This window comes from Vibrio sp. 1751 (assembly GCF_033339895.1).
Lineage (GTDB): Bacteria > Pseudomonadota > Gammaproteobacteria > Enterobacterales > Vibrionaceae > Vibrio > Vibrio alginolyticus.
Window position 1 is genome coordinate 57672 of record NZ_JAWOVM010000003.1, and the last position, 85807, is coordinate 143478.

The 85807-nt window shown below is 44.5% G+C and carries 82 protein-coding genes, 1 tRNA gene, 1 riboswitch and 1 other annotated feature (1 of these 85 running past the window's edge); of the genes, 64 read left to right on the plus strand and 19 right to left on the minus strand.

What is annotated here, in order from left to right; all coding sequences use genetic code 11:
• The 21 genes from aspS to R7041_RS02275 form a co-directional block, all read left to right on the plus strand.
• On the plus strand, positions 1-138 hold the end of the coding sequence (gene aspS, locus R7041_RS02175) for an aspartate--tRNA ligase (protein WP_064353747.1). 1641 nt of this gene lie to the left of the window's left edge; 138 of the gene's 1779 nt are visible here — the last part of the coding sequence; its start codon lies beyond the left edge, outside the window; its stop codon occupies positions 136-138.
• A 143-nt stretch (positions 139-281) separates the two neighbouring features.
• The gene (locus R7041_RS02180; protein ID WP_005378402.1) at positions 282-1028 is read left to right on the plus strand and encodes a YebC/PmpR family DNA-binding transcriptional regulator; all 747 of its coding nucleotides are present in this window, start codon (positions 282-284) and stop codon (positions 1026-1028) included.
• A gap of 92 nt (positions 1029-1120) precedes the next feature.
• The gene (ruvC, locus tag R7041_RS02185) at positions 1121-1642 is read left to right on the plus strand and encodes a crossover junction endodeoxyribonuclease RuvC (RefSeq protein WP_005387909.1); all 522 of its coding nucleotides are present in this window, start codon (positions 1121-1123) and stop codon (positions 1640-1642) included.
• A gap of 67 nt (positions 1643-1709) precedes the next feature.
• A complete protein-coding gene (gene ruvA / locus R7041_RS02190) occupies positions 1710-2321 on the plus strand; it encodes a Holliday junction branch migration protein RuvA (protein WP_017820041.1) in 612 nt (203 codons plus the stop codon).
• A 286-nt stretch (positions 2322-2607) separates the two neighbouring features.
• Positions 2608-3612, plus strand: a complete 1005-nt coding sequence (gene ruvB / locus R7041_RS02195; RefSeq protein WP_005378312.1) for a Holliday junction branch migration DNA helicase RuvB — start codon at positions 2608-2610, stop codon at positions 3610-3612.
• 461 nt (positions 3613-4073) lie between these two features.
• Positions 4074-5660, plus strand: coding sequence for a cytochrome ubiquinol oxidase subunit I (gene cydA / locus R7041_RS02200; RefSeq protein ID WP_005378311.1), 1587 nt, complete (start codon positions 4074-4076; stop codon positions 5658-5660).
• 17 nt (positions 5661-5677) lie between these two features.
• A complete protein-coding gene (gene cydB / locus R7041_RS02205; protein ID WP_006742909.1) occupies positions 5678-6814 on the plus strand; it encodes a cytochrome d ubiquinol oxidase subunit II in 1137 nt (378 codons plus the stop codon).
• 12 nt (positions 6815-6826) lie between these two features.
• The gene (cydX, locus tag R7041_RS02210) at positions 6827-6934 is read left to right on the plus strand and encodes a cytochrome bd-I oxidase subunit CydX (protein ID WP_000270284.1); all 108 of its coding nucleotides are present in this window, start codon (positions 6827-6829) and stop codon (positions 6932-6934) included.
• A complete protein-coding gene (ybgE, locus tag R7041_RS02215; RefSeq protein WP_064367990.1) occupies positions 6927-7229 on the plus strand; it encodes a cyd operon protein YbgE in 303 nt (100 codons plus the stop codon). Before cydX ends, ybgE begins: the two co-directional genes overlap by 8 nt.
• A 172-nt stretch (positions 7230-7401) precedes the next feature.
• Positions 7402-7821 (plus strand): tol-pal system-associated acyl-CoA thioesterase, encoded by a 420-nt coding sequence (gene ybgC, locus R7041_RS02220; protein ID WP_064367992.1) that lies wholly within the window; start codon positions 7402-7404, stop codon positions 7819-7821.
• The gene (gene tolQ, locus R7041_RS02225) at positions 7811-8509 is read left to right on the plus strand and encodes a protein TolQ (RefSeq protein ID WP_005378301.1); all 699 of its coding nucleotides are present in this window, start codon (positions 7811-7813) and stop codon (positions 8507-8509) included. The genes ybgC and tolQ overlap by 11 nt, the downstream gene beginning before the upstream one ends.
• A 3-nt stretch (positions 8510-8512) precedes the next feature.
• Positions 8513-8956: an ExbD/TolR family protein gene (locus tag R7041_RS02230; RefSeq protein ID WP_005378298.1), complete on the plus strand. Its 444-nt coding sequence runs from the start codon at positions 8513-8515 to the stop codon at positions 8954-8956.
• 13 nt (positions 8957-8969) lie between these two features.
• Positions 8970-10037 carry a cell envelope integrity protein TolA gene (tolA, locus tag R7041_RS02235; RefSeq protein WP_042522108.1) on the plus strand — a complete coding sequence of 356 codons (1068 nt, stop codon included), beginning with the start codon at positions 8970-8972 and terminating at the stop codon, positions 10035-10037.
• 12 nt (positions 10038-10049) lie between these two features.
• Positions 10050-11402 (plus strand): Tol-Pal system beta propeller repeat protein TolB, encoded by a 1353-nt coding sequence (gene tolB, locus R7041_RS02240; RefSeq protein WP_081048878.1) that lies wholly within the window; start codon positions 10050-10052, stop codon positions 11400-11402.
• Positions 11403-11432: 30 nt separating this feature from the next.
• On the plus strand, positions 11433-11957 hold the full coding sequence (pal, locus tag R7041_RS02245) for a peptidoglycan-associated lipoprotein Pal (RefSeq protein ID WP_005378293.1): 525 nt from the start codon (positions 11433-11435) through the stop codon (positions 11955-11957).
• A gap of 15 nt (positions 11958-11972) precedes the next feature.
• Positions 11973-12725 (plus strand): tol-pal system protein YbgF, encoded by a 753-nt coding sequence (gene ybgF, locus R7041_RS02250; RefSeq protein ID WP_064367995.1) that lies wholly within the window; start codon positions 11973-11975, stop codon positions 12723-12725.
• 251 nt (positions 12726-12976) lie between these two features.
• Entirely contained in the window at positions 12977-14038 is a 1062-nt protein-coding gene (gene nadA / locus R7041_RS02255) for a quinolinate synthase NadA (protein WP_064367997.1), read from the plus strand.
• 118 nt (positions 14039-14156) lie between these two features.
• On the plus strand, positions 14157-15200 hold the full coding sequence (locus R7041_RS02260) for a potassium channel protein (RefSeq protein ID WP_064367999.1): 1044 nt from the start codon (positions 14157-14159) through the stop codon (positions 15198-15200).
• Positions 15200-15616, plus strand: coding sequence for a DUF350 domain-containing protein (locus R7041_RS02265; protein WP_005378281.1), 417 nt, complete (start codon positions 15200-15202; stop codon positions 15614-15616). The genes R7041_RS02260 and R7041_RS02265 overlap by 1 nt, the downstream gene beginning before the upstream one ends.
• Positions 15617-15624: 8 nt before the next feature.
• The gene (locus R7041_RS02270) at positions 15625-16194 is read left to right on the plus strand and encodes a DUF1190 domain-containing protein (RefSeq protein ID WP_025766906.1); all 570 of its coding nucleotides are present in this window, start codon (positions 15625-15627) and stop codon (positions 16192-16194) included.
• Between the two features lie 8 nt (positions 16195-16202).
• Complete coding sequence (locus tag R7041_RS02275) at positions 16203-17369, plus strand: glutathionylspermidine synthase family protein (protein ID WP_042522104.1); 1167 nt, start codon at positions 16203-16205, stop codon at positions 17367-17369.
• Between the two features lie 73 nt (positions 17370-17442).
• Here R7041_RS02275 and R7041_RS02280 read toward each other — a convergent pair whose 3' ends face one another.
• Complete coding sequence (locus R7041_RS02280; protein ID WP_005378278.1) at positions 17443-18054, minus strand: YecA family protein; 612 nt, start codon at positions 18052-18054, stop codon at positions 17443-17445.
• Between the two features lie 51 nt (positions 18055-18105).
• Between R7041_RS02280 and R7041_RS02285 the strand changes: the two genes are divergently transcribed.
• The 3 genes from R7041_RS02285 to R7041_RS02295 all read left to right on the plus strand — a co-directional run bounded on the left by R7041_RS02285 (position 18106) and on the right by R7041_RS02295 (position 21710).
• Entirely contained in the window at positions 18106-20526 is a 2421-nt protein-coding gene (locus tag R7041_RS02285) for a hybrid sensor histidine kinase/response regulator (protein WP_054576387.1), read from the plus strand.
• Positions 20527-21028: 502 nt separating this feature from the next.
• A complete protein-coding gene (locus tag R7041_RS02290; RefSeq protein ID WP_005378276.1) occupies positions 21029-21478 on the plus strand; it encodes an L-alanine exporter AlaE in 450 nt (149 codons plus the stop codon).
• 144 nt (positions 21479-21622) lie between these two features.
• Positions 21623-21710 (plus strand) — tRNA-Ser (locus R7041_RS02295).
• 273 nt (positions 21711-21983) lie between these two features.
• On the opposite strand, the gene R7041_RS02300 is transcribed toward R7041_RS02295, so the two are convergent.
• The 3 genes from R7041_RS02300 to R7041_RS02310 all read right to left on the minus strand — a co-directional run bounded on the left by R7041_RS02300 (position 21984) and on the right by R7041_RS02310 (position 24789).
• A complete protein-coding gene (locus R7041_RS02300; protein ID WP_257721534.1) occupies positions 21984-22112 on the minus strand; it encodes a hypothetical protein in 129 nt (42 codons plus the stop codon).
• A gap of 350 nt (positions 22113-22462) precedes the next feature.
• The gene (locus R7041_RS02305) at positions 22463-23455 is read right to left on the minus strand and encodes a cytochrome d ubiquinol oxidase subunit II (RefSeq protein ID WP_033905058.1); all 993 of its coding nucleotides are present in this window, start codon (positions 23453-23455) and stop codon (positions 22463-22465) included.
• Between the two features lie 2 nt (positions 23456-23457).
• A complete protein-coding gene (locus tag R7041_RS02310) occupies positions 23458-24789 on the minus strand; it encodes a cytochrome ubiquinol oxidase subunit I (RefSeq protein ID WP_064368008.1) in 1332 nt (443 codons plus the stop codon).
• An 818-nt stretch (positions 24790-25607) separates the two neighbouring features.
• Here R7041_RS02310 and R7041_RS02315 point away from each other — a divergent pair.
• A complete protein-coding gene (locus R7041_RS02315; RefSeq protein ID WP_064368010.1) occupies positions 25608-25856 on the plus strand; it encodes a hypothetical protein in 249 nt (82 codons plus the stop codon).
• 5 nt (positions 25857-25861) lie between these two features.
• On the opposite strand, the gene R7041_RS02320 is transcribed toward R7041_RS02315, so the two are convergent.
• Positions 25862-26851, minus strand: a complete 990-nt coding sequence (locus tag R7041_RS02320; RefSeq protein ID WP_005388404.1) for a Solitary outer membrane autotransporter beta-barrel domain — start codon at positions 26849-26851, stop codon at positions 25862-25864.
• Positions 26852-27625: 774 nt separating this feature from the next.
• Here R7041_RS02320 and R7041_RS02325 point away from each other — a divergent pair.
• The 4 genes from R7041_RS02325 to R7041_RS02340 all read left to right on the plus strand — a co-directional run bounded on the left by R7041_RS02325 (position 27626) and on the right by R7041_RS02340 (position 34675).
• Entirely contained in the window at positions 27626-29263 is a 1638-nt protein-coding gene (locus tag R7041_RS02325) for a methyl-accepting chemotaxis protein (RefSeq protein ID WP_017635041.1), read from the plus strand.
• 465 nt (positions 29264-29728) lie between these two features.
• Positions 29729-30868 (plus strand): efflux RND transporter periplasmic adaptor subunit, encoded by a 1140-nt coding sequence (locus tag R7041_RS02330; RefSeq protein ID WP_042522092.1) that lies wholly within the window; start codon positions 29729-29731, stop codon positions 30866-30868.
• A gap of 2 nt (positions 30869-30870) precedes the next feature.
• Positions 30871-34032 carry an efflux RND transporter permease subunit gene (locus tag R7041_RS02335; RefSeq protein WP_054577971.1) on the plus strand — a complete coding sequence of 1054 codons (3162 nt, stop codon included), beginning with the start codon at positions 30871-30873 and terminating at the stop codon, positions 34030-34032.
• 187 nt (positions 34033-34219) lie between these two features.
• Complete coding sequence (locus tag R7041_RS02340; RefSeq protein ID WP_115385858.1) at positions 34220-34675, plus strand: MarR family winged helix-turn-helix transcriptional regulator; 456 nt, start codon at positions 34220-34222, stop codon at positions 34673-34675.
• 44 nt (positions 34676-34719) lie between these two features.
• Here R7041_RS02340 and R7041_RS02345 read toward each other — a convergent pair whose 3' ends face one another.
• Positions 34720-35676: an AEC family transporter gene (locus R7041_RS02345; RefSeq protein ID WP_005388415.1), complete on the minus strand. Its 957-nt coding sequence runs from the start codon at positions 35674-35676 to the stop codon at positions 34720-34722.
• A gap of 601 nt (positions 35677-36277) precedes the next feature.
• Here R7041_RS02345 and trpS point away from each other — a divergent pair.
• Complete coding sequence (trpS, locus tag R7041_RS02350) at positions 36278-37300, plus strand: tryptophan--tRNA ligase (protein ID WP_053303220.1); 1023 nt, start codon at positions 36278-36280, stop codon at positions 37298-37300.
• Between the two features lie 84 nt (positions 37301-37384).
• Here the strand turns inward: trpS and R7041_RS02355 are convergent, their stop codons facing one another.
• Together R7041_RS02355 and R7041_RS02360 are read right to left on the minus strand one after the other, a co-directional pair.
• On the minus strand, positions 37385-38341 hold the full coding sequence (locus tag R7041_RS02355) for a hypothetical protein (RefSeq protein ID WP_047100813.1): 957 nt from the start codon (positions 38339-38341) through the stop codon (positions 37385-37387).
• Complete coding sequence (locus R7041_RS02360) at positions 38338-39666, minus strand: sphingomyelin phosphodiesterase (protein WP_318114508.1); 1329 nt, start codon at positions 39664-39666, stop codon at positions 38338-38340. The genes R7041_RS02355 and R7041_RS02360 overlap by 4 nt, the downstream gene beginning before the upstream one ends.
• A gap of 291 nt (positions 39667-39957) precedes the next feature.
• Between R7041_RS02360 and R7041_RS02365 the strand changes: the two genes are divergently transcribed.
• The gene (locus R7041_RS02365; RefSeq protein WP_025766895.1) at positions 39958-40224 is read left to right on the plus strand and encodes a hypothetical protein; all 267 of its coding nucleotides are present in this window, start codon (positions 39958-39960) and stop codon (positions 40222-40224) included.
• 154 nt (positions 40225-40378) lie between these two features.
• Entirely contained in the window at positions 40379-42007 is a 1629-nt protein-coding gene (locus R7041_RS02370) for a methyl-accepting chemotaxis protein (RefSeq protein WP_047100808.1), read from the plus strand.
• Between the two features lie 125 nt (positions 42008-42132).
• Here the strand turns inward: R7041_RS02370 and miaE are convergent, their stop codons facing one another.
• Positions 42133-42903: a tRNA isopentenyl-2-thiomethyl-A-37 hydroxylase MiaE gene (gene miaE / locus R7041_RS02375; RefSeq protein WP_047100806.1), complete on the minus strand. Its 771-nt coding sequence runs from the start codon at positions 42901-42903 to the stop codon at positions 42133-42135.
• Positions 42904-43000: 97 nt separating this feature from the next.
• Entirely contained in the window at positions 43001-43765 is a 765-nt protein-coding gene (locus tag R7041_RS02380) for a hypothetical protein (RefSeq protein ID WP_005378247.1), read from the minus strand.
• A 313-nt stretch (positions 43766-44078) separates the two neighbouring features.
• Here R7041_RS02380 and cysB point away from each other — a divergent pair, with 313 nt between their 5' ends.
• Together cysB and R7041_RS02390 are read left to right on the plus strand one after the other, a co-directional pair.
• Positions 44079-45053 carry an HTH-type transcriptional regulator CysB gene (gene cysB, locus R7041_RS02385; RefSeq protein ID WP_005378244.1) on the plus strand — a complete coding sequence of 325 codons (975 nt, stop codon included), beginning with the start codon at positions 44079-44081 and terminating at the stop codon, positions 45051-45053.
• Between the two features lie 53 nt (positions 45054-45106).
• Complete coding sequence (locus R7041_RS02390) at positions 45107-46303, plus strand: methyltransferase (RefSeq protein WP_206949115.1); 1197 nt, start codon at positions 45107-45109, stop codon at positions 46301-46303.
• A gap of 93 nt (positions 46304-46396) precedes the next feature.
• On the opposite strand, the gene ald is transcribed toward R7041_RS02390, so the two are convergent.
• On the minus strand, positions 46397-47521 hold the full coding sequence (gene ald, locus R7041_RS02395) for an alanine dehydrogenase (RefSeq protein ID WP_005378241.1): 1125 nt from the start codon (positions 47519-47521) through the stop codon (positions 46397-46399).
• A gap of 156 nt (positions 47522-47677) precedes the next feature.
• Here ald and lrp point away from each other — a divergent pair, with 156 nt between their 5' ends.
• The 6 genes from lrp (at position 47678) to R7041_RS02425 (ending at position 55278) form a co-directional block, all read left to right on the plus strand.
• Positions 47678-48172 carry a leucine-responsive transcriptional regulator Lrp gene (gene lrp / locus R7041_RS02400; protein WP_005378234.1) on the plus strand — a complete coding sequence of 165 codons (495 nt, stop codon included), beginning with the start codon at positions 47678-47680 and terminating at the stop codon, positions 48170-48172.
• Between the two features lie 152 nt (positions 48173-48324).
• On the plus strand, positions 48325-51372 hold the full coding sequence (locus R7041_RS02405) for a DNA translocase FtsK 4TM domain-containing protein (RefSeq protein WP_064368025.1): 3048 nt from the start codon (positions 48325-48327) through the stop codon (positions 51370-51372).
• Positions 51373-51433: 61 nt separating this feature from the next.
• The gene (lolA, locus tag R7041_RS02410) at positions 51434-52060 is read left to right on the plus strand and encodes an outer membrane lipoprotein chaperone LolA (RefSeq protein WP_005388103.1); all 627 of its coding nucleotides are present in this window, start codon (positions 51434-51436) and stop codon (positions 52058-52060) included.
• Positions 52061-53416, plus strand: coding sequence for a replication-associated recombination protein A (locus tag R7041_RS02415; protein ID WP_318114511.1), 1356 nt, complete (start codon positions 52061-52063; stop codon positions 53414-53416).
• Positions 53417-53507: 91 nt separating this feature from the next.
• A complete protein-coding gene (serS, locus tag R7041_RS02420; protein ID WP_005437179.1) occupies positions 53508-54815 on the plus strand; it encodes a serine--tRNA ligase in 1308 nt (435 codons plus the stop codon).
• Between the two features lie 196 nt (positions 54816-55011).
• Positions 55012-55278, plus strand: a complete 267-nt coding sequence (locus tag R7041_RS02425) for a DksA/TraR family C4-type zinc finger protein (protein WP_033905078.1) — start codon at positions 55012-55014, stop codon at positions 55276-55278.
• Positions 55279-55347: 69 nt separating this feature from the next.
• Here the strand turns inward: R7041_RS02425 and bioA are convergent, their stop codons facing one another.
• Entirely contained in the window at positions 55348-56628 is a 1281-nt protein-coding gene (bioA, locus tag R7041_RS02430) for an adenosylmethionine--8-amino-7-oxononanoate transaminase (RefSeq protein WP_064368027.1), read from the minus strand.
• A 130-nt stretch (positions 56629-56758) separates the two neighbouring features.
• On the opposite strand from bioA, the gene bioB reads away from it, so the two are divergent.
• From bioB to bioD, 4 genes are read left to right on the plus strand one after another with little or no spacing between them, the layout of a single operon-like run.
• Entirely contained in the window at positions 56759-57811 is a 1053-nt protein-coding gene (gene bioB / locus R7041_RS02435) for a biotin synthase BioB (protein ID WP_025766889.1), read from the plus strand.
• Positions 57798-58949: an 8-amino-7-oxononanoate synthase gene (bioF, locus tag R7041_RS02440; protein ID WP_025766888.1), complete on the plus strand. Its 1152-nt coding sequence runs from the start codon at positions 57798-57800 to the stop codon at positions 58947-58949. Before bioB ends, bioF begins: the two co-directional genes overlap by 14 nt.
• On the plus strand, positions 58949-59770 hold the full coding sequence (gene bioC, locus R7041_RS02445) for a malonyl-ACP O-methyltransferase BioC (protein ID WP_005388087.1): 822 nt from the start codon (positions 58949-58951) through the stop codon (positions 59768-59770). The genes bioF and bioC overlap by 1 nt, the downstream gene beginning before the upstream one ends.
• Positions 59767-60453, plus strand: a complete 687-nt coding sequence (gene bioD / locus R7041_RS02450; protein ID WP_025766887.1) for a dethiobiotin synthase — start codon at positions 59767-59769, stop codon at positions 60451-60453. Before bioC ends, bioD begins: the two co-directional genes overlap by 4 nt.
• 81 nt (positions 60454-60534) lie before the next feature.
• Here the strand turns inward: bioD and R7041_RS02455 are convergent, their stop codons facing one another.
• The gene (locus R7041_RS02455; RefSeq protein ID WP_005378215.1) at positions 60535-60702 is read right to left on the minus strand and encodes a hypothetical protein; all 168 of its coding nucleotides are present in this window, start codon (positions 60700-60702) and stop codon (positions 60535-60537) included.
• Between the two features lie 509 nt (positions 60703-61211).
• On the opposite strand from R7041_RS02455, the gene htpX reads away from it, so the two are divergent.
• From htpX to R7041_RS02500, 9 genes are all read left to right on the plus strand, one after another.
• Positions 61212-62081: a protease HtpX gene (gene htpX, locus R7041_RS02460; RefSeq protein ID WP_005388085.1), complete on the plus strand. Its 870-nt coding sequence runs from the start codon at positions 61212-61214 to the stop codon at positions 62079-62081.
• Positions 62082-62289: 208 nt separating this feature from the next.
• A complete protein-coding gene (locus R7041_RS02465) occupies positions 62290-62709 on the plus strand; it encodes a nuclear transport factor 2 family protein (RefSeq protein WP_005378211.1) in 420 nt (139 codons plus the stop codon).
• On the plus strand, positions 62706-63431 hold the full coding sequence (locus R7041_RS02470) for an SDR family oxidoreductase (protein ID WP_017634393.1): 726 nt from the start codon (positions 62706-62708) through the stop codon (positions 63429-63431). The genes R7041_RS02465 and R7041_RS02470 overlap by 4 nt, the downstream gene beginning before the upstream one ends.
• A gap of 12 nt (positions 63432-63443) precedes the next feature.
• The gene (locus tag R7041_RS02475; protein ID WP_053303217.1) at positions 63444-64754 is read left to right on the plus strand and encodes an NAD(P)/FAD-dependent oxidoreductase; all 1311 of its coding nucleotides are present in this window, start codon (positions 63444-63446) and stop codon (positions 64752-64754) included.
• A gap of 1 nt (position 64755) precedes the next feature.
• Positions 64756-65574: a DUF1365 domain-containing protein gene (locus R7041_RS02480; protein WP_064368029.1), complete on the plus strand. Its 819-nt coding sequence runs from the start codon at positions 64756-64758 to the stop codon at positions 65572-65574.
• A complete protein-coding gene (locus R7041_RS02485; protein ID WP_064368031.1) occupies positions 65568-66824 on the plus strand; it encodes an SAM-dependent methyltransferase in 1257 nt (418 codons plus the stop codon). Before R7041_RS02480 ends, R7041_RS02485 begins: the two co-directional genes overlap by 7 nt.
• Before the next feature lie 6 nt (positions 66825-66830).
• Positions 66831-67343: a DUF2878 domain-containing protein gene (locus tag R7041_RS02490; RefSeq protein ID WP_054576397.1), complete on the plus strand. Its 513-nt coding sequence runs from the start codon at positions 66831-66833 to the stop codon at positions 67341-67343.
• A complete protein-coding gene (locus R7041_RS02495; RefSeq protein WP_017821712.1) occupies positions 67303-67896 on the plus strand; it encodes a chalcone isomerase family protein in 594 nt (197 codons plus the stop codon). Before R7041_RS02490 ends, R7041_RS02495 begins: the two co-directional genes overlap by 41 nt.
• Positions 67896-68429, plus strand: a complete 534-nt coding sequence (locus tag R7041_RS02500) for a DUF3833 domain-containing protein (RefSeq protein ID WP_155489421.1) — start codon at positions 67896-67898, stop codon at positions 68427-68429. Before R7041_RS02495 ends, R7041_RS02500 begins: the two co-directional genes overlap by 1 nt.
• 133 nt (positions 68430-68562) lie before the next feature.
• Here R7041_RS02500 and purB read toward each other — a convergent pair whose 3' ends face one another.
• From purB to mnmA, 3 genes are all read right to left on the minus strand, one after another.
• Complete coding sequence (gene purB / locus R7041_RS02505) at positions 68563-69933, minus strand: adenylosuccinate lyase (protein WP_258512673.1); 1371 nt, start codon at positions 69931-69933, stop codon at positions 68563-68565.
• Between the two features lie 153 nt (positions 69934-70086).
• A complete protein-coding gene (hflD, locus tag R7041_RS02510; protein WP_005378194.1) occupies positions 70087-70704 on the minus strand; it encodes a high frequency lysogenization protein HflD in 618 nt (205 codons plus the stop codon).
• A 10-nt stretch (positions 70705-70714) separates the two neighbouring features.
• Positions 70715-71839, minus strand: a complete 1125-nt coding sequence (gene mnmA / locus R7041_RS02515; protein WP_054576398.1) for a tRNA 2-thiouridine(34) synthase MnmA — start codon at positions 71837-71839, stop codon at positions 70715-70717.
• A 188-nt stretch (positions 71840-72027) separates the two neighbouring features.
• Here mnmA and R7041_RS02520 point away from each other — a divergent pair, with 188 nt between their 5' ends.
• Together R7041_RS02520 and R7041_RS02525 are read left to right on the plus strand one after the other, a co-directional pair.
• Positions 72028-72297: a hypothetical protein gene (locus R7041_RS02520; protein WP_005378190.1), complete on the plus strand. Its 270-nt coding sequence runs from the start codon at positions 72028-72030 to the stop codon at positions 72295-72297.
• Between the two features lie 117 nt (positions 72298-72414).
• Complete coding sequence (locus R7041_RS02525) at positions 72415-73719, plus strand: inosine/guanosine kinase (RefSeq protein WP_005378187.1); 1305 nt, start codon at positions 72415-72417, stop codon at positions 73717-73719.
• A gap of 128 nt (positions 73720-73847) precedes the next feature.
• Here R7041_RS02525 and R7041_RS02530 read toward each other — a convergent pair whose 3' ends face one another.
• On the minus strand, positions 73848-74255 hold the full coding sequence (locus tag R7041_RS02530; RefSeq protein WP_005378185.1) for an H-NS family nucleoid-associated regulatory protein: 408 nt from the start codon (positions 74253-74255) through the stop codon (positions 73848-73850).
• A 582-nt stretch (positions 74256-74837) separates the two neighbouring features.
• Positions 74838-75020, plus strand: a riboswitch (Lysine riboswitch).
• A gap of 109 nt (positions 75021-75129) precedes the next feature.
• Between R7041_RS02530 and tet(35) the strand changes: the two genes are divergently transcribed.
• From tet(35) to hisIE, 9 genes are all read left to right on the plus strand, one after another.
• Positions 75130-76731 carry a tetracycline efflux Na+/H+ antiporter family transporter Tet(35) gene (gene tet(35) / locus R7041_RS02535; RefSeq protein ID WP_017634691.1) on the plus strand — a complete coding sequence of 534 codons (1602 nt, stop codon included), beginning with the start codon at positions 75130-75132 and terminating at the stop codon, positions 76729-76731.
• A 180-nt stretch (positions 76732-76911) separates the two neighbouring features.
• Positions 76912-77049: a sequence feature (His leader region), on the plus strand.
• Positions 77050-77102: 53 nt separating this feature from the next.
• Positions 77103-77999, plus strand: a complete 897-nt coding sequence (gene hisG, locus R7041_RS02540) for an ATP phosphoribosyltransferase (protein ID WP_005378180.1) — start codon at positions 77103-77105, stop codon at positions 77997-77999.
• A 5-nt stretch (positions 78000-78004) separates the two neighbouring features.
• Positions 78005-79297 (plus strand): histidinol dehydrogenase, encoded by a 1293-nt coding sequence (gene hisD / locus R7041_RS02545; RefSeq protein WP_033905089.1) that lies wholly within the window; start codon positions 78005-78007, stop codon positions 79295-79297.
• An 18-nt stretch (positions 79298-79315) separates the two neighbouring features.
• Complete coding sequence (gene hisC / locus R7041_RS02550; RefSeq protein ID WP_017634689.1) at positions 79316-80356, plus strand: histidinol-phosphate transaminase; 1041 nt, start codon at positions 79316-79318, stop codon at positions 80354-80356.
• 69 nt (positions 80357-80425) lie between these two features.
• Positions 80426-81499: a bifunctional histidinol-phosphatase/imidazoleglycerol-phosphate dehydratase HisB gene (gene hisB, locus R7041_RS02555; protein WP_025766877.1), complete on the plus strand. Its 1074-nt coding sequence runs from the start codon at positions 80426-80428 to the stop codon at positions 81497-81499.
• A 26-nt stretch (positions 81500-81525) separates the two neighbouring features.
• A complete protein-coding gene (gene hisH, locus R7041_RS02560) occupies positions 81526-82140 on the plus strand; it encodes an imidazole glycerol phosphate synthase subunit HisH (protein WP_006743042.1) in 615 nt (204 codons plus the stop codon).
• A gap of 12 nt (positions 82141-82152) precedes the next feature.
• Positions 82153-82890, plus strand: coding sequence for a 1-(5-phosphoribosyl)-5-[(5-phosphoribosylamino)methylideneamino]imidazole-4-carboxamide isomerase (gene hisA / locus R7041_RS02565; protein ID WP_054575134.1), 738 nt, complete (start codon positions 82153-82155; stop codon positions 82888-82890).
• Entirely contained in the window at positions 82872-83645 is a 774-nt protein-coding gene (hisF, locus tag R7041_RS02570; protein ID WP_258512456.1) for an imidazole glycerol phosphate synthase subunit HisF, read from the plus strand. The genes hisA and hisF overlap by 19 nt, the downstream gene beginning before the upstream one ends.
• Positions 83642-84277, plus strand: coding sequence for a bifunctional phosphoribosyl-AMP cyclohydrolase/phosphoribosyl-ATP diphosphatase HisIE (hisIE, locus tag R7041_RS02575; RefSeq protein ID WP_005533681.1), 636 nt, complete (start codon positions 83642-83644; stop codon positions 84275-84277). The genes hisF and hisIE overlap by 4 nt, the downstream gene beginning before the upstream one ends.
• Before the next feature lie 280 nt (positions 84278-84557).
• Here the strand turns inward: hisIE and R7041_RS02580 are convergent, their stop codons facing one another.
• Complete coding sequence (locus tag R7041_RS02580) at positions 84558-85073, minus strand: YchJ family protein (RefSeq protein ID WP_213966527.1); 516 nt, start codon at positions 85071-85073, stop codon at positions 84558-84560.
• 80 nt (positions 85074-85153) lie between these two features.
• On the minus strand, positions 85154-85807 hold a 654-nt coding region (locus R7041_RS02585; RefSeq protein ID WP_318128590.1), incomplete at its 5' end, for an EAL and HDOD domain-containing protein.

Consider the following 85807-nt stretch of genomic DNA (forward strand, 5'->3'; position numbering starts at 1 on the left):
ATCCGCGATGTTATCGCGTTCCCTAAAACAACAGCAGCGGCGTGTCTACTAACAGACGCACCAAGTATTGCGAACCCAGCAGCGCTAGAAGAGCTAGCAATCGCAGTAACTGCAGCGAAAGAAAAAGACGCAGAATAAGCGCACAACATTTTAAGAAAACTCCCGCAACTGCGGGAGTTTTTGTTTAAATAAACCCAAGAAACTTCCAAAGCAATTTCCCAAGCAACGCTTTTTAGAACATGTTTTGTTATTAAGCGTCAAAATACATTAAAAGGTGAATTATGGCTGGTCATAGTAAATGGGCGAATATTCGTCACCGTAAAGCAGCGCAAGATGCGAAGCGCGGCAAAATCTTTACTAAATTAATCCGTGAAATCGTTGTTGCGGCAAAAGAGGGGGGCGGTGAGCCAGAAAATAACCCACGTTTGCGAGCAGCAATTGATAAAGCACTGTCTAACAACATGACACGTGACACTGTCAACCGCGCTGTCAGCCGAGGTGCTGGTGGTGAAGGCGACGACAACATGGAAACCGTGATCTATGAAGGTTATGGTCCAGGTGGTACGGCGGTCATGGTCGAATGTATGACGGATAACCGAAATCGTACGGTATCTGGCGTACGCCATGCATTCTCAAAGTCAGGCGGCAATCTGGGGACGGATGGTAGCGTCAACTATCTTTTCGACAAGAAAGGCGTGATTTCATATGGCCCAGGTTTAGATGAGGATGCGGTAATGGAAGTAGCATTAGAAAGTGGTGCTGATGACATTGAAACGGCAGAAGATGGCTCGATTGATGTCTACACGGCCCCAGGCGATTTTGGACTCGTAAAAGATGCTCTTGATGCCGCAGGGTTTGAGGCAGAGAACGCTGAGGTGTCGCTGATCCCATCAACGAAAGCAGATTTGGACGCGGATACTGCGCCAAAACTACTTCGTTTGATTGACGCTTTGGAAGATCTGGACGACGTTCAAGAGGTTTATCACAATGGTGATATCTCTGACGACGTTGCGGCTACGCTAGATTAAACTCAAGGTGTCGGGAGCGGTATTTGCTCCGAAGTTAGCAAGTAATAATAAAAAGACTGAGGCCGAATTAGGCCTCATTTTTAGGAACATTCATGTCAATTATTTTGGGCATTGACCCAGGTTCGCGCATTACCGGCTATGGGGTCATTCGTCAAAATGGACGCCACTTGCAATACCTTGGTAGTGGCTGCATTCGTACTTCAGAAAAAGAACTTCCGGGTCGGCTTAAACAGATTTATGCAGGCGTCACGGAAATCATTACCCAGTTTCAACCGGACGTTTTCGCGATCGAGCAAGTGTTTATGGCCAAAAACGCGGATTCAGCGCTAAAACTTGGCCAAGCTCGTGGCAGTGCAATTGTTGCTGCGGTGAATGCGGAGTTGCCGGTATTTGAATACGCGGCTCGTCTTATTAAGCAAGCTGTCGTCGGCACTGGTGGCGCGGACAAAGCGCAAGTTCAGCATATGGTTCAGCAGATGCTTAAATTGCCCGCCAAGCCTCAAGCGGATGCAGCCGATGCTTTAGGTGTGGCGATTTGTCATGCCAATACTAACAAGACTCTCGTTGCGTTAGCGGGCAAAGCAACCAGTGCCAGAAAAGGGCGCTACCGTTAAAATTAACTGGATGTCTATCCAGTTCTTTATTATCCTGTCGCAAATTCATTTCCAAAGAGTATTTATAGTGATTGGACGTCTTCGTGGCATACTGATTGAAAAACAACCACCTGAAGTATTAATTGAAGTTAATGGCATTGGCTATGAAGTCCAGATGCCAATGAGCTGTTTTTACGAACTGCCAAATGTTGGCGAAGAAGCCATTATTTATACTCACTTTGTTGTCCGTGAAGATGCGCAATTGCTATACGGTTTCAACACAGTAAAAGAACGAGCACTTTTCCGTGAAGTGATCAAAGCCAATGGCGTTGGTCCTAAACTCGGTCTTGGTATTCTCTCTGGTATGACAGCAACGCAATTTGTTACTTGTGTGGAACATGAAGACGTTTCTACGCTGGTTAAGCTTCCAGGCGTTGGCAAGAAAACCGCAGAGCGATTGGTTGTTGAAATGAAAGACCGCTTGAAAGGGTGGGGCGCAGGCGATCTATTTACACCATTTACGGATGCTGCTCCTGCGGATTCTAGTGCGACATCCAACAACGCGGAAGAAGAGGCAATCAGTGCGCTTCTAGCTCTAGGTTACAAGCCGACTCAAGCGTCGAAAGTGGTATCTCAGATCGCTAAACCGGACATGAGCAGTGAGCAAATGATCCGTGAAGCTCTAAAATCAATGGTGTAACGCTGGTTGCACAGTGAACATTTGTTCAAGATAACTCATTCTCTAAGGTTAATGCCAATCGCTTAACGATGTTTTTTGTGTCATTCCAGCGAGCCTGGCGAGACTGGGAATCTAATAGCAGCACGCTGAGCGGTTAATGAAACAATTTGACCATAAATCGCTCGGATAGAAGATCCTGTATCACGCTCCTTCGTCGCTGTACAGGATGACGAGATATAGAAATATGCCACTTGCTGTTAAACGAGCGGCATTATTCTCTCAGGTAACCATTTTTCAAGGTAAAAAGATGATTGAAGCCGATCGTTTAATCGCGCCAGAAAACCCTGCCTTTCGTGATGAAGATGTCATTGATCGTGCTATTCGGCCAAAAAAATTAGCGGATTACCAAGGTCAGGACCATGTCCGTGACCAAATGGAGATCTTCATTAAAGCTGCTCAGTTACGTAGCGAAGCACTTGATCACCTTTTGATTTTTGGTCCCCCAGGTTTGGGTAAAACCACACTTGCGAATATCGTTGCCAATGAAATGGAAGTGAACATTCGCACTACTTCAGGCCCTGTACTTGAGAAAGCAGGCGATTTGGCCGCGCTGTTAACCAACCTTGAAGAAAACGATGTGTTGTTCATCGATGAGATTCACCGCTTGAGTCCGATGGTTGAAGAGGTGCTATATCCGGCAATGGAAGATTATCAACTGGATATTATGATCGGTGAAGGTCCGGCCGCTCGTTCTATTAAGATCGATTTACCACCGTTTACGTTAATTGGTGCGACGACCCGAGCGGGCTCTTTGACGTCACCATTGCGCGACCGCTTTGGTATTACTCAGCGCCTTGAGTTTTATAAGATAAAAGACCTCCAAGATATCGTGCAGCGAAGCGCGGATTGTTTAGGTTTATCAATGGAACCTGAAGGTGCATTGGAAGTGGCAAGACGTGCGCGTGGCACACCACGTATTGCTAACCGTTTGCTACGTCGTGTTCGTGATTATGCGGAAGTAAAAGGCAATGGTCACATTTGTGCCGATGTTGCCGATAAGGCGTTGAATATGCTTGATGTGGACGCCGAAGGCTTCGATTACATGGACCGTAAGCTACTACTCGCGATTATGGAAAAATTTGGTGGTGGTCCGGTCGGGCTCGACAACATGGCAGCGGCGATAGGTGAAGAAAAGGACACTATTGAAGACGTTCTTGAACCTTATCTTATTCAGCAAGGTTATTTACAACGCACTCCGCGTGGAAGAATCGCGACAGATCGTGCGTATTTGCATTTCGGAATTGAAAAATAAGATTCCCTCGCTGGGCCTTTGTTGCCCAGCGCTTCATTAAAGTTGACCAAACTCACATTTTTTGAATTTTTTCTCATACTGGTTTAGTAAGTAAAAAGCATTGATTGTTAACTCGATGTTTGCTTGCAACTGGTTAATTTCTCTCCTGATTACTCTCTCTTAACATCCGTATCCAATACTGGTTGATCTAGATCAATGTGATGGATTTTTGTGCAAATTCCGCGCATAAACATTGATGTATATCAAAGCGCGTTACGGCTATAAACCTTTTGAAACAATCTGTTTTTACAAGTAATATTAGCCCCAGCTATATTAGCTGATGCTTAACAATTAACTAACCAATGAAGCACATTTTTGCAACAATGAGTTGTGATAATTCAACATTTTTCAAGTGTAAATAACACCTGAATATGGATTGCAATATGTAGAGAGTGTCATTCAGCCGACACATAGGAGTTACCATGATTGACGTAGTTGATCTATCGCGGTTGCAGTTTGCACTGACAGCGATGTATCACTTCCTATTCGTACCATTGACCCTTGGTATGGCCTTCCTTCTGGCCATTATGGAATCGATGTACGTAATGACGAACAAGCAAATCTATAAGGACATGACCAAGTTCTGGGGTAAGCTATTCGGTATTAACTTTGCACTTGGTGTGGCGACAGGCCTTACCATGGAGTTCCAGTTTGGTACGAACTGGTCTTACTACTCCCACTATGTAGGTGATATCTTCGGTGCACCGCTAGCGATCGAAGCACTTGTCGCATTCTTCCTGGAGTCAACTTTTGTTGGTCTATTCTTCTTCGGGTGGGATCGTCTATCTAAACGCCAACACTTAGCGGTTACCTGGCTTGTGGCACTAGGCTCTAACTTCTCTGCTCTTTGGATTCTTATCGCAAACGGCTGGATGCAAAACCCAGTAGGCGCAGATTTCAACTTCGAAACCATGCGAATGGAAATGGTGAGCTTCTCTGAGGTTGTACTAAACCCAGTTGCTCAGGTTAAGTTCGTGCATACGGTTGCTTCTGGTTACACTTGTGGCGCAATGTTTATTCTAGGCATCAGTTCATACTACCTATTAAAAGGTCGTGACATTGCGTTTGCTCGTCGTTCGTTTGCTATTGCTGCTTCTTTCGGTATTGCAGCTATCTTATCTACCATCGTTCTTGGTGACGAATCTGGCTACGAGCTTGGTGAAGTTCAAAAAGTGAAACTCGCTGCAATTGAAGCAGAGTGGCACACTGAACCTGCACCTGCCGCATTTACGTTATTTGGTGTTCCTAACCAGGAAACGATGCATACCGATTACGCAATTAAGATCCCTTACGTAATGGGTATTATCGCGACACGCTCTTTTGATGAGCAAGTAACAGGTCTTCGTGATTTACGTGATGAACACGTCGATCGTATTCGTGACGGCATGTACGCTTATGAACTTCTAGAGAAGCTTCGTGCGGGCGACAAGTCAGAAGAAAACATGACTGCGTTTGATGAAGTGAAAGGTGACCTAGGTTACGGTCTACTTCTAAAACGCTACACAGACAATGTTGTTGATGCAACAGAAGAGCAAATCCAAGCTGCTGCGGACGACTCAATCCCAACAGTATGGCCGCTATTCTGGTCATTCCGTATCATGGTTGCTTGTGGCTTCATCATGTTGTTTGTCTTTGGTGCGGCGTTTATCCAAACGTGTCGTCAGAAGATTGAGCAGAAACAATGGATTCTAAAAGCTGCACTATTTAGCATTCCACTACCTTGGATTGCAATTGAAGCGGGTTGGTTCGTCGCTGAGTACGGCCGTCAACCTTGGGCTGTAGGTGAAATTTTACCAGTGCATGTTGCAGCTTCTGCACTAACTGCAGGTGAAATCTGGACTTCACTCTTCGCAATTCTGGCGCTATACACGGTATTCCTGATTGCAGAAGTTTACCTAATGTTGAAATTCGCTCGTAAAGGCCCAAGTAGCCTGAAAACGGGTCGCTACCACTTCGAGCAAAATGCTGACTCTGTTGAAGACAAAGTTAGTCGCCAAGTAGAAGCGTAAGGTAAGGAGATAACAAGATGTTTGATTACGAAATCTTGCGACTCATCTGGTGGGTACTAATCGGTGTTCTACTAGTTGGTTTTGCAGTAACAGACGGCTTCGATATGGGTGTAGGCGCGCTTGTACCTATCATCGGTAAAAACGACACGCAACGCCGTGTCATGATTAACTCAATTGCTCCTCACTGGGATGGTAACCAAGTTTGGCTTATCACTGCTGGTGGTGCACTGTTCGCAGCTTGGCCTTTGGTTTACGCAACGTCATTTTCAGGCTTCTACTTAGCGATGATTTTGACACTAGCAGCGCTATGGCTTCGTCCTCTGGGCCTAGACTACCGCTCTAAAATCGAAGATCCAAAATGGCGCAATACCTGGGATATCTGTATCTCAATCAGTGGTTTTGTTCCGCCAATCATCTTTGGTGTAGCGTTTGGCAACCTTCTACAAGGTGTACCATTCCAATTGAGTGAGTTCTTGATGCCAACATACCATGGCTCATTCTTTGGTCTACTAAACCCATTTGCACTGTTGTGTGGTTTAGTAAGCTTGTTCATGATTTTGATGCAAGGTTCTACTTGGCTACAAATGAAAACAACAGGCGAAGTGCATGTGCGTGCGCGCAACGTTGCTCAGTTGGCTGGTTTACTGACGGTTGCTGCGTTTGTAGCGGCTGGTTTCTGGATCCAAAATATCGATGGCTACGTCATTGTTGGCGGTATCGACACTAACGCTGCTTCTAACCCTCTAAACAAAGAGGTTATCCGTGAAGCTGGTGCGTGGATGAAGAACTTTGAAAACTACCCACTACTATGGGCTGCTCCTGTATTAGGTGTTGCAATGCCGCTTCTCGCTGTATTGGCATCTCGTCTTGAAAAATGTGCGATTTCGTTCATTACTTCAAGCTTGGGTGTTGCTGGTGTTATCTTTACTGCAGGTTTTGCGATGTTCCCATTCATCATGCCTTCAGACTTAATGCCAAGCCACAGCTTAACAATGTGGGATGCAACGTCATCTGAGCTGACTCTGAACCTAATGACAGGCGTTGCGTTTGTTATGGTGCCAATCATCCTTGGTTACACATCTTGGACTTACTACAAGATGTTTGGTCGCCTTGATGACCAGTACATTGAAGACAACAAAAACTCACTTTACTAAGGAGCATTTACTATGTGGTATTTCGCATGGATTCTAGGTGTACTACTTGCTTGTGCATTCGGTATCATCAACGCTCTTTGGCTAGAGCACTCAGAAATGATGGATAAAGACAGTGAGTAACCTCGCTGCTAAGGTAGCGAAACTTCACGCACCAATGGATAAGACTCTGCTACGAGTCTTATCTCTCATCCTTGGCTTTATGCACGTAGGATTGGTGATGTGGGACCCTGAAGCTTACCATCAAGCAATTGGTGGTTTTAACTCAATCATCGCACCAGCACTGATTTGGTCTGTATGTTCAAGCATGGTGTATGGGGTGGGCTTCAAGCCAAGAAACTGGTACTGGCAAGTTTTGTTTAGTCCTTATTTCTCGTTAGCTATCTTAATTTATCTAACGGCACTTTATTTCATTTAGGCTGAAATATGCTGTAATAAAGTCGGTTACTAAATCATCGAATAAAAGCTAGGTATCTCGCCTAGCTTTTATTTTTTCTACAAATTTCAAAAATATTTCCTTAGCTCGGTACCAATTGCTGTCGCTTCAGTTATAGTAATTACTTTAAAGAATTGAATATATTGGTACTCCCTTGCAAGGCACATCAAATCTCTTTCACTGGCCGATCACCGTGTACTATGAAGACACTGATGCGGGCGGTATTGTATATCATTCTAATTATCTAAAATTCTTTGAGCGCGCACGGACAGAGATGTTACGTGCTAAAGGCATTTCTCAACATGTGTTACTGGAACAAAATATCGGCTTTGTTGTCCGACACATGGATATCGATTTCAACCAAGGGGCTAGGCTGGACGAGCATCTGACAGTCGTAACCCGAGTGTCAGAAATAAAACGTGCTTCTCTGCAATTCTGTCAAGAGTTGGTCAATGATCAAGGCAAGATATTGTGCAAGGCCTCGGTTAAGGTAGCATGTATCGATAATAAGAAAATGAAACCAATAGCTATTCCAACCTTTATAAATTCGGAGCTAACAAATAGTGACTGCTGATATTTCCATTTTAGATCTCTTTCTTCAGGCCAGTCTGTTGGTAAAGCTTGTGATGCTGACGTTGCTTGGCATGTCAATTGTGTCATGGGCAATGATCATCAAGCGCAGCAAAGTGCTTTCTCAAGCATCAAAAAATGCAGAGCAGTTTGAAGACAAATTTTGGTCGGGTACTGATCTTTCTCAGCTTTACCAAAAAGTAAAAGCGCGTAAAGACGAAATTGAAGGCACAGAAGAAATCTTCTACGCAGGTTTTACAGAGTTTGCTCGCCTACGTAAGAGCAACGCAAATTCACCAGCTTACATCATGGAAGGCACTGGCCGCGCAATGCGCGTTGCTGTTTCTCGTGAAGTAGATGAGCTAGAAACAAGCTTACCGTTTTTGGCAACAGTCGGTTCTATAAGCCCTTATATCGGCCTATTTGGTACCGTTTGGGGCATCATGCACGCCTTTATTGCGCTGGGTGAAGTAAAGCAAGCTACGCTGTCTATGGTTGCACCGGGTATCGCCGAGGCACTTATCGCGACAGCGATGGGGCTATTTGCGGCTATTCCGGCAGTAATGGCGTACAACCGCCTAAGCAATAAAGTGAGTAAACTAGAGCACACTTACGCAACATTTTCTGAAGAATTCCACAGCATCCTTCATCGTCAAGCGATGGCTGGCCGAGACAGCGCGGATAAGGAATAAAGCATGGCGGGTTATCAACCTAAAAAGCGAAAAATGACAGCGGAGATCAACGTTGTTCCGTATATCGACGTGATGCTCGTACTGTTGATCATTTTTATGGCGACCGCTCCATTTGTGACTCAAGGCGTCGACGTTGATCTTCCGAAAACATCGACCGCAGAATCTATGCAAGACCTTGCTGGCGAGACTGACAGTAGCTTTATTATCATCGAAATTGATAGCGAGGGTAATTTAGGCCTAAGCGTAAATGATGAAGAAGTTCAGCGAGGTTTGTCGTTGCAAGATGTTATTGTGCGAGTGAAAGCGGAGCGAGAGGTTAAGCCGGATTCACCAGTTGCGGTAGGTGGCGACGCGGCAACACCATATGCCGATGTTGTTCTATTGCTGGATGAACTAAGTCGAGCTGGTATCCCTAAGGTAGGTCTAATGACCGATATCAGGGAATAGACATCAATTATCTATGAAAGATCACAAGAAGAAACCCAACCAATACGCCAAACCGATAGCAATATCGGTTGGTTTGCATGCAATTCTAGTTGCAGCCCTGCTTTGGGGGACGGACTTCAACATGTCTAAACCAGAGCCTACAGGACAAATGGTTCAAGCTGTTGTCATCGATCCAAAACTTGTGCAGCAACAAGCGAAAGAAATTCGCCAGCAACGCGAAAAGGCAGCGAAAAAAGAACAAGAGCGTCTTGATAAACTGAGACGCGAAGCAGAGCAGCTAGAAAAAAACCGCAAAGCTGAAGAAGAGCAAATTCGCAAGTTGAAAGAGCAGCAAGCGAAAGATGCTCAAGCGGCACGAGAAGCAGAAGCTGCACGTAAGAAAAAAGAGCAAGAGCGCAAGCAGGAAGAAGAACGTGTTCGCAAAGAAAAAGAGCGAGCTGCTAAGCTAGAAAAAGAGCGCAAGGAAAAAGAAGAAGCCGTGCGTAAAGCTGAGCAGGAGCGTTTAGCAAAAGAGGCGGCTATAGCAAAAGCTGAGCAAGAACGTTTAGCTCGTGAAAAAGCAGCAAAAGAAGCGGAAGAAAAAGCACGTCGTGAGCGTGAAGCTGCTGAAAAAGCTGAACAAGAGCGCATCGCAAAAGAGAAAGCGGCAAAAGAGGCGGCGGAGCGAGAGCGTAAAGCGAGAGAAGCAGCTGAGCGTGCCGAGCGTGAGCGTAAAGCTCAAGAAGCCGCGTTAGATGATATTTTTGCGGGTCTCGAGGATGAGGTCAGTAAAAACAGTGCTGCGCGCAATCAATTTATTGACGACGAACTTTCTCGTATGTCATCCATCTATACTCAAAATATTCAGCAAAAGCTGATTAAGGATGACTACTTGCTGGGAAAGGAGTGTAGGGTAAACATCAAATTGATTCCGACAGGAACTGATATGATGGTCTCTGGTGTTACCGTTTTGAGTGGCGATACTCGAGTATGTGCTGCGGCAAAGCGAGCAATAGCTCAGGTAGGGACGTTCCCTAAATCTTCAGAATCAGCGGTCAATGAAAGACTAAAAGACATCAACATAACTGTTGCTTTGGACTAAAAGGAATAAGACGTGATTAGACGCCTTTTACTAGGAATGTTTGTACTGCTTAGCAGTATGACAAATGTGGCGAATGCCGCATTAGAGTTGGTCATTACCGATGGTATTGATTCAGCACGACCAATTGCTGTTGTTCCGTTTAAGTGGGAGGGCACACAAGCGCTTCCAACGGATGTTTCTGCTGTTATCGCCTCGGATTTACAACGTAGTGGTAAATTCAGCCCAGTTCCAACGAGCAAAATGCCACAAACACCGTTCAGTGAATCAGAAGTTAATTTTGATGCTTGGACCAATTTAGGTGTGGATGCGCTATTGACTGGTTCAATCAAGCAAAACGACCAAGGTGACTACGTTATCAACTATCAACTTGTTGATATTGTGCGTGGTCAGTTAACAGGTGGGAAGAGTAAGGCGCTTGGTAGTGACGGTGAATTGGTTCTGTCAAAAGATCATGTGCTGTTCAATAAAGTAGCCACTGTTCAAGGGCCTCGTATGCGTGAGTACGCTCACCGTATCTCTGATTTGGTGTATGAACAGTTAACTGGCGACCGTGGCGCTTTCATGACTCGTATCGCATATGTGGTAGTGAACGATAAAGACCGTTTCCCTTACCAACTTCGAGTCGCTGATTACGATGGCTACAATGAGCGTCTGGTTTTACGCTCTAAGCAACCATTAATGTCACCAGCGTGGTCACCAGATGGTAAAAAGCTTGCGTATGTTAGCTTCCAAAATGGCCAAGCAGAAATCTTCATAATGAACATCTACACAGGTGAACGTGAGAAAATTACTTCATACCCACGTCACAATGGTGCGCCAAGATTTTCGCCAGATGGCAATAAGTTAGCGATTGTTCTTTCTAAAACAGGCTCGCTTCATGTTTATACGTTTGACCTTAACACTCGTAAGCTGACGCAAATTACGCGTGGCAGATCAAATAATACGGAACCGTTCTGGCATCCGGATGGAAAATCGTTGATTTTCACATCGGATAGGGGTGGTAAACCACAGATTTATCAAGTAAATTTGGGCAGCGGTTCTATTGACCGTTTGACTTGGCAAGGCAGCCAAAATTTGGGTGGTCAGATTACTCCTGATGGGCGATTCCTAGTTATGGTGAACCGCAGCAACGCAGGATTTAATTTGGCGAAACAAGATTTGGAAACTGGTGCTCTTCAAGTCTTAACTAAGACCTTGCTTGATGAGTCTCCTAGTATTGCCCCAAACGGTGGCATGGTTGTGTATAGCTCGATTTACAACAAGAAAAACGTACTATCGATGGTGTCAATTGATGGTCGATTCAAAGCTAGATTACCGGCAACAAATGGGCGTGTTCGAGCGCCTGCATGGTCACCGTTTTTGTAGTAATAAGTTTGATTAATAAAGGAAAATAAGATGCAACTGAACAAGGTTCTAAAAGGGCTACTAATCGCGCTTCCTGTAATGGCTGTTACAGCGTGTAGTTCAAGCGACGACGCTGCTTCTAACACTGGTGCAGCAACAAACAACAATGGCGCAGTGGAAACAACAGTAGCTACGCCAATTGATCAAAGCGGTCAGTTGACAGAGCAAGAGCTAAAAGAGCAAGCGCTACGTGAAACTCAAACAATCTACTTTGCTTTTGACAACTCAACAATTGCAGCAGATTACGAAGAGATGCTAGCGGCTCACGCTTCTTACCTAAGCAAGAACCCAGCACTTAACGTAACTATCGAAGGTCACGCTGATGAGCGCGGTACACCTGAGTACAACATTGCTCTAGGTGAGCGTCGTGCACAAGCAGTAGCGAACTACCTACAAGCACTAGGTGTTCAAGCTGACCAAATCTCAATCGTTAGCTACGGTGAAGAGAAGCCACTTCTTCTAGGTCAATCAGATGAAGTTTACGCTAAGAACCGTCGCGCGGTTCTAGTATACTAATTCGAGGTAATCCTCATGTTCAGTAACACTAAGCGCGCTGTTGCGCTTACGTTACTGGCAAGTGCAGCGAACTTTGCGTTCGCTGCACCAGCTCCAGTATCCGATCTCAACAGCACATCATCCGTCTCTAAGAGCCGTTCATCTGAAACGGAAGTAGAGCGTCTAGAACGTTTGCTACAAAATCGCAATCGCGTTCAGCTCCAAATGCAACAGCAAATTGACCAAATGTCACAAGAGATCAGTGAATTGCGTGGTCAATTAGAGCGAAATAGCTACGAAATGAAACAAATGTTGCAACGTCAACGTGAGTTGTTTGTCGAGCTGGATCGTATTCGTGGAGAGATAAAATCCGCACCTGCACAAGAAGCACAACCTGTGAAAACAGGTGGTCAGTACACTCCAAATGTTGATGAGCAAACGGCATATCAGAATGCAGTTGACCTCATTCTCAAAAAGCGTGATTACACTGGTGCAATTGCAGCGTTCCAGCAGTTCCAGAAAGATTATCCTGATTCTACATATTCAGCGAATTCTCACTACTGGTTAGGTCAGTTGTACTTCGCTAAAAAGCAGGATGAGGATGCAGTGAAAAGTTTTGCCGCTGTGGTGTCTTATAAAGACTCCAATAAGCGAGCCGATGCGTTGCTTAAGTTAGGCGAAATCGCTGAGCGTAATAACAATGCAGCTCAAGCGAAAAAGTACTACCAACAAGTGGTTGATGAATACCCAGGTAGTGCATCTGCAAAACTTGCCAGCTCTAAGCTGTAAGACGTTATGTTTTAAAAAGGAAGCTTCGGCTTCCTTTTTCTTTTCCATTTTCTGTTGGTGCAGAACGGCTAAGTCGATAGCAATGATGCAGAGCCTCTGACCTTATGTTGCACCGAATTTCGCTACTCGGAAATGCTACCTGTAACAAAGATATACGGCTAGACCGCTAGAAATCCCCGCGACAAGTTGGTTTTTGAAAATTAACGAGGTTACAATACTCGGATTAAAGGAAGTTGCGTAGAGCAAGAGCAATGAGCCATATATTAGATAAAATCGACACTGTTTACCCATTCCCACCGAAACCAGTTCCATTAAGCGAAGAAGAAAAAGCATCTTACATTGAGCGTATTAAAAAGTTACTCAAAGAAAAAGATGCGGTACTTATCGCGCACTACTATACCGACCCTGAGATTCAAGCCCTAGCTGAAGACACTGGCGGGTTTGTTGGTGATTCGTTGGAAATGGCGAAGTTTGGTAATCGTCACCCTGCAAGTACATTGATTATTGGTGGTGTTCGCTTTATGGGCGAGTCGGCCAAAATTCTGACACCAGAAAAGCGCATTCTAATGCCAACGTTGGAAGCGGAATGTTCGCTCGACCTTGGCTGTCCTGCGGATAAGTTCAGCGAATTTTGTGATGCTCACCCTGATCATACGGTTGTAGTTTACGCAAATACTTCAGCAGCGGTTAAAGCCCGTGCCGACTGGGTCGTTACATCGAGCATTGCGCTTGAAATCGTGGAACACTTAGACGCTGAAGATAAGCCAATTATTTGGGGACCAGACCGTCACCTAGGATCGTACATCGCTAACAAAACTGGCGCAGATATGCTGCTTTGGCAGGGTGAGTGTGTGGTTCATGATGAGTTCTCTGCTGATGCGCTACGAAAAATGAAGAGCGTGTATCCAGATGCGGCTATTTTGGTTCACCCTGAGTCACCAGCAAGCGTCGTAGAACTTGCCGATGCCGTTGGCTCAACGAGTCAGCTGATCAAAGCAGCGAAAGAGCTTCCTCACAAACAAATGATCGTTGCGACAGACAAAGGCATTTTCTTTAAAATGCAGCAACTTGTGCCAGAGAAAGAACTTATCGAAGCGCCAACCGCAGGTGCAGGCGCAACATGTCGCAGCTGTGCACACTGTCCTTGGATGGCAATGAACGGTTTGAAAGCAATTGAGAAAGCGCTTAGTGAAGGTGGTGAAGAGCACGAGATTTTTGTTGACGAAGAACTGCGTGTTAAATCCCTTATACCGCTTAACCGCATGCTAGATTTTGCTGAGCAGCTAAATATGCAAGTGAAAGGTAATGCTTAAAAAGTAGGCGTAACTGAAAGTAAATCTCAAAAACCAGCCGAATATGGCTGGTTTTTTTGTGTCTTACTATCAATGAGTTACTATTGATGCAATCAATGAATATCGAGGTCATAAATTTATGGCGGTGTGGTTAGTAGTTAAAAAGTGGCTTAGTTCACACCTTTTTAAATTGAGCAACCGAAGCCTTCTCATCTTTAGTGGCTTATATGTGAGCCTTTCATGGTGGCTGCTGGTTCTCGCTGGTGAAACCGCATTAACAGACAGTTTCGCTAACTTTATCTATTACCTCATGGTTACGGCGAGTACGGTGGGTTATGGCGACCATTCTCCAGTAACAGATTTGGGTAAATGGGTTGTCGTACTATTTGTAATCCCCGGCGGTTTGAGCTTATTCGCCGCATTATTGGGGCGTGTCGCTGGAGCAGCGATGGACTATTGGCGAGCGGGTATTTTAGGAAAACGGAGAGTAAGAGTGGAAAACCATATTGTATTGTTGGGCTGGAATGGATCGAGAACGATGCACCTTATTCGCATGTTACAACATGAAGAAGAGGGAAAGCGTCCGATTGTTTTATGCAGCCGTTCAGAAATAGAGAACCCGTTACCTGGCGAAATCAGTTTTATCAAAGTGACCAGTTATACCGATTCGCAAGAGATGAAAAACGCCAATATTGCCCAAGCCGCTTGCATTATTGTGGATAATCTCTCGGACGACATTACCTTGTCAGCCGCTCTGTACTGCGCATCTGTAAACCCTTCCGCTCATTTGGTCGCTTACTTTAAAGATGAAGCGCTCGGCCGACTTCTAAGTCAGCATTGCCCGAAAGCGGAATGCATACCTGCTGTTGGCGCAGAAATGTTGGCAAAAGCGGCGGTTGACCCGGGCTCAAGTGCGCTTCATCAGGAGCTTTTGGCTTCAACACGAGGTATGACTCAATACTCAGTTATTTATCCTGAGGGTCAGTCTGCCACCACTATTGAGAATCTCTTCGTTTTTCTCAAAAGACGCCATCATGCCACGCTGATTGCTTTTGATATTGGCGATGGTATTCAACTCAACCCAGATTTAGATGCTGAAGTACCCGCGAGTACCAAGCTGTTTTACATTGCAGATGAACGTATTGAAGATTTTGCCTGGAAAGAAATGAACAAGGAACAATAATGCACATGATTGCCGGCCTGTTAGCAGGCTTCCCAAACTTTTTACTCTATTTCTCTGTTTCTATTATTTTTGTATTGGCGTTTAAGTTCATCTACGTCAAGTTGACGCCATACGATGAGTGGCATCTGATTAAAGAAAAACAAAATACAGCAGCAGCGATTGCGCTAAGTGGGGCCTTCCTTGGTTACTGTCTCGCGATTTCGGGGGCGGCAAAAAACTCGGTCAATATCGTCGATTTTATGGTGTGGGGCGTTGTTGCAATGCTTGCTCAAATTATCGCATTTGCAATTGTACGCTTTATTTTACTTCCGAAAGTGGCAGAGCGTATCGAAAAAGATGAACTGCCAGCCGGTATTGTATTAGCCGCAGTTTCTGTTTCGGTCGGCGTATTGAATGCCGCTTGCATGACTTACTAGGAGGAACGATGAAGCGGAGTTCTAACGTTAAACGTTCTTCCATGGACAAAAGCTTAAAGCTTGGGAAAATTCTTCCCTTTGCTGCCTTTGGTGGTATTTTCTTCTTTGCTACGTACGAGTCAAAAACAGAAGGGTACATTTTTTCTGATGCTGATGAGTGTAAATCTAACTCGCCTGAGTTTAGTGAACAGTGTGACATTGCATACCAAGAAGCTTTAGCTCGTGCCGAACAAAATGCCCCTCGCTACCGCAGCGAGTTCGAATGCGAGAATGATTTCTACGAGGATGATTGTTACTACAGTTCCAGTTCCCGAGCTTATGTACCTAACTTTGGCGGTTTTTTTTACAGTCGCTCATTAAGCGGGTTGAAAGGTTATAACAAGAGCTATTACTCAGAGCCGATGTACCGTTATAAATCCAAATTCTATAATGGAGCAGGACAATTCTTTGGCTCCTACCGAAATCAGCCGACCAAAGTTGCGACGAATAGCCTTAATAAACGTGGTGGCGGCACCATTGGCAGGGCGATGTCTCGAGGCGGGTTTGGTAAAGCGGTGTCGGTCAGTCGAGGCGGTTAAAAAGCACTATGTTTCGACGAGAAATACAAGAGCGCGAAAACTGGCGTGAATTAGCACGCCAGTTTGGTTTTGGTTTCCATACCATGTATGACCAACCGTATTGGGATGAGAGTGCTTACTATCAATTCACGCTGGAGCAAATTGAGCGCGATATAGAAGCGCCCACTGAAGAGCTGCATCAGATGTGCCTGGCTATTGTGGATGAAGTCGTTCGGAGTGAGCGGTTGCTGACGCAATGTGCGATCCCTGAATCTATGTGGGAGCAGGTCGCTTCTTCATGGAGACGAAGCGAACCTTCGCTTTATTCGCGGCTGGATTTCGCGTACAACGGGACCTCGCCAGCAAAATTACTGGAAAACAATGCGGATACGCCAACCAGCTTGTTTGAAACTGGCTTTTGGCAGTGGGTGTGGCTAGAAGATGTTGTAAATAAAGGTCGAGTTCACCAGAGCGCGGATCAATTCAATATTCTTCAAGACTTTTTGATCGAGCGCTTTGCCGAAATAGCAAAATACCAACCAGGACAAACACTTCACTTTAGCTGCTGCAAGTACACTGAAGAAGATAAAGGGACTGTCCAGTATTTAGAGGATTGCGCGCGAGAGGCAGGGTTAGCAACGGCATTCGTGCATGTCGAAGATATTGGAGTTACGGAAGATGGTCTGTTTGTGGATGCTGACGACAGAGCGATTCGTTGGATGTTTAAGCTTTACCCTTGGGAGTTTATGTTTGAAGAGGAATATGCGAAGTACTTAGCGACTGCGAACGTAAACTGGTTAGAACCGATGTGGAAGTCGATTCTATCCAATAAAGCACTTTTACCGTTATTGTGGGAGCGCTTTCCTAATCACCCGAACCTTTTGCCCGCTTATTTTGCTAACGATTCAAAAGCGAACACTATGAGAGATTATGTCATCAAGCCACTATTTTCTCGAGAGGGCGCGAACATCGAGATCGTCATCGATGGAAAACGTTTTGTTAAAACGTCAGGGCCTTATGAATCTAAATTCAATATCGTCCAGCAATACCATCCACTACCTAAGTTTGGGCACAACCATACGTTAATTGGCAGTTGGTTGGTCAATGATAGAGCTGCCGGTATTTCGATTAGGGAAGACAGTAGCTTAGTGACTCAAGATATGGCGCGGTATATTCCACATGTAATTTTAACATGATCAAAAAAGCTCTCCATTTGGAGAGCTTTTTGTCTATTCAGCCGTTCAATCTTGATGGTCGACAGCGTTGCGTCTATTGTTCTTCAGCTAATGCAACACCGCGCTGGGTAAGACCACATAACATCACTGGCATTGCATTGAAGATCTCTTCAAACTGCTCTAAGCCTTCCATACCTTGTTCGGCCAATGTTTCAATGGTTGTTTCTGGGTCGTAAAGCATAGTAAGAGAAAGTAAAACACCACCGAGTAGGGCATTATCTTCGCTATCCTCAGGCATCAACGTTTCCCAGTCATCACGCGCAAGTTGCCAGCCTTGTAATACACCTTCACAGAAATCGCGAGCCTGACTTGTTACAATGTCTTGCTCATCTAGCGCGCACCCTGCAGGCCACTGCCAAGTGCCTTCTAGGAGAGCGGGACGAGTTTGGTTCCACATTTGTACAATCTCGTCAATGTACTGCTCTAGTTGTTCACCGTCAGTAAATGGCGCTGTTTCTTCTCCACCCCATAAGAATGGCAACCACTCTTGAGGCATTAATACGTTTGGCGCTGCAGCCATCGCTGTTACAAAGCCTTGAGTTTTTGCTAGGTTTAGTAGTTTACCGTCAAGTTCTGGGAGAGAAAGGATGTCTTGTAGTTTCAAAATAGAATACCATTTGTTAATGGGCTGGTTGATTGCGCTCATCTTACCAATCAATTAGTGATAAATCGATATTAGGGAATGATTCACACATCTATGGAAATTCGCTCATCACTTAGAAAAAAAAGCATTCTCGCCCTAACACTTTACCTGTGCTTCTTTATCGCCACTATCGGTTCTGTCGCCTATTTGGTTGTTGAGCCACCGGTTAGACAAAAGCTAGAGCAAAACCTAGAGTTACGTACCCAACTCCTGGCTCTTGAGATAAAAGAGCCCCTCCTCAGTTCTACAGGTGTATTGAGCAGCTTAGTAGGGCTAGCCCAAGGGACTGAAAATATTCAATCTCTCAACACAATAATTCCACATATACTTCAATTGAGTGACAAGATGCTTGTTAGTGGTGGCGTATGGCCTAAACCCGAACTAAAAGCAGAACAATGGAGATATAAAAGTCTATTCTTCAATAAAAACAGTGATAGTGGTATTGACCAAATTCACTCCTACAATAACCCCGAATCTGGCGGTTATGATAATGAAGCCTGGTATGTCGCTGCCGCCGATGCTCCGGTAGGTTCTGTTAGTTGGTCTACGGTTTACATCGATACCTTTACTCAGGTCCAGATGATTACCGCGTCTTCTCCGTACTACCAAAACGGTCGATTCGCTGGAGTTGTAACGGTAGACCTATCACTTGATGCACTTTTTCAGTTTATTCGAGAGCACACGAACCAGCATTCTTTGGGGGTAGTGGTTCGCGATGCTGACTCAAACGTGATTATTGAACACAACTTTCAACTGACGGACGAAATTTATGTCAGCGAGCTTGATTTCGGAGAGTTCGATTGGCGCATGGAAGTTGTCAACGCAAAAGCTAAAGTCGCCGATCAAGTGTTTGAACAAGTGATGAGCGTTGAGGGGAGGATCATTCCATTTTTGCTCTTGTGTGTCTTGGTCGGTTACTACTTACTGAATCGCTATATTGTTGAACCAATTGTTCGCATTGCCGCTAAGATTGATGACTCGAAAACTGGTGGGATCATAGATATTGACTACGATAGCGATGACGAAATCGGACAGCTTATCGAGAAGTTCAATGAAAAGACGATCTATTTAGAGCAGGAGAGAATAAAAGCTCAGGCTTCGACAAACGCTAAAACGGCATTCTTAGCCACATTGTCCCACGAGATTCGCACACCAATGAACGGTGTACTAGGAACTGCCCAGATACTGTTAAAAACACCACTTACCGATGAGCAGCGTAAGCACCTGAGAACACTTTATGATTCAGGTGATCACATGATGACATTACTCAATGAGATTTTAGATTACTCAAAAATTGAACAAGGGCATGTTGAGTTTGAAAATAAGCCTTTCCCAATTGAGTCGATTATCGGCAGTATCAAGAGTGTTTATCAAACGCTATGTGCAGAAAAAGGTCTTCGCTTTAGAGTAGTCTCGCATTTACCAACGGGTCGTTGGTACAACAATGACAAAGCCCGTTTGCGTCAAGTACTGTTCAATCTACTCAATAACGCTGTTAAGTTCACCGATCGTGGCATCGTAGAGGTAGAGCTAGCCGAGAAATCGAGTAAGGCTGGCACCAAGCTGATACTAAAGGTAAAAGATACAGGGATTGGTATTTCAAAAGAGGCACAAAAACGCATTTTTCGTCCTTTTGAGCAAGCAGAGTCATCAACGACTAGACGGTTTGGTGGTACAGGGCTTGGTTTAGCAATAGTCAAAGAAATCGCGGAACATATGGGTGGGCAAGTGGTTGTAGAGAGTCAGGAGGACGCTGGAACGACTTTTACTGTCGAAATTGCCCTTACACCTTGCAAGCCGGGTAAAGTAGAGTCAATCAATACACATAAATTGAACTGTAAAGGGTTGAAAGCACTCATTGTTGAAGACAACCGAACAAATGCGATCATTATGGAAACTTTCCTCCGAGCCAAGGGCTTTGAGTGCACAAGTGTCGAAAATGGTCAGCTTGCAGTCGATGAGGTTGCGAGCAAACCATTTGATTTGATACTGATGGATAATCATATGCCTGTTCTAGATGGCGTTGGGGCCATATCAGCCATTCGAGCAATGAGTTCACCTGCTAAGTCGGTACTGATTTTTGGCTGTACAGCGGATGTGTTCAAAGAAACACAAGAACGTATGATTAATGTAGGAGCAGACCACATAATAGCGAAACCAATAGTGGAGTCTGAATTAAATGATGCACTGTATCTTCATGCGACACAGTTATATCAGTACCAATCGGACTTTGATGGAAATGCAGCAGATAGCTTTAATGCTGAAAAGTGGTTACTCAACTTCTATGTCGCTCTAGATAATGGACATCTTAATGAAGCACTTGAGGCTATTTCAGCGATCATTGCGGAGGCTCCCCTTGAACTCAGTGACGACGTTTCTTCAGTCGCCGAACGGATAAGAAGTAACTTAAAGCGTCAGCAATCCCCAGACCAAGATGATATCGATACATTAACGATTTTGCTGGCCTCACCATAATTTAATCAATATGGCGCAACTGTGAATTGTTCTTACTATTCATACGTCATCCAGCTTCGTGACAAACTCTTCTAACCCGCAATGAACAGGCTTGCAGTTTTACTTTTACGAGTAAAACAGCAAGACCTTCTACTGTGATTATATCGGTAATACTCTGAATTTTCGCAGCTTGGTAGCATAAGCTATAGGAGTGACTGTTTTCGGTCCGAGTTTTGTTCTAACTTTACGTCAAAATAATTATCGTAACCCCTTTTTATGTAAGTGAAATCCGTATTTTTGTACCATTTTTACGTGATTTTAGGCGTTTTTACTCGCCATTGGTGAAAAAAACTACTTTTACTTTAAAAGTTGGTTATAAATTTACAACTTAATTTTAAATACAGAACCATAAGCTAGTTTTTGTGTGTTCTAATTGCATCATTAACTGGCTTGATGTCTTTTTAGTGGTTAATAGTTTTATTATTCTTATTAATTGCAGTGTTTGATTTTAAGGGTTTTGTAAATGAAGTCTCGTGGACCATTTTGTATTCGTCACGCCGCAGCGGATACCTTTGCTATGGTTGTTTTTTGCTTTATCACAGGGATGATTGTCGAGATTTTGATTTCAGGGATGACATTTGAGCAATCTCTAGCATCGCGTACGCTATCGATTCCAGTGAATATCGCTATTGCTTGGCCGTATGGGGTTTTTCGTGATTGGGTGCTGCATCAAGGTAGTAAGGTGTCACCGTCTTCCTTTATGAAAAACATCTCTGATCTGGTCGCTTATGTACTATTTCAATCTCCAGTTTATGCGGGTATCTTATTCGCGGTTGGCGCGTCTACAGATCAAATTGTGACCGCAGTGGCAAGTAACGCTGTTATTTCTTGTGGCATGGGTGTGTTGTATGGGTACTTCTTGGATATGTGCCGCCGTTGGTTCCGTGTTCCCGGTTATTCTCAAAGCATGTAAATGCCCCAGTTTTGCTCAATTTAGTTACTTAGTGAGCAATCGATTCGAAAAGGGTGCTTTTTTTTATGTTTAGCCTTGACCATCAGGCACATAATCATTAAATTAGCGCCTCGTTAGCCAATAATGCTAACCAAAATTTGATGCGGTGAGTTGTCCGAGTGGCTGAAGGAGCACGCCTGGAAAGTGTGTATACGGCAACGTATCGAGAGTTCGAATCTCTCACTCACCGCCACATTCTAAAAGGTCTGATTTATCAGGCCTTTTTTTGTATCTACACTAAACTAATGCGTCATTGAAAGTACACAAGAGTGCTCAAGGTGCAAACGCCATTCTATCTACAAGCCAACTGTTCATATCTCACCTCGATACAACGCCAAAATTGAAGAAGCTATACAGAGGCAGCCATAATCTGATTGGTGCGGGTTAGCCCATCCGCTTTAATCTAGAATTTAGCACCCATATCACATGAGGTATGAATACGGCCACAAGAATGAACGTATTGCTACTAGATGCTAAGTAAAACAGTCATGAACACGAATACAACAGCAATCATACCAAAGAGATCTGTGTTTGGATTGAGGTCATCAGGGTTAAATTTTTCAATGCTTTGCGTCGTTTTGCATCTTATCTTCATGTTCTTGTCCTTATTTCATGTACGATTTCAACAGCAACATAACATGCAATTGAGTGTTCACAAGTCATAAAAAGGATAAGTATACTTGCACCTCATTGAGCGCAAAAAATACTCAAAACGTTTTAAAGTGGCGGTCTACCTTTTGTAACATCAAATGTTCTTTCTGTTTTTGTGCCTGTATCGCTATAGTTGAGAAACGGTTATCTCGTTCTAGTTAGGAACAAACTACTGGCTGCCGCTACATTCTCTCAGCGTTCCCACTCAGTCGCCTTGGGTAGATACTTTAGTCGTTGAGTACTGCAAAAAAAACGCCGCATGAGCAGCGGCGCTTTGTTGAGGAATTCCCTTTCCTACTTGTAGCTAAGTTCTGTCGCTTTGCCTTTGAAGATCCGGTATACCACAAAGGTGTAAAGCAATATCACCGGCATAACAATCATCACACCGTAGCCCACGATTATTAATGTCGCAGGTGAGGAGGCCGCTTGTTGTGCGGTCATCAACCCCGGCACAACTTCTGGGAAGAAGCTATACGCAAGACCGAGAAAGCTCAACGCGAAAATGACGGTGACACCAAAGAAAGGCCAACGCACACCCAGATCATTCACCATTGGAACCTGACGCAAATAGCGATCAACTAGGAAGATGGTTGCCAATACAATTAACGGAACTGGGGCAAGCAACAAGATTTCTGGGAAGCTGAACCAACGCAAGGCAACTTGTTGATTTACAATTGGGTTTACAACGCTAACCACCAAGATTCCTAAGGCCGCTAACCAACCAGCACGGCGAGACCAACGGGCCGAGCGTATTTGCAAATCACCTTCCGTTTTTAGTACTAACCATGCGCCACCGATGTAAACGTACGCCGCTGCTACACAAAGTGCGCTTAACCAAGCAAAGCCAAATGCTTCGGTTGATTGTTCAAATCCCATGATGTAACGACCCACCATGTAACCCTGAGTTAGTGCGGTGATTAGCGAGCCAATTCTGAAGCACCAATCCCAATGAGGTTTATGATCCGAGTTGGCTTTGGCTCGGAAATCGAACGCCACGCCACGCATTATCAGTGCGATAAGCATGATGGCGGTCGGCATGTAAAGTTCCGTCAAAATCAAGCTATGAGCGGTAGGAAAGGCAATCAGCAGAATACCGACGGCTAACACCAACCACGTTTCATTAGCGTCCCAGAAAGGGCCGATAGAGGCTATCATTCGGTCACGTTGCGCTTCATTATCACTTGGTAAAAGGATACCGACGCCAAGGTCGTAGCCGTCGAGCACGGCATACATAAAGACCGAGAAGCCAAGCAGCAGAAGATAAATTTCTGGTAGATAGTTGAGCATGATTAGGCCTCTTGTTGTGTCGGTGGGACTTCATGGGCTGCAACGTCTTTGCGCGCCAAATAGAATAGGGTATGGATGTACGCAACCAGCAATGCAGCATAAATGGCTAAGTACATAATGAGCGAAGTCATCACGCTACTGCTCGCAACCGTGGTGACGGCTTCGGATGTTCGCAATACACCGCTGACCAACCAAGGTTGTCGACCAATCTCAGTAACATACCAACCCGCCAGTGTGGCTATCCAACCAGAGAACGTCATGGCTAATACTGTGTATAGGTAAGGTTTAGGTAGCGATTTTTTGCGTGTTAGCTTCACCGCGCCATACCAGCTAACTAGCAGCATAAGGACACCTACACCAACCATCACGCGGAAACCAAAGAACAAGGGTTTCACTGGCGGGTGGTCAGGCGCAAACTCGTTAAGTCCTTGGATTTCCCCGTCTAAGTCATGAGTAAGAATCAAACTCGCCAGCTTTGGGATGCCCACTTCAAAATCATTGCTGCGAGTTTCTTCATTTGGCATCGCAAATAGTAGAAGAGGTGCGCCTTGCTCGGTCTCCCACACACCTTCCATCGCTGCAATTTTTGCAGGTTGATGTTCAAGCGTGTTTAACCCGTGAAGGTCACCGACAAAGATTTGTACCGGGATGAATCCAGCTGCCGCGAACAGCGCGACTTTTAGGCCAAGTTTGGCTGAGCGATGATCTGGCTTTTTCATTATTTGATAAGCCGAGATACCCGCAATCAAGAAGCTGGCAGTCAGCGCCGATGCTAATAGCGTGTGTAGAAGACGGTACGGTAAAGAAGGATTGAAAATGACGTCTTTCCAACTGGTCACATGAACAATGCCGTCAATCACTTCATAGCCACTTGGTGTGTGCATCCAGCTGTTAAGCACCAGAATCCAAAATGCGGACATACTTGTCCCAACAGCAACCAGAACGGTGGCGAGAGTATGAACCCATTCCGGTACTCGTCCTCGTCCAAAAAGCATTACACCCAGGAAGGTGGCTTCCATAAAGAAGGCGGTCATCACTTCGTATCCGAGCAATGGTCCTGCGACGTTTCCGACTCGTTCCATAAAGCCTGGCCAGTTGGTACCAAACTGGAAACTCATCGTAATGCCGGATACCACACCTAAGGCGAAAGTAAGAGCGAATATCTTGACCCAGAAGTAATAAACATCGAGCCATACGGGGGCTTGTGTGCGGTTATATCGCCACTTGAAAAACACCAACATCCATGCCAACGCGATGGTGATGGTCGGGAAGAGAATGTGAAAGCTGATATTGGCCGCGAACTGGATCCGCGACAGCATGAGGGTATCTAACATCTTGGTTCCTCAAAAACGTGCCATACTAAAAATCGTGTCTATCTGTAATTTAGTTACGAAAAGTCGGGCAGTTTGGATTCATGTATCGAGAAATACAGGTGATTCTGTTTTCTTCTAACCATGATTTATATCAACTAAGACAAAGAAAGGAGTGTAGGAAATTGTCTCAAAATGCCACTAATAGTCGCGAGAAGTGAGTAAAAGAAAGCAAATGTAACTGAAGGAGCATGGATTAAGATTAGTTCGAATTATCCTTATGATGGTTTCGATAATCCTGAAATAAAATTACAGAAACAATGTTTTTAGTAAGGAAATTTGCCTTGCCTTCACTTTGAACCTCCATACTATTTAAACACTAGTCATGTCGAGATCATCTCAAACACAGCAAACTTACTGGCAGTTAAGGTGGGAAGCTTTAGCTAATTGATAAACTTAAAATTGCACCGCTAATGACATATGCATCATAAGTTCGTTAGCACTCGACCAGAAGTGCGATAGGCTACATTTTTATACTAGCGAACGATTTAGCGCTAGGTAATTTGGCTTTCACTAGATCAACAAGTCGACTGCGGACCATTTTCGATTCCTGATGAGTTTCAATCCAAACTGACACTTACTTTTCAGCAAGTGTGCTAGTGTCTTTCTTGTTATTTATTAAATAATTGATAAATGCCGATCTGGTAAAGAGAGTTGTGGACAGCTATCTCGAGCAGTAGACTGGCGCTAGCCAGAGAGTCTGACTTTGAGGGGAGGGCATTCTACATGAATCTTGGATTCTGCCACCGCAAAGCTGATATTGAATTTGATGGAGATGGATAATGAACGACAGTTGGGCTAATTTCTTTCCTTACTTTGCTGGAGCTTTTAAGCTTATTGTATTAGGGATAGGAGCCTACTTAGCCATTAAATGGCATTTTGACGAAGAGCGAAGGGTAAGAGAAGCGGAAGGTGTGGTGTTTGATAACCCAAGTCTCATGAAAAAGTTTGCGAAGACGCTAACTCTGCCATTCCTTTTGTGTCTTCTAGTTCTTCTTGTTATATATGCTACCAACTGGTTCATGTACTGACGGCTTTATTGTTTGTTGTAGTAAAGTTGAATGCTGCCACCTCTGAGAGTCGAGCCGTAGTTGAAGTTAACGCCTATGCCGAAATTGTCCAACCAATCAAAGGGCTTTGGTGCATAAAATAGCCATCCTATAGAAGCTTCGTAGTAATGCGGACTTCCAAGTTCGTCGCTTAAATCATGCGAAAGGTCGACTCTTTTAATCCCGGTAAATAAAGCTTGCTCACCGTGATAAATATTGTAGTAACCGGTGATTTCATTAGATAGGTACCAACCTTTAGGGTTGCCTATATTGCCGTTATTTGCGCTTCCCCAGCTGTGCCCAATGAATGAATTCAATGTCGAACTGGCATGCCATTTCCCCCAACTTGTGGGAGACGTGTATTTGGCTTTAATGGATGGTTGAACTATTGCCGCCCATGCTGAAACGTTAACGGCACGGCCGTCTAGGATTCTTCCAATGATGGAGGAAAGTTTATTATCGGTAGAGAATGAGTTTTCATAACGCATAAGGTGAGTCGTCGTTCTGGTGCTAAGGGTGACGTTTTCACTTGCTTTGTATAGATACCCATAACCAATCGACGCGCCGTATGTCCTTTCCTTGAGAAGATCCTTACTTGTGCCGAATAGTTTGAGATCATTCTCTGTTTGTATCGTAAACGCCTTAAACGACAGCTCATGTAAATCCTCGCTGCCCTCAATGTCAAAGTTAGTCGTGTAAGGGAGAACATATACGGATTTGCTTCGACGTTCATTGATTGACTCGTCAGTCCCGAACTCTGGGTTGGCGGTATCAAATAATGCATTTGGATCAAAGTCGCCAATACCAAACGCAATTGCGTCAGTATCGGACAGCAACACCGCGATAGAAAAACGTTGTTGAAGAAGGTTGCTAATTTCCTTATCTAGTGGATCCGCATGAGCAGTATGAGGTAGAGAGAGTAGGAGAGCGAGCGAAACGACTCGCCACTCCACTGAGGCGAAGTTGGGTTGGAACATTTTGGCTCTTTTAAATGGTTCATGCATGGAGTTTTCGGACGTATCGGTACGCTAACATTAGTTTAATCGTTGAATGGTCGGTGTAACTTTGAGAAATCTATGTTTTCTCATATTGATATGAAAAAGTTCCTTAAACGAGTTTAGCTTCAATGTGTATGCTGCACCAGATTTGTTTAGCAACATCATTCTTTTCTGAAGATGTAGCAAGACTTTGTGGCTAGGTTGCATTATTTTCTTGAATGCGTCTCTTGAAAGCAAAATAGCAAACTTTTTTATTGCCTTGGCGCTCAAGAAAATCTGAATCGTTCACTGTGCTACTGGTTAACTTCGAAAACTTGTAAGCATCCTGTCTGCCAACATCACGACTAATATCCTCACGGAGTAACCCTAAATACGTCAGATAAACAATGGTTTTTTTGAGCTTTAGAAGAAATGTTCGGACCTTTGCATATTACGCGGTCGTGCTCAATCCAAAAACTGTATTTTGTATGTGTTCTCAGTAAATCATTAATTCGATCTATTCTTCAAAATGTGGTCCCTTTTAATTCACTTTCTGTTACATATTTTTCGTTTTGAAAGAGCATTTTAATTTGCATCTTTTGAAAAGATCTCTTTGTTAAATTTTGTATAAAATCAACTAATTGTTGAAATTAGAACCCTTGTCAAAAAGTCATTAGATTTCATGTTTAATAGCCTCTTTTACCTAATGGTATACTCTATTTGTTTGATATAATTTCCGGCAGTTTGTATACCATAAATAAAGAGAGTCTATTCATGTTCCAGAACTTAACGATCAAGCAGAAGATAGTGATTCCGCTGTCATTGATTATTGGATTGTTTATTGTGAGCTCTGTATTAAACGTTATGACAAGTTGGAAGCAATCTGAATTGAGTGAGACACTCAACGAACAGATCGTGCCGAACTTATTAACGATTGAGGATGCTTATCGCGATCTTTACCAAGCAACATCTGCAATCCAAGGTGTTGCACTTTCTGATACTCAAAACGATATTGATCATCACATCGGTGAATACAAAGACAACGCCTACAAAGCACTGCCACGTATGGAACAAATGATTGAGCTATCACAAGCCGGTGTGATGCCTTCTACACATGGTAATGAAGTTCGAACGCTTGTCTCTTTGGGTGAAAAATGGTTAGTAAGTTATGAAGCGATGCTACGTTTACCTCAATCTCAATGGCGTGGTTACTATAATGAGCACAAACATACCTTTGAAGACCAATTTATCGAGGTTAGAGCGCAGCTTAACGTTGTAAAAGATGCAATAGAAGAAAAGCAAAGCCAATTGAAGGACGAAATATCAGCGGCTGCAACAAGAGCAGAACTCATTCTTGAGGCTGGCATTGTGATTGTTATTTTTGCCGCTATCGCGATGGCTTTTTTGTTGTTACAAACGGTTGTGAAGCCTATCAATGATATTAAAAATGCGATGACAGAAATTGCGTCCGGTGAAGGTGATCTAAGTCAGCGAATCGATGTAAAAACACAAGACGAAATTGGCAATTTAGCAGACGCATTTAACCAGTTTGTGTCCAAAATTCAAATGACAGTCGCTCAGGTAATTGAAAGCTCAAATACCTTACGTAACGAAATGGCAAATCTTAGCTCGTTGACCACGACCATCGCGAACTCGACCGTTTCTCAGCAAAAAGATAGCGAGGCGGTAGCGGCGGCAGTGCATGAAATGCAAGTCACCAGCAGAAATGTAAGCGATAGCGCTAACGAAGCTGCGGTTGCGAGCCAAACAGCGAATGATGAACTTACCAATACCAATGTTATTTTGGATCAAACGGTTAGCTCAATTCGTAGCCTCGCAAGTGAAATCGAAAGCGCAAGCCACGTCATTAACACATTGGATCATGATGTGAGTAACATTGCGTCCGTACTGGATGTAATTCGTGGTATTGCCGAGCAAACAAACTTATTAGCGCTTAACGCAGCCATTGAAGCGGCTCGCGCTGGAGAGCAAGGGCGAGGCTTTGCTGTGGTAGCGGACGAGGTTCGTTCTTTAGCCAGTCGTACGCAACAGAGTACGGGAGAAATCCAAACCATGATTGAAAAGCTACAATCTGGTGCAGGACAAGCTGTAGAAGTGATGCGCGGTAGCCAAAATAGCAGTGATGAAACGATCAAGTCCGCTGGCCGAGCGAGTGAATCCCTTTCTGAAATCTTGAACGCGATTTCACGTATGAACGAGATGAATACACACATTGCAACGGCTGCGAGCCAGCAAAGTACAGTAAGTGACGAAGTAAATAGCAATGTACAAGGCATTGCAGACAGTAGCACTTCAATTGTGGAAATCGTAAACCAAGCGCAAGCTTCTTTAGCCATGTTGTCAGAGCAAACTCAACGTTTAGATCATCAGGTCAGTCAGTTCAAAGTATAAGCTTGAGAACAGCAGTCTCACTGATGAAATAACCCGCTTCTTAGCGGGTTATTTTTTAGATAAGTGGCGAACCTGACTTGTGAAATATCGACTATATTTACAATCCTTTCTCACTTTAGTTCGTATACCAGAGTGGCCAAAAACCCTAGACAGCAGTAACAAACTCTGTACAGCGTGATGATGCTTTTATCATCACTTTTGCTGCTTTTTAACCATTGTAATTGCTCACAGGAAAATGTGATTTCCAACCCAAAATCTTCAAATTTGAGAACTTCATAACACCTTTACCATAAACGTTTTTCGTAAGCGTATAGAACTGTAAATTTTGTTGTATGTACAACACTGGGTATTTATCATCCTAATTAATTTGTTCTGGATATACATCCGTTAGTCATTATTAAGTCATTCTAGAAGCTTTTAATAAGGAATCTTGAAGGCTTGTCGGTAGATAAGAGAGAAAAATTCATGAGACGTAAAACCACGCTATCTCTGCTGATTGCGTCGAGCCTTTTTGTGGTTGGATGTCAACCTAGCGAAGAAGGATCGAGCCAAGGTGGTGGTCCTGCGCCCGCAACCGAAGTAGAAGTGTTAACAGTGCAGCCAACGCGCCAAGCATTGACAGTAGAGTTGCCGGGTCGTAGCAGAGCATTCAAAGAAGCAGAAGTTCGTCCGCAAGTCACTGGCATTATTTCGGAGCGAAATTTTGTTGAAGGTGGCCTTGTTGAACAAGGACAGTCGCTATATCAAATTGATGATTCATCATTTCAGGCGGATTTGCTGAGCGCTGAAGCGGAATTAATCCGTGCGCAAGCTGCGGCAGAGTCGACCTATGCCACGGTGAAGCGTTACAGAACCTTGATCACCAAAAAATCCATCAGCCAACAAGACTTGGATGAAGCAGAAGCGGCATACAAAGAAGCGAAAGCGCAGGTCTTAGTCGCAAAAGCCAAGATCAACACAGCAAAAATCAACTTAGATTATACGCAAGTCAAAGCTCCGATTAGCGGGGTGATCGGTAAATCGAGTGTGACAGCGGGTGCGTTGGTTACGGCTAATCAAGCTGCCAAATTAGCGACCATTCAGCAGCTTGACCCTATCAATGTTGATATTGTGCAATCATCCGCGCAACTGCTGCGTTTGAAAGCATCACTCTCCCAAGGCCATATGCAAGAAGATGACTCTGCGCAAGTTACATTGATGCTTGAAGATGGCAGCACTTACGAACACAAAGGCACAATGAAATTTACTGAGGTTAATGTGAACGAAAGTACGGGCAGCGTGACGCTTCGTGCCGAATTCCCAAACCCTGACGGTTTGTTGCTACCTGGAATGTTTGTTCGTGCGACGGTCATTACTGGTGTCGACCCTGATGCGATTCTAATACCACAAAATACGGTATCTCGTGATGCGACAGGTAAAGCGACAGTGATGACGGTTAATGGCGAGAACAAAGTGGAAGCGAAACCAGTGAAGACAGCTGAAGCGATCAATAGCCAATGGCGCATTATTGATGGTTTGAACGCGGGTGATAAAGTCATTACCGCCGGTTTACAAAAGGTAGGGCCAGGCAGTTCGGTAACTATCCAAAACGGTGAACAGGAGTAATCATGGCACGATTTTTTATCGATCGTCCGGTATTTGCTTGGGTTCTCGCGATTCTAACGATGTTGGCGGGGGTAATGTCATTATTCAATTTACCCGTCTCGCAATACCCAACGATTTCACCGACGACGATCACCATCAGTGCTCGCTATCCAGGTGCATCAGCAAAAACCGTTGAAGACTCGGTAACGCAGGTTATCGAGCAAAACATGACAGGATTAGATTACCTTCGCTACCTATCATCGAGCAGTGATGCATTTGGTAATGCGACAATTACCCTGACGTTTGATAGCGAAGCTGATCCTGATATCGCGCAAGTACAGGTGCAGAACAAACTGCAATTGGCATTGACTTCATTGCCGATGGAGGTACAAAACCAAGGTATTGTCGTCAATAAATCCAATACGGCATTTCTCATGGTTGTCGCAGTTTATTCTGAAGATCCTGACTTTACAGAAAACGATATCGGCGACTTTGTTGTAACGAATATTCAAGACCCGATAAGTCGTGTAACTGGCGTAGGACAAGTGCAGGCGTTTGGTGCGCAGTATGCGATGCGAGTTTGGCTAGATCCATTTAAGCTTACGCAGTTCAACTTGACCGCGATCGACGTAGCAAATGCAATCAGTGAACAGAACGCGCAAGTTTCTTCAGGTCAACTTGGTGCGGCACCTGCGCAGGAAGGTCAGTTGTTGAATGCTACGATTTCTTCTGCAAGTCGTTTGAGCAGTGTAGAAGAGTTCCAAGACATCATTCTTAAGTCCGACGCCAGTGGTTCGAATGTTTATTTGAAAGATGTAGCTCGCGTTGAGCGTGGTGCAGAAAGTTATGATATTCGAGGCCAATATAATGGCTTCCCAGCATCGGGGTTAGGTATTTCATTAGGTACTGGCGCAAACGCGCTTGAGACCGCCAATGCGGTAAAAGAGCGCTTAGAGCAACTGAGTGCAACGTTCCCAGAAGGGTTGCAGATTGCTTACCCATTTGAAACAACGCCATTCGTCAAAGCCTCGATTCAAGAAGTGGTTAAAACGCTATTAGAAGCCATTCTTCTTGTGTTCTTAATCATGTACCTGTTCTTGCAGAACTTCCGTGCGACGATCATTCCAACGATCGCAGTGCCTGTCGTATTGCTCGGAACCTTCGCTATTTTGTACGCGACTGGATTTAGCGTAAACACGTTAACCATGTTCGCGATGGTTCTGGCTATCGGTTTGCTGGTGGATGATGCCATCGTTGTGGTAGAAAACGTCGAGCGTGTGATGCATGAAGATGGTTTAGAGCCCAAAGAAGCGACCAAAAAATCGATGGGACAGATTACTGGTGCCCTGATTGGTGTCGGTTTGACGCTTTCAGCGGTATTCGTCCCTATGGCGTTTATGTCTGGTTCTACCGGGGTTATTTACCGTCAGTTTTCAATAACTATTGTGGCGGCTATGACGCTTTCCGTTTTGGTTGCGATAATTCTGACTCCAGCATTGTGTGCTACGTTGCTGAAAAAAGGCGATGCTGAGCTTCTAGAGAAGAAAGGCTTCTTTGGCTGGTTTAACCGCAAGTTTGATGCGATGACAGCAGGCTATGAAACCGGCGTTGCCAAACTTCTAAAACGCACAGGTCGCATGTTGGTTGTATTTTTGGCAATGAGTGCAGGTGCTGGCTGGTTATTTATGAACCTTCCAACGTCATTTTTGCCAGATGAAGACCAAGGCACAGTATTCTCAATGGCTATTTTGCCGCCTAACTCAACACAAGAACAGACGGAAAAAACACTTGAGAAAATGCGTGACTTTTACCTAGTAGACGAAAAAGACAATGTAAAATCCGTCTTCTCCGTTGCTGGATTTAGTTTCGCAGGTCAAGGCCAAAACATGGGGATGGCATTTATCGGCCTGAAAGATTGGTCTGAGCGTGAAGCGCCTGGCGCCGATGCCGCTTCCATTACTGGTCGAGCGATGGGGTACTTCTCTACCATTAAAGAAGCTTTGGTGTTTGCGTTCGCCCCTCCAGCGATTCAAGAGCTAGGTAACTCGACAGGTTTCGATTTCTATCTCCAAGACTCGTTGAATAAAGGGCACGATGCATTAGTTGCGGCTCAAGGGCAACTTCTGGGCATGGCTGCACAAAACCCGAAACTTGTCGGTGTTCGTCCAAACGGTCAGGCAGATGCGCCAATGTACAAAGTGAACATTGACCACGTTAAACTTCGTGCTTTGGATGTCAGTATCAATGACGTAAACCAAATCCTGTCAGCTGCATGGGGCGGGGCTTACATTAACGATTATATTGACCGCGGTCGTGTGAAGAAAGTGATGGTGCAAAGTGATGCGGAATACCGCATGCAGCCAAAAGACTTCGATTCATGGTACGTACGCAACGCTAAGGGAGAGATGGTGCCTTTCTCTGCTTTTGCGAGTGGCGAGTGGACCTATGGTTCTCCTCTTTTGCAGCGCTTTGATGGTTTGCCAGCAATGAATATTCAAGGCGGTGCAGCTCCTGGTGTAAGTACTGGTGAAGCCATGGAAGAAATTGAAGCAATGGTAGAAAAGCTACCAGAAGGTTTCACGGTGAACTGGAATGGTATTTCGTATGAAGAGCGCCTTTCCGGAAACCAAGCGCCAATGCTATATGCGCTATCTATCCTCGTCGTATTCTTAGTTCTTGCCGCTTTGTATGAAAGTTGGTCAGTACCTTTCGCCGTGGTGTTAGTTGTTCCTCTTGGTGTGCTTGGTGCTGTGCTTGCGGTAATGACGCGCAGTATGGATAACGATGTGTTCTTCCAGGTGAGCTTATTAACGACGGTCGGCTTGGCAACCAAAAACGCCATTCTGATTGTTGAGTTTGCAAAGGACTACTACGAGAAAGGCGCTGGGCTTATCGAAGCAACCCTGCATGCCGTTCGTGTTCGTCTGCGCCCAATTATCATGACATCGCTTGCTTTTGGTTTGGGTGTGGTACCACTTGCTATCAGTTCAGGTGTGGGATCGGCAGGTCAAAACGCAGTAGGTACCGGCGTACTTGGTGGCATGATCAGTGCCACGATATTGGGTATATTCTTCGTCCCAATCTTCTTTGTAGTGGTTGAGCGATTGTTTGATCGACGTGCGAGAAAAGAGTCGGAGGCAGAGTTGTCTGAGACCAGCACTAAACCCAGTCAGCAAAGCGAGTAGGACTTGGTTGTTTTAACTGAGTTATACTAGTGATAATTAACACAATTAAAGGGCGCTTCGGCGCTCTTTATTTTATGTTTTCACTTGGTGGTTACCGTCTATGACGCGAGCCTGAAAGACGGCGTGTTGTGTGCAGTATCAGCACAGCCTTTTCGACCGAATGAAAGCCTAAAGAAGAAAAACGACGATGAAAGATCAGAAAATTTCCCCAATTTCCGTTTTGGATCAAAGCCCTATGTTTGTCTGCGGTGTGATGCAGCGCATGTACCGCAATCGTGCCCAAGCCGAGCTCTCTCGGCAAAATTTGATGACACTAGAAATGGCAAGTGCACTGGCCGCTTTAGAAGAATTTCAACCTATGAGCCAGCAAGCGTTAGCTGATGCGGTTCGAACTGAGCGAAGTGTAGCAAAGCGGATGGTGGACAATCTGGAAAAGAGAGGGTTTGTTCAAGTTTCTAAAAGTAAATCGAATCAGCGCCTTAAAATGCTAAGCATGACAAAAGAGGGGGCAAATGCTTTAAAGCAAGTTCATCAAATCATGACGAATTTACAGAAAGAGTTTTTTTCTTGTTTGTCGGAATCTGAAGCGACTGAATTTTTTCGTCTGGTAAGAAAGCTCACTTTTGCGAATCACGACCAGTAACTTACATCAATGCCGTCTAGCGTCTTTATTTTATCGCTGGCCAATTATATTAAGTTGTAGAACTTAAGAAATAGGATGCCCAACGTACAGGTCACGGTAGAAAGCACCGTAGTGAGTGCGATGATATTTGCAGCTAACGTGGCATTGCCTCCCATGGAGCGCGCCATGACATAGCTGGCAGCAGCGACTGGAGAGGCGTTCATAAAGAAAAGAATACCTAGCTCAATTCCTCGAAATCCTACTAAGTAAGCTCCCATGGTGATGATGACTGGCGCTACGATGAGCTTGTAACTGCTCGCAAACCAAGATGGACCTTTCTCTTTTCTCATCAAGCTAAAGTCAAGTGAGCCACCCGTACACAACAGCGCCAAAGGCAATGTCATTTTGGACAAGTAGTCTCCTGCGTCAATAACCACATTCGGTACTGGAATAGCGAGTAAATAAAAAGCCATTCCTAGAACAATGGAGATTATGAGTGGATTCCTAGTCAGTGTTCGGCCCATCATCTTTGCTGCTTGCGAGGCAGACGTTGCTCCTTTGGGAGATAAGCAAATTACCGCTTGGACGTTATAAATAAATGTGGTGACCGCGACATAGAGAGCCGCTAACGCCACACCTTGAGAACCATACGCATTGGCAACGTAAGCGATACCAATAATACCTGTATTTGCTCGGAACCCACCTTGGATGAGAACGCCTTGGTCAGGCGATGCTTTGAATAGAAGTTTGACGGAAAGATAGGTGAAAATGAAAAACGAAATACTAGCGATGACGCCGAAATTGACGAATCCACTTGCCGCGGAAAAGTCGTGTTCTGAAGCCACAATGCTGACAAATAACATTGCAGGCAAGGTAACTTGAAACACCAGTTTAGAGCCTACTTCGATAAAATTATCGTTGATTAGACCAAAGCGCTTAAAAAGAACGCCAAGTACCAACATCAAACAGATAGGTCCGGTTATCGACAAAGAGAATTGCAACTGATGTAAAACAGCTTCCATGTAAGTATCCGCAGCAAAAGAAAAAAGTGTTCCTGTTGCCTATTAAGCCACAAACCCGGAGGGTAGGACAGTAACGTGATGAAATTTTCTTCTGTTGTAGGTTCCGGAGTCATTTACACTCCAAGTTATGGACGAGGTCCCAATTTAACAAAGCGGTACTGGTCCTACGTGCGATATGTTGATTAACTCGTTGTCGTGATGCATCCACATGCGTATTAGATGTGAGGGCTGGTCATCGTAGTTATGGATAGGAGTTCATCAATGAAAAGGAAACACAACAAAACTGTACTGTGTGCGTTTGTCTCTGGTTCGGTATTTGGTGCGGTTTTGGTCATTGCGATGTCTTTACCAATGTAATCCTCTTAATTGGCTGTTGGAACACTCACTCTAATTCAGTACAAAACAGATTGAGTTCTGCGGTATGTGCTGTTAGTTTAAAAAACATGAAAATACACGTTCGCCCTTCATTAACAACCTTCTCTTGGTGGCGCTCTAAATAGAGCGGCGCGGAATACTTACATTCTTAAGCTGCTGGATGGTAGCTAAGAGTGTTTGATCTTTTTATCTCCAGTAGCGATCTATTAATTACTTGGAGACAAATATGAATACCCATAAAAATACATCTCAGCGTGAAATTATACTTACCGGAGATCGAGCAACAGGTCCATTACACCTCGGGCACTATATTGGTTCATTGCAACAACGAGTCAAATTGCAAACGGAGCACGAGCAAACGATCTTGGTTGCGGACATGCAAGGGCTGACGGATAACGCGCATAACCCATCAAAGGTATCCTCTAATATTCTCAATGTCGTTGCAGATTATTTGGCTGTTGGTATCAACCCCGCTCAAACTACGATCACGTTGCAGTCTCAAATTCCAGCGTTAGCCGAGTTGACAATGTATTACAGTAATCTTGTTTCTATCGCACGATTAGAGCGAAACCCCACGGTTAAAAATGAGATTCAAAGTAAAGGCTTTGAACGCTCTATTCCCGCAGGCTTTTTAACGTATCCAATTTCTCAAGCTGCTGATATTACGGGGTTTCATGCGACGCTAGTACCAGTGGGTGATGACCAGCTGCCGATGTTAGAGCAAACTAATGAAATCGTGAGAAAAATAAACCACCTGGGTGGAAAAGAGGTTCTTAGGGAATGCCGTCCATTACTTAGTGATGCACCTCGTTTGCCGAGTACTGATGGCAAAAATAAGATGTCTAAAAGCATGGGGAATGCAATCAACCTAGGGACGTCTGAAAAGGAGATTTCTGCGGCGGTGAAATCTATGTATACCGATCCCAATCATCTGAAAATTGAGGACCCAGGCCAAGTCGAAGGGAATATTGTATTCATCTACCTCGATGCTTTTCATCCTGATAAAAATTATGTCGAACAGCTAAAAGACCATTATCGACGAGGTGGGTTAGGTGATGGTTTGACCAAGAAAGTGTTAGAAGAATGCTTACAAGAGATGCTTCGCCCTATTCGAGAAAAGCGCGCTATGTATTTGAATGATAAAGCGCAGCTGATTGATATTTTAAAACAAGGTAGTGAGCGTTCTCGCGAGAAAACCGAAAAAGTGCTATTTGATGTGAAAGATGTATTTGGTTTAAATTTGTTCTGAATTAAAAGTAGAGAGTTGAACATAAGGCACGACGGCTGGTTAGCAACGTGCCTTTTTAAGTTCCCAGTCAGTCAAAGCGCATTGTTAAGAAGAAAAAAATTCACGACGAAAATCCGCGACTTCTTGTTGGTAATAGCTTTGCCATTCCGGTTCTGACAAATTTGAATGGCTAGAAGCTCTTTGCGTTCTTAGCTTGGACTCAAGTTGTTGTAATGCTTGTTGGTAATCTTTGACTTGTTTTTTTTGCTCTGTAATTTGCTGCTGACGAGCATGAATGTTTTTACTTTCTTCTTTCGTTAAGTAAGTTCGTTCTAGCTCTGCGATGAGCGCCAAGCGATCTGGTAGGCTCATACTATTAGGAATCAGGGTGACCGCACGCTCATATTTTTCCTGGTCGCTTGTTAGCCCGATAGCACCTGCATGTTCTTGCCAGTCAATGGTGAGTTGCTCGAAAGCTCGCAAAAAGTTATCTGGGCTTTGAGTGTCCAGCTTTTGGGCTTCTAAGTTGAAATCGTACAGCGCGAACTCATCCGCGAAAACAACATCAGCCAATTCTCCCCAGATGCTTCTTGCTTCGTTCTTCAGCTGTGCAATACGCGACGCCAGTGATTGTTGCTTATCAAATAACAAATTTCCTACACTCTCTTGCCATTGGCTGCTGAGCTGAGGGTAGTTCGCCAAAAGCTGGAATCGAGCTGAAGATAAATGCGCCTCAAACAAGGCGATCTGCTCTTCACAACTACGGTTCAACATACACTCATGCCAAAACGTCTCAAGTTCAGCGACAAGTTTCCTGCCTTTGAGTTGAGTTAATCGCTCAGTCGTTATTTGAACTGTGGAAGGGAGGTTAGCTGTTTGTGGTGAAGTATCCGTATCGGGCACGATGCTGCTTGTTTGTGGTGATGTACTGGAGACACTCTGATTTTTTGTCTTAGGGGAAGGAGAGGAAGCGAGCTCTTTTTTTTGAACATCGTGATTGAAAGTTAAAAATATCATGCCCGCCATAATGGCGGACATGATTATCAAAGCGATTTTCTTCATGGCTTGATTGTTGCGCTTACTGGGAAATGGTCAGAAAGGTTATAGTGTTTCCATAAACTCTCTGCGGTTGTGCGCGGCACGTCTACACGGTTGTCATTGAATGATTTCACCCCGTATTCACTACTCACCATAACATAGTCAAGGTATTCCACGTTTTCGCCACCTGATAACGCTTCACCTGCGAAGTTATTGATACGGGGATCAAAGGTTGACTCCGTGTAACCAGAGTAGTGAGGCTCTATGGCACTTAAGTTAGCGATCATTTGTTGGTAGTCACCAGGGAACTTTCTTTTGTTGACGTTAAAGTCGCCGCTGTATACCACAGTTTCGCTTGAAGGAATGTCAAGAGATTGGGCGAGTGCGCGGATTTGTTTGAACTGGCGCTGACGATACTCACGGGCGGTGTCTGTATCGAAAGATGTGGTATGGGTAGCAAACACATGGTAAGCCTGACCACCTTTAATTATTTCCGCATAATTTACGCCTTTATCGGCAAAGCAGTCTGTACCAGAGCAATCGGGAAAGACATATTGCGCTTCATTCACGATAGGGTAGCGACTAACTATGATTACGCCACCATCATGAATATTAACGCCTTCTTTATCTAACATCTTTGTTTGGTAAGGATATTCCTTGGCTAACTCACGTAAGAATGCTTCACGGCCGCTGGCAAACACCTCTTGCAGCGCCAAAACATCGTAACCTTTTACATGTTGAGGAATCAGTTCGTAACGATCTCCAATGTGCGATGCAATAGCCGTCAACGCCCAGATGTTATAAGTCATCAACTTAAGGTTTTGTTCTTCGTTGTCGACAGACTCCGCTACCTTGCTTGGCGTGATGGTGTAGTAAAGATCATCATATCGAGCGGTACTGTCTGACTTAAATGCCAGTTCGGTTTCTCTCGTACCAAAAGCGTTAGTGTTGGCACGATGAATGTTACGATCATCTTTGAGAGATAACTCGACATCGGCTGCGGATAAGCCGTATTCAATGGTCGAATTGTACCAATGGCCTTCCATTATTTGATTGAGTGTTATGCTTTCACCTTCGGGGCTAGAAACCACCGTTTCAAAACGGTAAGTTTGATTTGATTTCACGCCCTCCCAGCGGTTGAAGCTTAATACAGATTTAGTTTCCCACGGACCAAGTACCTGCACATGTTGTTGCCACTCGTCTCCGTATTGAAGCAAATCACTACCTTCATGTTTTACTTGAATAGTTAACGGTTGATCAGAGTTATTCGTTAGGTAAACGTCGGTATCTGCAATGCTGGGTAACGCTATCAAGCTACTTAATAAAAGGCTCCACTGCGAAAATTTCATCTTATTTTTCCATCATTTGAACTAGAGTAATCATTCTTGTTTATAAATGTTACTTGCACGTTAAATATGGATGACATCTAAGCCAGTGTTGAAAATTGTTATCAGAATGTGATCTTTATTCAATGGTGAGGGTGGAGGTATTGAGTGTGTTGCCGTTGAAGCGGTGGAAAATAATACCAACAGTCAACGAATTGCATTCACTGCAATCAAGCTGTCATCTTTGCTCTATAAGTTGTGCGGCGTCATTCATCTAGCCATATGGCTAGAACTCAAATTGATAGATGGAGCACCATGGCTAGAGCAGTAAATCCAACCGATGAAACCATCATTAAATTGTTACAAGAGCAAGGTCTGATTAGAAGTGAAGCAGAAGCGCGTTTAAAGAAAGAGGTGTACCGCTTGCAGCCTAATGAGATAGCAAAAGTAAAAAATTATGCCCAGCATTTTGGGATAAACGCGAAAGAAAAGCTCATCGATGAGATCTTGGATCTGCGCCGAGAAGCGCTCATGAAAAGATGTAGACACAATAAGGAGCATACGAGCCTATCTCTAAAATAGCATGTGATAAAACTATCAATTACTGGTCAAGATTTGATCTCTCAAGCCGATGTATATAAGAACGTTCAATGATATCGAGCGAAAAAACAGTGTGTTTTAGAGGTTAAGCTTTCACTTAAGTGAGAGGTTTGGAAAGGCTGCGGGGAGAAAGTGCATGCGTATTAAAGACTTAAGTGTCGTAAAGAAAATATCGGTTAGTTATTTAACCGTTTTTGCCGTGTTTGGTTTAGTGTCAGTAATGTTGGTGCAAGGTTTGTTAACACTGAATAAAGACATCTCAGTGTTAACAGATAAAAGTTTACCTTCTGTTGCGATTTTGAAAGGTATCCAAGTTGATATTACTAAAGTGCGTAAAGATGAGTTCTCTTTATTGCCAAACGCAAATCACCCCAAAATTGGTGAGTGGTTAAAAGGCCTCGACCAATGGCGTTCTGATGTGCAGGCTGGTATTGCAGAATACGAAAAGCTCGACCTTAATAAGCGTGAAACGCAGTCTTTTAGCGTTTTTAAAGAAACTTGGAATCAATACATCAAAGAAACGAAGACTTACAACGCACTGCTAAGCCAAGGTGATGCTGAAAGTGCAAATGATGTGATTTTATCGAGTTTCGATACCTACTCAAAAGCGTTGAGCAGCTTGGATGATACCCTCGCGTTGAACGATGAGTTGGTGAATTTGATTGGTGAAGAAGTACAAAGTGAAGCGGCATTTACACAATACAGCGCTGCTGTTGGTGCGCTCGTCGTCGCATTGGTCATGGTAATGTCTGCCATGCTGCTTTCTCGAGTCATTTGCGGGCCTGTTGATCGAGCATTGGAATTCGCTTCTAAAATCGCCAAGGGTCAATTGAATAATCAAATCGACGAAAGTGAATTGAGCAAAGACGAGTTAGGAACGTTGCTTAAAGAGCTTGTCGGTATGCAAACAAACTTACATTCGCTGGTTTCTGAGATTAATGACTCAACGATTCAGCTAACGGCAGCAGTAGAGGAAGTGAGTGCTATTTCTTCTCAGACCGCCTCTGGTATGCAAAATCAACAAATTGAACTTAGCTCGGTGGCTTCTGCGATGACAGAGATGCAAGCTGCTGTAAGTGAAGTGGCACAAAATACCGAAGTTGGCGCAACCTCTGCTTATTCGGCTGCGGAAGTGGCAAAGCAAGGAACGGCGACGTTACAACAAACTATCGCAGTAATTGAGCGTGTATCACATACGATCCAAGAATCAGATGAACTGGCACGTGAGCTTGAATCGAGCTCAAACAATATCAATGTGGTCGTCGATGTGATCCGCGGGATTGCCGAGCAAACAAACTTGTTAGCACTGAACGCCGCAATTGAAGCCGCTCGGGCTGGTGAACAAGGACGTGGGTTTGCTGTTGTGGCAGATGAGGTTCGTTCTCTGGCGCAACGCACTCAAGACTCCACTTCACAAATTGTGGAAATTGTTAATCAGCTACAAGAGAGCAGCAGTAAAATAGGGCATTCAAGCCGTGATTGTCAGGAGGGTATTTCTCAGTGTGTTGAGCAAGTTAATGACGCTGATAGCCAGATAAAAGAAATTGAACATTCTGTCGATAACATAGCGCAAATGAGCACACAAATCGCAACGGCGTGCAGTGAGCAGAATTCTGTATCCGAAGAGCTGAATCGCAGTGTGGAGCATATTAATAGTGCTTCAACAGAGATGGCTGAGGGAGCTTCACAAACGGCTGTGGCTTGTCAGCAGATTAGTAGCCTAGCGCACAACTTGAAAACTCGAATGGGTTCATTCCAGCTCTAGTTGTTGTGTTTCAGCTTTATTCCTAACCTCATTGCTACAATAAATAAGCCGGACGAAATGTCCGGCTTATTTATTCTCTGTCTATATAAGTTCAGAGTATGCTCAACCTTGGGAGAATATGCTCGCTAGGCTGGGATACCACTGTGAAACTTAAAATCTGTATCTGGCGTAGAAATTAAATCTGCCTCTATACGTCCAAAGTAGGCGATGCGCTCGCTGATATCTTTGCCTGCGATTTGCTCCGCTAATACAAGATAATCCTGGTAATGGCGTGCTTCTGAACGTAATAAAGAAATGTAGAACTTTGCGATATCGTCATCCATATGTGGTGCTAGTTTGGCAAAACGCTCACAAGATCGAGCTTCGATGTACGCACCAATGATGAGTTTATCGATCAGCGTTTCCGGCTCATGAGTCTTCATATGCGAAATCAGTCCTTTAGCATAACGACTTGCTGGAATATTTTTGTACTCAATTCCACGACTTTCCATGATCTCTAAAACTTGATAAAAGTGGTGTAACTCCTCTTTTATCAAAAGCACCATCTTATCGATCAAATCTTGGCTATATGGTGAGTCGGACTTAGCCATGATTGCCTTAGAAATATTGCTCTTGCCTTTTAAAGTTTCCAATGAGCCTACGTTACGGTAAGCAAAATCTTCGTAGGGCTTAAACCAGTCAAGTAGAGCATGTGAACTGGATTGATCAACGGCATACTTACGAATTAAAAACATGGCAGATTGGCCAGCTTTTAGTTCGCACAGTAGGTGGTCTAACAAAATGGTTTGAAGGTTCTCTGGTTTCTTTGCTTCCTCTACCCATTCATCAGGTGTACTGCATTGCAGAAATTGGTTAATGGGAGCAAGAAGATCTTGATAGGCGTCTAGATTCATCATTTTAGTTTTAGTACTTCACATTTTTATTGGGCATATCCGTTGTCTTGCGGATAGAAAAAAGGCTGCAATTGCAGCCTTTCTTGACCTGAAGTGAATGTTACCACTTTTTCTTCTCGCCGAAGAGTGCTTCCATGTCATTGTCACGCTCTTTGTCAGCAATCTGCTGCATTTCAGCATCGCTTTTATCTTGGCGCTTTTTATCTAAGTCACCCAACATCTCTTCAAGCTTTTGTTTCGCTTGAATAGAATAAGGATCGCTCTTAGTGCTCAAAGCATCGATACCTTTACGCAGCAGTTGAAGCGCGGTGCCTGGTTGGCCACGAGCGATAGAGTCGTTTGCTCTTTTGATGACATTTTCAATGTTGATGCGAATTTGCATCGTTTCCAAGCGCGCATTTTCAGTGACGTAAGTCTGGGTATCCAATCGGCCTTTGTTGTGCTCGTTACGGATAGTGTCGCGAAGTCGTTTGACCAGCTTAAGCATGACGATAGCTTGTTTATCACTACTCGGCATCTTGAAAGTGGTACTCTCGCCAGTAGGACCATTCTCTTTTAGCTGCGTAATCTGCTGCTTCATATTTTCGATACGTTGAGCAAGTTGCTTGTTCTTCGGATCCAGCTCATGCATGCTCTCTAGCGCGTCAAGAATACGATTGTTTAGACACAGCAACAGCTCTTTACTAAAAGGGATATGGTGCGCATGACCAATCAACTCTTCAGTACCATCTATCAAGGCTACATATCGTGCTGATTCCTGCCTTTTTGCGGTTTCAACTTTAACCTTATATTGCAACATAATGTTATAGCCTAGGATTAACACCAGTAGGATGGCTACCAAAGCGATTATTAAACCAATATTCATATCTTTGCGTCTGCTTTACTTTTCTGCGGCTAGCGTTAAAGAATACATGAATCTTATCTTACTCGGCACCTTATTTGTTTGATTATTTTGTCTCTCCCACGTTTTAGTTACTGATAGAAGTCACATCATAGAACTTCGGTCATTTATTGGCTCAACTTTGTGCATATTGTTTCTTGCTTGAAGATTATTAGTATGTGATTGAGGTATAAGTTAGAAATTGCTGTTCATTTCGATTTGAACGCGTTATAACTAATTATTATATCGCTCGCTTGAGTGGCCAATAAACTCTCTCATGAATAAGTAAGGGATTACGATGAAACTGCAGCAGCTGAAGTATATTGTTGAGGTTGTAAACCATAATCTGAATGTATCTGCAACGGCGGAAAGCTTATATACCTCTCAGCCAGGTATCAGTAAACAGGTTCGGTTGCTGGAAGATGAGTTAGGCATTCAGATTTTTGAACGTAGCGGTAAGCACTTAACGCAAGTGACGCCAGCTGGAGAAGAAATTGTACGTATCTCTCAAGAAATTCTCGCTCGTGTAGAAAGTATCAAAGCGGTGGCTGGAGAGCACACCCATCCAGAAATGGGGACGCTGAATATCACCACGACACATACGCAGGCTCGTTATGCACTGCCAGATGTCATCAAAGGTTTTACTTCTCGTTATCCAAAAGTGTCGTTACACATGCACCAAGGTACACCATCACAAATGTCTGAGGCGATAGCTAAAGGCACTGCGAATTTTGCGATTGCGACAGAAGCTCTTCACTTATATCAAGATGCCATCATGCTGCCTTGTTATCACTGGAATCGTTCAATAGTTGTGCCTAAAGACCACCCACTAGCGAAGAAAGACAAAGTAACGATCAGTGATCTTGCCGCTTACCCATTAGTCACTTACGTGTTCGGTTTTACTGGTCGTTCAGAGCTGGATACAGCATTCAACCGCGAAGGTTTAACCCCGCGAGTGGTGTTCACGGCAACTGATGCAGACGTCATTAAAACTTACGTTCGTATGGGTATTGGTGTGGGTGTGATTGCAAGCATGGCTGTGGATGAAGAGCAGGACGGTGACTTGATTGCAATAGATGCGAGCCATTTGTTTGGCGCGAGCACCACGAGCATCGGCTTCCGCCGTGGTACATTCTTACGCTCTTACATGTTCGATTTTATGGAGCGTTTTGCACCGCACTTAACGCGTCCAGTGGTTGAGCAGGCGATTTCGTTGAAGTCTAATGCAGAAATCGAAGAGATGTTTAAAGACATCGATCTTCCGGTCAGATAACACTTCATTGATGTTTCGATTCCCTCTACAATGCGCTCGTTGTAGGGGGAGCTATGAAAACGCAATTTCAGTTTATTAATGACTGCTTAATCGAAAACCAATCTTTGTGGCGATTCGAGCCTTTTAAAAGCAGTATTCACACATCATTACCTTGGCAGGAGCAACATCCTCGACTGTGCCAATGGCTAGCGTCTCTTACTCCCTCTCAAATCGAAGAATACAAAGCAGCACCAGAACTCGCGTTAAAAGCACTTAGTCCGTTTTTGCCTGAGCTTGAACAACTCGCAGAACTGACTCATTTAGAGCTTTTGTCGTTAAACGGCTTGGAACTCGCTCGTGGTTTAGATAACGGTATTCCGGGACGTAAGTTGGAGCAAATTAGCTCGATGGGTGAAGCTGCAATTCAACAACACTGTGGCGAAGAATGGCTAGAATGGTGCTCAGGTAAAGGTTACTTGGGGCGAATCCTGACAACACAAACCGATCAGCCTGTAACCAGCTTTGAATACCAACAAGCACTGTGCGATTCGGGGCAACAAGCAGCCAATGAACATCATTGGAAGATGACGTTTATTCAAGGCGACGCGTTTGATAGTAAAGCGAAAGCCGTGTTTAAGCCAACGCAACACGCAGTAGCACTGCATGCATGCGGTGACCTTCACGTTCGTCTAATGCAGTACGGCAGTGAAAATGGGATTGCTGCGATGACCATATCACCTTGTTGTTACCACTTGATTCAGTCGGAACAATACCAGCCGATGTCGGAATCGGGCAGGGCTTCTTCTCTCTCATTGTCTAAGCAAGAACTGCGTATCCCATTACAACAAACGGTGACAGGAGGAGAGCGCGTGCGTCGTCATCGTCAGCAGGAAATGATGTTTCGTCTTGGGTTTGATTTGATCACGCGACAAACTTTGGGAATGGCAGAGTATCAGCCTGTGCCGAGTATCCGTAAGTCGCAATTAAGTGATGGTTTTGAATCTTTATGTCGCTGGGCAGCGGAGCAAAAAGGCATTGTTCTTCCTCAAGAAATCGATTTCTCTCATTTTGAAAAGTTAAGCGAACAACGCTTCTGGCAAATGGAGAGAATGAGCTTAGTGCAACTTGTTTTTCAACGTCCGTTGGAGGTCTGGCTCGCATTAGACAAAGTGCTTTATCTTGAAGAACGTGGTTACCGTGTTAGATTGTCAGAGTTTTGCCCTAAATCGGTCACGCCTAGAAATATTTTAATTTGTGCATATAAGATTTAGTTATTCTTTATAGCCAAACGCTCTATATGAAAAAGCCCACTTATGAGTGGGCTTTTGTAAACAAAACGTGACAAGTTATGTTTTATTTTGTCATTAATTAAACATAGCGATAGCTTGAGTTGGTTCAACGTATTCCAAGTCAAAGCTTTCTGCTACTTCTTTACACGTTACTTTTCCGTGAATAACGTTTAGACCTTCAAGGAAGCCTTTATCTTCTAGAAGTGCTTCGCGGTAGCCTTTATTTGCTAACTTCACGATGTATGGAAGTGTAGCGTTGTTGAGTGCAAATGTTGAAGTGCGAGCAACTGCGCCAGGCATATTTGCTACACAGTAGTGAACCACTTCATCAACGATGTAAGTTGGATCTGCGTGAGTTGTCGCGTGCGAAGTTTCGAAACAACCGCCTTGGTCAATTGCCACGTCAACCACTGCCGCACCAGGCTTCATCTTAGCAATGTGCTCTTTAGTGACCAGTTTAGGTGCTGCTGCGCCAGGAATTAGAACGGCACCGATAACAAGGTCCGCTTCTAGAACATGCTTCTCGATAGCGTCTTCAGTAGAATAAACCACTTTTGCGCGACCTTGGAATTCTTCGTCAAGCTTACGAAGTGTGTCTACGTTACGGTCTAGAATGGTGACGTCAGCGCGAAGGCCAACCGCCATACGAGCAGCGTTTGCACCAACAACGCCACCACCAACGATAACGACTTTTGCAGGTTCAACACCAGGTACGCCGCCTAGGAGCAGACCACGACCGCCGTGCGATTTTTCCAACGTTTGCGCGCCAGCTTGGATAGACATCCGACCTGCCACTTCTGACATTGGTGCTAACAGTGGCAAACGACCCATATTATCTGTTACAGTCTCATAGGCTATACAGACAGCTTTGCTCTTGATTAGCTCATCAGTTTGTGGAAAATCTGGTGCTAGGTGTAAATAAGTAAATAAAATTTGCCCTTCGCGGAGCATCGCTCTCTCTACTGCTTGGGGTTCTTTTACTTTTACAATCATGTCTGCTTGCGCAAATACGTCAGCAGCATGAGGGAGAATGGATGCGCCGACAGCGATGTAATCATCGTCTGAAAAACCAATGCCGGCACCTGCATTGGTCTCAACTAAAACTTGGTGACCATGTGAGATGAGTTCTCTCACGCTAGCTGGGATCATACCAACACGATATTCGTGATTCTTGATTTCCTTAGGTACGCCAATGATCATCCTGTATCCTCTTTCTATAATGGTTGTATTAACTGTTAGTAGGGTGTTATTGTCGAATTAATAACTAGTATAGTTATAGATTTGTAAAATTTGGCACCAAATATTAAAAAGTTGTAGTATATTTTTTTGCAAGGAAGTAATAAGGTGGAATAAAAAATGGCAGACAACTATAAAAAGCCGTCCAAGGAACTAGACCGTATCGACCGCAACATTCTTAATGAGCTGCAGAAAGACGGTCGTATTTCAAACGTTGAGCTTTCAAAACGTGTGGGACTTTCTCCAACGCCATGTTTGGAGCGTGTGCGTCGCTTAGAGCGTCAGGGTTATATCACAGGGTATACTGCATTATTGAATCCGCAGTTCCTGGATGCATCACTATTAGTATTCGTTGAGATTACGCTAAACCGTGGTGCGCCGGATGTGTTTGAGCAGTTTAACTCAGCTGTTCAAAAGCTAGACGACATACAAGAGTGTCATCTTGTTTCAGGTGACTTTGACTATCTTCTTAAAACCCGTGTATCAGATATGGGTGCTTACCGCCGACTATTGGGCGATACGTTACTACGTCTACCTGGCGTAAATGACACTCGCACATACGTTGTTATGGAAGAAGTGAAACAATCTAACCAGCTTGTGATCAAAACTCGTTAATTTCTTGCAAAGAAAGCGGTATATGCTTCCGCTTTCGCCAGAGAGTAATTGGGTTTTTCTCCTTGATATGGTTAAATCAATTTACCGAGCGGCTTGATGCCGCTCGGAATGTTTTGCAATTTCCTATTTCATTTCCATATTCAAGTTGATTTATGTTCAAAGAGAACGCAAAGAAAGTCGAAACCATTATCAAAACCAGTGAAGAGCCCCAGTCTTCACGCTTAAATGGCTTCCAACGCTTAAAAGAGTGCTGCTTTATCGTTGGCGTTCTTAGCTCGGTATTGCTTGCGGTTGCACTATTTACCTTCAGTCCGGCCGATCCTTCTTGGTCCCAAACCGCATGGGGAGGGGATATCGATAATGCTGGTGGCCTTTTCGGCGCTTGGCTAGCCGATACTCTATTCTTCACATTTGGCTCTCTCGCTTACCCAATCCCTTTCTTGCTAGCGGCGGCTGCATGGGTGATTTGCCGTAAACGAGGAGAAGATGAGCCAATTGATTTCATGCTATGGGGTACAAGGCTGCTCGGTCTTGTCGTCCTTATTATGACCAGTTGCGGTCTTGCCGATATTAATTTTGATGACATTTGGTATTTTTCATCCGGAGGTGTGGTCGGGGATGTGTTGTCTAGCCTCGCTTTACCTACATTGAATGTACTCGGTACCACATTGGTACTGCTGTTCTTGTGGGGAGCGGGCTTTACGCTCTTCACTGGCATCTCATGGCTTAACATCGTGGAATGGCTTGGTGATCGTGCATTAGCACTAATTGCCGCGCTTGCAAATAAGGCAAGAGGTTCAGAGCAGGAAGTTTTAGAACCTCAGCTTGATGAGTTTGTAGAAGATAAAGTCTCTACGCCTAAACATAATGTAGACCATGAAATTGATGATGAGCCGCTTCCTCATTTAACGGCATACGACGTCGATGAACCGAAAGAATCGGCGCCAACGCATGAGTATCCTATTTATATGCCGCAAGCTAAACCTGATAAGCCTGCGGAACAGGCGATGGTAGAACCGACGCCACCACAACGCAAGGCTACGGTTAATGCTGCGCCAGTTTATGCTGAACCTGAGCCTCAAACACAACCTATCCATACGGTTAACACTGATAACGTTGATCCGCTCTTGGAACGCACCAAGCAACTGAATGTTACGATAGAAGAGCTTGAAGCAGCGGCGCAACAAGCAGATGACTGGGGAACTGAAGAACAGGCAGCCCCATCATTTGCAGACACTTACTCTTCCTATGTAGAGCCACATACAGCTACAGAAGAACCGATCAGTGTTGAACCAGATTATGCGGAGTACGAACAATTTGAAGCAGAGCAAGTACAGCAGCCAAGTATTGAGCATCCTGTACATGAAGAGCCTGCAATTGATTCTGCTGTATTAGATAGCATCACGGCTCAAACAGAGTCGAGCCAACATATTGAGCCTACGATCTCTGACTTTGATGTGTTAGATGATGAAGACGAAGTGGAGTCTCAGCCTGCACAGCAAGTACAGCCAACAACGCCTCATCAGCAAGCAGCAACACCTTCAACAACATTTGAACCTGCACCTCAAAAAGTGGAAGTAGAAGAGGTCCAAGACAACGACCAAGACGTTACCGCATTCCAAGATATGGTTTCCAATGCGCAAGCCAAAGTCGCTGCAACACAGAACCCATTTTTGGTACAGAAAGAAGAAAACTTGCCAGTTCCGGAAGAGCCACTCCCAACGCTCGAGTTGCTTTATCATCCAGAAAAACGTGAAAACTTTATCGACCGTGATGCGCTAGAGCAGGTCGCTCGATTGGTAGAGAGCAAACTCGCTGACTACAAAATCAAAGCCGATGTGGTTGGTATTTATCCTGGTCCAGTGATCACTCGTTTTGAGCTTGATTTGGCGCCGGGGGTGAAAGTAAGTCGTATTTCTGGTCTTTCAACTGACTTAGCGCGTGCATTGTCTGCGATGGCGGTACGTGTTGTGGAAGTAATCCCTGGCAAGCCTTACATCGGTTTGGAACTGCCAAACATGAGTCGTCAGACGGTCTATTTATCTGATGTCATCAGTAGCCCTCAGTTTGAGCAAGCAACGTCACCAACAACGGTTGTGTTAGGTCAAGACATTGCGGGCGAAGCTGTGGTGGCAGATCTTGCGAAGATGCCACACGTGCTAGTAGCAGGTACAACAGGTTCTGGTAAGTCGGTAGGTGTGAACGTGATGATTTTGAGCATGCTGTATAAAGCAGGCCCAGAAGATGTACGCTTCATCATGATTGACCCGAAAATGCTAGAGCTTTCTATTTATGAAGGTATCCCTCATCTTCTTTCTGAAGTTGTGACTGATATGAAAGACGCATCAAATGCTCTACGTTGGTGTGTGGGCGAGATGGAACGTCGTTACAAATTGATGTCGGCATTAGGTGTACGTAATGTGAAGGGCTTCAACGAAAAATTGAAGATGGCAGCAGAAGCGGGCCACCCAATCCATGACCCGTTCTGGCAAGAAGGCGACAGTATGGATACTGAACCGCCATTGCTAGAAAAGCTGCCTTACATCGTCGTTGTTGTTGACGAATTTGCTGACCTAATGATGGTGGTAGGTAAGAAAGTTGAAGAACTGATTGCTCGCTTGGCGCAAAAAGCGCGTGCGGCAGGTATTCACTTAATTCTTGCGACTCAGCGTCCATCGGTTGATGTTATTACCGGTCTAATTAAAGCGAACATTCCGACTCGTGTTGCGTTTACGGTATCGACTAAAACGGACTCTCGTACAATCCTAGATCAAGGCGGCGCAGAATCACTACTTGGTATGGGTGATATGTTGTATCTACCGCCGGGGTCAAGTCATACAACTCGTGTTCACGGTGCATTTGCATCAGATGATGATGTTCATGCTGTTGTAAACAACTGGAAAGCGCGTGGTAAACCGAACTACATTGAAGAGATCATCAGTGGAGATCAAACTCCAGAAAGTCTATTGCCAGGTGAGCAAATGGAAGCGGATGAAGATGTAGACCCGCTCTTCGATCAAGTTGTTGAGCACGTGGTTCAATCACGTCGAGGTTCGGTTTCCGGTGTTCAGCGCCGATTTAAGATAGGTTACAACCGTGCCGCCCGTATTGTAGAGCAGCTTGAAGCGCAGGGCATCGTAAGTGCTCCGGGTCATAACGGTAACCGCGAAGTACTGGCACCCGCGCCACCAAAAGATTAATGAACTTGTGTTACTCACCTCAGTCCAACTGAGGTGAGTGGTTCTAATAATAGGTATCTGAATGAAAAAACTATTTTCAGCGAAACTTTTCTCTGCGCTTGTTTTAAGCTTTTCCCTCTTCTCTACTGCGCACGCAGCGTCTCCTAAAGATGAATTAAACAAACGCCTTTCTATGAATGATGGCTTTAGTGCGGATTTCTCTCAGCAGGTTATCAGCCCTGAAGGCGAAACGGTGATGGAAGGAGAAGGTACGGTTGAAATTGCCCGCCCAAGCCTGTTCCGTTGGAGTACAACATTCCCTGATGAGAACCTATTGGTCTCTGACGGTAAGACATTGTGGTACTACAGCCCATTCATCGAGCAAGTGAGCATCTACTGGCAAGAGCAAGCAACAGAGCAAACGCCATTTGTTTTGCTAACGCGTAACCGAGCAAGTGATTGGAATAACTACAAAATATCTCAAAAAGGTGACCAGTTCACTCTCATTCCTACTGCAGTAGACTCCACACAAGGTCAATTCCAGATTAATATTGATGCCAAAGGTGTGGTGAAAGGCTTCAATGTGGTTGAGCAAGACGGCCAAAAAGGTTTGTTCACCTTTAACAACGTGAAGCTGGGTAAACCAAAAGCAGACAGATTCACATTCACAATTCCAAAAGGTGTGGAAGTGGATGACCAAAGGAATTAATTGGTAGTGAGTAATTACACATTAGATTTCTCGGGGGACGAAGATTTTCGTCCCCTTGCTGCTCGTATGAGACCGGAAACGATCGAACAATACATCGGACAGCAGCACATTTTAGGCCCCGGTAAGCCACTGCGCCGTGCGCTAGAGGCGGGTCACATTCACTCTATGATCCTTTGGGGACCACCAGGCACAGGCAAAACGACATTAGCGGAAGTGGCTGCAAACTATGCCAATGCTGAAGTAGAGCGTGTGTCTGCGGTAACGTCTGGTGTGAAAGAAATCCGTGCTGCAATCGAGAAAGCACGTGAGAACAAAATGGCGGGCCGCCGCACCATCTTATTTGTGGATGAGGTGCATCGCTTCAACAAATCTCAACAAGACGCGTTTTTACCGCATATCGAAGATGGCACGGTTACCTTTATTGGTGCGACGACAGAAAACCCATCGTTTGAGTTAAACAACGCATTGCTGTCACGTGCACGTGTCTACAAGCTGACGTCTCTTGATAGAGATGAAATCTCATTGGCGCTGAACCAAGCGATCAGCGATAAAGAACGTGGCTTGGGCAATACACCTGCACACTTCGCTGATAACGTATTAGACCGCCTAGCAGAACTGGTAAACGGTGATGCTCGCATGTCTCTCAATTACCTTGAGCTGCTCTACGACATGGCAGAAGACAATGCGCAAGGTGAAAAAGAGATCACGCTTAAGTTGCTGGCTGAAGTGGCAGGGGAGAAAGTCTCTCGCTTCGATAACAAAGGTGATATCTGGTACGACTTAATCTCTGCGGTCCACAAATCCATTCGTGGTTCTAACCCAGATGCGGCGCTTTACTGGGCTGCACGTATGATTGCAGCGGGATGTGATCCTCTTTATATTGCCCGTCGATTACTTGCGATCGCTTCTGAAGATGTAGGTAATGCTGACCCTCGCGCAATGCAAGTGGCACTGTCTGCTTGGGATTGCTTTACCCGAGTTGGTCCAGCAGAAAGTGAACGTGCGATTGCACAGGCGATCGTGTACTTAGCGTGTGCGCCGAAAAGTAATGCTGTTTACGTGGCATGGAAACAAGCGCTCACAGACGCTCATAACTTACCTGAATATGAAGTGCCGCATCACCTTCGAAATGCACCAACCAGTTTGATGAAAGACATGGGTTACGGTGCAGAGTATCGTTATGCTCACGATGAGCCTGGCGCTTACGCTGCGGGTGAGCAATATTTGCCACCTGAAATGGGCGATCGTAGGTACTATCAGCCGACAAATCGTGGTCTAGAGACCAAAATCGGCGAAAAGTTAGATTACTTGGCTACTTTAGACGCAAATAGCCCACAAAAGCGCTATGAAAAGTAGGCGTTTTTGGATACATTTGTTCAGTAAATTTTTTTAACGCGTACGCTTGGAAAGTGCGCGTGATTTCACAACAAAAAGCATAGGATTAACAATGCTGGATTCTAAATTACTTCGTACAGAGCTGGATGAAACAGCTGCTAAACTGGCGCGTCGTGGCTTTAAGCTAGACGTAGATACTATTCGTAAACTTGAAGAACAACGTAAGTCCATTCAAGTAGAAGTAGAAAATTTACAATCCACGCGTAACTCCATCTCCAAGCAAATCGGCCAAAAAATGGCGGCTGGCGACAAAGAAGGCGCAGAAGAGATCAAGAAACAAATCGGTACTCTAGGTAGCGATCTTGATGCGAAGAAAGTTGAACTTGAGCAAGTAATGGCTCAACTAGACGAATTCACGCTTTCTGTACCAAACATCCCAGCAGATGAAGTGCCAGATGGCAAAGATGAAAACGACAACGTTGAAATCTCTCGTTGGGGTGAGCCAAAGTCTTACGACTTCGAACTGAAAGATCACGTTGACCTAGGCGAAATGGGTGACGGTCTAGACTTCGCAAGTGCTGTTAAGATCACTGGCGCACGTTTCATCGTGATGAAAGGCCAATTCGCTCGCCTACACCGTGCAATCGCTCAGTTCATGCTAGATCTTCACACTGAAGAGCACGGCTACACGGAAATGTATGTACCTTACCTAGTAAACTCTGACAGCCTATTCGGTACTGGTCAGCTTCCTAAGTTTGGTAAAGATCTTTTCCACACTGAGCCGCTAGTAGAAAAAGTAAACGACGAAGAGCCACGTAAACTGTCTCTAATCCCTACTGCAGAAGTGCCTGTAACGAACCTAGTTCGTGACACGATTTCTGACGAAGCGGATCTACCAATAAAGATGACAGCTCACACGCCATGTTTCCGTTCAGAAGCGGGTTCTTACGGTCGTGACACTCGTGGTCTGATTCGTATGCACCAGTTCGACAAAGTTGAGCTAGTACAAATCACTAAGCCAGAAGATTCAATGAACGCACTAGAAGAGCTAACAGGTCACGCTGAGAAAGTTCTACAACTTCTTGAGCTTCCTTACCGTAAAGTGGTTCTATGTACAGGTGACATGGGCTTCGGCGCTCGTAAGACTTACGACCTAGAAGTTTGGGTTCCTGCTCAAGAAACTTACCGTGAAATCTCTTCATGTTCTAACATGTGGGACTTCCAAGCTCGTCGTATGCAAGCGCGTTTCCGTCGTAAAGGCGAGAAGAAACCTGAGCTTGTACACACGCTAAACGGTTCTGGTCTAGCTGTAGGTCGTACAATGGTTGCTATCCTAGAAAACAACCAAGAAGCAGACGGCCGCATTGCAATCCCTACAGTACTTCAGAAGTACATGGCGGGCGCAACGCACATCGGTTAATTCATTAACCACTAGAACACCAAAACCCAGCCTTAGTGCTGGGTTTTTTGTTATCTGCGTCGAGTGAAAATTGATTATTACTAGGCTGCAATAGTGTTTTCGAATTTACCCTAATTATCTTGTTATTTGTAATCGATATAATCGTCCACCTTACCACGGTAAGTAGATTTTCTCATTCAAGTAACGAGGAGGGCTTATGGCCGTAGGGTGGGCAAATGACGATAGCGTCAGCCAACAAATTCAAAACACAATAGACGACGAGATTTCCCGTGTTCGTGGCAGTATCACAAAGGGTGAGAGCACCCATTACTGCGATGAGTGTGGTGATGAGATCCCAGAAGCGCGTCGTCTTGCAATGAAAGGCGTTCGTTTGTGTATCGAATGTCAGTCAACAATCGAATTGGTATCTCAACGCCAAGCATTGTTCAATCGACGAGCGAGTAAAGACAGTCAACTTCGATAGCTTTACTGCTCTAATAAATAACGAGACGGTTTGAGTCTCATACTCAAACCGTTTTCGTATTGAATGGAACTATGAAGCGAAGCAGTCTTTACGTTGCAACGCTGCATCAATCGCGTTAACTAGCTTCTCAATATCTTCTGGCTTGCTGATGAACGGCGGCATCATATAAATCAGTTTGTCAAATGGACGAATCCACACTCCGTGTTCAACAAACAAGGCTTGGATGGTTTCCATATTCACAGGGCGAAGCGTCTCCACTACGCCAATAGCACCCAACCAACGGGTGTTTTTCACCAAGTCGTATTCTTCAAGTTTTGGTAGTAACTCAGAAAACAGCGTTTCAATTTGTTGGGTTTGTTGCTTCCAATCACCTTGCTCGATCAATTCCAAACTTGCAGTAGCTACGGCACAAGCGAGTGGATTCCCCATAAAGGTTGGACCGTGCATAAAACAACCAGCATCACCACCACAAACAGTGTCTGCTACGTGTTTGCTCGCGAGGGTCGCAGAGAGGGTCATGTAGCCGCCAGTAAGTGCTTTCCCGACACACAGAATGTCTGGTTGAATATCCGCATGTTCGCAGGCAAACAATTTACCTGTGCGTCCAAAACCGGTAGCGATCTCATCTGCAATCAATAACAGACCGTATTTGTCGCAAAGTCTACGCACGCCTTTGAGAAATTCTGGATGGTAGATGCGCATGCCACCTGCGCCTTGAACGATAGGCTCAAGGATCACCGCAGCAAGTTCTTGGTGGAGCGTTTCAATCTTGTGCTCGAAGTCGGTAAGGTCCTCTGGCTTCCATTCATCCCAATAACCACAAGTTGGTGACTCCGCAAAGATATGTTCAGGCAAAAAGCCTTTGTAAAGAGAGTGCATTGAGTTGTCAGGATCGGTAACCGACATCGCCGCAAACGTATCGCCGTGATAACCGTGTCGCAAAGTAAGAAACTTCGGTCGGCGTTCGCCTTTTGCATGCCAATATTGCAGTGCCATTTTTAAGCTGACTTCTACGGCAACGGAGCCTGAATCGGCAAGGAATACATGTTCAAGATTACTTGGTGCTAGGGACAGTAGCTTCTTACACAAACTGATTGCTGGCTGGTGGGTAATCCCGCCAAACATCACGTGAGAGACCTGATCGATTTGCTGGTGAGCGGCTTGATTTAAATGCGGATGGTTGTAGCCGTGGATCGTCGACCACCAAGAAGACATGCCATCGACAAGCTCAGTACCGTCTTCCAATTTAATGTGAACACCACTTGCTGATGCCACTGGGTAGCAGGTCAGAGGTGTCAATGTCGAAGTGTAAGGATGCCAGATATGCTGGCGGTCGAAGGCGAGATCCATGTGCGATTCCAATAACAATTAAGATTAAAAAACAAACAAATGTAAACTTTGTTCTTTTGTGTTGTGTTGACAGTTTATCGAGACTCAGTAGACTGTCAACACAACAACAAAAGTGACTAAAGGAATACACGTGGAAGTTCGTCATAACTGGACGCATGCTGAAGTGCGCGATCTCATGGAAAAACCATTCATGGATCTCCTATTCGAAGCGCAGCTTGTACATCGTCAATATCAACAAACCAACCATGTTCAAGTAAGCACGCTTCTGTCGATTAAGACAGGTGCTTGTCCAGAAGATTGTAAGTACTGTCCTCAGAGTGCTCGTTACACCACAGACATCGAGAAAGAGCGTCTGATGGAAGTAGAACGCGTACTCGATGCTGCGCAAAAAGCCAAAAATGCTGGTTCTACTCGATTCTGTATGGGCGCAGCATGGAAAAACCCGAAAGAGCGTGACATGCCACATTTGACCGACATGATCAAAGGCGTGAAAGGCATGGGTTTAGAAACGTGTATGACATTAGGCATGTTGACACCAGATCAAGCAAAACAACTGGCAACCGCAGGTTTGGATTACTACAACCACAACCTAGATACGTCTCCTGAATTTTATGGCAACATCATTACCACACGTACTTATCAAGACCGTTTAGATACGCTTTCTCACGTTCGTGATGCCGGCATGAAGATTTGTTCTGGTGGCATCATCGGTATGGGTGAGAGTGCCAATGACCGAGCAGGTTTGTTGGTTGAATTGGCTAACTTACCGGTACACCCTGAAAGCGTTCCAATCAACATGCTCGTGAAGGTAAAGGGCACACCGTTGGAAGAAGTGGATGATGTTGAGCCATTTGATTTCATTCGCCTGATTGCGATTGCACGAATCATGATGCCTCAATCAGCCGTTCGTTTATCCGCTGGCCGTGAAAACATGAACGAACAAATGCAAGCGCTGTGTTTTATGGCGGGTGCAAACTCCATCTTCTACGGCTGCAAACTTCTGACCACGCCAAACCCTTCAGAAGACAAAGACATGATGCTGTTCAATAAGCTCGGCATTAACAGCCAAGAGGTGTCTCAAAAGCCTGATGAAATCGAAGAAAATGAGTTACTCGATCGCGTCGTAGAGCGTGTTGCTGCTCGTCCAACAAAAGACGACCTTTTCTACGATGCCAGCGTTTAAATCTCGTATCGAGTCCGCCCTTGCTGAGCGTAAAACGCAAGGGTTGAATCGTTCTATGAATGTGGTGTTTGCCGGTAACCAGTCCGTTTTGGAACACGAAGGTAGACGCTACATTAATTTCTCAAGTAATGATTATTTGGGATTGGCCAATGACCAAGCGCTTGTTCGTGCTTGGCAGCAAGGTTTGAGTGTATACGGCAGTGGTAGTGGGGCATCACCGATGGTGACTGGCTTTAGTGCCGCGCACAGCAATTTAGAAGCCGCACTGACCGAATGGCTGGGTTACGACAGAGCAATTTTGTTTGGTTCTGGGTTCAGTGCTAATCAAGCCTTGTTGTTCACCTTGTTAGAAAAGTCAGACGTATTGATCCAAGACCGTTTGAACCATGCCTCACTGATGGAAGCGGGGACGTTGTCACCAGCTAAGATGAAGCGTTTCAAGCACAATGACATCGAGCACCTGAAATCGCTGATTAATAGCGAAGACAACCATCTGGTTGTGACTGAAGGGGTGTTCAGCATGGACGGTGATTGTGCGCCGCTCAGCGATATAGCTGAAGTCACTCGCAGTCATGATGCTTGGCTTGCTGTCGATGACGCTCATGGTATTGGCGTTCTTGGTCAATCCGGTGGTGGCTCTTGCGAGCATGCCGCGGTTAAGCCTGAGTTATTGGTCGTTACCTTCGGTAAAGCGTTTGGTACGTCTGGCGCAGCTATTTTATGTGACCACGCAACGGGGGACTTTTTAACTCAGTTTGCTCGTCACCATGTGTATTCCACGGCGATACCGCCAGCACAAGCGTATGCGTTGACTCATGCAGTCTCGATGGTTCAAGAGCAGTCTTGGCGACGTGAAAAGCTCTCTGAGCTTAGTGAAGTGTATCGAGATAGCCTTAGCGGCCTTGAGGGGTTTGTTGAGACTCAAACTTCGATTAAGCCCTTTTTGATTGGTGAATCTGAATTGGCTTTGCGAGTAGCAGGTGCTTGTCGCCAAAACGGTATTTGGGTGACTGCTATTCGCCCTCCGACGGTGCCTAAAGGAACGTCTCGTCTTCGAATAACACTCACTGCCAATCACACTAATGAACAAGTTAAAACGCTTTCAATCGCATTGAAGCAAGCATTAGGAGCGCTGTAATGGATAATGCAACTACCGCATTAGCGCAAACGCTCGCGTTAGAGAGTTTCCATCAAGATAAAGACGCGATTGCCTCTTCGTTTGGTAAAGCAGCAGAAACATACGATAAACATGCGGCTTTTCAACGTGATGTCGGGCATCAGCTGCTTGATAAACTTCCTGAAAACTTGACGGGAAAACGTGTATTGGATTTAGGTTGTGGCACGGGTTATTTCTCCCAACTACTTCAACAACGCGGTGCGGAAGTAGTCTGCGGCGATATCTCTCAAGCCATGTTAGATAAAGCAGAGCAGCGTTGTGGTGCAGTACGAATGCATTACCAAGTTGCTGATGCTGAAAACTTACCATTTGACGATGATAGCTTCGATTACGTGTTTTCAAGTTTAGCGCTGCAATGGTGTACAGATTTAAGTTACCCACTAAAAGAAGTGCGCCGCGTGCTAAAAAATGGTGGGAAAGCGTGGTTCTCTACACTGGTTGATGGATCACTGTATGAGCTGCGTGCATCATGGGAAAAAATTGATGCATATCAACACGTCAATAACTTTCTAACGCTCAATCAGGTAAAAATTGCGTTAGCGCAATCTCGATGTGACAGCCATCAACTAGACTTGACCACCATCACAGTTTGGTACGACTCTGCATTTTCAGTTATGCGTGACCTCAAAGGTATAGGTGCAAATCACGTAAGCGGGCGCTCACACGGTTTAACTAGTCGCGAGACTTTGTTAAAAGTTGAGCATGCGTACCAAGCGTTTAAAAACGATCAAGGTCTTCTACCTGCAAGTTATCAGGTTTGTTTTGGAGTAATACATCTATGATTGATGCTTTTTTTATTGCTGGTACGGATACTGATGTTGGAAAGACGGTAGCGTCTAAAGCCATTTTGCAAGCGATCGCCGCAAAAGGACTAAACACTATTGGTTATAAGCCAGTGGCAGCAGGGAGTGACAAGACTGAAGCCGGATGGCGTAACTCTGATGCTTTACACTTACAAGACGCCGCAACACTCGATGTGGACTATGATGATGTGAACCCATACGCTTTAGAGTTGCCTGCTTCTCCCCACATTGCAGCGAAGCATGAACATGTCGAAATAAGTTACGATGTTCTGAGTCAAAAACTGGCTCAACATAAGCAGCAAGCCGATGTTGTTCTCGTTGAAGGTGCTGGAGGCTGGCGTGTGCCAGTATCCGATACGGACTGTTTATCTACATGGGTAAAAGAAGAGCAGTTACCTGTTGTACTGGTGGTTGGCATTAAATTAGGCTGTTTGAGCCACGCTTTACTCACAGCAGAGAGTATTAAAGCGGATGGTTTGAATCTTGTTGGCTGGGTGGCAAACCGCGTCAACCCAGGCACAGAGCACTACGCTGACATTATCGAGATGCTAGAAGCACGTATCGATGCACCTAAGCTTGGGGAAATTCCATATATTCCAAGTGCTAAACGTAAAGAGCTAGGCAAGTACATTAATGTAGAGCCGTTGCTAAACACTGACTAATGGTGTTTAGGGTAAAAGACTAAAAAACCAAAGGGCTGCGCAATGCAGCCCTTTCTTGTTGGTGTAACCTAAAAAGTCAGATTACTTATCTTGGCTGAGCCCCATCAATGCTTGTTGTGTTTCTGCAACACGCTGAGACATATGATGATCGGTTGAAATACCAAGTTGTTGCTTTGCCTCGTCCTCTGAGATGCCTAGGTGACAACGCAGTAAATCAATAGCCATTTGATAGTCGTTAGTTTCTACCATGGTTTTTCCCTCAATACATGGAGTTTTTGAGCTCACCCAATGCACTTTTTGCAATGTACTTAGAGTGGCTCTGTTTTGTTCATCTCATTCGAATTTAGCATGTCCATGTAGCCGCACAATAAGACCAAAGTCTATAGCAGAGCTAACGTACTGTTTTTGGTCTATTAAAAAATTTCTAGCTAAGTTGCTAAGAGGTGATAGATTTAACACCAAGATCATCTATCAATAGATGATGGGTAGCTCAGAGCTTATTTTATCATTTTGATAAATGTATATGAACGGAGGTTCCGGCTCCTACCAAAGCATGTTTTGAAATCGCTTGAATTAAATATTTCAGTCCCGAAAACAAATGTTGCAATTTATTGCTTAACCTTGTTTTTATCGCGGATAGACTATATCTATAACGCACGGAACATGAAAATCAACGGAATTGGCTTTTATAGCGATTACCATTTGTTCCTTATAACAATCCGTTTTAAAAAAACGATAAGCTTCCTCGGAGAAAAGTAATGAAGCGAATTATGTTATTCCTAGCAACTAACCTAGCTGTCGTGCTAGTGCTTAGTGTTGTTCTGAATATTGTTTACGCTGTAACTGGAATGCAACCAGGCAGTCTGTCAGGTTTACTTGTAATGGCTGCTGTATTTGGTTTTGGTGGCGCATTTATTTCGTTGATGATGTCAAAGGGTATGGCGCTACGCTCGGTTGGTGGTATGGTCATTGAAAGCCCGCGCAACGAAACGGAGCATTGGTTAGTCGAAACTGTGGGTCGTCAAGCTCAACAAGTGGGTATTGGTATGCCAACGGTGGCTATTTATGATTCACCAGATATCAATGCATTTGCGACAGGTGCAAAACGAGATGACTCTCTTGTCGCCGTTTCTACTGGTCTTTTACACAATATGACTCGTGATGAGGCAGAGGCAGTACTTGCACACGAAGTGAGCCATATTGCAAATGGTGATATGGTCACGATGACGTTGATGCAAGGTGTCGTGAACACGTTTGTTATCTTCCTATCACGCTTTATTGCCAATATCGTGGCATCGAACGATGATGAAGAAGGCCAAGGTACAAATATGATGGTTTACTTTGGCGTATCCATGGTGCTTGAACTGGTATTTGGTTTCCTAGCTAGCTTCTTGACTATGTGGTACAGCCGTCATCGCGAATTCCACGCGGACGCAGGTGCTGCGCGCCTCGTTGGCAAAGAAAAAATGATTGCGGCTCTAGAGCGTTTGAAGGTGAGTCATGAATCTCAACTGGATGGCACCATGATGGCGTTTGGTATCAATGGCAAGCAGTCGCTGACTGAGCTATTAATGAGCCACCCTCCGCTAGATAAACGTATTGCAGCGTTGCGAGGCCAGCAATACTAATTGTTCCTACTTAAATAATTGTTAATCTGCTGAAAAGGCTTGGTTTTGACCAAGCCTTTTTTTCGCCGATTGATCGCGTGCGAACTTCATCACGTACTACTTACAGAAATAAAGTTATACAAAATTATTTTTGTACAACTTTGGTGGAATGAACTATCTTGTACATATAATAATTTTGTACAACTTAATGGGCGTGTAGGAGTAAAAAATGGACATACAGTCTGTTGGCAATATCTATCAAAAGCTCAACAAAGCGAACTTACATCTGCTTAAGGATATATATCACCAAGATGTAGTATTTGAGGACGCAGCGCATCGTTTAGAAGGATGGCCAGCACTTTCGGATTATTTCACCTCATTATATGCCAACGTCATCAGTTGTGATTTTGTAATCCATGAGCATCAACAAGTCGGAGATACAGGCTTCCTAACTTGGACAATGGACCTTCAGCATCCCAAACTTCAGAAGGGTGCGCCTATTCTCGTCAATGGTGTTTCGCACCTCAAATTTAGCGAAGGTCAGGTCATTTATCACCGAGACTATTTTGATCTCGGAGAGATGCTCTATGAGCATTTACCGTTACTTGGTTCAGTCGTTAAAACCATCAAGCAGAGGTTAGGACAATGAACAACACCATCTTAATCACAGGCGCCACCTCCGGAATAGGAAGGCAGCTTGCCCTAGATTACGCGACCTCAGAATGGAATGTGATTGCTTGTGGTCGGAATCAAGATGTTCTTGCAGAACTGGAGGCAGTTTCTGCCAAAATTCATACATTGCAGTTTGATGTGACAAATTATGAGGAAACTCAGCAGGCGCTCTCTAATTTGCCCTTTACGCCAAACACATGGGTTTTTAACGCAGGCGATTGTGAGTACATGGATGAGGGAGTGGTCGACGCGAAACTCATGGCGCGTGTGATGAACGTAAATGTTGTCGGTGTTGCCAACTGCGTTGAAGGCTGCCAAGTACATTTAGAGAGAGGGCACCGCATTGTTATTGTTGGCTCTATCGCATCAGAAGTGGCACTGCCTCGTGCAGAAGCTTACGGCGCATCCAAAGCGGCAGTCAGTTATTTTGCACGCACGCTCGCCGTCGACTTGAAAAAGAAAGGGATCAAAGTGGTAACGGTGTTTCCTGGTTTTGTTGAAACGCCGTTGACTGACAAAAACGACTTCGAAATGCCAATGATCATTTCTACTCAGCAAGCGTCGGACTCTATCAGGAAGCAGTTAGCCGCCAACAAGACCTATATCTATTTCCCAGCGAGATTTACCAGTATTTTACGTTTTATCTCGTTACTTCCATACAGTTGGCAAGCTCGCCTAACTGCTAAACTCGTATCATAAGAAGGAATAAAAATGAAAACAGCAGGAAGAAAGAAGATAGCGATTGTGGGAACGGGAATCTCTGGCCTTACTTGTGGTTATTACTTGCATAAAGAACATGATGTAACGCTTTTTGAAGCGAACGATTACATCGGTGGCCATACTGCAACCGTTGATGTGAGCCTTGATGGTAGAGAATACGCGATAGACACTGGGTTCATCGTCTATAACGATCGTACGTACCCTAATTTCATTAAAATGATGAGCGAGATTGGCGTTGAAGGTCTGCCGACTCAAATGAGCTTCAGTGTCAGAAACGATGGGAACGGACTAGAGTACAACGGCCACACAGTGTCGACATTGTTTGCTCAAAAACGTAACTGGGCAAACCCTAAATTTTATCGATTTATCTTCGAGATACTTCGTTTCAATAAACTTGCCAAGCGCTTCGCTAGCGAGCAATCTTCGCACTCTCAGACGTTAGGTGAGTTCCTTGACGAACACAAATTCAGTGCTTTTTTTACCGATAACTACATATTACCGATGGGTGCTGCGATTTGGTCGTCGACTTTAGCTGACATGCGCGCATTCCCTCTTATGTTCTTCTTACGTTTCTTCCTCAACCACGGTCTGCTAGATGTGACTAACCGACCACAATGGTATGTGATTAAAGGTGGTTCACGTTCATACATTCCACCATTGACCAAAGGCTTTGCCGAGAATATTCGTCTTAATAGTCCTGTCGAAAAAGTGGTTCGCAACGAAAAAGGGGTTGGCGTTCAAGTTCGCGGAGAAACGCATTGGTTTGATGACGTTATCTTTGCTTGTCACAGTGATCAAGCAATGAGAATGCTAGAGGATATCAGCCCAATTGAGCAGGAAATCTTGGGGGATATGACATACCAAGCAAATGAAGTTGTTCTTCATACCGACTCTGCCGTACTACCAAAACGTAAGGCAGCATGGGCATCATGGAACTACCTATTGGAAGGCAGTGAAGAGCAACAGCAACGCCTCCCTTCGCTCACTTATAACATGAACATTCTTCAGCATATTCAATCAGAACACACGTTTTGTGTAACGTTGAATAGTACTGAGCAAATTAACTCAAATAAAGTCTTGCGTTCGTTCACTTATCATCATCCAGTATTCACCACTGAGTCTATTGCAGCGCAGCAGCGCAAAAATGAGATACAGGGTAAACAAAGTACCTGGTTCTGCGGCGCTTATTGGTACAACGGTTTTCATGAAGATGGCGTGCGTAGCGCGCTTGATGTTGTGAAAGAACTAGAAGAAAAGTACCGCGAACAAAATGTGGTTCCTTTCGAAAAAGGCGCAGCGTGATATGGATAGCCAAATGAACAGCCGATTGTTTATAGGCAACGTTCGTCACCGTCGATTCACGCCGGTGAATCATGAATTGAACTACTCTTTATTTATGCCCGCCATTGATGTAGACGAGATCGATGCTTTAGAGAAAAAAGTATGGGGTTTTGGTTCGCGTTGGTGGCATTGGGCTCGCTTCAAGCGCAGTGATTACATTGGTGAAGGTAGCGTCAAGTCGGCAGTGCACAGCAAAATTGAAGAACTGACAGGTGTTCGCTGTACCGGCAAGGTAATCGCAGTCTGTCACTTGCGTTATCTAGGACTTTATTTCAGTCCCGTTAATTTCTACTATGTTTATAACGCGGAAGGAGAATGGAAGTATCTCCTCGCAGAGGTGAGTAACACTCCTTGGAATGAACGACATTACTACGTGGTGTCAGCAGATAAAGAAGAAGAAAAGTTTGGTTGGGAACAAGTTAAAGCATTCCATGTTTCACCATTCAACCCGATTGACCAACTCTACCGCTGGAAAATTAAACCTTTGACAGACAAGTTGAATATTCATCTTGAATGTCACAAAGGAGAGAAACACTTTGATGCCACCATGGTTATGAAAGCCAAGCCACTTTCAAGCAAAACCTTATTGAGGTGTTTGATCGTTACACCAATACAAACGGTAAAAGTAATGGTTGGTATTTATTGGCACGCATTAAAACTTTGGGTGAAAGGCGCACCTTTTTATTCTCATCCTAAATATTCAACGCATGAAGAAATAGAAGCCGATACTGAAAAAACAGACAAAAAAAATAAAAAGCACAAGGAGAATTCTGCATGTTAAATACTAGTTCTATGACATTGCCGCGTAAATTGACGACAACGCAAAAAGCGGCTCGCGGAGTTATTTTTCAATGTCTGCAAAAAATGGAAATCGGCTGTTTAACAGTTATTGAAAGTTTTAAGACGGAAACGACAGAGCGAAGCGAGCGTTTTAGTGCGCCAAATGGGGAGTACAGTGGTCAACCTGTTGTCGCTACTATAGAGGTAAAACATCCAGGCTTTTATTCACGGATCTTGCAGGGCGGCAGTATTGCTGCTGGTGAGGCTTATATGGATGGGTGGTGGGATAGCCCCGATTTAACCTCATTAATGAAACTGATGGCCCTTAACATGCGTGCTCTAGATAAACTCGAAGAGCAAGGCAGTTGGTTGACTAAAATACTGTACAAGTTCAGCCATTGGTCAAACAGAAATTCTGAAGAGAACTCACGTAAAAATATCCATGCGCATTACGACTTGGGTAACAACCTATACGAAGCGTTCCTTGACACCAATATGCTGTACTCGTCGGCGCTTTACAATCATGCGGATGACTCTCTAGAGCAGGCTCAAATCAACAAAATGGATCGTCTATGTCAGCAACTTGAGCTGAAATCTACCGATCATGTTGTTGAAATTGGCACTGGGTGGGGCGCTATGGCGATTTACATGGCTGAACAATACGGTTGTCAGGTCACCACAACAACGATATCTGAAGAGCAACACGCGTACGCGGAGCAAAAAATCAAAGAGCGTGGCTTAGAAGACAAAATCACTCTACTCAAAGAAGATTACCGAAACCTAACCGGCACTTATGACAAGCTCGTTTCTATTGAAATGATTGAAGCTGTGGGCAAACAATTCCTGCCTTCGTACATTAAGGTCTGTGAGTCTTTATTGAAGTCTGGTGGCTTGATGGCGATTCAAGCGATTACGATTGCCGATCAGCGTTACGATTACTACAGTAACAACGTCGACTTTATCCAAAAGTACATTTTCCCGGGTGGTTTTTTACCGTCGGTAACCTCACTAATCCAAGCAACAACAAAGTACAGTGACTTAGTGACGCGAGACTTGTTCGATATTGGTTTGGACTACGCCAAGACGCTGAACGAATGGCACCTTCGTTTTAATCGAGCAGAGAGTGAAGTGCGCTCGTTTGGCTACGACGACCGCTTTGTGCGTATGTGGCGCTACTATTTGAGCTACTGTGAAGGTGGCTTTTTGGCTCGCACGATCAGTGCAGTTCACATGACGTTTCAACGCCCGTAGTTCGTTATGAAGGTATTTCTTGCTTCGACATGGTTCCAACTCTGCTGGTTTGCAGCGGTGCTTGGAACCTATCAATGGCAATGGGTCACGTTATTCCTTACTTTGGCAACCCTACTATATTGTTTGAAAACTGACGCATCTTCGCTCAAAAGTATTGGTGTGATCGCCACGATTGGTCTCGTGCTTGATACATTAAATCAGCAATTTTCAATTTTCATGTTTGCCACTCAATGGTTACCCCTTTGGCTTTTGTGCCTTTGGGTTCTGTTCGCCTGGTATGCCTATCAACTCAAGTCAATTTTGTACCGTTTCCCAAAAACCTACGTATCAATAGTAGGCGGACTCGGAGGAACGGCGAGCTACTTTGCTGGCCATAAACTCCAAGCCGTTGAATTTGGATTCAGCACTGGCGCTACACTGGCAATGTTGTTTGTCGAATGGTGCGTCATGATGCTCTTGATACTCAAGGTGTACGGAAATGAAAAGCTTGAAGAGAGACTTAACTCAGAGACTGACTAGGTTGCTTGCGTTGGTAATAGTAACTGGTTCTTTTGCTCTGCAAGCTCAACCTGTTGGAAATAGCGAAGCTGCCAGCAACATTGCGAATTGGAAGGGGTGGAAAACTGTTGGAGAAGCCCAACTTACTTGGTTCATCTTCGATATTTATCACTCAAGATTAAAAGCGCCTGATGGAAAGTTTATCGTAAGCGATGACGTATCGCCACATCCCCTTGCGTTGGAAATTAATTACAAGAGAGACATCAGTAAGCAACAGCTGCTTGATGTGACGGATGAGCAGTGGGCGAAATTGGGTTTTACGGACTCATATCGAAAAGCTTGGATCAGCGAGCTCGATCGTATGTTTCCTGATATTCAAAAAGGTGACGAGCTTACTTATCTAACAGATGGAAAATCTGGTCAGCTTTTTTATAAGCAGGTTGGGGACGTGCAAGTAAAGAACGTTGGCATCATTGAAGACGAACGAATGAACGATGCATTTTTGGCTATATGGTTATCACCCAACACAGAATTTCCGAAACTCCGAAAACAATTGATAGGGCAGGTTAGATAGTGTTTAAACGAATTTTTAAAGCAGCGACTTTAGTGGCAGCTGTTTTTCTTTCGGCATGTTCCGCAGACATTGATAATTACCGCTCTTCTACACCGACTTTTGACGTATTCGGTTATTTCGAAGGCGACATAAAGGCGTGGGGGATGGTGCAAGATTATACCGGACAGCAAACGCGTCGCTTTGAGGTCGATATAGTGGGTACTGTAGCGGGTGATACGCTGACGCTGGTGGAAGACTTCGTGTTTGATGACGGAGAGGTGGACCAGCGAATTTGGGTTATCACTAGATTAGAAGACGGTCGTTATGAAGGTAAGGCAGACGATATTATAGGTGTAGCAACAGGGGAAGAGCAGGGCAATGCGCTACAGTGGCAATATGACTTTGAGCTACAAATGGAGGATTCATCAGTGACGGTTGCTTTTGATGATTGGCTTTATCGTCAGGATGACAGACACGTTTTCAATCTAACGAAAATAAAAAAGTTTGGTGTGGAAGTAGGAACAATAACCTTGTTCTTTCAAAAGCAGGCATAACAAATGGGGCTGATCTTCAATTAATAATCCATTCCATATAACTAAAATTATTTTCTCCCGACCTAACTCTCCTAACTAAAAAAGGTTGACGCTTTCGCGTCAACCTTTTAAGTATCTGGTCGTTACAGGAGTATTACAGCTTATCTGTCAGCTCGATTGCTTGACCGATATAGTTCGCTGGCGTCATCTCTTTCAGACGTGCTTTCTCGTGCTCAGGAAGCTCAAGACCGTCGATGAAGTTACGCATTGCTTCGCCGTCTACACGCTTACCACGAGTTAGCTCTTTCAGCTTCTCGTATGGCTTCTCGATGCCGTAACGACGCATAACGGTTTGTACTGGCTCAGCTAGTACTTCCCAGTTCTTGTCTAGTTCAGCAAGAAGGGCTTCACGGTTTACTTCTAGCTTGCTGATGCCTTTAAGTGTCGAAGTGTAAGCGATGATAGCGTAGCCAACACCAACACCAAGGTTACGTAGAACCGTTGAGTCAGTTAGGTCACGTTGCCAACGAGAGATAGGCAGTTTCTGTGCTAGGTGGCCGAATACAGCGTTCGCAAGACCTAGGTTACCTTCTGAGTTTTCAAAGTCGATTGGGTTAACTTTGTGAGGCATTGTTGAAGAACCGATCTCACCAGCAATAGTTTTTTGCTTGAAGTGGCCTAGTGCAATGTAACCCCAAACGTCACGGTCGAAGTCAATCAGGATAGTGTTGAAACGAGCGATAGCGTCGAACAGCTCAGCGATGTAATCGTGCGGTTCGATTTGAGTTGTGTAAGGGTTCCAAGTTACGCCTAGAGACTCTGTGATGAACTCTTCAGAGAACTTGTGCCAATCTAGCTCTGGGTAAGCAGAAAGGTGTGCGTTGTAGTTACCTACTGCACCGTTGATTTTCGCTAGGATCTCAACGTTTTCGATTTGCTTGAATTGACGCTCCATACGGTACGCCACGTTTGCCATTTCTTTACCCATAGTAGATGGAGAAGCAGGCTGACCGTGTGTACGAGATAGAAGAGGAATGTCGCGGTATTCCACTGCTAGTGCTTTGATAGCGTCGATTAGGTTACGGATTTCTGGAAGAATCACGTTCTCACGCGCTTCTTTAAGCATTAGAGCGTGTGATGTGTTGTTGATGTCTTCAGAAGTACATGCGAAGTGGAAGAACTCGTTTATTGCGTGCAGTTCAGGAACGTCTGCTACTTTCTCTTTTAGGAAGTACTCAACCGCTTTTACGTCGTGGTTAGTTGTACGCTCGATCTCTTTGATACGGCGTGCATCTTCTTCAGAGAAGTTTGCAGCAAGGTCGTCTAGGAATTGGTTTGCTTCTGCGCTAAACGCTGGCACTTCTGCAATTTCAGCAGTAGCAGCAAGCTTTTGTAGCCAGCGGATTTCAACGATAGTACGGTATTTTAGTAGACCGTATTCACTGAAAATTTCGCGTAACGCAATTGTCTTGCTTCCGTAACGGCCGTCTACTGGTGAAACAGCAGTCAATGCTGACAGTTCCATGATGTTCTCCTGAATTGGGTTTCTAAATTTCGTGAGCTTTATACCAATAACTGTGGCAATTGTCACGAATATTGCGCAAACGTTTGCGCGGGATTTGTTTTAGTCGAAAAAAATGAGCTCGCGATAAACGCGAGCTGCTTATTTGATATTTTACTACAGACGAGCAAGAAGGATTTGTGCTTGCTCTACCATCTTCTTGCGCCCGAAGATTAGGTGGCGACGCTTACCACCAACTTGACGCCAAAGAACTGCACTACGAATGCCAGATAACAACAGCGCACGAACTTTGTGTTGGCTTGCCGTCTGCTGCAGTACAGATGGCGTGCCCGTTACTTGAATGCGTGGGCCAATAGGGCTAACGACATCCAGATAGATGCTCGCTAAATTGCTGATCATTTGATCGTCTAGTAGCTCAAAGTGCTCTGACTGACGCTTGGCCATCTGAATACGATCACCAAGCTGAGACATAGCATCGTTACGAGAGCTTAACTTACGCTCTAACGCCATTAAACTAATAATGTAACGAGTAATTTCACTGCCTGATGGTGTGCTATCAATCCCCTTAACCAAGCACTCTAGGCCGAGCTTTAGATCGGCTTCGCGACCGAATACGCCAACTGTGTTAGCAGGGTTCGTGCTCAAAATAGCGTTGATTGATGTTTCAAAAGCATCTTGATCACAATGTCCGTTTCTCGCTACCTGTTGAACTAAAGCAACAGCTTGGCAAATCCCAGCGAAAGCGATAGTACGGTCATAAAGTGTATTCGCCACGTAACGACTCCTAAGCTTGAGAATATTTAATGCGTTGCTCGATGATGCCGCCACCTAGGCACACGTCACCTTTGTAGAACACTGCTGATTGACCTGGAGTTACAGCAATTTGTGGCTCGTCAAAGATAACTTTAATGTTTTCATCATCGATAGGGATGATTGTACAAGGAATATCTTCCTGACGGTAACGAGTTTTCACTGTGCACTTCATAACATCGCGAATTGGCTCACGATCTACCCAGTGAAGTTGTGATGCAAGTAGACCTTCTGATTTTAACATTGGATGGTCTTTACCTTGAACGGCAATCAAAACGTTACGTTCTAGATCTTTCTCACCAACGAACCATGGGTCCTCGTTACCACCGCCGCCTTTACGGCCACCGATGTGTAGACCTTTACGCTGACCAAGCGTGTGGTACATCAGGCCTTGATGTTGACCAATCACTTCGCCTTCAGGTGTTTCGATGTTACCTGGTTGAGCTGGAAGGTAGCGACCTAGGAATTCAGTAAACTTGCGTTCGCCGATGAAACAAATACCCGTAGAGTCTTTCTTCTTCGCCGTGATTAGATCTTGCTCTTCCGCGATGCGGCGTACTTCTGGCTTCTCTAGGTCACCAACAGGGAATAGGCTACGTGCGATTTGCTCGTTGCTTAATGTGTACAGGAAGTAGCTTTGATCTTTGTTGCCATCTAGACCACGTAACATTTGTGTTTTTTCACCGTTTTCTGGGAAAGAGCGACGCACATAGTGGCCCATTGCAATGTAATCAGCATCAAGTACTTCATCAGCGAATTCTAGGAATGCTTTGAACTTGATTTCTTTGTTACAAAGAATGTCAGGGTTCGGAGTACGGCCCGCTTTGTATTCAGCAAGGAAGTACTCAAATACGTTATCCCAGTATTCGGCAGCAAAGTTGATAGTGTGTAGGTGGATGCCTAGCTTGTCACATACTGCCTGAGCGTCAGCAAGATCTTCTGCCGCTGTACAATATTCTTCGTTGTCATCTTCTTCCCAGTTCTTCATGAAAAGGCCTTCTACTTGGTAGCCTTGCTGCTTTAGAAGATACGCGGAAACAGATGAATCAACGCCGCCGGACATACCGACGATGACTTTCTTTTGGCTGTTATCAGACATTACTAAACACCACTTAAATAAACGGGATGCAGATTCTATCAGAATCCACAGACCGGTGACAGATCCGAGATCGAAATCACAATTCGTTTCGCTGGATTTTTCTTCAACAAAGATTCGAACGAGTAATTTCGCAAGTATAGAAGAGGTATATATGGCATAGTTGGCCAAAATCCAAGAGGAAACATCAAATGACAGAAGAAAACCAATTTATGCAAGAAAGTGAGTTGATTGAAATTGTTGAAAATCAGCTCGAAGATGGTAACCCGCTTAAAGTAAAAGAAACCCTTATGCGTTTAATGATGACTGGCACACCACGTGAAGATGCGGTTGCGATGATGGCATGTGCGATGTCAATTGAGATTTTTGATGTAATGAAGAATGAGGGTGAGTTCAACCTAAAGCGTTATAGCGAGCACCTTGAGCAACTACCAGATCTCAGCTTTATGGAAGGTGAATAAGCCACCTAAAAGAAAAAAGTAGTCAGCAAACGTTTGCTATAATCGCTTTTATTGCTGCTTTATTATTAGCGGTATAGAATCCGCTCTCCTTTTCATCCCCTTACTCAGACTGACAATATGAAATTTCCTGGACAACGCAAATCGAAGCACTATTTTCCTGTTCATGCTCGTGACCCGCTGGTGAGCCAAGCACAAGAAAGCAAGAAGATGACGCGCACTCACATCATTGGTATTGACCAAACCTTGGTTGATATTGAAGCAAAAGTTACAACGGATGTGATTGAAAAGTACGGTCTGAGTAAAGGTCACTCTCTGGTTATCGATGACGAAAGAGCAGAAGAGTTATACCAGCAACTGAAAGAAGAGAACTTGATTACCAATGAGTATGCGGGCGGTACAATTGGTAACACGCTACATAACTACTCCGTGCTAGCGGATGACCGCTCCACACTACTTGGAGTGATGAGCCAGGATATTAAGATTGGCAGCTACGGTTACCGCTATCTTTGTAATACATCAAGCCGCATGGACTTGAACTACCTACAAGGTGTAGATGGTGCAATTGGCCGTTGTTTTGCTCTTATCACAGAAGACGGTGAACGTACTTTTGCTATCAGCGAAGGGCAAATGAACCAACTCCATCCTGATAGCATTCCAGAGAAAATCTTTAAAAATGCATCAGCACTTGTACTGACGTCATATCTAGTACGTTGCAAAGACGGCGACCCAATGCCGGAAGCAACAATGAAAGCAATTGAGTACGCGAAAAAGAATGATGTGCCTGTTGTTCTGACTTTAGGCACAAAGTTTGTTATTCAAGATGACCCTAAATATTGGCAAGAATTCATTCGAGATAACGTTTCAGTCGTTGCGATGAATGAAGATGAAGCAGAAGCACTGACGGGGGAATCTGATCCACTTGCTGCGTCTGATAAAACATTGGAGTGGGCTGATCTAGTATTGTGCACGGCGGGTCCTGTAGGTCTATTTATGGCTGGGTATACGGAGGATAGCGCGAAGCGCGAAACTTCTTTGCCATTACTTCCAGGGTCAATTGCTGAATTTAATCGTTATGAATTCAGTCGTCCGGCGAAAAAAGACTCATGCGAGACGCCAATAAAAGTGTACTCGCATATCTCGCCATATATGGGTGGCCCAGAAAAAATTAAGAATACAAATGGCGCAGGTGATGCTGCGTTATCTGCTGTTCTTCATGATATGGCAGCAAATAAATACCATAAAGAAAATGTGCCTAATTCAAGCAAGCACAGTAACGAGTATTTAACTTACTCTTCTTTTTCTCAAGTCTGCAAATACGCAAACCGTGCTAGCTACGAAGTTCTCGTGCAACATTCACCACGATTGTCGCGCGGACTTCCTGAGCGAGAAGATAGCCTAGAAGAAGCATACTGGGAACGTTAATACGAAGCGATTTAATTAACTATTCTGTAACTAAAGTAAAAGGCACATTAAGAAATGTGCCTTTTTTATTTGTAATGGTTTAAATAAAAAAGGCTCCCTATGGGAGCCTTTTAAAAAATAGCACGGATCTAGATTAGGAACTCATCCAGAGATTTACCTGCATCAAGTTGCTCTTGAATCGCCGAAGGTGTACGACCTTGGCCAGTCCAAGTTTTCTCATTACCGTTTGAATCTGTGTATTTGTATTTAGCAGGGCGAGGTGCGCGCTTCGCTTTGCCTTTCGTCTTAGTTTCGCCAGATAGCGCAGTAATAAGTGCTTCTACGTCAATACCGTCTTGAGCGATTTTCTCAGCAATCTCTGCAAGCTTAGCTTCTTGCTCTGCTTGTGCTGCGCGTTCTGCTTCTTCTGCTTCACGACGCTCATCTACGACAGTAGTGAGTTTATCTAGAGCTTCTTCCAATTGTTCTAGAGTCAGCTCACGAGAAAATGCACGAAGGCTACGGATATTTAGAAGGGTTTTAGTCAGCTCTGACATAACGATTCCTATTAAAAGGTTAATGTGTTGGGCACTTTTTATCGTTACGATTAAATAATGCCAATCTATAAATAAACAAAGAGTCCTTATATTTAACTTTATCTTTTCCTTATGTGCAAATGCTAAATCAAGATTTTGTTTAAATTTGACTATTTTTTAAAGCAATTAATATTATTACACTCGAAATAAATCATTCTTAGATGAGAACTAAAATCAACAATCATTATTGTATAGAGAGAGTGACAGCTTGGTTTTTTATAAAAAAATTTGAGTTATTACTTAAAAATATGAAGCATCCATCTTTAATGCTGTGTCATATATCCTTAATTTATTGATATAAGATAAACCATGATATTTCTAAGGTAGTAATAATGTTTCATAAATAACATGATTGATGTGATTTCAGTTGCACAAAACTTATGGAAGTAGGCAAGGTTTATAAATTATCTCAGTCATTATTTATTTGTTTAATTTAGTTTGATGTGTTGCATTGACTCTCATCATAAGTACAATGGCTGCCACCTGATGCAATATTGCAGACAATTTGTTGTTAATTTGTACAGTTAGTGGTTAATTGTTTGTTGTTGCCGTAGAGGCGCGGTCTCGAAGAGTAGCTATTATTGGGGTGATGCCAATGAATAATAGTGGAAGGCGAAGATTGCCGAAGTAAGTAACTCATCAAAGTTACTTGCTGGGGTTGTATCTGAAAGGAACAACACTGCCATAGTATATATTCACATTAAACTATGGAGCGCTACTGTAGGGTTGGGTGGAGTGTTCGCTTCCCTGTCGCTAAGTTCAACATGAGCACGTATCGTATGCTACGTGACTTGTCTGCAGTAGATCTCTAGCCAAACTTTGGTTTTTGAAGATCATGAATTTAATAGATTTTTCTAGTTCTCCTGTTTCATTATTGCCACCTATTGTCGCTTTGACTTTGGCGATTTTGACTCGACGTGTATTAGTTTCCTTGGGTGTAGGTATCGTGCTAGGTGCGGTGCTACTTAATAGCTGGTCTATCAGCGACACCGCAGGTTACGTCAGTTCTCAAGTTTCTTCTGTCTTTATTGAAGATGGCGGAATTAACACTTGGAACATGAGCATTGTTGGTTTCCTAATCTTATTAGGTATGACAACAGCTTTATTAACGCTATCTGGCGGTACTCGTGCTTTTGCTGAATGGGCACAATCTCGAGTGAAGAGTAAACGCGGCTCCAAACTTCTTGCCGCCTTTTTAGGCGTATTCATTTTTGTCGATGATTACTTTAATAGCCTTGCTGTTGGTGCGATCTCTCGCCCAGTAACCGATCGCTTTTATGTGTCTCGCGCTAAGCTTGCGTACATTCTAGACTCAACCGCTGCTCCAATGTGTGTAATTATGCCTGCTTCTAGCTGGGGTGCTTACATTATTACTATTATTGGCGGGATCTTAGTCTCACATGGGATCACAGAGTATTCGGCTCTTGGCGCATATGTTCGTCTTATTCCAATGAACTTCTACGCCGTTTTTGCGCTGCTAATGGTGTTCGCTGTTGCGTGGTTTGGTCTTGATATTGGTAAAATGCGTGAGCATGAGATCTCTGCATCGCAAGGTCGTGGCTTTGATAAAGACAAAGAAAATGACTCGCAAGAAGCGCATGACCTAAACGAAGAGCTAGATATCCGTGAAAGTGAAAAGGGTAAAGTGTCAGATTTGATACTTCCTATCGTGACGCTGATTATCGCGACTATCGCTTCAATGCTTTACACGGGTGGCCAAGCATTGGCTGCTGATGGTAAGGAGTTTGCGCTTCTTGGTGCTTTTGAAAATACAGATGTAGGTACATCACTAATCTACGGTAGCTTGCTTGGCTTAGCAGTTGCACTGTTTACTGTTGTGAAGCAAGGTCTACCAATGGCTGAGATCGCACGTACACTTTGGATTGGTGCTAAGTCTATGTTTGGTGCGATTCTAATCTTAGTATTTGCCTGGACCATTGGTTCTGTTATCGGTGATATGAAGACTGGTACTTACCTTTCGACAATGGCGCAGGGCAATATCAACCCTCATTGGCTCCCAGTTATCCTATTCTTGTTGTCTGGCCTGATGGCGTTCTCAACAGGTACTTCATGGGGTACGTTCGGCATCATGCTTCCAATCGCTGGAGACATGGCTGGCGCAACAGACGTAGCGCTAATGCTACCGATGCTGAGTGCGGTTTTAGCTGGTGCGGTATTCGGTGACCATTGTTCACCAATCTCAGATACGACTATCTTGTCATCGACGGGTGCACGTTGTAACCACATTGATCACGTATCAACACAGCTACCTTATGCATTATCAGTCGCGCTTGTTTCATGCGTCGGCTTTATTGCCCTTGGTATGACTGCTTCAATAGCGTTCTCGTTCATTGCAGCGTCGATAACATTCATTATCGTTTGCGCTATTTTGTCATGGCTTTCAAAGTCTAAAATAGCGTCTTGCCAGAGTGCGTAATTCACTGATTTAAAAAGTAAATTTATAGGAGGCTTCGGCCTCCTTTTTTATTTGTATTATACAATTCGAATTTTTTTAAAATTAAGGGTTGAAAAAAGTAATCAGCTTGGTTAGTGTTGTTGGTAACAAAGCAAATGAGAAGAGCCTTGAAATAAGTATGCGTAATTTTGTAATGAACATTCATCACCATCATCACCCAATCTAGTCTTTCGGGCGATGTACGCATACCCGGGAGGCAGGAAACTCCCGGAGGTAAAATCAAAGTAAAAGCAGATTTTAAACCCTCGGGAGACTTCAATCTCCCGAGGGTTTTTTAGTTTTATTAGTTTGAAAAATACTTAGATATCAAAATCTTGCATAGGGACAAAGCAATGCAAACACAACGTTTAAGAATCGCAATTCAGAAAAAAGGTCGTCTTAGCAAAGAGAGTCAAGCTCTACTAAAACAGTGCGGCGTAAAGTTCAACGTAATGGGCGAGCGTTTAGTTGTCCATTCTGAAAATATGCCAATTGATTTACTCTTGGTTCGTGATGACGACATCCCAGGTTTAATTATGGATGGCGTGGTTGACCTTGGCTTTATTGGCGAAAATGAACTAGAAGAAGTTCGCCTTGACCGCAAAGCATTAGGTGAACCCTGCGAGTTTGTTCAGCTTCGTCGACTTGATTTTGGTGGCTGTCGTTTATCTATCGCAATCGACAAGGACGAAGAGTACAACGGTCCACAAGACTTAGCTGGCAAGCGTATTGCTACAACGTATCCTCAACTTCTAAAAGCGTACATGGATGAAGCCGGCGTTCCATTCTCTACATGTATGCTGACAGGCTCTGTAGAAGTTGCGCCTCGCGCGGGTCTCGCTGATGCTATCGCTGATTTGGTTTCTACAGGTGCAACACTGGAAGCGAACGGCCTTAAAGAAGCTGAAATTATCTTCAAATCAAAAGCGACATTGATTCAACGCACAGGTGAGTTCGACGCAGACAAAGTGGCGCTAATCGAAAAGCTGTTAACTCGCATGCAAGGCGTACAACAAGCAAAAGAATCTAAGTACATTATGCTTCACGCCCCAGCAGAGAAGTTAGATCAAATTAAAGCACTACTGCCAGGTGCTGAAGATCCAACTGTTCTTCCTCTTTCTGCAGATAAGCAGAAAATGGCTGTTCACTTGGTGAGTTCTGAAAACCTGTTCTGGGAAACAATGGAACAGCTGAAAGAGTTGGGCGCAAGTTCAATTCTTGTTCTACCAATTGAAAAAATGATGGAGTAAGCATCATGAGAACAGTCGTTTGGCAATCATTAAGTGAGAATCAGCAAGACTCTATTTTGGAGCGCCCTGCTATTGCAGAAGGTGCCAATATCACCACTGCTGTGGCCGAAGTTATTGCTAAAGTTCGAGAAGAAGGTGACTCTGCTCTTATTGAGCTGACCGAAAAGTTTGACCGTGTTAAGCCTGAATCCATTCGTGTTTCTTCTCAGGAAATTAAGGCAGCGTCAGAGCGTTTGTCAGAGTCAATGAAGAGCGCACTAGAGCAAGCTTACGCCAATATTTCTAAGTTCCACAAAGCGCAAAAGCCGCAACCGATCAAGGTGGAAACGCAGCCAGGTGTCCTTTGTGAACAAGTAACACGCCCAATTCAAAAAGTGGGTTTGTACATTCCTGGTGGCAGTGCGCCTTTGCCATCGACTGTTTTGATGCTCGGCGTTCCTGCAAAAATTGCAGGTTGTCGTAAAGTCGTTCTTTGTTCTCCACCGCCAATCGCTGATGAGATCCTTTATGTCGCGAAACTGTGTGGCATTGATGAAGTGTACAACGTCGGTGGTGGCCAAGCAGTTGCTGCAATGGCTTATGGCACCGAGACTGTATCGAAAGTAGATAAGATCTTTGGTCCGGGCAACGCTTACGTGACCGAAGCAAAACGACAGGTTAGCAATGATTTCCGCGGTGCTGCGATTGATATGCCAGCAGGGCCATCAGAAGTGCTAGTGATTGCAGATGAAACCGCAGATGCAGACTTTATCGCTGCGGATCTTTTGAGCCAAGCGGAACACGGTCCTGATTCTCAAGTGGTATTGGTGACTCCTTCTCCTGTGATTGCTGATCAAGTGACGGATGCGGTTCAACGTCAGCTTAAGGAGCTATCTCGTGCAGACATCGCAGAAAAGGCTCTGGCATCAAGCTTGATCATTATTTCCGAGTCGATGACGCAGTCAGTTTCTATTTCCAATTACTACGGTCCTGAGCACTTGATTGTTCAGACTAAGAACCCTCGTGAGCTTCTACCTCTATTAGATAACGCAGGTTCTATCTTCCTTGGGGATTGGTCGCCTGAATCTGCGGGAGATTACGCATCGGGGACTAACCACGTCCTTCCTACTTACGGTTACACACGTACTTATTCAAGCTTAGGTTTGGCGGATTTCTCTAAACGAATGACGGTTCAGGAGCTTTCTGCTGATGGTTTAAAGAACCTTGCACCAACGGTAGTCACGATGGCTGAAGCAGAAGGTCTGGACGCTCACAAACGTGCTGTTACTATCCGCGTAGAAAAATTAGCAAGTAAGTAAGAATAAGAGAGTAATGAGATGGAAAAGCTAGCGCGTAAACAAGTCCAACAGCTTACCCCTTATATGTCGGCTCGCCGAATCGGTGGTACGGGTGACGTATGGCTAAATGCCAACGAATCACCATTTAACAATGAATACAAAACAGACTTTGCTCGTCTTAATCGTTACAGCGAATGCCAACCGAAAGAACTGATTTCCGCTTACGCAGCGTATGCGGGTGTGAAGCCAGAACAAACACTGACTTCTCGCGGCGCAGACGAAGGTATTGAGTTATTAATTCGTGCATTCTGTGAGCCGGGTGAAGATGCGATTCTTTACTGCCCACCAACTTACGGCATGTACGCCATCAGTGCAGAAACCATCGGTGTAGAGCGCAAAACCGTGCCGCTAACGTCAGATTGGCAACTAGACCTTGCAGGCATCGAAGCTAATCTGGATAACGTGAAACTGGTTTTTGTATGTTCGCCAAACAACCCAACAGGTAACTTGGTTAAGCGTGAGGACATTGTGTCTCTGCTTGAGATGACAAAAGACCGAGCAATCGTGGTGATGGATGAAGCATACATCGATTTTTGTCCAGAAGCGTCAACGGTAGATTTACTGGCGCAATACCCGAATCTTGCGATTCTGCGTACTCTGTCGAAAGCTTTTGCGCTTGCAGGTCTGCGTTGTGGATTTACGCTTGCGAACGAAGAGCTGATTAATGTACTTCTTAAAGTTATCGCACCTTACCCAGTCCCAGTTCCAGTGGCAGAAATTGCGACTCAGGCACTTTCGGAAGCTGGTTTAGCGCGAGCGAAGTTTCAAGTTCTCGATTTGAATGCAAACCGTGCTTACTTGCAAGTTGGCCTTTCAATGATTCCGGGCTTGGAAGTGTTTGAAGGGTGGGGAAACTACCTATTGGTGAAATTCCCAGATGGCGATGACCTTTTCAAAGCGGCTTGGGATACGGGCATTATTTTGCGTAACTCGCCAATTGAAAACTGTGTGCGTATCAGTGTGGGTAACCGTGACGAGTGCGAAAAAACGCTTGGATTTATCAGAAACTACTACGCATAAATAGAGACAGAATTTATCGCTCTCGCTCAATAGCGGGAGCGCCAAAAGAATAGCAATAAGGAAGTTCGAGTGAGCAAACAAAAAAAAATCCTCTTTATCGACCGTGATGGCACCTTAATTGTTGAGCCGCCGATTGATTTTCAAGTAGACCGTTTAGATAAACTAAAACTGGAGCCATTTGTTATCCCAAGCCTGTTGTCGTTGCAGGATGCAGGATACCGTCTAGTGATGGTCACGAACCAAGATGGTTTGGGTACCGACAGCTACCCACAAGAAGATTTTGATGCACCACACAACATGATGATGGAGATCTTTGAATCTCAAGGTGTGAAATTTGATGACGTGCTGATTTGTCCTCACTTTGATGAAGATAACTGTTCATGCCGTAAGCCTAAATTAGGCTTGGTAAAAGAATATCTTCAAGGTGGCAAAGTAGATTTCCAAAACTCTGTTGTGATTGGCGATCGTCAAACCGATCTTCAACTTGCAGAAAACATGGCAATTCGTGGCATTCAATACAACCCAGAAACCATGGGTTGGAAACAGATCCTAAAAGATCTGACGGTGAAGGCGCGCGTAGCTGAAGTGGTTCGCACCACAAAAGAAACAGACATCAAAGTAATCGTTAATCTTGATGAGCAAGGCGGCAATGACATCTCTACAGGTCTTGGCTTCTTTGATCACATGCTGGATCAAATCGCGACGCACGGTGGATTCCAGATGGTGTGCAAAGTGGAAGGTGACCTGCACATTGATGATCACCACACAGTGGAAGATACCGCTCTTGCGTTAGGTCAAGCGTTGAAAGAAGCACTGGGTGACAAACGTGGTATTGGTCGCTTTGGCTTTAGCCTTCCAATGGATGAGTGTTTGGCGCAATGCGCACTAGACCTATCAGGTCGTCCTTACCTTAAGTTCGACGCTCAATTCAGCCGTGAGCAAGTGGGTGATCTTTCAACAGAGATGGTGGTTCACTTCTTCCGCTCTTTGACTGACACATTAGCATGTACGTTGCACCTTTCTTCTGCGGGCAACAATGATCACCACATCATTGAAAGTCTATTTAAAGCGTTTGGCCGTACGTTACGCCAAGCAATCAAAGTAGAAGGCACTGAGCTACCAAGTAGTAAAGGCGTGCTTTAAGGCGAATCTTAGCAAGGAGAAAAACAGTGACAGAACAGAAAGTTGTCATTATCGATACTGGCTGTGCCAACGTCTCTTCGGTGAAGTTTGCTATTGAACGCCTAGGCTATGACGTAACTATTTCAAAAGATCCGCAGGTCGTATTGTCGGCAGATAAGCTATTCCTACCGGGTGTGGGCACTGCCAGCGAAGCGATGAAGAACCTAGAAGAGCGCGATCTTATCAGCTTGGTAAAACAGGTAGAAAAGCCTTTGCTAGGTATCTGTCTAGGCATGCAACTGTTGGGCAAAGTGTCTCAAGAGAAAGGTCAGAAAGCCGACGAGTTAGTTGAGTGTCTTGGACTTTGTGATGGCGAAGTGAAGCTACTACAAACTGGCGATTTGCCGCTGCCGCATATGGGTTGGAACACAGTCTCTGCAAAAGCAGGTAATCCACTTTTCAAAGGTATTGAAGAAGGAGAGTATTTCTACTTCGTGCACAGCTTTGCGATGCCTGTTGGGGATTACACCATTGCCGAATGTGATTACGGAAATCCATTCACTGCTGCGGTTCAAAGCGGTAACTATTATGGTGTGCAATTCCACCCTGAGCGTTCTTCAAAAGCGGGCGCGAAGCTTATTCAAAACTTCTTAGAATTATAAAAGGGATTTAGTGTGATTATTCCAGCTCTTGATTTAATTGAAGGACAGGTGGTTCGCCTTTATCAAGGTGATTACGGCCAAGTAACTGAGTACAAAGTCGACCCAGCAGAGCAGTTCAACTTGTACCACCAAGCGGGTGCTAACTGGCTGCACTTAGTGGATTTAACTGGCGCGAAAGACACGACAGCACGTCAACTTGATTTAATTGCAAAGCTACTAGCAAGCACGCCAGCGAACATCCAAATCGGTGGCGGAGTGCGCACAGAGCAAGACGTGATTGATCTGCTAGAAGCGGGGGCTCAGCGTGTTGTCGTTGGCTCAACAGCAGTAAAACAGCCAGAGCTTGTGAAAGGTTGGATGGAAAAATACGGTGCAGAGAAAATCGTTCTCGCGCTAGACATCAACATCGATCAAGACGGCACACGTAAAGTAGCGATTTCTGGTTGGCAAGAAGACTCAGGCGTGACCATCGAAGCTCTGATCAACGATTACCTAACGGTAGGTTTGCAGCATGTGCTTTGTACGGACATTTCTCGTGACGGTACGCTAGAGGGCTCAAACGTAGAGCTTTATGTCGACCTATGTAAACAGTATCCACAAGTGCAGTTTCAATCTTCAGGCGGCATTGGCTCATTAGCAGATATCGAAGCGCTAAAAGGCAGTGGTGTGACTGGTGTGATTGTTGGTCGTGCGCTGTTAGATGGTAAGTTCACAGCAGAGGAGGCATTTGCATGCTGGCAAAGCGAATAATTCCATGTCTTGATGTCCGTGATGGACAAGTGGTAAAGGGCGTTCAGTTCCGTAATCACGAGATCATTGGCGACATCGTTCCTCTGGCACAGCGTTATGCGGAAGAGGGCGCAGACGAGCTTGTGTTCTACGATATTACTGCTTCAAGTGATGGTCGTGTCGTCGATAAAAGTTGGGTCGCTCGCGTTGCTGAAGTGATTGATATTCCTTTCTGTGTGGCTGGTGGTATTAAATCAGCGGAAGACGCGGCGCGCATTCTTGAGTTTGGTGCAGACAAAGTGTCTATCAACTCACCTGCCTTGGCGAACCCGCAATTGATTACTGACCTTGCTGATAAGTTTGGTGTGCAATGTATCGTCGTTGGTATCGATTCATACTACGACAAAGAGACCGGCAAGTATCAGGTTTACCAGTTTACTGGCGATGAAGAACGCACCAAAGCAACTCAATGGGAAACGCGTGATTGGGTGCAAGAAGTACAAAAACGCGGCGCTGGTGAAATCGTACTGAACATGATGAACCAAGACGGCGTACGTAACGGCTACGATATTGAACAACTTAATATGGTGCGTGAAGTGTGTAACGTGCCATTGGTTGCATCGGGTGGTGCAGGTGCCATGGAGCACTTCGCAGAAGCCTACCAAAAAGCAAATGTGGATGGCGCGCTTGCCGCATCGGTATTCCACAAGCAAGTCATCAATATTGGTGAACTAAAGCAGTATTTGAAACAACAAGGCATTGAGGTACGACTATGAGTGTGAAAGCCGCCGAAGTAAGTTCGCTAGCTGAGCGAATCAACTGGGAAAAGGTGGATGGTCTGGTACCTGCCATCGTACAAGATTTCCAATCAAGCCAAGTGCTGATGATGGGTTACATGAACCAAGATGCGTTGGCAAAAACGGGCGAAACGGGTCAAGTGACGTTTTTCTCTCGAACTAAACAGCGTCTTTGGACGAAAGGTGAGACTTCCGGTAATGTATTGCAATTGGTGAACATGCAGCTAGATTGCGACAACGATACGCTACTGGTTAAGGTGAATCCCATTGGTCCTACGTGCCACTTGGGTAATACAACTTGCTGGGATGTGGACCCTCAAGAGGAGTCACAAATGGTGTGGCTTCATCAACTTGAGCAGCTATTGGCTGCCCGCAAGAGTGCCGACCCAGATTCCTCTTATACTGCCAGTCTTTATGCCCGTGGCACCAAGCGTATTTCGCAAAAAGTGGGCGAAGAAGGCGTTGAAGTCGCGCTTGCGGCGACGTCGGGCGATAAGGCGGAGTTAGTGTGTGAATCAGCAGATTTGATTTATCACTTAATGGTATTGCTTCAAGACCAAGGCTTATCGATGAATGACGTAGTGAACAAACTGAAAGAGCGTCATAAGTAAGCTTGCTATAGATAAGTGAAAGCCCCTATGCTCTCGAGCCTAGGGGCTTTTTTAATTTAGTGTTCTTGATTCGGGGTAAAAACCGGCAACAGTGCTAGTAGCGATTAGATTCTGAATCACACTCGTTCCTCGCCGTTCAGAATGACGGTATATTTTCTAATGGTGCTTGCAGTAGAGTTATTTACTTCAAACAGGTACATATATTCACGTTATTCCGACGAGCTTAGGTGAGGTCAGGAATCTCATTAAAGCGAACTCAATAAGCTAGGCGTGGATGCCTTTACCCACAACACTTCTTAAACTTCTTACCGCTTCCGCAGATACACGGATCGTTACGACCTAGCTTTAGGCTACTCACTGGCTGGCTCAATCGTGGATCCTGTTCTGGTTCTTCTTCTGGCTCTTCTTCAGGAAATGTGCCGTCAATGTAGTACCAAAGCCCATTTTCTTTTACGAAGCGAGAACGTTCTGTCATACAGTAGCGTTTGCCGTCTTCATCAAAATAAGCGCTAAACTCGACAAAGCCTTCATTGTCATTACTGCCAGCTTCTGTTTTTAATACTTCAAGTTTGCACCAATCGCTGTCGATAGATTGGGCAATGCCTTCTCGTTGTTCTTCTGCATTACAGCTTGGGTGGTACGTGTTCACCACGTAATCGACTAGACCTAACACATGCGCACTGTAACGAGAGCGCATTAACTGCTCCGGAGTGGTAACGTAAGCATGGTTATTGTGGGCAATTTCACAACACTGTTGGTAGGTGCGGTTAGATCCGCAAGGGCAAGAAGAAGCCATAAAATGAAATCTCGATTAATTAAGCGGTAAAAACAAACAACCCCACAATTGCGAGGCTGGAGGTGAGGCATTATAGCGATTTAGGGCGTTTGAGACAGCAGTTTTTGAGCCCATTCCGTCGATTGATTAAAAGCGTCCGCTAATTGAGGTTCGGTTAATTTAAGAACGGTGCAATATCGCTCGGCTAACTCCCAGTCCGCTTGTTCATAGGCGATTGTCATCGAAAGTAAGTGACCAAGTACGCCTTTTCGACTGGTTAATGCGAGTTTTATATCTTCGTCAACGGGGATATCTTCAATGACATCCGAGAGCGGTTGATCGAGCAAAGATCCGAGTAAAGAAAACATGCCTGTCAAAAAAGCCTGCCCAGGGTCATACCTAGTGTTCATTTGACTAAGTAACAGTTCACACATTCGTGCACGCTGAATCGCTAAAGAGTAAAGAGAGTCAGGTTTATCTTCTTGAACGGACGCAATTGCAACTAAGGAAATAAAGCGTCGTAGTCGCTCTTCACCCAGATAAATAAGCGCCTGTCTGAACGATTTGATCTTAGTCGTTAATGTATAGCCTGAATTTACGTAAGTAAGCAGCTTGTATGACAGCGTCACATCAATCGAAAACAGACGTTCAACCTCATTGAAGTCGATGGGCTTATCTGCAATCTCTTTACAAAGTTGGATGACGGTAAGAAACGCGGGGTTCAACCGTTTTTTCTGGATCATCTCAGGTTTGCT

What these genes read in the sequence shown, in the direction of transcription:
- R7041_RS02180 (WP_005378402.1), top strand. Translation starts at nt 282, where the DNA reads ATGGCTGGTCATAGTAAATGGGCGAATATTCGTCACCGTAAAGCAGCG.
- ruvC (WP_005387909.1), top strand. Translation starts at nt 1,121, where the DNA reads ATGTCAATTATTTTGGGCATTGACCCAGGTTCGCGCATTACCGGCTAT.
- ruvB (WP_005378312.1), top strand. Translation starts at nt 2,608, where the DNA reads ATGATTGAAGCCGATCGTTTAATCGCGCCAGAAAACCCTGCCTTTCGT.
- cydA (WP_005378311.1), top strand. Translation starts at nt 4,074, where the DNA reads ATGATTGACGTAGTTGATCTATCGCGGTTGCAGTTTGCACTGACAGCG.
- cydB (WP_006742909.1), top strand. Translation starts at nt 5,678, where the DNA reads ATGTTTGATTACGAAATCTTGCGACTCATCTGGTGGGTACTAATCGGT.
- cydX (WP_000270284.1), top strand. Translation starts at nt 6,827, where the DNA reads ATGTGGTATTTCGCATGGATTCTAGGTGTACTACTTGCTTGTGCATTC.
- R7041_RS02230 (WP_005378298.1), top strand. Translation starts at nt 8,513, where the DNA reads ATGGCGGGTTATCAACCTAAAAAGCGAAAAATGACAGCGGAGATCAAC.
- tolA (WP_042522108.1), top strand. Translation starts at nt 8,970, where the DNA reads ATGAAAGATCACAAGAAGAAACCCAACCAATACGCCAAACCGATAGCA.
- pal (WP_005378293.1), top strand. Translation starts at nt 11,433, where the DNA reads ATGCAACTGAACAAGGTTCTAAAAGGGCTACTAATCGCGCTTCCTGTA.
- ybgF (WP_064367995.1), top strand. Translation starts at nt 11,973, where the DNA reads ATGTTCAGTAACACTAAGCGCGCTGTTGCGCTTACGTTACTGGCAAGT.
- nadA (WP_064367997.1), top strand. Translation starts at nt 12,977, where the DNA reads ATGAGCCATATATTAGATAAAATCGACACTGTTTACCCATTCCCACCG.
- R7041_RS02260 (WP_064367999.1), top strand. Translation starts at nt 14,157, where the DNA reads ATGGCGGTGTGGTTAGTAGTTAAAAAGTGGCTTAGTTCACACCTTTTT.
- R7041_RS02265 (WP_005378281.1), top strand. Translation starts at nt 15,200, where the DNA reads ATGCACATGATTGCCGGCCTGTTAGCAGGCTTCCCAAACTTTTTACTC.
- R7041_RS02270 (WP_025766906.1), top strand. Translation starts at nt 15,625, where the DNA reads ATGAAGCGGAGTTCTAACGTTAAACGTTCTTCCATGGACAAAAGCTTA.
- R7041_RS02275 (WP_042522104.1), top strand. Translation starts at nt 16,203, where the DNA reads ATGTTTCGACGAGAAATACAAGAGCGCGAAAACTGGCGTGAATTAGCA.
- R7041_RS02280 (WP_005378278.1), bottom strand. Translation starts at nt 18,054, where the DNA reads ATGAGCGCAATCAACCAGCCCATTAACAAATGGTATTCTATTTTGAAA.
- R7041_RS02285 (WP_054576387.1), top strand. Translation starts at nt 18,106, where the DNA reads ATGGAAATTCGCTCATCACTTAGAAAAAAAAGCATTCTCGCCCTAACA.
- R7041_RS02290 (WP_005378276.1), top strand. Translation starts at nt 21,029, where the DNA reads ATGAAGTCTCGTGGACCATTTTGTATTCGTCACGCCGCAGCGGATACC.
- R7041_RS02300 (WP_257721534.1), bottom strand. Translation starts at nt 22,112, where the DNA reads ATGAAGATAAGATGCAAAACGACGCAAAGCATTGAAAAATTTAACCCT.
- R7041_RS02305 (WP_033905058.1), bottom strand. Translation starts at nt 23,455, where the DNA reads ATGCTCAACTATCTACCAGAAATTTATCTTCTGCTGCTTGGCTTCTCG.
- R7041_RS02310 (WP_064368008.1), bottom strand. Translation starts at nt 24,789, where the DNA reads ATGTTAGATACCCTCATGCTGTCGCGGATCCAGTTCGCGGCCAATATC.
- R7041_RS02315 (WP_064368010.1), top strand. Translation starts at nt 25,608, where the DNA reads ATGAACGACAGTTGGGCTAATTTCTTTCCTTACTTTGCTGGAGCTTTT.
- R7041_RS02320 (WP_005388404.1), bottom strand. Translation starts at nt 26,851, where the DNA reads ATGTTCCAACCCAACTTCGCCTCAGTGGAGTGGCGAGTCGTTTCGCTC.
- R7041_RS02325 (WP_017635041.1), top strand. Translation starts at nt 27,626, where the DNA reads ATGTTCCAGAACTTAACGATCAAGCAGAAGATAGTGATTCCGCTGTCA.
- R7041_RS02330 (WP_042522092.1), top strand. Translation starts at nt 29,729, where the DNA reads ATGAGACGTAAAACCACGCTATCTCTGCTGATTGCGTCGAGCCTTTTT.
- R7041_RS02335 (WP_054577971.1), top strand. Translation starts at nt 30,871, where the DNA reads ATGGCACGATTTTTTATCGATCGTCCGGTATTTGCTTGGGTTCTCGCG.
- R7041_RS02340 (WP_115385858.1), top strand. Translation starts at nt 34,220, where the DNA reads ATGAAAGATCAGAAAATTTCCCCAATTTCCGTTTTGGATCAAAGCCCT.
- R7041_RS02345 (WP_005388415.1), bottom strand. Translation starts at nt 35,676, where the DNA reads ATGGAAGCTGTTTTACATCAGTTGCAATTCTCTTTGTCGATAACCGGA.
- trpS (WP_053303220.1), top strand. Translation starts at nt 36,278, where the DNA reads ATGAATACCCATAAAAATACATCTCAGCGTGAAATTATACTTACCGGA.
- R7041_RS02355 (WP_047100813.1), bottom strand. Translation starts at nt 38,341, where the DNA reads ATGAAGAAAATCGCTTTGATAATCATGTCCGCCATTATGGCGGGCATG.
- R7041_RS02360 (WP_318114508.1), bottom strand. Translation starts at nt 39,666, where the DNA reads ATGAAATTTTCGCAGTGGAGCCTTTTATTAAGTAGCTTGATAGCGTTA.
- R7041_RS02365 (WP_025766895.1), top strand. Translation starts at nt 39,958, where the DNA reads ATGGCTAGAGCAGTAAATCCAACCGATGAAACCATCATTAAATTGTTA.
- R7041_RS02370 (WP_047100808.1), top strand. Translation starts at nt 40,379, where the DNA reads ATGCGTATTAAAGACTTAAGTGTCGTAAAGAAAATATCGGTTAGTTAT.
- miaE (WP_047100806.1), bottom strand. Translation starts at nt 42,903, where the DNA reads ATGATGAATCTAGACGCCTATCAAGATCTTCTTGCTCCCATTAACCAA.
- R7041_RS02380 (WP_005378247.1), bottom strand. Translation starts at nt 43,765, where the DNA reads ATGAATATTGGTTTAATAATCGCTTTGGTAGCCATCCTACTGGTGTTA.
- cysB (WP_005378244.1), top strand. Translation starts at nt 44,079, where the DNA reads ATGAAACTGCAGCAGCTGAAGTATATTGTTGAGGTTGTAAACCATAAT.
- R7041_RS02390 (WP_206949115.1), top strand. Translation starts at nt 45,107, where the DNA reads ATGAAAACGCAATTTCAGTTTATTAATGACTGCTTAATCGAAAACCAA.
- ald (WP_005378241.1), bottom strand. Translation starts at nt 47,521, where the DNA reads ATGATCATTGGCGTACCTAAGGAAATCAAGAATCACGAATATCGTGTT.
- lrp (WP_005378234.1), top strand. Translation starts at nt 47,678, where the DNA reads ATGGCAGACAACTATAAAAAGCCGTCCAAGGAACTAGACCGTATCGAC.
- R7041_RS02405 (WP_064368025.1), top strand. Translation starts at nt 48,325, where the DNA reads ATGTTCAAAGAGAACGCAAAGAAAGTCGAAACCATTATCAAAACCAGT.
- lolA (WP_005388103.1), top strand. Translation starts at nt 51,434, where the DNA reads ATGAAAAAACTATTTTCAGCGAAACTTTTCTCTGCGCTTGTTTTAAGC.
- serS (WP_005437179.1), top strand. Translation starts at nt 53,508, where the DNA reads ATGCTGGATTCTAAATTACTTCGTACAGAGCTGGATGAAACAGCTGCT.
- R7041_RS02425 (WP_033905078.1), top strand. Translation starts at nt 55,012, where the DNA reads ATGGCCGTAGGGTGGGCAAATGACGATAGCGTCAGCCAACAAATTCAA.
- bioA (WP_064368027.1), bottom strand. Translation starts at nt 56,628, where the DNA reads ATGGATCTCGCCTTCGACCGCCAGCATATCTGGCATCCTTACACTTCG.
- bioF (WP_025766888.1), top strand. Translation starts at nt 57,798, where the DNA reads ATGCCAGCGTTTAAATCTCGTATCGAGTCCGCCCTTGCTGAGCGTAAA.
- bioC (WP_005388087.1), top strand. Translation starts at nt 58,949, where the DNA reads ATGGATAATGCAACTACCGCATTAGCGCAAACGCTCGCGTTAGAGAGT.
- bioD (WP_025766887.1), top strand. Translation starts at nt 59,767, where the DNA reads ATGATTGATGCTTTTTTTATTGCTGGTACGGATACTGATGTTGGAAAG.
- R7041_RS02455 (WP_005378215.1), bottom strand. Translation starts at nt 60,702, where the DNA reads ATGGTAGAAACTAACGACTATCAAATGGCTATTGATTTACTGCGTTGT.
- htpX (WP_005388085.1), top strand. Translation starts at nt 61,212, where the DNA reads ATGAAGCGAATTATGTTATTCCTAGCAACTAACCTAGCTGTCGTGCTA.
- R7041_RS02465 (WP_005378211.1), top strand. Translation starts at nt 62,290, where the DNA reads ATGGACATACAGTCTGTTGGCAATATCTATCAAAAGCTCAACAAAGCG.
- R7041_RS02470 (WP_017634393.1), top strand. Translation starts at nt 62,706, where the DNA reads ATGAACAACACCATCTTAATCACAGGCGCCACCTCCGGAATAGGAAGG.
- R7041_RS02475 (WP_053303217.1), top strand. Translation starts at nt 63,444, where the DNA reads ATGAAAACAGCAGGAAGAAAGAAGATAGCGATTGTGGGAACGGGAATC.
- R7041_RS02480 (WP_064368029.1), top strand. Translation starts at nt 64,756, where the DNA reads ATGGATAGCCAAATGAACAGCCGATTGTTTATAGGCAACGTTCGTCAC.
- R7041_RS02485 (WP_064368031.1), top strand. Translation starts at nt 65,568, where the DNA reads ATGTTAAATACTAGTTCTATGACATTGCCGCGTAAATTGACGACAACG.
- R7041_RS02490 (WP_054576397.1), top strand. Translation starts at nt 66,831, where the DNA reads ATGAAGGTATTTCTTGCTTCGACATGGTTCCAACTCTGCTGGTTTGCA.
- R7041_RS02495 (WP_017821712.1), top strand. Translation starts at nt 67,303, where the DNA reads ATGAAAAGCTTGAAGAGAGACTTAACTCAGAGACTGACTAGGTTGCTT.
- purB (WP_258512673.1), bottom strand. Translation starts at nt 69,933, where the DNA reads ATGGAACTGTCAGCATTGACTGCTGTTTCACCAGTAGACGGCCGTTAC.
- mnmA (WP_054576398.1), bottom strand. Translation starts at nt 71,839, where the DNA reads ATGTCTGATAACAGCCAAAAGAAAGTCATCGTCGGTATGTCCGGCGGC.
- R7041_RS02520 (WP_005378190.1), top strand. Translation starts at nt 72,028, where the DNA reads ATGACAGAAGAAAACCAATTTATGCAAGAAAGTGAGTTGATTGAAATT.
- R7041_RS02525 (WP_005378187.1), top strand. Translation starts at nt 72,415, where the DNA reads ATGAAATTTCCTGGACAACGCAAATCGAAGCACTATTTTCCTGTTCAT.
- R7041_RS02530 (WP_005378185.1), bottom strand. Translation starts at nt 74,255, where the DNA reads ATGTCAGAGCTGACTAAAACCCTTCTAAATATCCGTAGCCTTCGTGCA.
- hisG (WP_005378180.1), top strand. Translation starts at nt 77,103, where the DNA reads ATGCAAACACAACGTTTAAGAATCGCAATTCAGAAAAAAGGTCGTCTT.
- hisD (WP_033905089.1), top strand. Translation starts at nt 78,005, where the DNA reads ATGAGAACAGTCGTTTGGCAATCATTAAGTGAGAATCAGCAAGACTCT.
- hisC (WP_017634689.1), top strand. Translation starts at nt 79,316, where the DNA reads ATGGAAAAGCTAGCGCGTAAACAAGTCCAACAGCTTACCCCTTATATG.
- hisF (WP_258512456.1), top strand. Translation starts at nt 82,872, where the DNA reads ATGCTGGCAAAGCGAATAATTCCATGTCTTGATGTCCGTGATGGACAA.
- hisIE (WP_005533681.1), top strand. Translation starts at nt 83,642, where the DNA reads ATGAGTGTGAAAGCCGCCGAAGTAAGTTCGCTAGCTGAGCGAATCAAC.
- R7041_RS02580 (WP_213966527.1), bottom strand. Translation starts at nt 85,073, where the DNA reads ATGGCTTCTTCTTGCCCTTGCGGATCTAACCGCACCTACCAACAGTGT.